At 69.4% G+C, this 110450-nt stretch carries 116 protein-coding genes and 3 tRNA genes (2 of these 119 only partly in view); 37 read left to right on the plus strand and 82 right to left on the minus strand.

Going from position 1 to position 110450, the window contains the following annotated elements; genetic code table 11:
- The 12 genes from ACK4JY_RS05950 to lipA all read right to left on the minus strand — a co-directional run.
- Positions 1-600, minus strand: partial view of a pyruvate dehydrogenase complex E1 component subunit beta gene (locus tag ACK4JY_RS05950; RefSeq protein WP_409603771.1) — the start only. It extends 786 nt beyond the left edge of the window; only the first 600 of its 1386 coding nucleotides appear in the window; it begins with the start codon at positions 598-600; its stop codon lies off the left edge, out of view.
- Entirely contained in the window at positions 597-1631 is a 1035-nt protein-coding gene (pdhA, locus tag ACK4JY_RS05955; protein ID WP_409603773.1) for a pyruvate dehydrogenase (acetyl-transferring) E1 component subunit alpha, read from the minus strand. The genes ACK4JY_RS05950 and pdhA overlap by 4 nt, the downstream gene beginning before the upstream one ends.
- 112 nt (positions 1632-1743) lie before the next feature.
- Complete coding sequence (locus tag ACK4JY_RS05960) at positions 1744-2061, minus strand: FtsB family cell division protein (protein WP_409603974.1); 318 nt, start codon at positions 2059-2061, stop codon at positions 1744-1746.
- Positions 2062-2163: 102 nt separating this feature from the next.
- A complete protein-coding gene (eno, locus tag ACK4JY_RS05965; RefSeq protein WP_409603775.1) occupies positions 2164-3441 on the minus strand; it encodes a phosphopyruvate hydratase in 1278 nt (425 codons plus the stop codon).
- A 261-nt stretch (positions 3442-3702) separates the two neighbouring features.
- Positions 3703-5034, minus strand: a complete 1332-nt coding sequence (locus ACK4JY_RS05970; RefSeq protein WP_409603777.1) for an MFS transporter — start codon at positions 5032-5034, stop codon at positions 3703-3705.
- Between the two features lie 97 nt (positions 5035-5131).
- Entirely contained in the window at positions 5132-5746 is a 615-nt protein-coding gene (locus tag ACK4JY_RS05975) for a hypothetical protein (RefSeq protein WP_409603779.1), read from the minus strand.
- A 94-nt stretch (positions 5747-5840) separates the two neighbouring features.
- Positions 5841-6023 carry a 50S ribosomal protein L32 gene (gene rpmF / locus ACK4JY_RS05980; RefSeq protein WP_409603780.1) on the minus strand — a complete coding sequence of 61 codons (183 nt, stop codon included), beginning with the start codon at positions 6021-6023 and terminating at the stop codon, positions 5841-5843.
- A gap of 114 nt (positions 6024-6137) precedes the next feature.
- Positions 6138-6653, minus strand: coding sequence for a GNAT family N-acetyltransferase (locus ACK4JY_RS05985; RefSeq protein WP_409603782.1), 516 nt, complete (start codon positions 6651-6653; stop codon positions 6138-6140).
- A gap of 31 nt (positions 6654-6684) precedes the next feature.
- Positions 6685-7215: a GNAT family N-acetyltransferase gene (locus tag ACK4JY_RS05990; protein WP_409603783.1), complete on the minus strand. Its 531-nt coding sequence runs from the start codon at positions 7213-7215 to the stop codon at positions 6685-6687.
- Entirely contained in the window at positions 7208-8320 is a 1113-nt protein-coding gene (locus ACK4JY_RS05995) for an NAD(P)/FAD-dependent oxidoreductase (RefSeq protein ID WP_409603784.1), read from the minus strand. Before ACK4JY_RS05995 ends, ACK4JY_RS05990 begins: the two co-directional genes overlap by 8 nt.
- On the minus strand, positions 8317-8772 hold the full coding sequence (locus ACK4JY_RS06000) for a type II toxin-antitoxin system RatA family toxin (protein ID WP_409603785.1): 456 nt from the start codon (positions 8770-8772) through the stop codon (positions 8317-8319). Before ACK4JY_RS06000 ends, ACK4JY_RS05995 begins: the two co-directional genes overlap by 4 nt.
- A gap of 7 nt (positions 8773-8779) precedes the next feature.
- Positions 8780-9742, minus strand: coding sequence for a lipoyl synthase (gene lipA / locus ACK4JY_RS06005; protein ID WP_409603787.1), 963 nt, complete (start codon positions 9740-9742; stop codon positions 8780-8782).
- A gap of 162 nt (positions 9743-9904) precedes the next feature.
- Here lipA and ACK4JY_RS06010 point away from each other — a divergent pair, with 162 nt between their 5' ends.
- The gene (locus tag ACK4JY_RS06010) at positions 9905-11464 is read left to right on the plus strand and encodes an AMP-binding protein (RefSeq protein WP_409603788.1); all 1560 of its coding nucleotides are present in this window, start codon (positions 9905-9907) and stop codon (positions 11462-11464) included.
- A gap of 61 nt (positions 11465-11525) precedes the next feature.
- Positions 11526-11918 carry a DoxX family protein gene (locus ACK4JY_RS06015; RefSeq protein ID WP_409603790.1) on the plus strand — a complete coding sequence of 131 codons (393 nt, stop codon included), beginning with the start codon at positions 11526-11528 and terminating at the stop codon, positions 11916-11918.
- On the opposite strand, the gene ygiD is transcribed toward ACK4JY_RS06015, so the two are convergent.
- The 4 genes from ygiD to ACK4JY_RS06035 all read right to left on the minus strand — a co-directional run bounded on the left by ygiD (position 11919) and on the right by ACK4JY_RS06035 (position 14715).
- Complete coding sequence (ygiD, locus tag ACK4JY_RS06020; RefSeq protein ID WP_409603792.1) at positions 11919-12674, minus strand: 4,5-DOPA dioxygenase extradiol; 756 nt, start codon at positions 12672-12674, stop codon at positions 11919-11921.
- The gene (wrbA, locus tag ACK4JY_RS06025) at positions 12674-13276 is read right to left on the minus strand and encodes an NAD(P)H:quinone oxidoreductase (protein ID WP_409603793.1); all 603 of its coding nucleotides are present in this window, start codon (positions 13274-13276) and stop codon (positions 12674-12676) included. The genes ygiD and wrbA overlap by 1 nt, the downstream gene beginning before the upstream one ends.
- Before the next feature lie 84 nt (positions 13277-13360).
- Complete coding sequence (locus tag ACK4JY_RS06030; protein ID WP_409603795.1) at positions 13361-13828, minus strand: hypothetical protein; 468 nt, start codon at positions 13826-13828, stop codon at positions 13361-13363.
- Positions 13825-14715 carry a M15 family metallopeptidase gene (locus ACK4JY_RS06035; protein ID WP_409603797.1) on the minus strand — a complete coding sequence of 297 codons (891 nt, stop codon included), beginning with the start codon at positions 14713-14715 and terminating at the stop codon, positions 13825-13827. The genes ACK4JY_RS06030 and ACK4JY_RS06035 overlap by 4 nt, the downstream gene beginning before the upstream one ends.
- A 219-nt stretch (positions 14716-14934) precedes the next feature.
- Here ACK4JY_RS06035 and ACK4JY_RS06040 point away from each other — a divergent pair, with 219 nt between their 5' ends.
- Positions 14935-16323: an MFS transporter gene (locus ACK4JY_RS06040; protein ID WP_409603798.1), complete on the plus strand. Its 1389-nt coding sequence runs from the start codon at positions 14935-14937 to the stop codon at positions 16321-16323.
- Complete coding sequence (gene mazG, locus ACK4JY_RS06045; protein WP_409603799.1) at positions 16320-17105, plus strand: nucleoside triphosphate pyrophosphohydrolase; 786 nt, start codon at positions 16320-16322, stop codon at positions 17103-17105. Before ACK4JY_RS06040 ends, mazG begins: the two co-directional genes overlap by 4 nt.
- 63 nt (positions 17106-17168) lie before the next feature.
- Here mazG and ACK4JY_RS06050 read toward each other — a convergent pair whose 3' ends face one another.
- From ACK4JY_RS06050 to dusB, 7 genes are all read right to left on the minus strand, one after another.
- Positions 17169-18170 (minus strand): sensor histidine kinase, encoded by a 1002-nt coding sequence (locus ACK4JY_RS06050; protein ID WP_409603800.1) that lies wholly within the window; start codon positions 18168-18170, stop codon positions 17169-17171.
- A 94-nt stretch (positions 18171-18264) separates the two neighbouring features.
- Positions 18265-19587 (minus strand): GTPase HflX, encoded by a 1323-nt coding sequence (gene hflX / locus ACK4JY_RS06055; protein WP_409603801.1) that lies wholly within the window; start codon positions 19585-19587, stop codon positions 18265-18267.
- A gap of 125 nt (positions 19588-19712) precedes the next feature.
- Entirely contained in the window at positions 19713-19958 is a 246-nt protein-coding gene (gene hfq, locus ACK4JY_RS06060; RefSeq protein ID WP_168048505.1) for an RNA chaperone Hfq, read from the minus strand.
- A 108-nt stretch (positions 19959-20066) separates the two neighbouring features.
- Positions 20067-20930 (minus strand): D-amino-acid transaminase, encoded by an 864-nt coding sequence (locus ACK4JY_RS06065; protein ID WP_409603802.1) that lies wholly within the window; start codon positions 20928-20930, stop codon positions 20067-20069.
- Complete coding sequence (locus ACK4JY_RS06070; RefSeq protein WP_409603803.1) at positions 20927-22345, minus strand: sigma-54-dependent transcriptional regulator; 1419 nt, start codon at positions 22343-22345, stop codon at positions 20927-20929. The genes ACK4JY_RS06065 and ACK4JY_RS06070 overlap by 4 nt, the downstream gene beginning before the upstream one ends.
- A gap of 9 nt (positions 22346-22354) precedes the next feature.
- A complete protein-coding gene (locus tag ACK4JY_RS06075; protein ID WP_409603804.1) occupies positions 22355-24649 on the minus strand; it encodes an ATP-binding protein in 2295 nt (764 codons plus the stop codon).
- On the minus strand, positions 24646-25698 hold the full coding sequence (gene dusB / locus ACK4JY_RS06080; protein ID WP_409603976.1) for a tRNA dihydrouridine synthase DusB: 1053 nt from the start codon (positions 25696-25698) through the stop codon (positions 24646-24648). Before dusB ends, ACK4JY_RS06075 begins: the two co-directional genes overlap by 4 nt.
- 63 nt (positions 25699-25761) lie before the next feature.
- On the opposite strand from dusB, the gene ACK4JY_RS06085 reads away from it, so the two are divergent.
- Positions 25762-26913 carry a bifunctional 2-C-methyl-D-erythritol 4-phosphate cytidylyltransferase/2-C-methyl-D-erythritol 2,4-cyclodiphosphate synthase gene (locus ACK4JY_RS06085; RefSeq protein WP_409603805.1) on the plus strand — a complete coding sequence of 384 codons (1152 nt, stop codon included), beginning with the start codon at positions 25762-25764 and terminating at the stop codon, positions 26911-26913.
- Between the two features lies 1 nt (position 26914).
- On the opposite strand, the gene ACK4JY_RS06090 is transcribed toward ACK4JY_RS06085, so the two are convergent.
- Positions 26915-29215: a fused MFS/spermidine synthase gene (locus ACK4JY_RS06090; RefSeq protein ID WP_409603806.1), complete on the minus strand. Its 2301-nt coding sequence runs from the start codon at positions 29213-29215 to the stop codon at positions 26915-26917.
- 83 nt (positions 29216-29298) lie between these two features.
- Here ACK4JY_RS06090 and ACK4JY_RS06095 point away from each other — a divergent pair, with 83 nt between their 5' ends.
- Complete coding sequence (locus tag ACK4JY_RS06095) at positions 29299-29790, plus strand: CinA family protein (protein WP_409603808.1); 492 nt, start codon at positions 29299-29301, stop codon at positions 29788-29790.
- Positions 29787-30017: a sulfurtransferase TusA family protein gene (locus ACK4JY_RS06100; RefSeq protein WP_409603810.1), complete on the plus strand. Its 231-nt coding sequence runs from the start codon at positions 29787-29789 to the stop codon at positions 30015-30017. Before ACK4JY_RS06095 ends, ACK4JY_RS06100 begins: the two co-directional genes overlap by 4 nt.
- On the opposite strand, the gene ACK4JY_RS06105 is transcribed toward ACK4JY_RS06100, so the two are convergent.
- On the minus strand, positions 29980-30939 hold the full coding sequence (locus tag ACK4JY_RS06105; RefSeq protein WP_409603811.1) for a YihY/virulence factor BrkB family protein: 960 nt from the start codon (positions 30937-30939) through the stop codon (positions 29980-29982). The genes ACK4JY_RS06100 and ACK4JY_RS06105 overlap by 38 nt on opposite strands.
- 153 nt (positions 30940-31092) lie before the next feature.
- Between ACK4JY_RS06105 and ACK4JY_RS06110 the strand changes: the two genes are divergently transcribed.
- The 3 genes from ACK4JY_RS06110 to ACK4JY_RS06120 are packed head-to-tail and all read left to right on the plus strand — an operon-like array spanning position 31093 to position 33797.
- Entirely contained in the window at positions 31093-32406 is a 1314-nt protein-coding gene (locus tag ACK4JY_RS06110; RefSeq protein WP_409603813.1) for a diguanylate cyclase domain-containing protein, read from the plus strand.
- A 42-nt stretch (positions 32407-32448) separates the two neighbouring features.
- Positions 32449-33045 carry an ArsR/SmtB family transcription factor gene (locus tag ACK4JY_RS06115; RefSeq protein ID WP_409603815.1) on the plus strand — a complete coding sequence of 199 codons (597 nt, stop codon included), beginning with the start codon at positions 32449-32451 and terminating at the stop codon, positions 33043-33045.
- Between the two features lie 5 nt (positions 33046-33050).
- Positions 33051-33797 (plus strand): SRPBCC domain-containing protein, encoded by a 747-nt coding sequence (locus tag ACK4JY_RS06120; protein WP_409603817.1) that lies wholly within the window; start codon positions 33051-33053, stop codon positions 33795-33797.
- Here the strand turns inward: ACK4JY_RS06120 and mfd are convergent.
- Positions 33794-37249 (minus strand): transcription-repair coupling factor, encoded by a 3456-nt coding sequence (mfd, locus tag ACK4JY_RS06125; RefSeq protein ID WP_409603818.1) that lies wholly within the window; start codon positions 37247-37249, stop codon positions 33794-33796. The two genes, ACK4JY_RS06120 and mfd, sit on opposite strands and share 4 nt — an antisense overlap.
- Entirely contained in the window at positions 37249-37560 is a 312-nt protein-coding gene (locus ACK4JY_RS06130; RefSeq protein WP_409603820.1) for a succinate dehydrogenase assembly factor 2, read from the minus strand. The genes mfd and ACK4JY_RS06130 overlap by 1 nt, the downstream gene beginning before the upstream one ends.
- Before the next feature lie 112 nt (positions 37561-37672).
- Here ACK4JY_RS06130 and recG point away from each other — a divergent pair, with 112 nt between their 5' ends.
- Positions 37673-39760: an ATP-dependent DNA helicase RecG gene (gene recG, locus ACK4JY_RS06135; protein WP_409603822.1), complete on the plus strand. Its 2088-nt coding sequence runs from the start codon at positions 37673-37675 to the stop codon at positions 39758-39760.
- Here the strand turns inward: recG and ACK4JY_RS06140 are convergent.
- Positions 39757-40863, minus strand: coding sequence for a DUF3089 domain-containing protein (locus ACK4JY_RS06140; protein ID WP_409603824.1), 1107 nt, complete (start codon positions 40861-40863; stop codon positions 39757-39759). The genes recG and ACK4JY_RS06140 overlap by 4 nt on opposite strands.
- A 19-nt stretch (positions 40864-40882) precedes the next feature.
- Positions 40883-41746, minus strand: coding sequence for a 3-deoxy-8-phosphooctulonate synthase (gene kdsA, locus ACK4JY_RS06145; RefSeq protein ID WP_409603826.1), 864 nt, complete (start codon positions 41744-41746; stop codon positions 40883-40885).
- Positions 41747-41857: 111 nt separating this feature from the next.
- Here kdsA and ACK4JY_RS06150 point away from each other — a divergent pair, with 111 nt between their 5' ends.
- Genes ACK4JY_RS06150 through sseA form a run of 3 tightly spaced genes read left to right on the plus strand, consistent with a single transcriptional unit; the run spans position 41858 to position 45441 of the window.
- Positions 41858-43321: a cryptochrome/photolyase family protein gene (locus ACK4JY_RS06150; protein WP_409603828.1), complete on the plus strand. Its 1464-nt coding sequence runs from the start codon at positions 41858-41860 to the stop codon at positions 43319-43321.
- Between the two features lie 33 nt (positions 43322-43354).
- Positions 43355-44575 (plus strand): class I SAM-dependent methyltransferase, encoded by a 1221-nt coding sequence (locus ACK4JY_RS06155; RefSeq protein WP_409603829.1) that lies wholly within the window; start codon positions 43355-43357, stop codon positions 44573-44575.
- 23 nt (positions 44576-44598) lie between these two features.
- Positions 44599-45441 (plus strand): 3-mercaptopyruvate sulfurtransferase, encoded by an 843-nt coding sequence (gene sseA, locus ACK4JY_RS06160; protein WP_409603831.1) that lies wholly within the window; start codon positions 44599-44601, stop codon positions 45439-45441.
- Here sseA and ACK4JY_RS06165 read toward each other — a convergent pair.
- Complete coding sequence (locus ACK4JY_RS06165) at positions 45438-46760, minus strand: dicarboxylate/amino acid:cation symporter (protein ID WP_409603834.1); 1323 nt, start codon at positions 46758-46760, stop codon at positions 45438-45440. The genes sseA and ACK4JY_RS06165 overlap by 4 nt on opposite strands.
- Before the next feature lie 30 nt (positions 46761-46790).
- Positions 46791-47897 carry an amino acid ABC transporter substrate-binding protein gene (locus ACK4JY_RS06170; protein WP_409603836.1) on the minus strand — a complete coding sequence of 369 codons (1107 nt, stop codon included), beginning with the start codon at positions 47895-47897 and terminating at the stop codon, positions 46791-46793.
- A gap of 90 nt (positions 47898-47987) precedes the next feature.
- Here ACK4JY_RS06170 and metC point away from each other — a divergent pair, with 90 nt between their 5' ends.
- Positions 47988-49166, plus strand: a complete 1179-nt coding sequence (gene metC / locus ACK4JY_RS06175; RefSeq protein WP_409603838.1) for a cystathionine beta-lyase — start codon at positions 47988-47990, stop codon at positions 49164-49166.
- Here metC and ACK4JY_RS06180 read toward each other — a convergent pair.
- The 11 genes from ACK4JY_RS06180 to ACK4JY_RS06230 form a co-directional block, all read right to left on the minus strand.
- A complete protein-coding gene (locus tag ACK4JY_RS06180; protein ID WP_409603840.1) occupies positions 49159-49623 on the minus strand; it encodes a hypothetical protein in 465 nt (154 codons plus the stop codon). The genes metC and ACK4JY_RS06180 overlap by 8 nt on opposite strands.
- A 3-nt stretch (positions 49624-49626) precedes the next feature.
- The gene (locus tag ACK4JY_RS06185; protein WP_409603841.1) at positions 49627-50400 is read right to left on the minus strand and encodes an exodeoxyribonuclease III; all 774 of its coding nucleotides are present in this window, start codon (positions 50398-50400) and stop codon (positions 49627-49629) included.
- Positions 50401-50436: 36 nt separating this feature from the next.
- Positions 50437-50513, minus strand: a tRNA-Arg gene (locus ACK4JY_RS06190).
- Positions 50514-50603: 90 nt separating this feature from the next.
- Complete coding sequence (locus ACK4JY_RS06195) at positions 50604-50909, minus strand: ETC complex I subunit (RefSeq protein ID WP_409603842.1); 306 nt, start codon at positions 50907-50909, stop codon at positions 50604-50606.
- A 60-nt stretch (positions 50910-50969) separates the two neighbouring features.
- Positions 50970-51046, minus strand: a tRNA-Pro gene (locus ACK4JY_RS06200).
- A 54-nt stretch (positions 51047-51100) separates the two neighbouring features.
- Complete coding sequence (locus ACK4JY_RS06205; protein WP_409603844.1) at positions 51101-51577, minus strand: DUF192 domain-containing protein; 477 nt, start codon at positions 51575-51577, stop codon at positions 51101-51103.
- Between the two features lie 89 nt (positions 51578-51666).
- The gene (locus ACK4JY_RS06210; RefSeq protein ID WP_409603846.1) at positions 51667-52230 is read right to left on the minus strand and encodes a cold-shock protein; all 564 of its coding nucleotides are present in this window, start codon (positions 52228-52230) and stop codon (positions 51667-51669) included.
- A gap of 247 nt (positions 52231-52477) precedes the next feature.
- A tRNA-Glu gene (locus ACK4JY_RS06215) sits at positions 52478-52552 on the minus strand.
- Positions 52553-52637: 85 nt separating this feature from the next.
- Positions 52638-54452 carry a single-stranded-DNA-specific exonuclease RecJ gene (gene recJ / locus ACK4JY_RS06220; RefSeq protein WP_409603848.1) on the minus strand — a complete coding sequence of 605 codons (1815 nt, stop codon included), beginning with the start codon at positions 54450-54452 and terminating at the stop codon, positions 52638-52640.
- Positions 54452-55399, minus strand: coding sequence for a class II fructose-bisphosphatase (glpX, locus tag ACK4JY_RS06225; protein WP_409603978.1), 948 nt, complete (start codon positions 55397-55399; stop codon positions 54452-54454). The genes recJ and glpX overlap by 1 nt, the downstream gene beginning before the upstream one ends.
- A 71-nt stretch (positions 55400-55470) precedes the next feature.
- A complete protein-coding gene (locus ACK4JY_RS06230) occupies positions 55471-55926 on the minus strand; it encodes a hypothetical protein (RefSeq protein ID WP_409603850.1) in 456 nt (151 codons plus the stop codon).
- 76 nt (positions 55927-56002) lie between these two features.
- Between ACK4JY_RS06230 and phaC the strand changes: the two genes are divergently transcribed.
- Together phaC and ACK4JY_RS06240 are read left to right on the plus strand one after the other, a co-directional pair.
- Positions 56003-57979, plus strand: coding sequence for a class I poly(R)-hydroxyalkanoic acid synthase (gene phaC, locus ACK4JY_RS06235; RefSeq protein ID WP_409603852.1), 1977 nt, complete (start codon positions 56003-56005; stop codon positions 57977-57979).
- A complete protein-coding gene (locus tag ACK4JY_RS06240; RefSeq protein WP_409603854.1) occupies positions 57976-58359 on the plus strand; it encodes a hypothetical protein in 384 nt (127 codons plus the stop codon). Before phaC ends, ACK4JY_RS06240 begins: the two co-directional genes overlap by 4 nt.
- An 8-nt stretch (positions 58360-58367) precedes the next feature.
- Here ACK4JY_RS06240 and msrB read toward each other — a convergent pair whose 3' ends face one another.
- The 6 genes from msrB to ACK4JY_RS06270 all read right to left on the minus strand — a co-directional run bounded on the left by msrB (position 58368) and on the right by ACK4JY_RS06270 (position 62003).
- Positions 58368-58865 (minus strand): peptide-methionine (R)-S-oxide reductase MsrB, encoded by a 498-nt coding sequence (gene msrB, locus ACK4JY_RS06245; RefSeq protein ID WP_409603856.1) that lies wholly within the window; start codon positions 58863-58865, stop codon positions 58368-58370.
- A gap of 47 nt (positions 58866-58912) precedes the next feature.
- Positions 58913-59845 carry an N-acetyl-gamma-glutamyl-phosphate reductase gene (argC, locus tag ACK4JY_RS06250; protein WP_409603858.1) on the minus strand — a complete coding sequence of 311 codons (933 nt, stop codon included), beginning with the start codon at positions 59843-59845 and terminating at the stop codon, positions 58913-58915.
- Positions 59846-59860: 15 nt separating this feature from the next.
- Positions 59861-60295 (minus strand): hypothetical protein, encoded by a 435-nt coding sequence (locus tag ACK4JY_RS06255; protein ID WP_409603860.1) that lies wholly within the window; start codon positions 60293-60295, stop codon positions 59861-59863.
- Positions 60296-60365: 70 nt separating this feature from the next.
- Positions 60366-60887, minus strand: a complete 522-nt coding sequence (gene rpsI, locus ACK4JY_RS06260) for a 30S ribosomal protein S9 (RefSeq protein WP_409603862.1) — start codon at positions 60885-60887, stop codon at positions 60366-60368.
- 2 nt (positions 60888-60889) lie between these two features.
- The gene (rplM, locus tag ACK4JY_RS06265) at positions 60890-61366 is read right to left on the minus strand and encodes a 50S ribosomal protein L13 (protein WP_409603864.1); all 477 of its coding nucleotides are present in this window, start codon (positions 61364-61366) and stop codon (positions 60890-60892) included.
- Positions 61367-61544: 178 nt separating this feature from the next.
- The gene (locus tag ACK4JY_RS06270; protein WP_409603865.1) at positions 61545-62003 is read right to left on the minus strand and encodes a nuclear transport factor 2 family protein; all 459 of its coding nucleotides are present in this window, start codon (positions 62001-62003) and stop codon (positions 61545-61547) included.
- Between the two features lie 137 nt (positions 62004-62140).
- On the opposite strand from ACK4JY_RS06270, the gene ACK4JY_RS06275 reads away from it, so the two are divergent.
- The 7 genes from ACK4JY_RS06275 (at position 62141) to ACK4JY_RS06305 (ending at position 65536) form a co-directional block, all read left to right on the plus strand.
- The gene (locus ACK4JY_RS06275) at positions 62141-62488 is read left to right on the plus strand and encodes an ArsR/SmtB family transcription factor (RefSeq protein ID WP_409603867.1); all 348 of its coding nucleotides are present in this window, start codon (positions 62141-62143) and stop codon (positions 62486-62488) included.
- Entirely contained in the window at positions 62472-62975 is a 504-nt protein-coding gene (locus tag ACK4JY_RS06280; RefSeq protein ID WP_409603869.1) for an SRPBCC family protein, read from the plus strand. The genes ACK4JY_RS06275 and ACK4JY_RS06280 overlap by 17 nt, the downstream gene beginning before the upstream one ends.
- Positions 62976-63016: 41 nt before the next feature.
- On the plus strand, positions 63017-63496 hold the full coding sequence (locus ACK4JY_RS06285) for an SRPBCC domain-containing protein (RefSeq protein WP_409603871.1): 480 nt from the start codon (positions 63017-63019) through the stop codon (positions 63494-63496).
- Between the two features lie 74 nt (positions 63497-63570).
- On the plus strand, positions 63571-64011 hold the full coding sequence (locus tag ACK4JY_RS06290; RefSeq protein WP_409603872.1) for a VOC family protein: 441 nt from the start codon (positions 63571-63573) through the stop codon (positions 64009-64011).
- A complete protein-coding gene (locus ACK4JY_RS06295; protein WP_409603874.1) occupies positions 64008-64406 on the plus strand; it encodes a DoxX family protein in 399 nt (132 codons plus the stop codon). Before ACK4JY_RS06290 ends, ACK4JY_RS06295 begins: the two co-directional genes overlap by 4 nt.
- Positions 64403-64894 (plus strand): SRPBCC domain-containing protein, encoded by a 492-nt coding sequence (locus ACK4JY_RS06300; RefSeq protein WP_409603876.1) that lies wholly within the window; start codon positions 64403-64405, stop codon positions 64892-64894. The genes ACK4JY_RS06295 and ACK4JY_RS06300 overlap by 4 nt, the downstream gene beginning before the upstream one ends.
- Before the next feature lie 39 nt (positions 64895-64933).
- Entirely contained in the window at positions 64934-65536 is a 603-nt protein-coding gene (locus tag ACK4JY_RS06305; protein WP_409603878.1) for a dihydrofolate reductase family protein, read from the plus strand.
- Here ACK4JY_RS06305 and ACK4JY_RS06310 read toward each other — a convergent pair.
- From ACK4JY_RS06310 to folK, 12 genes are all read right to left on the minus strand, one after another.
- Positions 65533-66759 carry a serine hydrolase domain-containing protein gene (locus ACK4JY_RS06310; protein ID WP_409603879.1) on the minus strand — a complete coding sequence of 409 codons (1227 nt, stop codon included), beginning with the start codon at positions 66757-66759 and terminating at the stop codon, positions 65533-65535. The two genes, ACK4JY_RS06305 and ACK4JY_RS06310, sit on opposite strands and share 4 nt — an antisense overlap.
- 4 nt (positions 66760-66763) lie before the next feature.
- A complete protein-coding gene (gene era / locus ACK4JY_RS06315) occupies positions 66764-67711 on the minus strand; it encodes a GTPase Era (protein WP_409603881.1) in 948 nt (315 codons plus the stop codon).
- Positions 67708-68424, minus strand: coding sequence for a ribonuclease III (gene rnc, locus ACK4JY_RS06320; RefSeq protein WP_409603883.1), 717 nt, complete (start codon positions 68422-68424; stop codon positions 67708-67710). The genes era and rnc overlap by 4 nt, the downstream gene beginning before the upstream one ends.
- The gene (lepB, locus tag ACK4JY_RS06325; RefSeq protein ID WP_409603980.1) at positions 68424-69320 is read right to left on the minus strand and encodes a signal peptidase I; all 897 of its coding nucleotides are present in this window, start codon (positions 69318-69320) and stop codon (positions 68424-68426) included. Before lepB ends, rnc begins: the two co-directional genes overlap by 1 nt.
- Positions 69321-69714: 394 nt before the next feature.
- Complete coding sequence (gene acpS, locus ACK4JY_RS06330; RefSeq protein ID WP_409603885.1) at positions 69715-70116, minus strand: holo-ACP synthase; 402 nt, start codon at positions 70114-70116, stop codon at positions 69715-69717.
- A complete protein-coding gene (locus ACK4JY_RS06335; protein WP_409603887.1) occupies positions 70113-70850 on the minus strand; it encodes a pyridoxine 5'-phosphate synthase in 738 nt (245 codons plus the stop codon). The genes acpS and ACK4JY_RS06335 overlap by 4 nt, the downstream gene beginning before the upstream one ends.
- An 11-nt stretch (positions 70851-70861) precedes the next feature.
- The gene (gene pyrE, locus ACK4JY_RS06340; protein WP_409603889.1) at positions 70862-71446 is read right to left on the minus strand and encodes an orotate phosphoribosyltransferase; all 585 of its coding nucleotides are present in this window, start codon (positions 71444-71446) and stop codon (positions 70862-70864) included.
- Between the two features lie 52 nt (positions 71447-71498).
- On the minus strand, positions 71499-72239 hold the full coding sequence (locus tag ACK4JY_RS06345; protein ID WP_409603982.1) for an LOG family protein: 741 nt from the start codon (positions 72237-72239) through the stop codon (positions 71499-71501).
- Between the two features lie 29 nt (positions 72240-72268).
- Entirely contained in the window at positions 72269-74500 is a 2232-nt protein-coding gene (locus ACK4JY_RS06350) for a RelA/SpoT family protein (protein ID WP_409603891.1), read from the minus strand.
- 62 nt (positions 74501-74562) lie between these two features.
- Positions 74563-74922, minus strand: coding sequence for a DNA-directed RNA polymerase subunit omega (gene rpoZ / locus ACK4JY_RS06355; protein ID WP_409603892.1), 360 nt, complete (start codon positions 74920-74922; stop codon positions 74563-74565).
- Positions 74923-75007: 85 nt separating this feature from the next.
- Positions 75008-75439, minus strand: a complete 432-nt coding sequence (locus tag ACK4JY_RS06360) for a cupin domain-containing protein (RefSeq protein ID WP_409603894.1) — start codon at positions 75437-75439, stop codon at positions 75008-75010.
- Complete coding sequence (gene folK, locus ACK4JY_RS06365) at positions 75439-76008, minus strand: 2-amino-4-hydroxy-6-hydroxymethyldihydropteridine diphosphokinase (RefSeq protein WP_409603896.1); 570 nt, start codon at positions 76006-76008, stop codon at positions 75439-75441. Before folK ends, ACK4JY_RS06360 begins: the two co-directional genes overlap by 1 nt.
- On the opposite strand from folK, the gene ACK4JY_RS06370 reads away from it, so the two are divergent.
- The 3 genes from ACK4JY_RS06370 (at position 76007) to ACK4JY_RS06380 (ending at position 77731) form a co-directional block, all read left to right on the plus strand.
- On the plus strand, positions 76007-76543 hold the full coding sequence (locus tag ACK4JY_RS06370) for an NYN domain-containing protein (RefSeq protein ID WP_409603898.1): 537 nt from the start codon (positions 76007-76009) through the stop codon (positions 76541-76543). The two genes, folK and ACK4JY_RS06370, sit on opposite strands and share 2 nt — an antisense overlap.
- Positions 76544-76749: 206 nt before the next feature.
- Positions 76750-77397: a uracil-DNA glycosylase gene (locus tag ACK4JY_RS06375; protein ID WP_409603900.1), complete on the plus strand. Its 648-nt coding sequence runs from the start codon at positions 76750-76752 to the stop codon at positions 77395-77397.
- A gap of 205 nt (positions 77398-77602) precedes the next feature.
- Entirely contained in the window at positions 77603-77731 is a 129-nt protein-coding gene (locus ACK4JY_RS06380; protein WP_409603902.1) for a hypothetical protein, read from the plus strand.
- Here ACK4JY_RS06380 and ACK4JY_RS06385 read toward each other — a convergent pair.
- From ACK4JY_RS06385 to dapA, 3 genes are all read right to left on the minus strand, one after another.
- A complete protein-coding gene (locus ACK4JY_RS06385) occupies positions 77728-78147 on the minus strand; it encodes a hypothetical protein (RefSeq protein ID WP_409603903.1) in 420 nt (139 codons plus the stop codon). The genes ACK4JY_RS06380 and ACK4JY_RS06385 overlap by 4 nt on opposite strands.
- A gap of 374 nt (positions 78148-78521) precedes the next feature.
- Entirely contained in the window at positions 78522-78992 is a 471-nt protein-coding gene (smpB, locus tag ACK4JY_RS06390) for an SsrA-binding protein SmpB (RefSeq protein WP_409603905.1), read from the minus strand.
- Positions 78993-79151: 159 nt separating this feature from the next.
- On the minus strand, positions 79152-80036 hold the full coding sequence (gene dapA, locus ACK4JY_RS06395) for a 4-hydroxy-tetrahydrodipicolinate synthase (RefSeq protein WP_409603906.1): 885 nt from the start codon (positions 80034-80036) through the stop codon (positions 79152-79154).
- A 113-nt stretch (positions 80037-80149) separates the two neighbouring features.
- Between dapA and ACK4JY_RS06400 the strand changes: the two genes are divergently transcribed.
- The gene (locus ACK4JY_RS06400; protein ID WP_409603908.1) at positions 80150-82186 is read left to right on the plus strand and encodes a transglycosylase SLT domain-containing protein; all 2037 of its coding nucleotides are present in this window, start codon (positions 80150-80152) and stop codon (positions 82184-82186) included.
- Here ACK4JY_RS06400 and ACK4JY_RS06405 read toward each other — a convergent pair.
- From ACK4JY_RS06405 to ACK4JY_RS06420, 4 genes are read right to left on the minus strand one after another with little or no spacing between them, the layout of a single operon-like run.
- A complete protein-coding gene (locus tag ACK4JY_RS06405) occupies positions 82174-82947 on the minus strand; it encodes an ABC transporter ATP-binding protein (RefSeq protein ID WP_409603910.1) in 774 nt (257 codons plus the stop codon). The two genes, ACK4JY_RS06400 and ACK4JY_RS06405, sit on opposite strands and share 13 nt — an antisense overlap.
- On the minus strand, positions 82944-83939 hold the full coding sequence (locus ACK4JY_RS06410; protein ID WP_409603912.1) for a FecCD family ABC transporter permease: 996 nt from the start codon (positions 83937-83939) through the stop codon (positions 82944-82946). The genes ACK4JY_RS06405 and ACK4JY_RS06410 overlap by 4 nt, the downstream gene beginning before the upstream one ends.
- Positions 83936-84739, minus strand: a complete 804-nt coding sequence (locus ACK4JY_RS06415; protein WP_409603914.1) for an ABC transporter substrate-binding protein — start codon at positions 84737-84739, stop codon at positions 83936-83938. The genes ACK4JY_RS06410 and ACK4JY_RS06415 overlap by 4 nt, the downstream gene beginning before the upstream one ends.
- On the minus strand, positions 84736-85368 hold the full coding sequence (locus tag ACK4JY_RS06420) for a TetR/AcrR family transcriptional regulator (RefSeq protein WP_409603916.1): 633 nt from the start codon (positions 85366-85368) through the stop codon (positions 84736-84738). Before ACK4JY_RS06420 ends, ACK4JY_RS06415 begins: the two co-directional genes overlap by 4 nt.
- A 145-nt stretch (positions 85369-85513) precedes the next feature.
- Here ACK4JY_RS06420 and ACK4JY_RS06425 point away from each other — a divergent pair, with 145 nt between their 5' ends.
- The 3 genes from ACK4JY_RS06425 to ACK4JY_RS06435 are packed head-to-tail and all read left to right on the plus strand — an operon-like array spanning position 85514 to position 88624.
- Positions 85514-86968, plus strand: coding sequence for a glycosyltransferase family 2 protein (locus tag ACK4JY_RS06425; RefSeq protein WP_409603918.1), 1455 nt, complete (start codon positions 85514-85516; stop codon positions 86966-86968).
- Positions 86940-87830, plus strand: coding sequence for a class I SAM-dependent methyltransferase (locus ACK4JY_RS06430; protein ID WP_409603920.1), 891 nt, complete (start codon positions 86940-86942; stop codon positions 87828-87830). Before ACK4JY_RS06425 ends, ACK4JY_RS06430 begins: the two co-directional genes overlap by 29 nt.
- The gene (locus ACK4JY_RS06435; protein ID WP_409603922.1) at positions 87827-88624 is read left to right on the plus strand and encodes a TrmH family RNA methyltransferase; all 798 of its coding nucleotides are present in this window, start codon (positions 87827-87829) and stop codon (positions 88622-88624) included. The genes ACK4JY_RS06430 and ACK4JY_RS06435 overlap by 4 nt, the downstream gene beginning before the upstream one ends.
- Positions 88625-88631: 7 nt before the next feature.
- Here ACK4JY_RS06435 and ACK4JY_RS06440 read toward each other — a convergent pair whose 3' ends face one another.
- Positions 88632-88988: a GFA family protein gene (locus tag ACK4JY_RS06440; RefSeq protein WP_409603923.1), complete on the minus strand. Its 357-nt coding sequence runs from the start codon at positions 88986-88988 to the stop codon at positions 88632-88634.
- Positions 88988-92443, minus strand: a complete 3456-nt coding sequence (gene dnaE / locus ACK4JY_RS06445; RefSeq protein ID WP_409603925.1) for a DNA polymerase III subunit alpha — start codon at positions 92441-92443, stop codon at positions 88988-88990. The genes ACK4JY_RS06440 and dnaE overlap by 1 nt, the downstream gene beginning before the upstream one ends.
- Positions 92444-92936: 493 nt before the next feature.
- Between dnaE and msrA the strand changes: the two genes are divergently transcribed.
- Positions 92937-93548 carry a peptide-methionine (S)-S-oxide reductase MsrA gene (gene msrA / locus ACK4JY_RS06450; protein WP_409603927.1) on the plus strand — a complete coding sequence of 204 codons (612 nt, stop codon included), beginning with the start codon at positions 92937-92939 and terminating at the stop codon, positions 93546-93548.
- 106 nt (positions 93549-93654) lie between these two features.
- The gene (locus tag ACK4JY_RS06455; protein WP_409603928.1) at positions 93655-93771 is read left to right on the plus strand and encodes a hypothetical protein; all 117 of its coding nucleotides are present in this window, start codon (positions 93655-93657) and stop codon (positions 93769-93771) included.
- Positions 93772-93840: 69 nt separating this feature from the next.
- On the opposite strand, the gene ACK4JY_RS06460 is transcribed toward ACK4JY_RS06455, so the two are convergent.
- From ACK4JY_RS06460 to mce, 8 genes are all read right to left on the minus strand, one after another.
- Positions 93841-95016 carry a glycosyltransferase gene (locus ACK4JY_RS06460; RefSeq protein WP_409603930.1) on the minus strand — a complete coding sequence of 392 codons (1176 nt, stop codon included), beginning with the start codon at positions 95014-95016 and terminating at the stop codon, positions 93841-93843.
- A 45-nt stretch (positions 95017-95061) separates the two neighbouring features.
- Positions 95062-95481, minus strand: a complete 420-nt coding sequence (locus ACK4JY_RS06465) for a hypothetical protein (RefSeq protein ID WP_409603932.1) — start codon at positions 95479-95481, stop codon at positions 95062-95064.
- Positions 95482-95501: 20 nt separating this feature from the next.
- A complete protein-coding gene (locus ACK4JY_RS06470) occupies positions 95502-96209 on the minus strand; it encodes an ABC transporter ATP-binding protein (RefSeq protein ID WP_409603934.1) in 708 nt (235 codons plus the stop codon).
- Positions 96202-97506 (minus strand): lipoprotein-releasing ABC transporter permease subunit, encoded by a 1305-nt coding sequence (locus ACK4JY_RS06475; protein ID WP_409603936.1) that lies wholly within the window; start codon positions 97504-97506, stop codon positions 96202-96204. The genes ACK4JY_RS06470 and ACK4JY_RS06475 overlap by 8 nt, the downstream gene beginning before the upstream one ends.
- Positions 97503-98819 (minus strand): proline--tRNA ligase, encoded by a 1317-nt coding sequence (gene proS, locus ACK4JY_RS06480; protein WP_409603937.1) that lies wholly within the window; start codon positions 98817-98819, stop codon positions 97503-97505. The genes ACK4JY_RS06475 and proS overlap by 4 nt, the downstream gene beginning before the upstream one ends.
- 172 nt (positions 98820-98991) lie before the next feature.
- Complete coding sequence (locus ACK4JY_RS06485; RefSeq protein WP_409603939.1) at positions 98992-99330, minus strand: DUF3088 family protein; 339 nt, start codon at positions 99328-99330, stop codon at positions 98992-98994.
- Positions 99327-99602 (minus strand): DUF1467 family protein, encoded by a 276-nt coding sequence (locus tag ACK4JY_RS06490; protein ID WP_409603941.1) that lies wholly within the window; start codon positions 99600-99602, stop codon positions 99327-99329. Before ACK4JY_RS06490 ends, ACK4JY_RS06485 begins: the two co-directional genes overlap by 4 nt.
- Entirely contained in the window at positions 99602-100027 is a 426-nt protein-coding gene (gene mce / locus ACK4JY_RS06495) for a methylmalonyl-CoA epimerase (RefSeq protein WP_409603943.1), read from the minus strand. The genes ACK4JY_RS06490 and mce overlap by 1 nt, the downstream gene beginning before the upstream one ends.
- A 185-nt stretch (positions 100028-100212) precedes the next feature.
- Between mce and ACK4JY_RS06500 the strand changes: the two genes are divergently transcribed.
- A complete protein-coding gene (locus ACK4JY_RS06500; RefSeq protein ID WP_409603945.1) occupies positions 100213-100782 on the plus strand; it encodes a hypothetical protein in 570 nt (189 codons plus the stop codon).
- Between the two features lie 30 nt (positions 100783-100812).
- Here ACK4JY_RS06500 and ACK4JY_RS06505 read toward each other — a convergent pair whose 3' ends face one another.
- From ACK4JY_RS06505 to rpsB, 4 genes are all read right to left on the minus strand, one after another.
- A complete protein-coding gene (locus ACK4JY_RS06505; protein WP_409603947.1) occupies positions 100813-102405 on the minus strand; it encodes a M20/M25/M40 family metallo-hydrolase in 1593 nt (530 codons plus the stop codon).
- 90 nt (positions 102406-102495) lie between these two features.
- On the minus strand, positions 102496-102900 hold the full coding sequence (locus ACK4JY_RS06510; protein ID WP_409603949.1) for a hypothetical protein: 405 nt from the start codon (positions 102898-102900) through the stop codon (positions 102496-102498).
- An 85-nt stretch (positions 102901-102985) separates the two neighbouring features.
- Positions 102986-103927, minus strand: coding sequence for a translation elongation factor Ts (tsf, locus tag ACK4JY_RS06515; RefSeq protein WP_409603950.1), 942 nt, complete (start codon positions 103925-103927; stop codon positions 102986-102988).
- A gap of 88 nt (positions 103928-104015) precedes the next feature.
- Positions 104016-104945, minus strand: coding sequence for a 30S ribosomal protein S2 (gene rpsB / locus ACK4JY_RS06520; RefSeq protein ID WP_409603952.1), 930 nt, complete (start codon positions 104943-104945; stop codon positions 104016-104018).
- Positions 104946-105177: 232 nt separating this feature from the next.
- Between rpsB and ACK4JY_RS06525 the strand changes: the two genes are divergently transcribed.
- Positions 105178-105891 (plus strand): hypothetical protein, encoded by a 714-nt coding sequence (locus ACK4JY_RS06525; protein WP_409603954.1) that lies wholly within the window; start codon positions 105178-105180, stop codon positions 105889-105891.
- A complete protein-coding gene (locus ACK4JY_RS06530) occupies positions 105888-106703 on the plus strand; it encodes a M23 family metallopeptidase (protein ID WP_409603956.1) in 816 nt (271 codons plus the stop codon). The genes ACK4JY_RS06525 and ACK4JY_RS06530 overlap by 4 nt, the downstream gene beginning before the upstream one ends.
- A gap of 3 nt (positions 106704-106706) precedes the next feature.
- Here ACK4JY_RS06530 and hrpB read toward each other — a convergent pair whose 3' ends face one another.
- The gene (gene hrpB, locus ACK4JY_RS06535; protein WP_409603958.1) at positions 106707-109130 is read right to left on the minus strand and encodes an ATP-dependent helicase HrpB; all 2424 of its coding nucleotides are present in this window, start codon (positions 109128-109130) and stop codon (positions 106707-106709) included.
- 146 nt (positions 109131-109276) lie between these two features.
- Here hrpB and ACK4JY_RS06540 point away from each other — a divergent pair, with 146 nt between their 5' ends.
- Positions 109277-110450: the 5' portion of an amino acid permease gene (locus ACK4JY_RS06540; protein ID WP_409603960.1), read on the plus strand. It continues 434 nt past the right edge of the window; the window shows 1174 of its 1608 coding nt (coding positions 1-1174); the start codon lies at positions 109277-109279; its stop codon lies off the right edge, out of view.

Raw genomic sequence — 110450 nt, forward strand, 5'->3', positions numbered from 1 at the left:
GGCGAAGCCGTGCTCGGTGATCGGGGTGTCGACGACCCGCTTGTCGCCGAACTCCTGAAGCAGTTCGCGGCTGACCTTGTAGGCGCCTTGGTACTGGGCGACCTCCTCGCCAATCAGGAAGACCTTGTCGTCGCGGCGCATCTCTTCGGCCATGGCGTCGCGCAGGGCGTCGCGGATGGTGGTCTTGACCAGTTTGGCGTCGGCGGGGATTTCCGGATCGCGCAGTTCGACCTTCGGGCTCGGGCTCTGGGCCGGGGCTTTTTCGGGATCGCCGGTCTTGCCTTCGGCCGTGGCCTTGGGCGCGTCGGTCTCGGCCTTCGCCGTCTCAGAACCGCTGGTGTTGACCGGAGCCGCGGCCCCGCCTTCGCCCGCCAGACGGGCGATTGGCGTATTGACCTTCACATTCTCGGAGCCCTCGGCAACGAGGATGTCGGTGACCTCGCCCTCGTCGACCGCCTCGACCTCCATGGTCGCCTTGTCGGTCTCGATCTCGGCGATGACGTCGCCGGCCTTGACCGTGTCACCCGCCTTGATGTGCCATTTGGTCAGCGTGCCCTCTTCCATCGTGGGCGACAGCGCCGGCATGAGAATGTCGGTCACGCTGAGGCCTCCACATAGACGTCGGTGTAGAGCTCGGACGGATCCGGCTCCGGGCTTTCCTGGGCGAACTGGACGGCCTCGGCGACGATGGTCTTGATCTCGGCGTCGATAGCCTTGAATTCGTCCTCGGTCGCCCCGGCCTGGTCGAGCAGCAGCTTGACGTGGTCGATCGGGTCGCGCGTCTTCTTGACCTCGTCGACCTCTTCCTTGGCGCGGTATTTGGCCGGATCGCTCATCGAGTGACCGCGATAGCGGTAGGTCTTCATCTCGAGGATGTAGGGGCCGCCGCCTTCGCGGGCGCGTTTCACGGCCTTGGCCACCGCGTCGCGCACGGCCAGAACATCCATGCCGTCAACCTGTTCGCCGGGGATGCCGAAGCTGGACCCGCGCTCGCTCAGCTGCGTCGTCGAGGACGAGCGTTCGATGCTCGTGCCCATGGCGTACTGGTTGTTCTCGATGATGTAGATGGCCGGCAGCTTCCATAGCTGGGCCATGTTGAAGCTCTCATAGACCTGGCCCTGATTGGCCGCGCCATCGCCGAAATAGATGAAGGCGACCGAGTCATCGCCACGGTAGCGGCCGGCGAAGGCCAGGCCGGTGCCGAGCGCGACCTGCGCGCCGACGATGCCGTGGCCGCCGTAGAAGCCGGTGGCGGTGTCGAACATGTGCATCGACCCGCCCTTGCCCTTGGACGAGCCGCCGATCCGGCCGGTCAGCTCGGCCATGACCTCTTTCGGATCCATGCCGGCGGTCAGCATGTGGCCGTGGTCGCGATAGCCGGTGATGATCTTGTCGTGGCCCTGGCGGACGCTCTCCTGCACCCCGACGGCGATCGCTTCCTGACCGATGTAGAGGTGGCAGAAGCCGCCGATCAGACCCATGCCGTACAGTTGGCCGGCGCGCTCCTCGAAGCGGCGGATCAGGACCATCTCGCGGTAGAAGCGCAGCAGGTCCTCTTTCGAGGCCGTCGGCGTGTTGGGCAGGTTTGTCGCCTTGCTGGAATCAGCTTTGGCGGCGGGGGCTTTCGCCATCCGTCATCTCCCGGCTGGGCCCCGGTTCAGAGCCTCTTGTCGTTACGGAAAGGGGGTTTAGCAGCCTTCGTTCCTGAAACGCAAAGTGCGCCGGTCAGGCTGTAACCAAAGTTCACGCGCGGGGCGCGGCCGGGTTTCCCGGAGCGGGTGCGGCGATCCGGATGACGTAGTCGCGGGGGTCGGAGAAGCCGAGCACCGCGCGGGCCCGTTCCTCCAGCAGATCGCGCGAGAGGCTGTCGGTGCGCAGGTATCGGACCCGGATTTCAAGGTCCCGGCGCTGCTCCAGAATTCCCGCGAGCTGGGCCTCGCGGCGCAGCAGCATGGCGTCACGGGCTCCACCGCTCAGCAGGCCGCGCTCGCCCGTCAGGGCCTGGACCCCGAGGTAGGCGATCAGCAGCAGCAGCATGGCTGACGGCAAATAGGGCTTCATCCGCTCGGGCACTGACGGACGCTCCTTCTGAGCGTGGACTCACAATCAACAAGTCCTGACCGAAAATGCCTAACAAACCGTAGCTTGACCGTAGGCCCTGGCCTATTTCAGCAGCATGCCGTCGCCGTAGTAGGCGCCCTGGTCTCCCAGCATTTCCTCGATGCGGAGCAGCTGGTTGTATTTGGCCGTGCGGTCCGAACGGGCGAGGGAGCCGGTCTTGATCTGTCCGCAGTTGGTGGCGACGGCCAAGTCGGCGATCGTCGAGTCCTCGGTCTCGCCCGAACGGTGGCTCATCACGGCGGTGTAGCCGGCCCGGTGGGCCATATCTACCGCATCAAGAGTCTCGGACAAGGTACCGATCTGATTGACTTTTACCAGAATCGAATTCGCCAGACCCTCGCCGATGCCGGCGGCCAGACGGGCCGGGTTGGTGACGAACAGATCGTCGCCGACGATCTGGATGCGATCGCCCAGCCGGTCGGTCAGCAGCTTCCAGCCGTCGAAATCATCCTCGGCGCAGCCGTCCTCGATCGAGACGATGGGGAAGCGCTCGCACAGGTCGGCGAGGTAGTTGACCATGGCGTCGGCCTCGAGCGTCTTGCCCTCCCCGGCCATGACGTACTTGCCGTCCTTGAAGAATTCGGTCGCGGCGACGTCGAGGCCGAGGTGGAAGTCCTCGCCGGCGAGGTAGCCGGCGGCCTGTCCGGCGCGGGTGATGAAGCTGAGCGCCTCTTCGGCCGAGGCCAGGTTGGGGGCGAAGCCGCCCTCATCGCCGACGTTGGTGTTGTGGCCGGCGTCCTTGAGCTGCTTCTTCAGGGCATGGAAGATCTCGGCGCCCATGCGCAGGGCCTCGGAGAAGCTGTCGGCGCCGGTCGGCAGGATCATGAACTCCTGGATGTCGATCGGATTGTCGGCATGGGCCCCGCCGTTGATGATGTTCATCATCGGCGTCGGCAGGATGCGGGCCGAGACGCCGCCCAGATAGCGGTACAGCGGCAGGCCCGAAGAGATGGCGCTGGCCTTGGCGCAGGCGAGGCTGACACCGAGAATGGCGTTGGCGCCCAGGCGGGCCTTGTTGGAGGTGCCGTCGAGCGAGATCAGGGCCTCGTCGATGCGGCGCTGGTCCTCGGCGTCCATGCCGCTGAGGGCGTCGAAGATCTCGCCATTGACGGCGTCGACCGCCTTGCCGACCCCCTTGCCGCCCCACAGGTCCTTGTCGCCGTCGCGCAGTTCCACCGCCTCGTGGGCGCCGGTCGAGGCGCCGGAGGGCACCGCCGCGCGACCGAAGCTGCCGTCATCGAGGATCACGTCGACCTCCACCGTCGGATTGCCGCGGCTGTCGAGGATCTGGCGGGCGACGATGTCGGCGATGTCGGTCATGGGGCGGCTCTGTCACGGAGGGGATGGATGGCGGGTTTAGCCCGCCCGGGCCGGGCGGGGCAAGGAAGAGGGCCCGGCGGCCCGGAGATTCCGCGTCGTGGAGACCCGGTGAAAGTGTCCATGTCCGAGGAAAATTCGTGGGACACTTTCGGACACTTCGGACATCTCGATCGGCTGGCGTGCGTGCTGAACTTGTCAAAGACCCGGCCCGGAGGTCACGAACCAGGAGAGCATGCGCCTGCGTCAAAATCGGACGTAGGTTCAGCCGGGATCCACGGCAGCGTCGGGCGACAGGCCGCGGGCGTAGGCGGCCGAGAGCTGGCGGTAGTATTTCGAGTTGAAGGCGAGGATCGTCACCACCACGCCGAACAGGCCCGCCAGGCAGAAGACCAGGGCGATGCCCCGCTCCGGCCCGCGCCCGAACCAGTCGCCGATCGCGTCGGCGCCGGCGCCGGTCGTCATGAAGGGGATGAAGACGAACTGGGTCAGGGGGGCGATCAGGAAGGCGGTCAGCGGCGAGGCCGCCTGTTCGACCGACTGGGCGAAGCCGAACACCCTGCCCTGCCGTTCGAACGGCACGACCTTCTGCAGGGTGGTGTGCTCGGCCGCCTCGGCCCACGGCCCGAGGAACATCCAGACGATGCAGCCCGCCGCCAGCAGGGGGATCGAGGACTGGACGGTGAAAACCGCCGCGGCGGTCCAGGCGATCAGGTTCGCCAGCAGCAGGGTGCGTACCGGATTGGGGCCGAGGCCGGTCCGGGCGATGACGATGCCGCTGAGGATGAAGGCGCAGGAGACGAGGGCCCACAGCAGGCCCCAGGCCTGGACCTCCATCAGCGACAGGCCATAGGCGTCCATCAGCGCCATGAAGACGCCGCCGAGGAAGTTGTTGAAACAGGCGAACAGGATCAGGGCGAACAGGCCGGGCACGGCCGCGATGACCCGGACGGTTCCGGCGATGTCGACGCGGCGGGGCGTCTCCGCCTCCCCCGGCGCAAGCCCGGGTCGCGGTTCGTCGAAGCGGACGAACAGCAGGTGCAGGAAGACCAGCGCCGTCAGGCCCATGGCGAAGGCCAGGGTGTAGAGCATGCCGCCCCAGGCCACGAGGAAGCCGCTGACGGCCGAGGTGGTCAGGAAGCCGATCCCGGTGACCATGCCGACCAGCCCGTTGGCGCGGTCACGCCGGTCCTCGGGGATCAGCAGGGTGACCAGCGTCGGCAGGGCGATGCTGCGGACATTGCCGGCGATGACCCCGGCCATGGCGAGGCCGACGAACAGCCAGAGCGGCGCCCCGGACACGTCGGCGAGGGCCGATTCGGGCAGGCTTTGGCGGATCGCCAGCGCCAGGCCGTAGAAGGCGAAGGAGACCAGGCTGGAGCCCAGCATGATGATCTTCTTGCGATGGTGGTCGACGAGACTGCCGAGCCAGAAGCCCAGCCCGGCCGTGAGCACCAGATAGAGGCCGGCGATCATGCCGGTGGCGAACACGGACCGGGTTTCGAGGAAGACCCAGAAGGTCAGGGCGAACCACACCGTGAAATTGGTGATGTTGGCGACCAGATTGTTCGCGAGCAGATGACGAAATGCTCTCATGGAACGACAGGGCCTCGACGGGCGGTCGAGGCCGCGCGGTCACGGAACAGGTTGAGAATCAGGCCTCCCGGACGGCGCGCGCCCAGGAGGCCGGTTGTCAGGCGCAGCCTTCGACGTACTGGATGCTGGGGCCGCCGGCGGCGACGTGCTGGACCCGGCCGTCGTTGCCGATGTGATAGTTGATCCCGCGGGCCGCCGGGTCCTGGACATAGCCCGTGCCGCCGCCGCTACTCCAGGCGGTGATGTATTCCGCCGGGGGCTCGCTGTATTTGTGCGGAGAGGCGGTCGCCGCCGCGCCATAGGCGGTCTTGATGGCGGCGGCTTCATCGCCGACGCCGAAGCCGCGGTCGGTCTTGAGCGTGGCCTCGCGGGCCAGCCAGATGCTGGTCAGGACGCCGTTCTCGACCATCACCGTCAGCCCTTCGGGAGCTCGTTCGGGATGGAAGGTGTCGCAGGAGGCCGGATCAGGTCCGCCGACCGCATTCGGGTTTGCGTCGGGGCCCAGCGCCGCCTCGACCTCCGCGCGCGTCATGCCGACGCGCAGGGGCCCCCAGCCTTCGGCCGTGACGGCGTTGGTCGTGGCGGGCGTAGCCGCGGGGGCCGCCGGCTGGGCCGGAGCGGCGGGCGGCGCCGCCGGAGCGGGCTCAGAGTCCGGCGCGCCACAGGCGGCCAGCATCAGAACGGCGGACGAGAGCAACAGGGGACGGATCATGGGGAGACTCCTCAAGTTCGGAGCATCAACGCACGAAAACGGCGCGCGGATAAACCGCGCGCCGTGAAACTTTTTCGACGGGCCGTGGAAAGACCTAGTCTTCCTTGGGCGTCAGGACCTGACGGCCGCGATAGGTGCCGGTCTTCAGGTCGATGTGGTGCGAGCGACGCAGCTCGCCCGTGTCCTTGTCCTCGGTGTGGGGGTTGGTCCCCAGCGAGTCGTGGGCGCGGCGCATGTTGCGACGCGAGGGCGATACTTTGCGCTTCGGAACGGCCATGTCCGTCTCAATCTTCTTAAGGTCGGGCGCTTGTGAAAGCGCGAAAACAACTGCGGCGGCCCTCGAAAGAGCCGCCACGTGAGGGCGGGCTTATGCCTGAACCCGTCAGGGAGTTCAAGTCCGCAGGCGCGCGGCGCGATCCGCTCGCGAGAGCCCGTAATACAGGCTGTCCTTCCACTCGCCGGCGATCTCCCATGTGCGCTCGGCGGAGCCGGTGCGGACGAAGCCGAGCCGCTCCAGCAGGCGAATCGACGCCGCGTTCTCCGGGTCGACATCGGCGATCAGGTCGTCGAGGTCGCGCGTGGCGAACACATGGTCGATCGCGGCCGCCACCGCCTCGCCGGCGAACCCCTGTCCCCAGTGGTCCGGATGCAGGATGTAGCCGACCTCGGGGAGCTGGAAGAAGCCCGCCTTGCCGATGACGACGCCGTCGCGTTCGATGACGAAATCGGGCTGGTCGGGGCCGTTGGCGATCATGCCGCGCAGCCAGATCCGCGTCTGCTCCACGGTCTCGTGCGGCGGGGTTGACCACCAGCGGGTGGCGCGCGGGTCCGACAGGACGGCGTGCATCGCCGCCAGATCGTCCGGGCGCGCGGACCGCAGGGTCAGCCGGGGCGTGAGGATCTCCATGGCCCGCGATTGCGGCTTCAGGCCGGAATGGTCAAGCCAAGGCGCGTTCCATGACGATGAAGGACAGGTCGTCCCGCAGCGGCAGGCCGAAGCGCGGCTCGCCATAGGGGAACGGCAGGGTCTCGCCGGTGGGGGCGTAGCCGAGCCGCTGGTACCACTGGATCAGGGTCTCGCGCTGCGGCAGGACGGAGATGCGCACCCGCCGCGCGCCGAAGCGCTCGCGGAGGGCCGCATGGGCGGCCTCGATCAACCGACGGCCCAGGCCGCCGGCCTGCAAGGTTGGCTGAACCGAGAGCATGCCGAAATAGCCGACGCCGGCGCCGCGGTCGGCGATCAGGATGCAGCCGATCAGGTCTTCGCCGGCAAAGGCGGCCAGCATGGCCTGATCGGGATCGGAGAGGATGTCCGCCAGATCCGCGGGATCGGTGCGCTGGCCCTCCAGCAGATCGGCCTCCGTCGTCCAGCCGGCGCGCGAGGCCTCGCCGCGGTAGGCGCTCTCGATCAGCCGGTGCAGCGCGGGGATGTCGGCCGGGCCGGCGTCGCGGATGCGGAGGTCAGTCATGGTGCAGCAGGTCGGCGACGGCCTCGCCGATGGCCAGCGAGCTGGTGAGGCCCGGGCTCTCGATGCCGAACAGGGCGACGAGGCCAGGGATGCCGTGGTCGTCGCGGCCGCGCAGCTGGAAGTCGGGCTGGGGCTCGCCCGGCCCGTGCAGCTTGGGCCGGATGCCGGCGTAGTCGGGCGTCAGGGCGCCGTCCGGCAGCCCCGGCCAGAAGCGGCGGATGTAGCGCTCGAAATCGGCGGCTCTCGCGGGGTCGACCGAATAGTCCTCGGTCTCGACATAGACGAGGTCGGGGCCGAACACGGCCTGGCCGCCGAGGTCCTTGCGATAGTGGGTGCCGAGGGCGCCGGGGATCGGCGGCGGATAGATCAGCCGCTCGAACGGCGCCTTGCCGGTCAGGCGAAAATAGACGCCCTTGCCGAAATGGCCGGCCGGGATGTTCAGGGGCGGATAGCCCTCGATCCGCCCGGCGACGGTCTGGGCGGCCAGCCCCGGGGCGGTGACGAGCAGGCGCGTCGTCAGCACCGCCCCGCCCTCCCCGCCCGCGGTGATCGTGAAGCCGCCACCGGGCAGAGGTTCGGCCCGTTCGAACGGGGTCGAGACGACGACCGACCCGCCGGCGTCCTCGATCTCGCCCTGCAGGGCCAGCATATAGCCGTGGCTGTCGAAGACGCCGCTTTCGGGGGACAGGATGGCGGCGTGGGCGTTCAGCCCGGGCTCCAGCGCCCGCGCCTGGGCGCCGGTCAGATGCTCCAGCGCCTCGACCTCATTGGCCGTGGCCAGGTCGAAGATGGTCTCGATGCGGGCGACCTCGGCCTCGTCGGTGGCCACGACCAGCTTGCCGCAGCGGCGGTAGTCGACCTTGTGGCTGTCGAGGAAGGCGTACAGCAGCCGGCGGCCGGCGACGCAGTAACGCGCCTTGAGCGAGCCGGTCGGATAGTAGAGGCCGCCGTGGATGACCTCGGAATTGCGCGAGGAGACGCCCTGGCCGATGTGCGGCTCCCGCTCCAGCACCAGCACGGACAGGCCCCGCTTCGCCAGCGCCCGGCCGCAGGCGAGACCGACCGCGCCGGCGCCCACGACCGTCGCGTCGAAGTCGAAGCTCATGCTTTCGAGCCGTACAGGCTGGCCGCGCGCGCCTCGAAACAGTGCATCAGCTTGCCGACCGCGCGATCAAAATTGGCGTGCAGGACGCCGTCGAGCAGCCGCGACTTGAAGGCGAAGTCGATGAAGAACTCGACGCGCGTCCCGGCCGGATCGGGGAAGAACTCCCAGCGGTTGTTCAGGTGTTTGAAGGGCCCGCGCAGCAGGCCGACCTCGACCCTGTCGCGGTTCGTGTCATGCCGCACCCAGGTGGAGAACCGCTCCTTGAGGAAGGAGAAGCCGACGGCGGCCTCGGCGTCGAGCACCGAGACGCCGGGCGCTTCCTCGCGCGCGCTCCAGGTTCGCATGGCGGTGACCCAGGGCACGAACTCGGGATAGGCGCGCACGTCGGCGACCAGCGCGGCCAATTGGGCGGGCGTGTACGGCAGGATGCGGGTGACGCGGTGGACGGCCAATCGCGGCTCAGCGACCGGTCTGGGCCAGACGGGCGGCGCGCAGGCGCGCGAAGTCGTCGCCGGCGTGGTGCGAACTGCGGGTCAGGGGCGACGAGGACACCATCAGGAAGCCCTTGGCCCGGGCGATGGCCTCATAGGCCTTGAACTCGTCCGGGGTGACGAACCGGTCGATGGCCGCGTGTTTGCGCGTCGGCTGCAGGTATTGGCCGATGGTGATGAAATCGACGCCGGCCGAGCGCATGTCGTCCATCACCTGCATGACCTCTTCGCGGGTCTCGCCGAGGCCGACCATGATGCCGGACTTGGTGAACTGGTTGGGATCGCGCTCCTTGACCATCTGCAGCAGGCGCAGGGAGTGGAAGTAGCGGGCCCCGGGGCGGATCTTCAGATACAGCCGCGGCACCGTCTCGAGGTTGTGGTTGAAGACGTCGGGCGTGGCGTCGATCATGACCTCGGCCGCCCCGTCCTTGCGCAGGAAGTCGGGGGTCAGGATCTCGATGGTGGTGTTGGGCGCCTGCAGCCGGATCTGGCGCACGACCTCGGCGAAATGGGCGGCGCCGCCGTCGGCGACGTCGTCGCGGTCGACGCTGGTGATGACGACGTGGTTGAGGCCCAGCTGGGCCACGGCCAGACCGACCTTGCCGGGCTCTTCAGGGTCGAGCGGCTGCGGCAGGCCGGTTTTGACGTTGCAGAAGGCGCAGGCGCGGGTGCAGGTGTCGCCCATGATCATCAGCGTGGCGTGCTTCTGGCTCCAGCACTCGCCTATGTTCGGGCAGGCCGCCTCCTCGCAGACCGTGACCAGACCCTTGTCCTTCACGATGGCTTTGGTGGCGTTGTACTGGCCCGAACCGGGCGCCTTGACGCGCAGCCAGTCGGGTTTCTTCAGCACGGCGGTCTCGGGCCGGTTCTGCTTTTCCGGGTGACGCAACTCGGCCGGCGTCTTCCTCAGGGTGTCGATCAGCGTGACCAAGGCGTCGCGGGCTCCGGGCTGTGCGGAACCGCTATGTCGTCCTTCCGGGGGGCGAAGGCAAGGCGAGGGCGAAGCTCACGCAAGGTAACCTATCTTTTCAACGCCCTCCCCGCCCTCTAGTTTGCCCGCTCAAACCAAGGCGCGGTCAACGCGCCACGGAGGATGTCTTTGCGCCTACCCCTGGACCCCACGGTCGTCGAAGAGACGGTCTTCGATGCCCTGATCGCGGCCCGCGACACCTATGGCGACAAGGAGATCCTGGAGGACCAGGACCGCAAGCCCCTGACCTATACCGGGCTGATCCGCGCCGCCTTCGTGCTGGGCCGCAAGATCGCCGCCATGACCGAACCGGGCGAGCGGGTCGGCATCCTGCTGCCGGCCAGCATGGGGGTGGTGGTGACCTTCTACGGCCTGCACGCCCACGGCCGGGTGCCGGTGATGATCAACTTCACCTCGGGCGAGCTCAATGTGAAGGCGGCGATCAAGGCCGCCGGGGTCGACAAGGTGCTGACCGCGCGGCGCTTCATCGAACAGGCCAAGCTGGACGATCTGATCGGCCATATCGAATCGGTCGCCGAGGTCGTGTGGCTGGACGACGTGCGCCAGTCGATCGGCCTGCCGGACAAGCTGTACGGCCTGATGGCGGGTCTGATGCCGAAGCGGTTCCGGGTCCAGACCGAGCCTTCGTCGCCGGGCGTGGTGCTGTTCACCTCGGGCAGTTTCGGGGCGCCCAAGGGCGTGGTGCTGAGCCAGTGGAACCTGGTCGCCAACTGCCGCCAGGTTGCGCAGCACATCGCCCTGGATCCGGCCTGGGTGATGTTCAACCCCCTGCCGACCTTCCACTGTTTCGGCCTGACCGGCGGGGTGCTGCTGCCGCTGCTGCAGGGCCTCAAGGCCTTCCAGTATCCCTCGCCGCTACACGCCAAACAGATCGTCGAACTGCTGCCTGACGTGAAGGCCTCGGTCCTGTTCGCGACCGACACCTTCCTGAACCAATACGCCCGCGTCGCCGGGCCGGACGATTTCTCGACGGTGCAGTTCGTCGTCGCCGGGGCCGAGCGGGTGCGGGACGAGACCCATCACCTGTTCAACACCCGCTTCCACGGCCTGAAGCTGCTGGAGGGCTATGGGGCCACCGAGGCCGCGCCCGTGGTCGCCGTCAACCACCCCGACCGCAACCGGCCCGGCACCGTCGGACAGGTCATGCCCGGCATGGAATGGCGGCTGGACCCCGTCGACGGCATCGACGAGGGCGGCCGGCTGTATCTGCGCGGTCCCAATGTGATGAAGGGCTATCTGTCGCCCGACGATCCCGACGTCATCGAGCCGCTCGACGGCGGCTGGCACGACACCGGCGACATCGTCGCGATCGACGACGAGGGCTACATCAGCATCCTCGGGCGGGTGAAGCGGTTCGCCAAGATCGGCGGCGAGATGGTGTCGCTGGCGGCGGTCGAGGGTCTGGCCAGCGCCGTCTGGCCTGAGGCGCGCCACGCCGTGGTCTCCATCCCGGACACCCGCAAGGGCGAAAAGCTGGTGCTGGTCACCGACCGCAAGGACGCCGACGTCGCCCGTCTCGCCGAATGGGCGCGCAGCCACGGCGCGCCGGAGCTGGCGGTGCCGAAGAAGATCCTGCGGGTCGACGAACTGCCGGTGCTGGGCACGGGCAAGACCGACTATGTGGCGATCCAGCAGCTGGTCGACCTCGACAAGGCGGCCTGAGGGCGCTTTGAGAGAACGCTGATTCGGGCTCACAGTCCCTGCCTGACAAAGGGAGGGTTCCATGTTCAGCCAGTTCTCATCGTACCAGCCGCAGCTGCTCAGCCTGCTGCGCATCGTCGCCGGACTTCTGTTCGTCACGCACGGCACCGCCAAGGTGCTCGGCTTCCCCGCGCTTGAGGGGCTGCCGCCGCCGGGCCTCAGCCTGGCCGGCCTGTCGGGGCCGCTGGAGCTGCTCTTCGGGACATTGCTGGTGCTCGGCCTGTTCACCCGGCCGGTCGCCTTCCTCGCCGCCGGCTTCTGCGCCGTCGGCTATTGGGCGGTGCACGCCGGACAGGGGGCCATTCCGCTCGCCAATGGCGGCGAGCTGATCGCCCTCTACTGCTTCGTCTGGCTGTATTTCGTCGCCGCCGGGCCGGGGCCGTGGTCGGTCGACGCCGCGATGAAGCGCGCCTGATCAGCCGATCCGGACGCCCGTCATCGAGATCGATCCGCCCTCGATGACGTCAGTGAAGAAGCTGACGTCGTCGCCCGGCCGGCGCTGGGCGGCGACGTACAGCAAGGGCAGGAAATGCTCGTCGGCGGGGACGCTCATCTGCGCGTCTTCGGCGAGGTCTACCCAGGCGGTCAGCGCGGCGTCGTCGCCGCGGACCAGCGCCGCCTTGACCGCCTCGTTGAACCGGGTGGCCCAGGCATAGGGCTCGCCGCCCGCCCGCTTCCAGGTACGATGATTGTGCACGAAGTCGCCGGAGCCGGCGATGACCACGCCTTCTTCGCGAAGCGGCGTCAGCCGGCGCGCCAGATCGAAATGACCCTGGGCGTCCAGCCGACGATCCAGCGAGAGCTGGACGACCGGTACGTCCGCCTCGGGCCAGACATGGGTCAGCACCGACCAGGTCCCGTGATCCAGACCCCATGCCTCGGTCGGCGCGGCGCCGGTCAGCTCCGACACCCGCCGGGCCAGCCCGGGCGAGCCCGGCGCGGGGTACTGCATCGCATGCAGTTCGTCCGGGAAAGCGCCAAAATCATGGATGGTTTCGGGACGGGACTGCGCCGTGACGTACGGTCCTTCGGTCTCCCAGTGGGCCGAGACCATGACCACGCCGGCGGGCTTGCCCACGGCCTGACCGAGGGCGCGCCAGCCGTCCGCATGGGGACCGCCCAGCGCGTTCATCGGCGATCCGTGACCAAAGAAGAGCGCGGGCTGGCGCACTACGCCACCAGCTTCTTCGCCGTCTCGGCGACATAGCGGCCCTGCCAGCGCGCGCCCTCGAGCTCGTTCTCGCTGGGCATGCGCGAACCGTCGCCGCCGGTGATGGTGGTGGCCCCATAGGGCGAGCCGCCGGTCATCTCGTCGATGCGCGACTGGCCGGCCCAGGCGTAGGGCAGGCCCGCCACGATCATGCCGTGGTGCAGCAGGGTCTGGATGAGGCCGATCAGGGTGGTCTCCTGGCCGCCGTGCTGGGTTGCGGTCGAGGTGAAGGCCGAGCCGACCTTGCCGACCAGACCGCCCTTGGCCCAGACGCCGCCGGTCTGGTCGAGGAAGTTGCGCATCTGCGACGCCGCCGTGCCGTAGCGGGTGCCCGCTCCGACGATGATGGCGTCATAGTCGGCCAGCTGATCGACCTCGGCGATCGGCGCCGCCTGTTCCAGCTTGTAGCCGCTCTTGCGGGCCAGTTCATCCGGCACCAGTTCGGGAACCCGCTTGATGTCGACGACCGCGCCTTCGACGGACCGGGCGCCCTCGGCGACCGCCTCCGCCATGGCTTCGACGTGGCCGTAGGTGGAATGATACAGAACCAGGATCTTGGGCATGAGCTTCTCCGCTGGTGAAGGATTGGAACCGCAACCGGTACTGTATCAGATAGGCGCCCGGCTCGCCAGAGACAACCCCCGGGGTCAGCGTCCGATCCGGGGTCCCAGCGGACAGACGCGGTCGTAGAACTCAACCGGCGCCGGAACCGCGCCGCCGCGAAGAAGCCGGAACCGGTGCTCCACCACCATGGCCTGTTGTTCGATGTTCAGTCCCGCCCAGCGACAGTCCATGCCCGTTGGATAGGCGTAGGAGGCGGGGCGGTCCCCTGCCCGCAGCTTGCCTGTCAGGAGATTGACGCCTTGCTGGGCCTGCCAGACGTGGGTCAGTTCGTGGATCAGCAGAGCCTGGAGCCCGAGCGGCGCCGCAGTGATGTCCGGCGGCAGGGACCGGGCGGGCCAGACGATCCACTCGCGGCCAAACCAGCGCCCGGGCACGAAGGCGCGATTGAACGGCCATGGCGCGGGCAGAAGCCGGACGGTGTCGCTATGCAGGTCGTCACCAAAGGCCTCGCGGGCGAGGTCTCGCTCACCGGTCGTTAGCGGCCGGATCACGGCGCCGCGGCCGCGGCATAGCCGCCGGTCGGGCTGACCCACTCCCAGTGCCAGGGCTCATAGACATAGGGGACGAAGCCGAAGCGGTGGGCGTTGCGGACCAGCCAGCGGTAGGTGGCGGTGCGGCTCATATGCAGGCGGCTGGCCGGAGACGTGTTGTCGACGCCGAGCCCGGCAAGCTGGCCGACATAGAGATCGACCGCCGTGCCCGTCCGGTGCGGCGAGCAGACGGCGCGGCGCAGGCCGTCGCAATTGCCCTGGGCGGCGCAGCGGGCGGCGTCGGCCTCCGGGTCGCGGAAGCCGGAAAAAATCTGCAGCAGCTCCGGGTCAGCGGCGACCTCGGGCACTTCCTGGCGCGCCGCCGCCACCATCAGCCGGTAGGCGGCCAGCACGTCGCGCCGCAACAGGCGCGTCAGCCGGTCGGCGTGCTCTTCGGACTCGACGAGGTAGCCGAGCTGGTAGAGCGGCGGCGGGTCCGGGCACGGCTGCTCGCGGACCCGCTCCATGATGAACGGCCGCCGCTGCTGCCACAGGCCGCGGAAGACCTGGAAGGTGGCCGGATCGAACCAGCCGGTGGCCGGCAGGCCGTTGGCGTACTGGAAGTCCGCCAGCGCCCGGGCGAAACGCGGCGACCCGGGGGCGCAGCCGGTGCCCAGCTCCTTCTGGATCAGCGGCAGATAGGTTTCCCAGCCCCACTCCGTCGGGCCGAACGGAGCCCACTGCAGCGAGCCGTGCGACAGGGCGTTGGCCAGCGCCGGGGCGCTCCACTCGATCTCGTCGCCGTCGCAGATCTCGGCGCCGCGGGACTGGGCGACGGCGCGGTCGGGGACGGCGGCAACCGCCGCCGACAGGACCGCCAGACTCAGGAGGATACGGGTCAGGGCCATGATTGAAGCAAGCCCGAGCCGGCGGCCGAGGGCAAGGGGGCGCATTTGAAAGCCGGTTCCGACAGGGACAATTCGCCCGGGACAAGGACGACATCACGTCCCGGGACATGGGCGACAGGCGAGACATCCACGACACGGTTCGAGGACCATGCGCCGGACCGCAAAAAGCGGCATGGTGACGCTGCGGCCGACTCAGGGCCGACGCCTTCGGACCCGTCCATGACCGACGCCGCCCCGACCGCCACCAACGCGACCGCCAGCGTTCCGCGCCGCTCCAACGCCATCCTCGCCGCCTTTTCCGGGCCGTGCCTGCCGCTGGCGGCCTTCGGCGTCGCCCTGCCCGTCACCCTGCCGGAGTTCTACGCCACCTATGTCGGGCTGGAGCTGGGCGTGGTCGCGGCGGTGTTCATGGCCGTGCGGCTGATCGACATCGTCTTCGACCCCTTCATCGGCTGGGGTATGGACCGGACGAAGACCCGCTTCGGCCGCTACCGCCCGTGGATGGCGATCTCGACGCCGATCCTGATGCTGTCGGCCCTGATGATGTTCGTCCTGGTCCAGCCCGGCGCGGGCGCGGCCTATCTGTTCGGCTGGCTGCTGGTGCTCTACCTCGGCTTCTCGATCGGCACCCTGGGCCAGCTGGGCTGGGCCTCGGTGCTGGCGCCGCAGTACGACCAGCGCAGCCGGGTCTACGGCTGGTGGCAGGTGTTCAACATCATCGGCGTGATCCTGATCCTGGTCCTGCCGACCATCGTCGTGAAGACCGGCCTCGGCGACTACGCCGACGGCGTGCGCATCATGGGCTGGGCCATCATGATCGCCCTGCCCGTCACCATCGGCCTGGCCCTGTTCGTCGTGCCCGAGCCGGTCAACGCGGGGGCCGCCCCGCACGGCGGGCCGAAGGCCTATCTGGGCCTGTTCGCCAAGACGACGGTGCGCAAGCTGCTGTTCGCCGACCTGCTGCTGGGCGTCGCGCCTGGCATCACCGGCTCGCTGCTGTTCTTCTTCTTCGGCCAGATCAAGGGCTACGACCACACCCAGGCCTCGCTGTTCATGCTGTTCTATTTCGTCGCCGGACTGGTCGGGGCGCCGTTCTGGGCCTGGCTGGCGACGCGGATCGGCAAGGACAAGGCGCTGGCCGTCGCCAGTCTGGTGTTCGCCGCCTTCTACATCGGCGCGACCCTGGTTCCCGGCGGCAATTTCGCCCTGACCGCCGCGGCCATGTTCATCGCTGGCCTGCCTTATGCCGCCGGCCTGTTCCTGCTGCGGGCGATGATGGCCGACGCCGGCGACGAGATCCGGCTGGATACGGGCGTCGACCGGACCGGCCTGATGTTCTCCATCCTGTCGGCCACCACCAAGATCGGCCACGTCGTCGCCCTGATCCCCTATCTGATCCTGCAGTGGGTCGGCTTCCGCGCCCTGCCGGGACCGGAGGGCAACAGCGAGAGCTCGCTGCTGGCGCTGCAGATCCTGTTCATCCTCGTGCCCGGCCTGCTGCTGGCGGCGGCGGCCCTGGTGCTCAGGGGCTATCCGCTGACGCCGGCGCGGCATGACGAAATCCGCAAGGCGCTTGAGGCCCGCGACGGCGCGGCGGAACCGGCGTGACCCCCGTCGACCGCCTCAACGGCATCATGGCGAAGCTGCGCGACCCGGTCGGCGGCTGTCCGTGGGATGTCGAGCAGACCTTCGCCACCATCGCCCCCTATACGATCGAGGAGGCCTATGAGGTCGCCGACGCCATCGAGCGCGGCGACATGGACGAGCTGAAATCCGAGCTCGGCGACCTACTGTTCCAGGTCGTCTTCCACGCCCGCGTGGCCGAGGAACAGGGGCTGTTCGTCTTCGACGACGTGGCTGAGGCCATCGCCGACAAGCTGGAGCGCCGTCATCCGCACGTGTTCGGCGACGAGGCGGCGAAGCCGGACGGTGTGGCCCAGAAGGCCCGTTGGGAAGACATCAAGGCGGCCGAACGCGCCGCCAAGGCCCAGCATGGCGTGCTGGACGACGTCCCGGTCGGCCTGCCGGCGCTGGCCCGCGCGGCCAAACTGACGAAGCGGGCGGCCCGTGTCGGTTTCGACTGGCCCTCGACCGACGAGGTGTTCGACAAGCTGGACGAGGAGGTCGCGGAACTGCGCGTCGAGATCGCCGCCGGGGATCTGGACAAGGCGCGCGAGGAGGTGGGCGACCTGTTGTTCGTGGTCGCCAATCTGGCGCGGAAGCTGGGGGTAGAGCCGGAAGACGCCCTGCGCGGGGCGAACGCGAAATTCGTCCGGCGGTTCGGCTTTATCGAGGCGGAGCTGGCGAAGGACGGGCGTGGGCCCGAGCATTCGGACCTGGCCGAGATGGACGGGCTGTGGGACGCCGCCAAGGCGGCCGAGCGGGGCTAATCCTCCACCACGCTTCGCATGGTCCCCCTCCCCATCGCCGCGACAGGGAGAAGACGGGCGGCGCTACAGCGCCACCTTGTCCTTGTTCATCCGCAGGCGGACCACCAGACCCTGCTCGGCCCAGTCCTTTTCGATGGCGCCGTCCAGCTGGCGGGCCATGGCGCGCTCGACCATCTGGCTGCCATAGCCGCCCTTACCCTTGGGCGGGTGCACTGGCGGGCCGCCCTGTTCCGTCCAGGCGATCACCAGCTCGGTGTCATGCGCCGAGCAGGAGACATCGAGGGTCCCGGTCTCGGCGGACAGGGCGCCGTATTTGAGCGAATTGGTCGCCAGCTCATGGACGATCAGGGCCAGGGCGTTGGCCGCCTGCTCGCCCACGCCCATGCGCGGCACCGAGACCCGGATGCGGCCGCTGAAGGCGCCGAGGTCGTCATACGGCGCCAGCAGGACGGACAGGAGGTCCCCCAGCAGGGCCGCCTTGCCTTCCTCGCCCGGCAGCGGACGGACCAGATCGTGGGCGCGGCCGAGGGCGGTGAGTCGCTGGGTCAGCTCGCGGGCCATGTCGGCGCTCGATTCCACCGACCGGGACGTGATCGCCGTCAGGCCCGAAGCGATGGCCAGCAGGTTCTTGACCCGGTGACTCATTTCGCCCGCGAGCAGCTCGTGACCTTCCTCGGCCTGCTTGCGCCCGGTCACGTCGATGAAGATGCCGAACATCTTGCGGCTGACCATGCCGAGGTCGTCGCCCTGCCCGCGGGCGGATATCCAACGGACGTCGCCGGCGACGAGGATGCGGAAATCGATTTCATAGGGGCCGACGACCGCCCGGGTGGCGGCGAAGGCGGCCCGCACCCGGTCACGATCCGCCGGGTGGATGTGCGAGGACAGGTCTTCGAAGGTGACTGTGGGCTGAACCTCCATGCCCCACAGCCCGAAGGCGGCGTCGTCCATGGCGAAGGTGTCGTCATCGACGTTCCATGACCACAGCGCGACCCCGGCGGCCAGAAGGCCCCGTTCAAGGTCGGCGACGTTCCAGTTGGACGTCCCGGCGTTCGTCTTCGGCATCAACCAAGCCCACCTGCAGCGCCCGCGCACCCGCGAGCGACCCCTCAATACACCGTCCTAACACATGAGAGGGATCGGCGTTCATCCCGGCGATTCAGCGGGCTAGGGAAAACTGCCGCTCGAACCGCCCGAGGGCCGCCGGATGAAGCCGGACCACCAGCTGGGTCCGGCCCGTGTCGTCGGTCTCGCGCCCGGTGACGCGTCCGTTCTCGTACAGCCAGGCGAGGGCCTCGCCCTGCGACGGGTCCAGCACCAGCGCCGTCTCCGGGTCGTCGTCGATCAGGCCGGCGATCGTCTCGCGCAGCTGTTCGATCCCCTCCCCGGTCCAGGCCGACACCGCCGCCGCCTTGCCCTCGCGGGAGAGGCGTTCGGCCTGACCCAGCACGGCCTCGCGCGCGTCGGCGTCCAGCAGGTCGATCTTGTTCCAGACCTCGAGCACCCGGCGGGTCTTGCCCTCCGGCGTCTCGATCTGTTTCAGCACCGCCTCGACGTCCTTCGCCTGGGCCGCGCTGTCGGGGCTGGCGATGTCGCGCACGTGCAGGATCAGGTCCGCCTCGCCGACCTCCTCCAGAGTCGCGCGGAAGCTCTCGACCAGTTCGTGCGGCAGGTCGGAGATGAAGCCGACGGTGTCAGCGACGATGGCTGGCCGACCCTGCGGCAAGCGGATGGTGCGCTGGGTGGTGTCGAGGGTGGCGAACAGCAGGTCTTTCGCCACCACGTCCGAGCCGGTCAGCCGGTTGAACAGGGTCGACTTGCCGGCGTTGGTGTAGCCGACCAGGGCCACGGTCGGGAACGGCACTTTCTGGCGCTGTTTGCGGTGCAGGCCGCGGGTGCGGCGCACCTCTTCCAGCTCGGCCTTGAGCTTGACGATGCGGTCGGCGATCAGGCGCCGGTCGAGCTCGATCTGGGTCTCGCCGGGGCCGCCGGTGTTGCCGGTGCCGCCGCGCTGGCGTTCCAAGTGGGTCCAGGTGCGGACGAGGCGGGATTTCTCATAGTCCAGCCGGGCCAGCTCGACCTGCAGCCGGCCTTCCCTGGTGCGCGCGCGGCGGCCGAAAATTTCGAGGATCAGGCCGGTGCGGTCGATGACCTTGCAGTCCCAGGCCTTTTCCAGATTGCGCTGCTGCACCGGCGAGATGTCGTCGTCGACGACCACAGCCTCGGCCTCGGCGGTGCGGACCAGGGCGGCCAGTTCCTCGACCTTGCCCGAGCCGAACAGGGTGGCGGGCGTGACCTTGCGGATGCGCACGATCTCTTCGCCGCGCACGTCGAGGTCCAGCGCGCGAGCCAGGCCCACGGCCTCCTCGAGCCGCTCGACCGACTGGCGCGAGCTGTCGCTGGCGCCGGAGTCGGAGCGTTCGGGATGGATGACGACCGCCCGGATCAGCGGGACGGCGTGGTCGATTAGCTGGCTGGCCAAGTCTGGGGTGTTCGCTTTCGTCACGGGGAGGGGCTTGCTGACAAACAACCGTCAGACTCGCCGAACGATCCGGCCTCAACCGGATCGTTGCAAAGATAGTGCGTCGCCGCCCGAATTGAAGCGCGTCAGTCCTCGTCGGCGTCCGGTTCGTACAGCTGCACCGGGGCCGACGGCATGATGGTCGAGATGGCGTGCTTGTAGACCAGCTGGGACTGGCCATCGCGGCGCAGCAGCACACAGAAGTTGTCGAACCAAGTCACGATGCCCTGCAGCTTGACGCCATTGACCAGGAAGATGGTCAGCGGCGTCTTGGTCTTGCGGACGCTGTTGAGGAAGGTGTCCTGAAGGTTCTTGGACTTGTCTTGCGACATGGCAGGTTCAGCCTGTTCTTGCTTGTTCTCCGGCCGAGGGAGCGGCGCGGGGCTGGATCGGATGTCCGGCCCCATACCTTAGACGCGGCCCGCGCGGGCCCGCAACGCCTAGATGGCGTCGCGGCGCGCCTGATCCAGGTACAGGGCGCGCAGGCGGGTGGTGATCGGACCCGGCTTGCCGTCGCCGATGGTGACGCCGTCGATCGACACGGCGGGCATGACGAAGGCCCCGGCGGCGGTGAAGAAGGCCTCCTTCGCCCGCTTGGCCTCGTCGACGCTGAACGGCCGTTCGTCCAGTTCGACGCCCTCTTCCTCGATCAGCGCCATGATCGCCGTACGGGTGATCCCTTTCAGGATGTTGGCCTGGGTGTCGCGCGTCCGCAGCTTGCCGTTCTCGTCGACGATCCAGGCGTTGGTCGACGAGCCCTCGGTGACCAGGCCCATCTCGTCGACCATCCAGGCCTCATAGGCGCCCCGCTCGCGCGCCTGCTGCTTGGCCAGAACATTGGCCAGAAGCCCGACGGTCTTGATGTCGCAGCGGCCCCAGCGGATGTCCGGGACGGTGACGACCGCGACGCCCTTTTTCGCCGTGGCCTCGCTGCGGTCGGCGCTGATCGACTTCGCGGTCACGACGACGCTGGGCGGGGTGCGCTCGGCCGGGAACGGATGGTCCCGCCGCGCCGTGCCGCGCGTGACCTGCAGATAGACGATGCCGTTGCGGACCCGGTTGCGGCGGATGGTCTCCTGCAGCACGCGGGTCAGGGACTCGCGGGTCATCGGAATGTCGATGCGCAGCTCGCTCAGGCTGCGGTGCAGGCGGGTCATATGGCCGTCGAAATCGGCCATGCGGCCGTCGAACACCGACCAGACCTCATAGACGCCGTCGGCGAACTGGAAGCCGCGGTCCTCGACGTGGATCACGGCCTGGCCGTGCGGCTGGTACTGGCCGTTGACATAGGCGACCCGGCTCATCCCTCGATCCCTCCATCTTCCTCGTCGTCGACGACGCCGCGCGCCGGCGACACGCCGAGCGACTTCAGCTTGCGGTGCAGGGCCGACCGCTCCATGCCGATGAAGGCCGCGGTGCGCGAGATATTGCCGCCGAAGCGCATGATCTGGGCGGCCAGATATTCGCGCTCGAACACCTCGCGCGCCTCGCGCAGCGGCAGGGCGATGATGCGTTCGGCTCCCAGCGAGCCGCTGGAGCCGGCGTTGGTCGCCTCCTGCGGCAGGGAGTCGGCGCCGATCGGCTCGTTGACGTCGCCGGTGGCGAGGATCAGCAGCCGCTCGACGTTGTTGCGCAGCTGGCGAACGTTTCCCGGCCACGGATGGACCTGCAGCACCGCGACCGCGTCGTCGCCGAGCCGGCGACGGGGCAGCCCCTGCGAGACGGCCAAGGTTTCGATGAAATAGTCGACCAGTTCCTGGATATCCTCGCGGCGCTCCGCCAGGGCCGGAACCCGGATCGGCACCACGTTCAGGCGGTGGAACAGGTCTTCGCGGAAGCGGCCCTCGGCGATCTCCTGTTTGAGGTCGCGCGAGGTCGAGGTGATCACCCGGACATCGACCTGGACATCCTGTTCGCCGCCGACGCGGCGGAAGCGCTGCTCGACCAGCACGCGGAGGATGCGGCTCTGGCTCTCGCGCGGCATGTCGCCGACGTCGTCGAGATACAGGGTGCCGTTGTGCGCCCGTTCGAAGACGCCGATCTTGCTGGGGCGGCCGTCGTGGCCTTCTTCGCCGAACAGTTCGAGGTCGAGACGCTCGGGCGTCATGCCCGCCGCGGCGATGGCGACGAACTCGCCGCGGGCCCGGGCCGAGGCCTCGTGGATCTGGCGCGCCACCAGCTCCTTGCCGCTGCCGGGCGGGCCCGAGATCAGCACCCGGCTATTGGCCGGCGCGACCTTCGCGATGGTGCTGCGCAGGGTCTGGGCCGCGGCCGAGCGGCCGATGAAACCGGTCGGGGCCGCCACCTGGGCCCGCAGACGGCGGTTCTCGCGCTTCAGCGAGGTCGCTTCCAGCGCCCGCTGCACGACCACCACGAGGCGATCCGACTTGAACGGCTTCTCGATGAAGTCATAGGCGCCGCCCTGCAGGGCCGTCACCGCCGTCTCGATATTGCCGTGGCCGGAGATCATCACCACGGGCAGGTCCGGATCCAGCGCCTTGATCACATCCAGCAGCTCCAGCCCGTCGAGTCCGCCGCCCTGCATCCAGATGTCGAGCAGGGCCAGAGACGGCTTGCGCGCCCGGATCGCGGCCAGCGCCTCGTCCGAGTTGGAGGCCGTGCGAACGGCGTGGCCCTCGTCCTCAAGCAGGCCGGAGACCAGCTCGCGGATGTCCGCCTCGTCGTCGACGACCAGAATGTCGGCTCCCGTGGATCGCATGTCGCCTCGCTATTCGCCGGCCGGGACGGTGGAGGACCGGGAAGCCTTCGCGGCCTTGCCTCCGGCCGCGCCGGCCGTTTCAGTTGGAGATTTCAGGGGGAAGATCAGACAGACCCGCGCGCCGGACATCGGCTCGGCGTCGGCCAGCTTAAGTTCGCCGCCGTGGTCCTCGCAGATGCGTTTGACGATGGCGAGGCCGAGGCCCGTGCCCTTCTCGCGGGTGGTGACATAGGGCTCCGTCAGCCGGTCCCGATCCTTGTCGGGCAGGCCGATGCCGTCGTCCTCGATGATGAAGGTGGCGACGTCGTCGGCGACCTCCAGCCGGGCCGAGATGCCAGGCAGGCTGTCGTCGCCGGGCTTCGGCGCCAGCGCCCGACGGGTCGCCACGGCCTCGCCGGCGTTCTTGAGAATATTGGCCACGGCTTGGCCGACCATCCGGCCGTCGGCCTGCAGGGTCACCGTGGGCAGGGGCTCGGCCAGCTCCACACCGATGTCGGGGACCGCCACGCGCTGGGCGAAGACCGCCTCCCGCAGCAGTTCGGCCGGGTCCTCGGCGGTGAAGCGCGGCGCGGGCATGCGGGCGAAGGACGAGAATTCGTCGACCATGCGGCCGATGTCGCCGACCTGGCGGATGATGGTCTCGGTGCAGCGGTCGAACACCTCGACATCGTCGCCGACCTGGCTGCGATAGCGCCGCCGCAACCGTTCGGCCGACAGCTGGATCGGCGTCAGGGGGTTCTTGATCTCGTGCGCGATGCGCCGGGCGACGTCGCGCCAGGCGGCGTTGCGCTGGGCCGTGACCAGGCGGGTGATGTCGTCGAAGGTCAGCACCATCTCGCCGCCGACGCCGCCCTCGATCCGCACGCGCAACCGGCGCGTCTCGCCGCCGCGGCTGACGTCGATCTCTTCCTCGATGTGGGCCTCGGCCCGGCCGGCGAGCTCGCTCAGCTCGGGGGCGGCCTCGCCCAGCGGCCGGCCGATGATCTCGCCGTCGGAGAGGGCCAGCAGCTCGACGGCGCTGTCGTTGATCGCTGACACCCGGCGCAGGCGATCGACGCCGATGACCCCCGCCGACACGCCGGAAAGCACCGTCTCGATGAACAGGGTCCGTCCCGTAGCTTCCTCGCTCGCCGCCCTCAACGCCGCCTGCTGCGCTTCGAGGTCCCCGGTCATGCGGTTGAAGGCGGCGGTCAGGGTCTTGATCTCGCCTGGGCCTTCGTCGCCCTCGACCCGCGCCGTCAGGTCGCCGCCGGCCACCCGGTCCGCGGCCTCGACCAGCCGTCCGATCGGGGCGGATATCGCCGTAGCGGCCGACATGCCGAGCCAGACGGCGCCCACCAGCACCAGCAGGGCCGTCTCGACATAGCTGAGAGCGAAGGCGGCCTGGATCCGCTCCCGGCTTTCCTGGGCTTCGCGGTAGGCGACGATCGCCGCCTCGCCGTTGCGCATCTGCGCGATCAGCCCGGGCTGCAGAGGCCGCACAAGATACAAATAGGCCTCGCCATAGGTCGGCAGCGCCATCAGCGACCGGACGGAGTCGGGCGCTTCGGTGATCTGCTGCGGCGGCTGGCCGTCGTCGGCGGCGGCCTCCAGCATCTCGCGCGGCGGCGCCAGATATGGCGGCGCGCTCGCGCCCTCGCCGCTGGCCAGAACCTCGCCCTCGGCGCCGAGAATGTAGATGGCCGGGTAGCCGAACAGGTCGGCGATCTGCACCAACGCGTCAGAGAACTGGATGCGGTTCTCGAACAGCGGCTGGGCCCCGGCCAGTTGTTCGGAAATGACGATCAGATCCGAATCCATCTCGGCCGAGACATCTTCGACATACGCCCGGCCGATCGTCGCGCCGTTCTCCACGGCGGCCTGGACGTTGCCGCTGAACCACTGATCCACGCCCCGATTGACCAGAACGCCGAACACCAAGGCGATCAGCACCGCCGGCACCAGGGCCACGAGAGAGAACAGGGTGACGAAGCGAAGATGCAGCCGTGTTCCGGCGTGGGTCCGGCGCTGGAACAGCGAGAAGACCCGGCGACCGACCACCAGGGCCAGGCCGCCGATCAGCAGCAGGTTGACGGCCAGGATGACCAGCACCGCCTGGCTGGCGACGGCCCGGGCGCCCTCGCCGCTCGCCCCGGGCGCGACCGCCACCAGCCAGATGGCGGCCACGGTGATCACAAAGGCGAGGCTGTAGGCGATCAGAAAGGCGTTGCGGCGGCGTTCCTCGGACCAGTCGGCGAACCAGCGCGCCGGGCCGCGGGGCGGGAGGGCGTTGATTTCGGCTGGCGTGGAGGGCGTGTCCGTCATCGCGCTCCAGCTTCGGCGAACTGTGGCCAAATATCAACAGATGAGTTGCCCGAAAACGTCACCGGATCCCACAACTCCGCCAGCGCCGACTCGACCGCTTCGGGCGTCTCCAGGCGGCAAAGCCGGGCCTTGGCCGCCCGGCGGTCCAGCGGATCGGCGGGCCACGGCGCCTGTTCGATGTACCAACCCAGATGCTTGCGGAACATCTTCAGGCCCAGCGGCAGGCCGTAGAAGGCGACCGAGGCGCGCAGGTGCTCGATGACGATGGCCAGCCGCGCCGTCGCGTCCGGCTCCTGCATCACCGTCCCGTCGGCCAGCGCCCGCTCGAGATGCGCCGCCAGCCACGGCCGCCCGTAGATGCCCCGCCCCAGCATCAGGGCGTCGGCGCCTGACGCCGCCAGCGCGGCCCGGGCGTCCTCGACGGTCAGGATGTCGCCATTGACGACCACCGGGACGCTGACCGCCGCCTTGACCTCGCCGACCGCGTTCCAGTCGGCCACGCCGGTATAGAACTGCTGACGTGTGCGGCCGTGTACCGTGATCGCCCGCACCCCGAGCGCCTCGGCCCGCCGCGCCAGGTCCGGGGCATTGCGGCTGGCGTCGTCCCAGCCGAGCCGCATCTTGACGGTGACCGGGCGGGTTGTGGCGTTCACCGCAGCCTCGATCAGGCGACAGGCAAGGTCGGGAGTCCGCATCAGGGCCGAGCCGCAGGCCGCGCCGGTGACTTCCTTGGCCGGACAGCCGAAATTGAGATCGATGATGTCGGCCCCGGCGCGCTGGGCCATGCACGCCCCTTCGGCCATGGCGTCCGGGTCGCGTCCGACCAGCTGGATCACCGTCAGCGGCAGGCCCTCGCCCACGGCGGCCCGCCGCACCACGTCCGGTCGGGCGCGGGCCAGTTCGGCGGCGGCGACCATTTCGGTGGCGACATAGGCCGCGCCCAGCCGGCTGGCCAGCCGCCGGAACGGCAGGTCGGTGATGCCGGTCATGGGCGCGGTCAGCACCCGTCCGGGCACCCACACGTCTCCGATTTGCACGCCACTCGCCATCGGGTCCTTACCGCCGTTCATGTCGCCCTCGTCAAGCACGACGGCGGCGATTAGAAGGCCGGGATGACATCGCCCCTCCCCGCCTTCGTCGCCATCGTGGTCGCCGCCGGTTCCGGTTCCCGCGCCGGCGGAGGCAAGCAATGGCGGTCGCTCGGCGGCAAGCCGGTGATCCGCTGGTCGGTCGAAGCCCTGCTGGGCGCGGGCGCCAAGGACCTGGTCGTGGTGATTCCGGCGGGGGCGGAAGCCGAGGCGCGCGAGGCGCTGGCGGGGCTGACTGGCTGGCGCATCGCTCCGGGCGGCGGCGCCCGCGCCGACTCGGTGCGCAACGGGCTGGCGGCGCTCGGCGGCGCGGCGGACCGCCCGGTGCTGATCCACGACGCCGCCCGACCGATTCTGGACGCGGCGGTGATCCGCCGGGTGCTAGAGGCCCTGTCCGACGCCGACGGCGGCCTGCCCGCCCTGCCGGTGGCCGACAGCCTGCGCCGGGCCGAGGATGGCGTGATGGCGGGTGCGATCGAGCGCAACGGCCTCTGGCGCGCCCAGACCCCGCAGGCCTTCCGCTACCAGGCCATCCTCGACGCCTATGCGGCCTGGCCCGCTGACGAAATCGCCACCGACGAAGCGACCGTGGTCCAGCGCGCCGGCGGCCGGATCCGGGTCGTCGACGGCGACCCGCGACTCATGAAACTGACCTTCCCCGAGGATTTCGCCATGGCCGAGGCCCTGCTCCCGCGTCAGACCCGCGTCGGCCAGGGCTTTGACGCCCACCGCTGGGGCCCCGGGTCATCGGTCTGGCTGTGCGGCGTCGAGATCGCCCATGACCAGACGCTGATCGGCCATTCCGACGCCGACGCCGGCCTGCACGCCCTGACCGACGCCCTCCTCGGCGCCATGGGCGATGGCGACATCGGCGATCATTTCCCGCCCACCGATCCGCAATGGAAGGGGGCCGCGTCCGACCGGTTCCTGGTCCACGCCGTCGAGCGGTTGCACGCCCGCGGCGGCCGGCTGGTCAATGTTGACGTGACGCTGATCTGCGAGCGGCCCAAGGTGAAGCCGCATCGTCAGGCCATGCGCGAACGCCTCGCCGAACTCCTGTCGCTTCCGCTCGACGCGGTCAGCGTCAAGGCGACCACGACCGAGGCGATGGGCTTCACCGGCCGCGGCGAGGGCCTCGCCGCGCAAGCTGTGGCGACGATCTCGCTGCCGGCCTGAGCTACGGCCGTTCGGGCGGCGGCCGGAAGGCGCGCCACAGCGCCCCCAGCATGTTGACATAGTCGTCGGTCCACGGGCGCACGTCGGTCTCGGGGACCTCACGCCAGCCCGGCTTGCCGCGGAAATCGGCCAGGCCTAGCTCGCTCTGCGAGATCACCAGGGCCTCGGTCGAGGCAATGGCCATCGCTGGCAGCGACCCGTCGTCGACATACAGTCCGTGCAGGGCCGGGCGGCCCAGCGCCCTGGCCGCCGCCACGGTCGGCAGGACGATCTCGAGGTTGCGGTTCGACAGGTGCAGCAGCACCACCCCCTCGGGCTTCAGCAGCCGCAGATAGCCTTCGATGGCCTCGACCGTCAGCAGGTGGGTCGGCACGGCGTCGGATGAGAAGGCGTCGATGATCAACAGGTCATAGGTCCCCGGCGGCTGGTCATCCAGCGTCAGCCGCGCATCGCCGAGCACGGTGTCGACCTCGCCGACGGCGCAGTCGGAGATGTAGGTGAACCAGCGCGGATCGCGCGACAGGCGGTCGACCATCGGGTCGATCTCGAAGAAGGTCAGGGAGTCGCCGGCGCGCTTGTAGGCGGCCATGGTCCCCGCCCCCTGCCCGACCACGCCGACGCGGGCCGGACCCCGGGCCTGGACGATCTCGGCCGACTGCCCGATCGGGGTGCGCGGGTGATAATAGAGCGTCGGCTGGCAGTCGTAGCGGGGATCGCGCGCCTGCGACCCATGCCAGGTGGTGCCGTGGGTCAGGACATGGACGTCGCCGCCCAGCCCCGGGTCCTGCTGGCTCGCCACCCGCATGACGCCGAAGAAGCTGCGCTCGGTGTAGCTGTAGTCGTACCCCCGGGCGATGAACTGGGCGCTGAGGCCGATCATCAGCAGGGCGGCGGTGAAGACCTGGGCGCGGTCGCGCAGCAGGAAGGCGCAGACGACCGCCGGACCGAGGATCAGCATGCAGAGCGTCTGCAGCGGGAACAGCGGCATCATCCGCCACAGAGCGGCCCAGGCGTCGAGGTCGGCGGTCATCCACCCTGACAGGCCGGCGGCGGCGGCCGTCAGCACGGCGATGGCGACCAGGGCGCCGATCTCCTCGCCGCGCAGCGGCCGGCGGTCCCACGGGCGCGCCAGGCCGACCAGCACCAGCACCAGCGGATATTCCCACACCATGTTGAAGATCACCGGCGCCAGCAGGGCGGTGAAGGCGCCGCCGACGACCCCGCCGACCGACAGCAGCAGATAGAATTCGGTCAGCCGGTCCGGCGGCGGCCGCCGGGCGGCCAGCATCTGGTGGCACATCAGGGCGGCCGCGAAGAAGGCGAGGATGTGGATGACGAAGGCGACGCGGATGTCGAGGGTGCGGAAGGCCACCACCAGCACCACCATCGCCCCGAGTGCGGCCTGCAGCACCAGGGTGACGGGCAGCGGGATCCACGGCCGCGCCTGGAAGGCGATGACGAAGGTCAGCAGATACAGGGCCAGCGGGACGACCCACAGGAAGGGCGCCGAGGCGACGTCGGTCGACAGGTGGGCGGTGACGCCGAGCATCAGGCTGGACGGCGCGGCGGCCAGCAGGACCAGCACGCCCTTTTCGCGCCACGGGATGGCCGGCGTCGCCGCCAGCTGCGCCGGTTCGCTCGCCGTATCCAGCCGCCGGCGCCAGACCACGACGGCGAGGGCCGCGACCATCAGCAGGAAGGCTGCATACCCCCCGGTCCAGCCCATCCTCTGCCCCAACAGATTGGTCAGCGGCTCGATCACGAACGGATAGGACAGCAGGGCGAGGAAGCTGCCGAGGTTGGACGCGGCGTAGAGGACATAGGGGTTCCGGCCATCGGCATGACCGGCACGGACCCGCGCGAACCAGGCCTGCAGCAGGGGCGCCGTCGCCGACAGCACCGCGAACGGCGCACCGACGGACAGCGTCAGCGTCGCCAGCAGCCACAGGATCGGCGCGGCCGGATCGGGGTCGCCCAGCATTCCATTGATCCGCAGCGGCAGGAACAGGGCGGCGACCAGCAACAGGCCGAGATGGATCGCCACCTGGACCTTGATCGAGGCCACCCGCTGCAGCAGGTGCGCATAGAGGTATCCGCCCAGCAGCGCCGCCTGGAAGAAGACCATGGCGGTGTTCCACACCGCCGGCGATCCGCCCAGCATCGGCAGGACCAGCTTGGTGACCATCGGCTGGACCACGAAGACCAGCGAAGCCGAGGTGAAGATGGCGACCGCGAACAGCAGCGGGGTCAGCCGGTCGGCCGGGCGGACAGACAGGTCGGAGTCGCCAGTGGTGTCGCTCATGCCCGCCCCGTATGCTGGCGCCGTACCGGGGCGCGTGGCCTCATCCTGGACCGACTCGCCGCCCCATCGGAAGGCCCCGCCTCATGTTTCCCGACGACATCGACGCCCTCGCCCGCCAGGTGGTCGACACGGCCGCCGCGCGCGGCCTGATGATCGCCACGGCCGAGAGCTGCACCGGGGGCCTCGTCGCCGGAGCCCTGACCGCCGTCGCCGGATCCTCCGCCGTGGTCGAGCGCGGCTTCGTCACCTACAGCAACGCGGCCAAGAGCGAGTTGCTCGGCATTCCGGCCGAACTGATTGACGAGTATGGCGCTGTGTCGGCCGCCGTGGCCCGGGCCATGGCCCAAGGCGCCCTGGCGCGCTCCGCGGCCACGGTCACGGTCGCCGTGACCGGCATCGCCGGGCCGGGGGGCGGATCGGTGGACAAGCCGGTGGGACTGGTTCATTTCGCCGCGGCGGGCCCCGTCGGCCTCGTCCACCTCGAGCGGCGATTCGGCGACATCGGCCGCGAGGCGGTGCGGCTGGAGAGCGTCCGGGCCGCCCTGCGCCTGCTGCTGGACCGGATCGGCGGATGATCGTCGACGCCCGCGGCCATCGCTGTCCGACGCCAAGCCTGAAGCTGCAGAAGGCCATTCGTCAGGCCGGCCCGGGGGCTCGCCTGACCCTGCTGGCAACCGATCCCATGGCCCGGATCGACGTGCCGCACCTGATGGCGGGCATGGGCGGCGCAGTGATCTCGATCGCCGAGGCCGACGGCGTCCTGACTATCGAGGTCGAGACGCCCGCCGCTCCGACAGGCTGACAACCGATTCCGGCAGCGGATCGGCGGGCTCGAGTCTGGGCGCGCCGCTGGAGCGCTGGACGATCTCCATCTCGGTCGCGAAGGCCGCGCCGTAGAAGATGGCGTTGACGTTCCACGACAGCCAGATCAGCAGGACGACGATGGCGCCCACCGAGCCATAGGTCGCGCCCAGCGGCGCGATCTGCTCGACATAGATGGCGCACAGCCAGGACGAGATGGTCGACATCACCGTCGCCACCACGCCGCCGATGATGGCCGGGGCCCAGGCCACGGGCGCCCGGTGCGACATGGCGTATCGGTACAGCATGGTCAGGCCCAGCCACAGGCCGAGGGCGGGCCACAGGCCGACGAAGGCGGCGCCCAGTCCGCCGCCCTCCGCGGCCGCGCCCGGCCCGGTGTGCTCCAGCAGGCGGGAGGTCACCACGGCGCCCGAGACGACGGTGAAAAGGGCGAAGGCGAACAGGGCGACGAAGAAGGCCAGCAGGTTGAATTTGAGGAAGCCGTGCGGCTCGGTTTCATCATGGATAAGGTTCAGTCCGGCCAGCAAGGCCTTGAATCCGCGATGGGCTGCATAGCCGCCGATGATCAGGGCGAAGGCGCTCTGGGCTGACACGGTGCGGGCCGAGGCGTTGGCCAGACGGTCGATCTCGGTCATGAAGATGGCGCGCGCCGCGTGCGGCATGACGTCGGCCAGCGCCGCCGCCTGCTCGCTGACCTGGCCGATCGACAGCACCGCCTTGTAGAAGCCGATCAGGATGGCGATCGCCGGAAACACCGCCAGCAGGGCGAAGAAAGACACCCCGCCCGTGTAGAGCATGACGTCCCGACCCCAGCTGCGCCCGAACGCCTTGACCGCCAGCCGTCCCCACAGCGCGGGCGTGGCCCAGCGCACGGCCTCATTGATGTCCGCCCTGGCCTGCAAACCGAAATCCCGTCCCACCCCTGATGATGCTTTCTTTAACCCATTTCGCCGCCTGGGAAAGGATGCCGGCCGGTTGCCTCTCCACGGCGACCCTCGCTATGGTCCGACCGCTTGAGAGCCGGCCCGGGTGGGGGGCCGCTGGAGACATCACCTTTGACTTCCGATCCGCGCATTCTGGTCGTCGCGCCTGACGACGACCTGGTCGGGTCCCTGTGCCAGGGGCTGGACGCGCTGGGCTGGCGCACCGTCACGGCGCGGTCTCTGCCCGGCGCCATTCAGGCGCTGGTCGACTGGCCGCTGGAGACGGTGATCCTGGACGCGCGGATGCCTGACGCCGAAAGCGGCATCGCGGCCCTGCGCCAGACGGTGTCGCCGCGCCGGCTTCCGGTTCTCGCCATAGGCCCTGCCGCGGCCGGCTGGCCGTCCGGCGTGGTCGACATCGCCATGTCCGCCGCCCCGCACGCTGCCCAGGCCGCGCTGCGGCTGGAGACGCTGGTCCGGGCCGCCATCGCCGAGGAGGAGGTCAGCCTGCGCGAGGCGACCTTCGCATCGAGGGGGGAGCCACTGCTGATCCCCGAGCCCGACGCCAGCCCGTTGCGGGTGCTGGCCGCCGGCAAGCCCGACCGTCATTTCCTCGCCCTGTCCAACGCCCTGACCGAGCGCGGCTGCGACGTCGTGGCCGCCCCGACGCCCTATACCGCCTTCGACTATCTGCATGAGCGGCCGTTCGACGCCACCGTGCTGTGGGGCGCCGAGGACCACACGCCGGCGCTGTCGATCGCCTCGGGCATGAAGCGGAATACCCGCCTCTACCACATCCCGGCGGTGCTCTATCTGCGCGGTTCGGGCGAGATCAACCTGTCCGAACTGTATAACCGCGGCTTCGCCGACGTCGCCGCGGCCGACACGCCGGAGGAAGAGACCGCCGGGCGCATCGTCGCCCTCGCCCGCCATCACCGACGCCACGTCGCTATCCGCCGCGCCCTCGAAAGCGCCCGGGGTTCGGGCCTGACCGATCCGGCCACCGGCCTGTTCACCCCGGAGCTGTTCGCCAGCCACCTGGCCCGGGTCGCCGACGGCGCCCGTCTGCGGCGGCGCCCGCTGTCCGTCGTGGTGCTGCGAGTCTCCGAGACCCCGGCCCTGGTCGAGGCGCGCAAGGGCGGCTGGCTGGACCGCGCCCTCCCCCAGATCGGCGCCATGGTGTCGCGGCTGATCCGCACCGAGGACACGGCGGCCCGGCTGTCCCCCGATGTATTCGCCCTCGCCCTGCCCGCCACGCGCGGTCCGGCCGGGCGGATCGCGGCCGACCGGATCGCGGCGGTGATCGGCTGCACGGCCTTCGACGCCGGCCCCGACCGGTCGCCCTTCGTCGTCGAGTTCGAGGTCGGCGTGGCTGAGGTGGCGCCGGGAGAGTCCCCGGCAAGGGTGCTGGAACGCGCCTCGAATGACATCCGGGCCACCGCCTGACGGTCATTTGACAATTATAGTTGTCTAATGCAGGTTCGGGCCATGACCGCCCGACCCTCCGCCCTGCTCGACGATCTGGATACGGCCCTGCTGGCGCTGGCCCCGATCCGCCGCCGCATCCTCGCGGCCCTGACCGAGCCGGCCTCGGCCGCCGGACTGGCGGAGCAGCTGGGGATGCCGCGGCAGAAGATCGGCTATCACCTCAACGCCCTGGAAGCGGCCGGCCTTGTGAAACTGGCCGAGGAACGGCGCCGGCGCGGTTTCACCGAGCGGCTGTTCGTGGCGGCGCAGAACTATGTCCTCGACCCTGCCCTGATGCAGGCGCCCGTCGATCCCGCCGCCGTCGAAGCCCAGGACCGGCACGCCGCCGACCATCTGATCTCCACCGCCTCGACCCTCGTCCGCGACGTCGCCCGCATGCGTCAGGACGCGGCGGCCGAAGGGTCGCGCCTGCTGACGCTGACGGTCGAGGCCGATGTGACCTTCACAGCTCCCGCCGATTTCGACGCCTTCACCGAAGAGGTCAGCGCCGCCGTGGCGGCCCTGGCCCGCAAATACGCGGCCCCGTCGGGGCGCCGCTACCGCCTCACCGCCGTCGCCCATCCCGCCCTGACCAAAGCCGCTCCAGCCAGGAACTGACCGCCATGACCGACGCCGCCAAGCCCATGGAAGACCATGTCCTCGTCGAGGTCACCGTCCCCGCCCCCGCCGACGCGGTCTGGGCCGCCCTGCGCGATCCGGCGCAGATCAAAAACTGGTTCGGCTGGGACGCTGAGGCCCTCGCCGACGAGATCGACTTCATCTTCATCACCCACGCCGAGGCGGATGAAGCCCGCCGCGTCGTCACATTCGTCGGCGTCAACGACCGCTACGAGGTCGAGGCGACCGGCGATACGACCAGCCTCGTGCGGGTGGTCCGCTCGGCCCCGGCCGGCGACTGGTCGGATGTGTTCGACGGCATGATCGAGGGCTGGATTTCCTTCACCTGGCAGCTGGCCTTCGCCTTCGCACGACACGCGGGCCAGACGCGCCGCACGATCTTCTTCTCCGGTCCGCCGCGCGAGGATCAACTGGGCCGTTCGGTGCTGGGGCTCGACGCGGCCCCGGCGCCGGGCGAACCGTATGCGATGCCGCTGGGCCCCGACGCGGACGCCGCCGGTCAGGTCTGGTTCGTCGCCCGCCACCAGATCGGCGTCACGGTCGACGCCTGGGGCGACGGCCTGTTGGTCGTGCTGGACAGCCCGCCGAAGGAGGACAAGCGGCCGCGCGGCGCGACCATGCTGACCCTGACCACCTATGGCTTGTCGGACGCGGCCTTCTTCGAACTCGAGGGGCGCTGGAAGGCATGGTGGGACGCGCGCTTCGACAACGCCGCGCCCCACGAGAGCTAGGCGGCGCCGGCCACCCTGGCGAGATCGGTGGTGATCCGTTCAGCCACCTTCAGCCGCTCGGCCGCCGTGTCCCAGTCGCCCTTGACCACGATCTTCTGGTCCGGCCGGATCTTCCAGAAGGCGTGGTTCTTCTGGATCAGCCCGACCAGCCCCATCGGATTGGGGAAGGCGTTGTTGCGCAGCGTCAGCACCGCGCCTTTCGGCCCGATGTCGATGCGCTCGATACAGGCGGTCTTGCAGTTGGCCTTGATGCCGACGATGCGCAGCAACTGTTTCGCCTCGTCCGGCAGGGGGCCGAACCGGTCGATCAGCTCGGCGGCCAAGGCCTCGCGGGTCTCCGAGTTCTCCGCGTCGGACAGACGGCGATACAGGCTCAGACGAACGTTGAGGTCCGGGACATAGTCCTCTGGAATCAATACGGCCGCGCCGACGTTGATGGCCGGCGACCAGCCGCGGTCGACGACCCCGCCGCCCTCGCCCGAGAGACGCAGTTCGGACACGGCGTCCTCCAGCATCTGCTGGTACAGTTCGACCCCCACCTCGCGGATATGGCCCGACTGTTCGTCGCCCAGCAGATTGCCGCCGCCGCGCTGGTCGAGGTCGTGGCTGGCCAGCTGGAATCCGGCCCCGAGGTTGTCGAGCGACTGGAGCACCTGCAGGCGGCGTTCGGACGACAGGCTCATCGGCTTGTTCGGCGGCGTGGTCAGATAGGCGAAGGCCCGCGCCTTGGCCCGGCCGATGCGGCCGCGTATCTGGTGCAGCTGGGCGAGGCCGAACATGTCGGCCTTGTGCACGATCAATGTGTTGGCCGTCGGAACATCCAGTCCGGACTCAACGATGGTGGTCGACAGCAGCAGGTCGTAGCTGCCGTCGTAGAAGGCGCTCATCACGTCTTCCAGCTGGGTCGGCGACATCTGGCCGTGGCCGACCACGAATTTGATCTCGGGCACCTGTTCGCGCAGGAATTTCTCGATGTCCGGCAGGTCCGACAGGCGCGGCACGACATAATAGGCCTGACCGCCGCGGTATTTCTCGCGCAGCAGGGCCTCGCGCACCAGCACCGGGTCCCACGGCGTGACGTATGTCCGCACCGCCAGACGGTCGACCGGCGGCGTGGCGATGATCGACATCTCACGGATGCCCGACAGCGCCATCTGCAGCGTCCGGGGGATCGGCGTCGCCGTAAGTGTCAGCAGATGGACGTCGGCCCTGAGGGACTTGAGCTTCTCCTTGTGCTTGACGCCGAAATGCTGCTCTTCGTCAACGATAACAAGGCCCAGATCCTTGAACCCAACCTGTTCGCTGAGGACGGCGTGGGTGCCGACGACGATCTCGAACGAGCCGTCTTTCAGCCCGGCGCGCGTCTCCGCGGCGTCCTTCGCCGTCACCATCCGCGAGAGATGGCGCACCGTCACCGGCCAGCCGGCGAACCGCTCGCTGAAGGTCTTGAAATGCTGCCGCGCCAGCAGGGTCGTGGGACAGACGATGGCCACCTGCTGACCCGTCATGGCCACCACGAAGGCGGCCCGCAGCGCCACCTCGGTCTTGCCGAAGCCGACGTCGCCGCAGATCAGGCGATCCATCGGCGTGCCCTTGCCCAGGTCCTCCAGCACATCCCCGATGGCGTTCAGCTGGTCGTCCGTCTCCTCATAGGGGAAGCGGGCGCAGAACTCGTCGAACAGTCCCTGCGGCGGCGTGATCGGGTCCGACGACCGCAGCGACCGCTTGGCGGCCAAGGCGATCAGCCCCTCGGCCATGTCGCGCAGCCGCTGCTTTGCCTTGGCCTTGCGGGCCTGCCAGCCTGCCCCGCCCAGCCGGTCCAGCTGCGCCCCGTCGGCGTCCGAGCCATAGCGGGTGAGCAGGTCGATGTTCTCGACCGGCAGATACAGCCGGCTGTCGCCGGCGTAGAGCAGTTCCAGAGTGTCGTGCGGCGCCTGCTGGATCTCGAGCGTCTTCAGCCCCTCATAGCGGCCGATGCCGTGATCGAGGTGGACGACCAGGTCGCCGGTCGTCAGGGCCGAGGCCTCGGCGAGGAAATTGGACGCCCGCCGCTTCTTTTTCGGCCGCGCCAGCCGGTCGCCCAGCATGTCGGTCTCGGAGATGACGGCGATCGAGTCGGTCTCGAAGCCGTGCTCGACCGGCAGGACGCCGCGCAGATACAGGTCCTTCGGCGCCTTCTGGACATCGGCCCAGTCGCGCACCGCCACCACATGCTCCAGCCCGTGATCCGCCAGCATCGAGGCGAGACGTTCGGACGACCCTTCGGTCCAGGAGGCGAACAGCACGCGCTTGCCGGCCGCCTTCACCGCCTCGGCGTGCCGCGCCACGGCCTCGAACAGATTGACGCTGTCCTGGGCCCGCTCCGCCGCGAAACTGCGTCCCAGACGGCCGCCGGCGTCCTCGCCGGGGCCGTGGAAGGGCGACAACCGTCGCACCCAGCGCCCCGCCAGGGCGGTGTTCCAGTCGCTCTCCGGCAGGTACAGCCGCTCGGGCGGCAAGGCCCGGTGGGCCGCCCCGCCCTTGCCCATGGCCGCGTCGCGACGGGCGTCCCAGGCGTCCTTCGTCAGGGTCCAGCGCTCGGCCCGCGCCGCCTCGACCTGGTTGTCGAGGAACAGCCGGGCGTCATCGGGCAGATAGTCGAACAGGGTTTCGAGCCGGTCGTAGAGCAGCGGCAGCCAGTGCTCCATGCCCTGCCGCCGGGCGCCCTCGCTGACGGCGGCGTAGAGCGGATCGTCGCCCGGGGCCCCAAACAGGCCGAGGAAGCCGGTGCGGAAACGCGAGATGCTGTCGGCGTCCAGCAGCGCCTCCGACACGGGGGCCAGCGACACCGCGCGCAACTGACCGGTCGAGCGCTGGGTGGCGGGATCGAAGGTGCGGATCGATTCCAGCTCGGAGCCGAACATGTCCAGCCGCACCGGCTCCTCGAAGCCCGGCGGATAGACGTCGATGACGCCGCCGCGGACGGCGAACTCGCCTTTTTCCGAAACGGTCGAGGCGCGCATATAGCCGTTGGCGCCGAAATAGCGCTCCAGCGCCGCCGTATCGAGATCGAGCCCGACCGTGGTCTCGAAGCCGGCGCCGGTCGTCACCTCGCGCGGCGGCGTGCGCTGGGTCGCCGCGCTGACCGTGGTCACCACCAGCAGCGGGCGGCGGTCGGCGAGATCATGCCGCGCCAGCCGCGTCAACGCCGCCATCCGTTCGGCCGAGACCGACGAGGTCGGGCTCAGCCGGTCGTAGGGCAGACAATCCCACGCCGGAAACTCCACGACTTCAATGTCATTGGAGAAGAATCGGAACGCCTGAACGAACTCGCCCATACGCGCGTAGTCGCGCGCCACGAACACGCCGACGCCGCCATCGGCTTTCAGCTGTTCGGCCACCGTCAGGGCGTCGAGGCCTTCCGGCGCCCCGCCCAGCTCGCGGTCGTCGCGCGTGGGGACCCGGGCGTCCATCAGCCGGCCCCCTCGGCCACGGCCGTGGCCACATGGTCGCGCATGAAGGCGCGGATCTTCGCCATCACCGGGGTGTCGTGCATCGCCGGCGTCGGCTCCTTGCCGATGATCCAGGCGTAGAGCTGATGATCGTCGTCCTGCGCCAGCAGGGCCTCCAGCGCATCCAGCTCGGCCTCGTCCAGCGTCTCCCCCCGCTGATCGACGAACGGACCCAGCACGAGGTCGGCCTCGCGGAAGCCCCGCCGCCACGCCCGGAAGGCGATGCGGCCCAATCTCTCTTTCAGGCGTGCGTCGGTATCGGCCACAAGCATCCTTGCCCGGTGAAGTCGTGAGAAGCGCACACAGGCGGCGAGCGCAGGGCACTTCAATGAAGTGCGGTCAGATAGCGTTCCAGACGCGCTTTCGCCAGCTATGCTGTCGCCGATGCGGCCGCCGAGTCTCTTTCCCCTGTTCGCCGAGGTCTCCACCCTGAAGGGCGTGGGCCCCAAGGTGCTGCCGCTGGTCCAGAAACTGGCCGGCCCGCTGGTCCGCGACCTGCTGTTCCTGCCGCCCTCGGGCCTGATCGTCCGCCGGCGCATGACCGCCGTCTCGGCGACCGAAGGCCAGGTCGGCGTCTTTGAGGTGATGATCGACCGACTGATCGTGCCTGGCAAACCCGGGGCGCCGATCAAGGTTCGCGCCACCGACGACACCGGCTTCGTCCATCTGATCTGGTTCGGCGGCTCGGCCCAGCACATCGACCGCTTGCTGCCGAAGGGCGAGCGACGGCTGGTTTCGGGCAAGGTCGAACGCTTCAACAATGAGGTGCAGATCGCCCACCCGGACATCTTCACCCTCGCCCAGGCCGACGACATCGCCGCCGTCGAGCCCGTCTATCCGGCCACCCAGGGCCTGACCTCGAGGGTGCTCCGCAAACTGGTGCAGGCCGCACTGGAACACGCCCCGGAGCTGCCGGAGTGGCAGGACCCGGCCTGGCTGGCCAAACGCCGCTGGCCCGGCTGGCGCGCCGCGCTGGCGACCCTCCACGCACCGGCCGCGGAACCAGACCTGCTGCCCGACGCCCCTGCCCGCCAGCGGCTGGCCTATGACGAACTGCTGGCCCATCAGCTGGCCCTCGCCCGCCGCCGCCGGGCGCGCCAGATCACCCCGGCGCCGGTCATCACGCCCGGCGAGCCGTCGGCGCACCTTCTCGCCGCCCTGCCCTTCGACCTGACCGGCGCCCAGATCCAGGCCATCGCCGAGATCCGCCGCGACCTCGCCTCCGGCGAACAGATGGGCCGGCTGCTGCAGGGCGACGTCGGCTCCGGCAAGACCGCCGTCGCCGCCCTGGCGTTGGCGGACGCGGCGGCGTCCGGCTTCCAGTCCGCCCTGATGGCCCCGACCGAAATCCTCGCCCGCCAGCACTGGCAGCGCCTCGCCCCGATGCTGGAGGCCGCCGGCCTGCCCACCGTCCTGCTCACCGGGCGCGACACGCCCGCCGAGCGGCGGATCCGGCTGGCGGCCCTGGCGTCCGGCGAGGCCCGGGTCGCCATAGGCACCCACGCCCTGTTCCAGGACGCGGTCCGCTTCGATCGCCTGGCGCTGGCGGTGATCGACGAACAGCACCGCTTCGGCGTCAACGAACGCCAGCGCCTGCAGGCCAAGGGCGATCCGCGCACCGGCGGCGTCCATCTGCTGACCATGTCCGCCACGCCAATTCCCCGCACGCTCGAACTGACCCAGTACGGCGAACTTGAGGTGTCGCGCCTGACCGAGAAGCCGCCGGGCCGCACCCCCGTCACCACGGCCGTGGTCCCGCTGGCCCGGATCGGCGAGGTCGCCAAACGGTTGAAGGCGGCTTTGGACAGCGGGGCGCAGGCCTACTGGATCTGCCCGCTGGTGGCCGAGAGCGAGGCGTCCGATCTCGCCGCCGCCGAGGCCCGCGCCGCCGACCTGCGCCGGATCATGGGGGTCGAAGTGGGGCTCGCCCACGGCCAGATGGCCGGGACCGAGCGTGAGGTCGTCATGGCCGACTTCGCCGACGGGCGCACGCCGCTGCTGGTCGCCACAACCGTCGTCGAAGTCGGCGTCGACGTGCCCAACGCCTCGATCATGGTCATCGAGCACGCCGACCGTTTCGGTCTCGCCCAGCTGCACCAGCTGCGCGGCCGGGTCGGTCGCGGCACGGCCGCCAGTACCTGCCTGCTGCTCTACGGCGGCGGCGACGACGGGCTCGGCGAGACAGCGCGCATCCGGCTGGAGACCCTGCGCCGCACCGAGGACGGCTTCGAGATCGCTGAGGAGGATTTCCGCCTGCGCGGCGGGGGCGATCCCCTGGGTCTGAAACAGAGCGGCTTCCCCGCCTATCGCTTCGCCGACCCGATCCGCCACCGCGACCTGCTGCTGACCGCCGCCGACGACGCCCGGCTGGTGCTGCGACGCGACCCGGACCTGACCTCGCCGCGCGGCGAGGCGGTCAGGGTGCTGGAGGCCCTGTTCGACTGGCGAAACGACCGTCCGGGCGTGGACTAGGTCGCGCGCTCCGCTTGCCACGCCGCCAGACGCGCCTGCGCGTCGGCCTCAATATCCCCGTAGAAGAGATTGTAGGGACGAGCCTTTCGCCGATCTGCCCAGCTTCCAGCGTCTCTGAAAGACTCGCGCTTCGGCTCGCTGTAACGCAACAGGCCGTCACGGCACTGGGTGGCGATCTCGCGAGCCAGCAAGGCCGGGTGGGCGCCCCATTCAAGGCCGGTCGCATTGGTCGCGCCCCGGTTCTGGCGCGCCGGTACGGCCGCGATCGTGGTCGATCCCGTCACCGGATTGACGCACAGGGCCGGGCGATCGCCGAGGTCCACCAGTTGGCCGCGCTCGTTCCAGACCAAGGCCCTTCGCAAACGCCGCCGGGCGGCTCCGTCATTGCCCTCGACCACGGGCGCGAAGCCGACGATGCAGCCGGTTTGATCCCGTCCTTCACACGCCGGGATCCGTGGCGAAAGTTCGTCCGCTGCGGCGACCACGTCGATCAGATAGGCCGCCGCCAGGCGGTCCCGCAGGGCGGGATCGTCCGCCACCCGCTCGCGCAGCAGCCGTTCCACCAATTCTCCGCCCTGCTCGACCCCCGCCAGCACCAGCGGCCCCTCCGGGTGGCGGGCGAGCCACGCCTCGAAGGCCGCGACGACATCGCCATAGGCGAAGGCCCGGGCCTCACGCGCATCGTCCCGCAGGGTCAGTCGGGTGTAGAGGCTGCCCTGGCGATAGCGCGGCGCGCTGACCGGCCCGAGTCGCGCGAACGGTCCGGCGTAGTTGGGCAGCACCACCCGACTGAGATAGGCGTCGGCCGCGGCGTGGCCGATCGGGCCGTTCCAGTCCGAGCCGCCGTCATAGGTGGTCGAGTGCACGAAGAAGACGGCGGCGGGCCCGGAATCGGGCGCGCGCACATCGATCATCGCCCAGGCTCCGGACCGGCTGTAGTCGGGAGCCGCCGGCGGCTGATAGGTCTGGAACGGCACCTGGGGGTCGAGCCACGCCCTGAGAATGTCGCCGCGCCAGACCGCGAGCGCGGCTGTCAGCAGCAGGACCAGCCCGATGCCGGTCCAGCCGACCCACTGACGCAAGGTCAGCCTCGACCGTCTCATCGATCCAGGCCTCCCGGACTCACGCCGCCTTCGCCATGCGCGCCTTGGTCAGGTCGTCATAGGCGATCAGATCGGCGGCGAGGGCCTCGAACTGGTCGAGCGGCACCATGTTCGGCCCGTCGGACGGCGCGTTGTCGGGGTCCTGGTGCGTCTCCATGAAGACCGCGTCCACGCCCACGGCGACGGCCGCGCGCGCCAGCACCGGCACGAACTCGCGCTGCCCGCCCGAGGATGTCCCCTGCCCGCCCGGCTGCTGCACGCTGTGCGTCGCGTCGAACACCACGGGACAGCCGATCTCGCGCAGGATCGGCAGCGACCGCATGTCCGACACCAGGGTGTTGTAGCCGAAGCTGGCCCCCCGCTCGCAGGCCATGACGTTCGGATTGCCGGCGCCGACGACCTTGGCGATCACGTTCTTCATGTCCCAGGGGGCGAGGAACTGGCCCTTCTTGATGTTAATCGTCTTGCCGGTCGCCGCGGCGGCCAGCAGCAGGTCGGTCTGGCGGCTCAGGAAGGCCGGGATCTGCAGCACGTCGACGGCCTGGGCGGCGATCCGGCAATGCTCCTCGGTGTGCACGTCGGTCAGAACCGGCAGGCCGGTGACCCCGCGGATCTCGGCGAAGATCGGCAGCGAGCCTTCGAGGCCGAAGCCGCGCGCGGCGGTGGCCGAGGTCCGGTTGGCCTTGTCGAAACTGGTCTTGTAGATCACGCCGACGTTCAGCCGCTCACCGATCTCCTTCAGCGCATGGGCCATTTCCAGCGCGTGCTGGCGGCTCTCCAGCTGGCAGGGGCCGGCGATGAAGACGATGCGCTGGCCGCCGCCGATGCTGACGGGGCGCTTCAGGCCGTCCTTGATGTCGATGATGGCGTTGGGCTTGGACAAGACAGGCTTCCCGGATTTGCGGCTTGGCGAGGCGCGGCTGATGCCGCACTCATGCGGCGATCAGGTGGCGTCGGACGTTGAGGTTCGCAAGCTATCACGGAGCCCGACCGCATGACCACCAAGGCCGACGACCGACCCGTGATCCTGTGGTTCCGCCAGGACCTGCGGCTGGCCGACAACCCGGCCCTGACCCATGCGGTGGAGACCGGGCGGCCGATCGTCCCGGTCTATATCCTCGATCAGGGTTCGCGCGTCCGCCGGATGGGGGCCGCGTCCCTGTGGTGGCTGGACAAGTCGCTGCGCGCGCTCGGCGCCGATCTGCGGGAGCGCGGCTCGCGCCTGCTCCTGCGCCGCGGCGACAGCGAGGCCGAGCTGCGCCGTCTGATCGGGGAGACCGGCGCCGGGGTCGTCTTCATGAACCGTCTGTTCGAGCCCGACGCTTTCGCCCGCGACGCCGACATCGCCCACGGACTTGAGGCCGAGGGGATCGACTGCAAGGGTTGGAATGGAACGCTGCTGGCCCGTCCAGGCTCGGTCCTCAACGGTTCGGGCCAGCCGTACAAGGTCTTTACCCCCTTCCTGAAAGCCCTGCTCGGCGCCGCCGCGCCGCCGCCCCGCACCGCTGCTCCGGCGCGAATCGCCACGCCGACGGGAGTGACATCAGACGACCTCGACGCCTGGGGCCTGCACCCGACCCGGCCGGACTGGTCCGGCGGCTTCGACTGGACGCCAGGCGAGGCCGGCGCCGAGGCGGCCCTGTCCGCCTTCCTCGCGCGCGGCCTCAAGTCCTACAGCGTCGGCCGCGACCTGCCCGCCGAACCGGCGATCAGCCGCCTCTCGCCGCACCTGCATTTCGGCGAGATCAGCCCGTGGCGGGCGGTGGAGGCCGCCCGCGAGGCCGCCGGCGCCGGACGGGTCCCCGCCGCCGAGGCCGAAAAATTCGTCGCCGAGATCGGCTGGCGCGAATTCTCCGCCCATCTGCTGCACGCCTTCCCGCAGATGACGGACACGGCCTTCCGCCCCGAATACGACGCCATGCCGTGGCGCAACGATCCCGCCGCGATGGAGGCGTGGACCCGCGGCCGCACCGGCTATCCCGTCGTCGACGCCGGCATGCGCCAGCTGTGGGCGACCGGCTGGATGCACAATCGTGTGCGGATGATCGTCGCCTCCTTCCTCGTCAAACACCTGCTGATCGACTGGCGCGCGGGCGAAGCCTGGTTCCACGACACCCTGGTCGACGCCGATCTCGCGTCAAATGTGCAGAATTGGCAGTGGGTGGCGGGATCCGGCGCCGACGCTTCACCGTACTTCCGTATCTTCAACCCCATCACCCAGGGACGGAAATTCGATGCAGACGGCCGTTATGTTCGCCGGTGGGTCCCGGAGCTGCGCGGGGTTCCCGACCGCTGGCTCCACGCGCCCTGGACCGCGCCGCCCGAGGTCCTGCGCGACGCCCGCGTCCGTCTCGGCGCCGACTATCCGCGCCCGATCGTCGATCACGAGCTCGCCCGCAAGCGCGCCCTCGACGCCCTCGCCTCGGTCGTCGCCTCTCGCGGCGCCGGGGGGGATTGACGCGCGGTCCGCCCATACCCAAGCTTTCGTGTCATGACGTCGGTCACCGCCGAGCGCATCGAGACCGCCGCCCGCACGCCGCGCGGGTTCAGGATGCTGTTGCGCCTGCTGGCCGCCAACTGGACCTTCGGCCGCCTCACCGTCCTGCTGCCCAATGGCGAAATCCATCGGCTGGAAGGCGACCAGCCGGGGCCTGCCGCCGTATTCGACATCAAGGACTACCGCTTCGCCCGCCGCGTGCTCGCCTCAGGCGATATCGGTTTCGCCGAGGGCTATATGGCCGGCGAGTGGGAAAGTCCGCATCTGGCCGCCCTGCTGGAATCCTTCGCCCACAACTATGACCACATCCAGCGCCTGTTCGACGGTCATCCGCTGATGCGGGCGCTCAACTGGCTGTCGCACAAACGCCGCCGCAACAGCCGGTCCGGGTCGAGGAAGAACATCCACGCCCACTACGATCTCGGCAACGCCTTCTATGCCGCGTGGCTGGACCCGACGATGACCTATTCCTCGGCCCGGTTCACCCGGTCCGGCATGGCCCTCGACGCGGCCCAGCGCGAGAAATACGCCTCCCTCGCCGGTCTGATGGACCTCCAGTCCGGTCAGTCGGTGCTCGAGATCGGTTGCGGCTGGGGCGGCTTCGCCGAGTTCGCCGCCCGCGAGGTCGGCGCCCGGGTGACCGGCATCACCATCTCGCGGGAGCAGTACGACTTCGCCCGCCAGCGCATCTTCAACGCCGGCCTTTCGGAAAAGGTCGACATCCAGCTGATCGACTACCGCGATGTCCCGGGCCGGTTCGACCGCGTCGCCTCGATTGAGATGTTCGAGGCCGTGGGGCAGGAATACTGGCCGACCTATTTCGGCAAGATCCGCGACGTGCTGGCGCCCGGCGGCGTCGCCGGCCTGCAGATCATCACCATGGATGACGCCCTGTTCGACGAGTACAACCGGCGCACCGACTTCATCCAGAAATACATCTTCCCGGGCGGCATGCTGCCCTCGGAGGCCGTCCTCAAGCCGGTTATCGCGGCGGCGGGTCTGGAATGGCGCGCGGTCGACCGCTTCGGACAGGACTATGCCGAGACCTTGCGGCTGTGGGACGAGCGCTTCCAGTCGGCGTGGAGCGACATCCGCCAGATGGGCGGCTTCGACGAGCGCTTCCGCCGGCTGTGGCGCTTCTATCTGGCCTATTGCGAAGCCGGATTCCGCTCGGCCCGGACCAATGTCATCCAGCTGGGGCTTTCGCGCGGCTGAGCCCGATCTGCTAGGGCGGGAGGATGACGCCGTCTCTCCCGCCGCTGATCTCCACCGCCGACCTCGCAGCACAGCTGCACGCGCCGGACCTGCGTCTGGTCGACGCCAGCTGGCATCTGGACGGTCGTGACGCCCGCCCGGACTTCGAAGCGGCGCGCCTGCCCGGAGCGGTCTTCTTCGATCTTGAGGCCAGTTCGGACCCGGACAGCGATCTGCCGCACATGGCGCCCGACCCCGGAGCGTTCGCCGCCCGCATGGGCGGGTTGGGGCTGCGCGAGACCGATCACATCGTCGTCTATGACACCGTCGGCATCCGCTCGTCCGCCCGCGCCTGGTGGATGTTCCGCCTGATGGGCGCGGCGCGGGTCCAGGTGCTGGACGGCGGCCTGCCGAAATGGCGCGCCGAGGGCCGGCCGCTTGAAAGCGGGCCGCCCGATCCGGCCGACCCGGAGACCTTTACCGCGCGACTGAACCCGGACCTGCTCGCCGATCTCGCGACCGTCCGGCGCGCGCTCGCCGGGCCGGCCCAGGTCGTTGACGCCCGCGCCGCCGACCGCTTCGCGGGCCGCGCCCCCGAGCCGCGACCCGGCCTTCGGTCGGGACACATGCCGGGGGCGCTGAACCTGCCCTTCCCTCACCTGCTGAACGCCGACGGGACGATGAAGCCCGCCGCCGAACTGGAGGCCGCCTTCCGGGCCGCCGGCGTCGATCCGGACCAGCCGGTGATCGCCAGCTGCGGCTCCGGCGTCACCGCCGCCATTCTCAGCCTCGGCCTCGCCGTCCTCGGCCGGCCGTCACGGCTGTACGACGGCAGCTGGGCTGAATGGGGCGGACGACGTGATACGCCGGTCGTCGCCGACCCCTAGCCCCGCGGCGCTGTCGGCTCGGCCAGCCCTTCCGGGATCCGTTCGTCGCTCTCGCCGCGCGACACCACGGTCGCGGCGACCAGATCGCCGGTGACGTTCAGCGTGGTGCGGCACATGTCGAGGAAGCGGTCGACGCCGAGGATCAGGCCGATCCCCTCCGGCGGGACCCCGACCATCACCAGGATCATCGCCACGACCGGCAGCGATCCTGCCGGCACGCCGGCCGTGCCGATGCCGCCGAGGATGCAGACGAGCATCACGATCACCTGCTGCCCGAGCGACAGGTCGATGTTGAAGAACTGGGCGAGGAACAGCACCGTCACGCCCTCGAACAGGGCGGTGCCGTTCTGGTTGGCCGTGGCTCCGACCGTCAGGACGAAGCGGGCGATCTTGCGCGGCAGCTTCAGCTCGACCTCGGCGGCGCGCAGCGACACCGGCAGGCTGGCGTTGGACGAGGCGGTCGAAAACGCCACCACCATTGGCTCGCGCACGGCGCGGAAGAATCTGACCGGCGACATGCCGCCGAGGGCCCAGACCGCCAGCGGATAGACCACGAACATATGGATCAGCATCGCCCCGACGGCGACGCCGACATAGGCGGCCAGCCGCACCAGCAGGTCCCAGCCGAACAGGGCGGCGAGATTGAACATCAGGGCCGCGATGGCGAACGGGGCCAGTTTGATCACCAGATTGATCAGCTTCATGGTGACCTCGAACAGGCCGAGGATCACGTCCTGCAGCTTGTCGGTCGCCGGGCTGCGCGCCATCACCAGACCGATGCCGAACAGCAGGGCGAAGACCATCACCGGCAGGATCTGGTTCTCGGCGGCGGCCGTGAAGACGTTGGACGGGATCAGGTCGAGGAAGAATTGGCCAAGGTTGATGGTCTGGGGCGCGCTACCGACGATCGAGGCCGCGCCGTCGGCGCCCTGCGCCAGCAGCGCCTGCGCCAGCACCGGATCGACGCCGTCGCCCGGGCGGAACAGATTGACCATGACCAGACCGATCAGCACCGCCACGGCGGAGACCGCCACGGTGAAGGCGAGGGTCTTCCACCCGGCCCGACCCAGCGACTTGAGGTCGCCCATCTCGGCCACGCCGATGACGAGGGCCGAGAACAGCAGCGGGATGACCAGCATGAACAGCAGGCGCAGGAAAATCTGCCCGGCCGGACCGGTGATGTTCGATGTCAGCCACAGCACCCACGGCGCATCGGCGCCGACCGCCAGATTGACGAACAGGCCGCCGCCCAGACCGACGATGAAGCCGATCAGCATCAGCCAGTGCAGGGCGAGTCCGCCGCGCTTGGTCGTTTCCATATGTCTTCCCCCGGCCCTCGGCCGATGTCGTTATCGGATCGGCAGGGCGTAGATCAGGCCGCCCGGCCGAGCGTTCCATTGTGCGTTAAGCCCGCGCGCCAGGTCGAGCGATGAATCCGGCCCGATATTGCGGTTAAAGATTTCACCATAGTTGCCCGTGGCTTCGACGGCGTTCCTCGCCCAGTCCTTCGACAGCCCCATGGACGTTCCCAGATCGCCCTCGACGCCCAGGAGGCGGCGAACCTGCGGGTCTCGCGAGTCCTCGGCCAACTGGGCGGCGTTCTCCCCCGTGACTCCCAGTTCCTCGGCCATGATCAGGGCGTTGAGGGTCCAGCGGACGATCGAGGTCCAGGCCTCGTCGCCGCGCTGGACCGCCGGGCCCAGCGGCTCCTTGGAGATCACTTCCGGCAAAATGGCGTGCTGCTCGGGATTGGACATCAGGGTCCGCGCCGCGGCCAGGGCCGAGATGTCCGCGCTCAGGGCGTCGCAGTCCTCGCGGGCGTAGGCGGTGCGGGCAGCCTCCTCATTGGCCGCCACCACGGCCCGGTACTCGATGCCCCGCGCGCGGAAGAAATCGGCGACGTTCAGCTCTGAGGTCGTCTCGCGCTGGACGCAGACCCGGGCTCCGTTCAGCTCCGACGCGCTGGCCAGATCCAGCGAGCGCCGGACCAGAAAGCCCTGACCGTCGTAATAGTTGATCCCGGCGAACCGGACGCCCTCGACGACCTCGCGCGCCATGGTCCAGGAGGTCGCGCGCCACAGCACGTCGACGCGACCGCCGCGCAGGGCGTCGAACCGCTGGCTCGAACTCAAGGGCACGAACCGGACGGCGTTGGCGTCGCCCAGCACGGCCGCGGCCAGCGCCCGGCAGAAGTCGGCGTCGAAACCGCGCCATTCGCCGCGGTTGTCGGTGTAGGCGAAGCCGACCAGTCCCTGGTGCACGCCGCAGTTCAACCGGCCGCGCTGCCTGATCGCCTGCAGGGTCGGGCTGGCGAATTCCGGGGCCTCGGTCGCCGCCACGACCGCCGTCTTTTCGGTCTCGACCTCGGGATCGCCGCCGCCGCAGGCCGTCGCCATCAGCGCGAGCGCCAGGATCCCTGCCGCCGCCAGCGGTCGCCGCACCACTTCTGTCCGCATTCCGCTCCTCGCCCGAGCCATTCCAGACCTTGCGCCCCTGCCTGCTTTAGAGGCCTTTGGGGGCTGAACCGCAACCCTCGACCGGCCCTCATGTCCGACCAATCCCACCACGGCGCCCGCACCCGGCTGATCGCCCCCGCCACCCGTCGCGGCCTCGGACGACGGCCGGTCAGCCCGCCGATCCAGCGCGCCTCGACCCTGCTCAATGACGATCCCGCCGCCATGCGCGACGAAGGCGCCGGTCCGGTCTACGGCATCGAGGACCTGTCGGCCGCCCGCGAACTGCGCGCCGCCCTCGCCGGGCTGGAGGGCGCCGCCGACGCCTGGCTGGTGCCGTCCGGCCTCGCCGCCGTCACCGTGCCCCTGACCGCCCTGCTCCGGCCCGGCGACGAAGTGCTGACCACGGACGCGGTCTATGGACCCAGCCGGCGCTTCCTCAAACGGCATCTGGGGGCGCGCGGCGTCTCCAGCGCCTTTCACGCCCCCGGCGCGTCCGTCGACGAAATCCTCGCGGCCATGACAGACCGGACCCGCCTGCTGCTGATCGAATCGCCGGCCTCCCTGACCTTCGAAATGCTCGACATTGCGGCGCTCGCCGCCGCCTGCAGCCAGCGCGGCGTGCTTACCGTGATGGACAACACCTGGGGCGCCGGCCTCGCCTTCCGTCCGCTGGCGCACGGCGTGGACGTCAGCGTCCAGGCGGTGACCAAGTATGTCGGCGGCCATTCCGACCTGTTGATGGGCTCGATCGCCGTGAGCGACCCGGCCATCGCCCGGCGAATCGCGGAGACGATCGAGGATCTGGGCTGGCGGGTCTCCCCTGACGACGCCTGGCTCGCGCTGCGCGGCCTGCGCACCCTGCCGCTGCGCTATGCGGAACAGGGTCGCTCCGCCCTGACAGTCGCCCAATGGCTGCAAGCCCGGCCGGAAGTGGCTGAGGTTCTCTATCCCGCCCTGCCCGGCGCGTCCGGCCACGACCTCTGGACCCGCGACTACACCGGGGCCGCCTCGATCTTCGGCGTCGTCATGCGGGGAGGCTCCGAAGCGGCGGCCCATGTCCTCATGTCAGCGCTGCAGCTGTTCGGCCTCGGCTATTCCTGGGGCGGGTTCGAGAGTCTGATCACCCATGAGACCGGCCAGCTCGCCTTCCGCCGTTCGCCGCCGACCCTCGCCGGCGAACTGCTGCGCCTCCACGTCGGCCTCGAGGACCCCGCCGACCTGATCGCCGACCTCGAGCACGGCCTCGCCGCCTGGCGCGCCGCTAGCTGAGCTTCGCCCGCGCCGCCTTCAGCTTTGCCTTCAGGGCGTCGCGCACCGTCGCCTGACGCTTCGCCAGCGCCGCGATGCGCTGCTCCAGCGCCGCCCGCTCGGCTTCGGCCGCCGCCGCCTCTTCCGCCTGCGCCAGATCCAGCGCGCCCAGTTCGGCCTCCAGCGTCCCGACCAGAGCCTTCGCCTTCGCATCCGACGCCTTCGCCTTCTTCGCCTTCGGCGCCGTCGTCCGTTCCACCTGGCCGATATCCACCGCCAGGCCGCGCTCGATCAGTTCGCCCGGCGCGGCCAGCGCCGCCGCCCGGTCCGGGCCGATATCGATTTCCTTGGCCGCCCCGTCCTTGAACAGGTCGCGCTTGACGCCCCAGGCCTCCAGCGCCTTGGCCCGCGACGAGGCGGCGACCGTCCACGAGTGGAAGCCGTCGGAATAGCAGAACACCTTCAGCTGTCGCGCCATCGTTCAGTCCAGTTCGATCCAGGTCGGCGCATGATCGCTGGCCCGCTCGCGCCCGCGCACCTCGCGATCCACCCCGGCGTCGGTCAGCCGCTTCGCCGCCGCCGGGCTCAGCAACAGGTGATCGATGCGCATGCCCGCGTCCCGCTCCCACGCCTCGCGGAAATACTGCCAGAAGGTCCACGGCGGCGGGTCCGCCGGATAGCGTTCGCGCAGCGCGTCCGTCCAGCCCTGCGCCACCAGCCGGGAAAACGCCGCCCGGCTCTCCGGCTGCAGCAGGGCGTTCTTCTTCCACGACCGGCTGTTGTAGATGTCGGCCTCGGTCGGCACGACATTGTAGTCTCCCGCCAGCACCACGGGCGCGCCGCTGGCCAGCAGGTCGGCGGCATGGGCGTTCAGCCGCTCCATCCACGCCAGCTTGTAGTCGAATTTGGGCCCCGGCTGCGGATTGCCGTTGGGCAGGTACAGCGAGGCGATCAGCACCCCGTCGACCGCCGCCTCCAGATAGCGGCTCTGGCCGTCCGCCGGCTCTCCGGGCAGACTGCGCCGCGTCACCACGGGCTCGGCGTCGCGCGCGAGGATGGCGACGCCGTTCCAGCGGGGCTCGCCCTTCCAGACCGCGTGATAGCCGGACGCCTCGATCGCCGCCGCCGGGAACTGGGTGTCGGTCGCCTTCAGCTCCTGCAGGCAGGCGACGTCCGGCCGCGCCGCCTCCAGCCACTCCAGCAGGTTGGCGAGACGGGTGTTGATCCCGTTGATGTTGAAGGTGGCGATTCTCACCGCCCCTCAACGGCCCCGCTCGTGGCGGGTTGCCGATGGCGCGCCCAGCAGGACTCGAACCTGCAACATCCCGCTTAGAAGGCGGGTGCTCTATCCGGTTGAGCTATGGGCGCCAGAGCCAGGCGGCATCCGGTCAAGTAGCGCGAAGCGCGGCGGCCGCAAACCCGATGCGCTCAAGTAGCGCGAAGCGCGGTAGCGCCAGCCTAGTGCGTCCACGGCACCTTGCGGCTGGTGGCGAAATTGTCGGCATAGGCCTTGAGGATCACCGGCGCCTCCTGGGCCTCATGCAGGCGGAAGGCGATGCCGTAGCGCTCGGCGTAGGCGACCGCCTCTTCGCGCGAATCGAAGTCCAGCCGGACCTGACCGTTCATGTCGGCCGAACTGGTCCAGCCCATCAGCGGATCGATGGTCCGCGCCGTGGCCGGTTCGAACTCCAGCCGCCAGTGTCTCGTGTTGGCCTTGCCCGACTGCATGGCGGTCTTGGCGGGACGATAGATGCGGGCGAGCATGAGAACCTCGATACCAACCTGCGGACAGGTCGCGCGAGGCGCGACATCCGCTGCGAAATATGGTCGGGGCGAGAGGATTCGAACCTCCGACCCTCTGCTCCCAAAGCAGATGCGCTACCAGGCTGCGCTACACCCCGAACCAGAGGCGCGGTGTGTGCCACGCGCGCCTCTTCGCCGCAACGCGCAAGGCGCTATTCGGCGAAGAAGGGGTGCCGAACCCTGTCGCCGGGCTTGGCGCCGATCTCGTCAGCCCGTCCGCCGCGCAATTCCAGCACGCCGCTCGCCGGCCCGTTCGAGGGGATGATGGCGTCGGAATTGGGCGTGGCGTTCTTCGCGATCGAGACGATGCGGCCGTAGGGGTCGATGTAGATGATGTCGAGCGGATTGGGCGTGTTGTGCATCCAGAAGCCGCGCTCGGCCACGTCCGGGAACTGGAACAGCATGCCGCGGTCATCGGCCAGCGGTTCGCGATGCATCATGCCGCGCTGGCGTTCCATGTCATCGTCGGCGATCTCGACCATGAAGTCGTGTTCGCCGGTCGAGGTGACGACCGTCAGCGGCTCCAGCGGCTCGCCATTGGGGCCCTGGGCCTTGCCCGCGCCGGCGCATCCCGCCAGCAAGACCAGACCGGCGAGGCCGGCGAGAAAGCCGCGACGAATCAACATCATTTCAACCCTCAGAACATTCCGCGCCTTGCACCGATCCGCGCATGCGATGAGTCCACCATAGCCGCGTAATGGCCCGCTGGGGAGATCGATCAATCCGCGGGGCGGATTTCCGCGACGACCAGGCCCTTCGGACCCTCGGCGAAGCGCACGGCGACGGCTTCGCCGGGCAGCAGATCGTCCAGCCCGCAACGCCGCAGGGTCTCGACATGGACGAAGATGTCCCCGACCTGACCGTCGCGCACCACGAAACCGTAACCCTTGGTCCGGTTGAACCATTTGACCACGGCCGTCTCCATGACGCCGCCTGTCGGGTCGAGTGAGGGATGAAGACGAGGCTCACGCCGGGGCGCGTCATGGGCGCCCCTCCGCGGCGCGCTCGCCGCCTCGGGATCGCCATCGCCGAGATCATGCACCTCGGTCACCTGCCAGCCCTTGGGCCGGCGCGCGCAGTCGCAGGTGATGGGGGCGCCCTCTGCGGCCGCGTCCCGGCCGCTGTCCCGCAGGCTGGAGATGTGCAGCAGCACGTCCTTCATATCGGTCAGGCGCGGCTCGTCGGGCACGATGAAGCCGTAACCCTTGCCGGGATCGAACCATTTCACCCGGCCAGCGATCCGCACCGTCTCGATTGTCTCAACGCCCTCGTAGTCGGACACAGCCTTCCCCCTGCCCGCGCGCGTTGCGGGCAGTCTTATTTAACACGGTTCTGTGAAGTGCGGAAAAGGCAAAAACGTCAGTATCCAGCCAGAGGCCGCAGATTTTTCGATTCGATGTCGAAATCCGCACGCCTCGGCGCGACGGCCAGACCTTCCGCCCGGCGCTTTGCGCTCGCGGCGGTCGCTCGGAAGAGCCCTCCCGGCGAAAAACCGGGGCGGCGTCAGAGCGATGTGGGAAAACCCCGCGTGGCAGTCCCTAGGGGAATCGAACCCCTCTTTTCAGGTTGAAAACCTGACGTCCTAACCGATAGACGAAGGGACCGCGGCGCGGGGAAGCGGCGATATAGCCGCCGATTCCGCGGGGTGCAAGCGGCCATGCGCCAGAAAATGCCCACGGCGCACGAGGCCTACGCCATGCGGGGATCGGCGACGTCCTCGATCTCCAGCTGCACGCCGCGCCGGCCGTTCCAGTCGTCGGCCTTCAGCCGCCCCACAACGCTGAGTCCGCCCTGCCCTGACATCAGCGCCTTGCCCGATGGCAGGTCGGCGCAGCGCCAGGCGATGGCCTTGACCGAGGCGCCGTCCGCCCCGACCAGACGGCAGCGCACATGGCCGCCGGTCATGGCCACGGGCTCGCGCACGCTGACATGTTCGAGCGCGAACAGCGGCTCCGGATTGGCCGGGCCGAACGGGGCCAGCTGCTCGAACTGGTCGAACAGAGCCCGCGACGCCGCGCCAGGTTCGATCAGGGCGTCGATCTCGACATGGTCGAGGGCGTCGGCGGCCGCCTGTTCGCCCGCCATCCGCTCGTTGAGAAAGTCACGCAGCCGCCCGATGTCATCGGCCCTGACGGTCAGTCCCGCGGCCATGGCGTGTCCGCCGCCGGCCATCAGCACCCCGGCCTCCCACGCAGCCTGCACCGCCTTGCCCAGATTCATGCCCGGCTGGGACCGGCCCGAGCCCTTGCCGACGCCGTTGACGGCATCGACGCCGATCACCACCACGGGCTTGCGCCAGCGTTCGCGCAGCCGTCCGGCGACAATGCCGACCACCCCCGGATGCCAGTCGTCGCCCTCGATCACCACCACGGCCGAGCCGTCGGCGTGGGCGCCGGTCGCCTCGACCATCCGCGTCGCCTGTTCCGTCACCTGACGCTCGACCTCGCGCCGGGCGATGTTCAGGGCGTCCAGTTCCTGCGCCAGGGCCATCGCCTCGTCAGGATCGTCGGTCGACAGCAGGCGCGCGCCGAGGTCCGACTTGCCGATCCGGCCGCCGGCGTTGATGCGCGGTCCGAGGATAAAGCCTGCGTGGTTCGACTTGGCCAGCCCAGGCTCGGCGCCCGCCGCCGCCAGCAGCGCCCGCAAGCCCGGATTGCTCCAGTCCGACATCCGCCGCAGACCCAGACTGGTCAGGGCCCGGTTGAACCCGGTCAGGCCGGTGACGTCGCAGATCGCCCCCATGGCCGCCAGATCCAGCCACTGGCGGATATCCGGCTCCTTGACCTCGGCGAACATCCCGCGGCGCCGCGCCTCGCGGTTCAACGCCGCCAGCAGGACGAACACCACGCCCGCCGCGGCCAGATTGCCCTGTCCCGAGTTGCAGCCCGGCCGGTTCGGATTGACCACGGCGGCGCAGACCGGCGGATGCTCGCGCATCATGTGATGGTCGATGACCACGACCTTCAGCCCGATCGCCGCCGCATGGGCCACCGCCTCATTGGCCGCCGCCCCGCAGTCGACAGTGATGACCAGCTCGGCGCCCGAGGCCTTCAGCGTGTCGAAGGCTCGCGCGCTGGGGCCATAGCCCTCGGTCATCCGGTCGGGGACATAGATCGGCAGCTCCGCGCCCACGGCCCGGAACCAGCGCACCAGCAGGGCCGCGCTGGAGGCGCCGTCGACGTCATAGTCGGCGAAGACATGGATCGACGCCTTCGCCTGCAGCGCGTCGAGAATCGCCGCCGCCGCCGCGTCCATGTCCATGAAGCTGGACGGATCGGGAAACAGCGCCTTCAGCGTCGGCCGCAGGAAGTCCGCGCCCTGATCGGCCCGCACGGCCCGCGCCGCCAGCGCCCGCGCCAGCGGCTCGTCCAGCCCCAGGGTCTGCATATGGCTGCGGATCAGCCCCGCCTCGGCCGGCCTCTGCCGCCAGGCGCGGCCGGACAGCGAGCGGGACACGCCCAGAAAGGCCGGCCCGAACCCCGGGACCGCGCCCCCGTCCGCCATCAGAGCGGCCGCGTGGTGCGGATGCGCTGGACCGTCCGCGTCGAGGAATCCATCACCAGCGTATGCGTCGAGACGAAGCCGTCGGCGACCTTGACCCCGTCCAGCATGGCCCCCTTGGTCACGCCCGTGGCGGCGAAGATGGCGTCCTTCGAGACCAGTTCGTGCAGGTCGTATTTGCGGTCGAAATCGGTGACGCCGGTCTTGCGCGCCCGCTCCCGCTCGTCGTCGTTGCGGAAGATCAGCCGGCCCTGGAAATGGCCGCCGACGCATTTCAGCGCGCTGGCCGCCAGCACGCCTTCCGGCGCCCCGCCCGAGCCCAGATACAGGTCGATGCCCGTCTCCGGCTCGGCCGTGTGAATCACCCCGGCCACATCGCCGTCGGTGATCAGCAGCACCCGGGCCCCGACCTCGCGCAGGGCGGCGATCAGTTCGGCGTGGCGCGGCCGGTCCATGACGCAGACGGTGATGTCGCGCGGATCGACGCCCTTGGCCGAGGCCAGCGAGCGGACATTGTCCTGCGGGCTCATGTCCAGATCGACGGTTCCGGGGGCGAAGCCCGGGCCGATTGCGATCTTGTCCATATAGGTATCGGGCGCGTGCAGCATGCCGCCGCCGGGCGACATCGCCAACACCGTCAGGGCGTTGGCCATGGCCTTGGCCGTCAGGGTCGTGCCTTCCAGCGGATCGAGCGCGATGTCGATGGCCGGGCCTTTGCCGGTGCCGACCTTCTCGCCGATGTACAGCATCGGCGCTTCGTCCCGCTCGCCCTCGCCGATGACGATCTTGCCGTCGATGTCGAGCGCGTTCAGCGCCGTGCGCATGGCGTCGACCGCCAGCTGGTCGGCCGCCTTCTCGTCGCCGCGCCCGATCTGGGCATAGCTGGCGATGGCGGCCAGTTCGGCGACCCGCGCGGCGTCGGCGGCGAGCGTGGATGCATAGGGGGCCATGGCGGCCATGGGCGTTCTCCTGAGGGGCGATGATCCCGGGATTCTTTCGTCCCGGCGACCGAATCTGTGGCTTAGCGGCGCGGCAGCGGCGGCGGGGCGCGCCCCCGCTCGCGAACGCTGCGGGCGTATTCCTCGATTTCGGCGGCGGTTTCCTGCGTCACCGGGGCGACGGCGACCGCGGCGACCCGCGCCCGCACCGCTTCGGCGAAGGCGACCGGATCCCCGGAGGCCGACCATTCCAGGCGCGCCGCGGCGGCGTCCAGATCGTCGCCTGACGTCGTCAACGTCGCCACCCGCCCGGCGATCAGCCCCGGTTCCGGCGGCTCGGTCGCCCGCGGAAAGTCGGCCCAGCGGGGATAGTGGCGATTCGCGTCGACCAGGGCCTGCACCCGCGGCGCGACCGGCGACGTCGGGTCGGTTTGGGGGTTGAACGCCCCGACACAGGCCGTCAGACCGGCCGCGGCGGCGGCGGCGGAGAGGACCGCTGCGAATTTCCCGATCGGCGCGTTCATGTCAGGGGCGGTCATATGCCATGATCGCCACCGGCGGAAGGGCGAGAGCGGCCCTTGCGACCGATCCTGACGTCCTTCCGGAGCCTTCCCCATGGCCAAGCGTCCGACCGCCCCGCCCCACGCCCCGGAACAGGCCGCCGCGCCGAAGCCGCGCAAGTCCGGCCGGCCGACCTCGGCCAAGCCGCCGCGGCCGCGAGCCGCCAAACCCAAGGTCGCGCCCGAACAGTCCGCGCCCGCCGCCCAGCCCGCCGCCGCGCCTGAATCGCCCGCAGCGCCCGAAACAGCCTTCCCGCTCCCTGGCGCCGATCAGCGCCAGATGCTCGAGGCCCTGTCGATGAACCTGGCCAAGGCGGCCATGACCGCCCAGGCCGCCATCGCCGAGGCGGCGCTGTCGCAGGCCGACCGCCCCGCCGCCCTGTCGCCCGACCCGTTCAACGTCGGTCCGGCCATGACCCAGGTGATGACCGGCCTCGCCTCGCGGCCCGACAGGCTGTTCGCCGCCCAGGCCGACCTGTTCAATCGCTATATGGATCTGTGGGCCTCGACGACGCGCCGCGCCGCCGGTGAGGATGTTCCCGCCGTCCCCTCGAAGGACAAGCGGTTCAAGGACCCGGCCTGGTCCGAGAACCCGATGTTCGACGTCATGCGCCAGTCCTATCTGGTCACCGCCGACTGGATGAACGGCCTCGTCTCCAGCGTCGAGGACGTCGACCCCCTGATCAAACGCCGCGCCGAATTCTTCACCAAACTGCTGACCGACGCCTTCTCCCCCTCCAACTTCCTCGCCTCCAACCCCGTGGCCCTCAAGGCCCTGGCCGAGAGCAACGGCGAGTCGCTGGTCAAGGGGATGCAGAATTTCGCCGCCGACATGGAGCGTGGGGCCGGCAAGCTGAAGATCAGCCAGGCCGACTACGGCAAATTCGTCGTCGGCGAGAACGTGGCCACCGCTCCGGGCCAGGTGGTCTGGCGCGACGAGCTGTTCGAACTGATCCAGTTCGACCCGGCCACCGACAAGCAGCGCGCCATCCCGCTGCTGATCTTCCCGCCGTGGATCAACAAATTCTACATCCTCGACCTGCAGCCGGGGAACTCGATGATCCGCTGGCTCTCGGCCCAGGGCTTCACCGTCTTCGTCTGTTCCTGGGTCAACCCCGACGTCGACAAGGCCGGCTACGGCTTCGACGATTATCTGGAGAAGGGGATCTACCGCGCTATCGCAAAGGCGCTGGAGCAGTCGAAGTCCGAGCACATCAACACTGTCGGCTACTGCATCGGCGGCACGCTGATGGGGGCGGCCCTCGCCCACATGGCCGCCAACAATGACAAGCGCGTCACCGCCAACACCTTCTTCGCCGCCCAGCACGACTTCGCCGAGGCCGGCGACCTGCTGCTGTTCACCGACGAGCACTGGCTGAACGAGATCGAGCAGCAGATGGACGCGGCCGGCGGCGTCCTGCCCGGCGCGGCCATGGCCGAGACCTTCAACGCCCTGCGCGCCAACGACCTGATCTGGTCCTTCTTTGTCTCGAACTATCTGATGGGCAAGGATCCGCCCGCCTTCGACCTGCTGTTCTGGAACGCCGACCAGACCCGCATGCCCAAGGCCCTGCACATGGACTACCTGCGCTCCATGTACGGCCGCAACGCCCTGACGAAGGGCGAGTTCGAGATCGGCGGCATCCGCGTCGACCTGTCGAAGGTGACGATTCCGCTCTATTTCCAGGCCAGCCGCGAGGACCACATCGCGCCGATGAACTCGGTCTACCGCTCGGCCCGCGCCTTCACCGGCGCGGACGTGACCCTGACCCTCGCCGGCTCGGGCCATATCGCCGGCGTGGTCAATCCGCCCTCGGCGAACAAATACCAGCACTGGATCAACCCCGGCCTGCCCGCGACGCTTGGCGAATGGCAGGCGAAGGCCGAAGAGCATCCGGGCAGTTGGTGGAATCACTGGGCCGACTGGCTGCACGCCCGGTCCGGCGACTGGGTTCCGGCCCGCGACCCCAAGAAGGGCCCCCTGCCCGCGCTGGAACCGGCGCCGGGGTCCTATGTGAAGGTGAAGTCTTGAAGCGTTTCGAACCCAATCTGCTGCTGGCCCTGTCCACCAGCCTCGCCCTCGTGCTCGTCGTGCTGACCAGCAGCGTCTACGGCGCCACCTTCCAGCTCCTGCGCAACGCCCTGCTGGCGATCGCCTGCACGGCCGGCTTCGTGCTGCTGAACCCGATGCTGCTGAAGATGATGCGCATCACCCCGCGTCCACCGATGATTCACCCCGACGCACCGGGTACGGCCGTCTGGGCCGCCCTCTTCCCGCTGGGGGTCATCTTCGCCGCCGCCGTGCCGGTGTTCTGGCCCGGCCATGACTACGGCCTGCTCGTCATCATCGCCGCCGTCTGGACCGGCGCCGCCATCGAGTCGGCGCTCAAGGCCCGTCGACTCGAGAGGTAGTTCGGCGGTTACCCAGCCTTGAAAGTCAGCGCCACGCCGTTGTTGCAATAGCGTTTTCCGGTCGGGCGCGGCCCGTCCATGAACAGATGTCCCTGATGCCCGAGGCAGCGGGCGCAGTGGTATTCGGTGCGCGGAATGCCGATGCCGTAATCGGTCTTGGTGCCGATGTTGGCGGCGATGACCTCGTAGAAGCTGGGCCAGCCGGTGCCGCTCTCGAACTTCCACTGCGAGCGGAACAGCGGCAGGTCGCAGCCGCGGCAGACATAGGTTCCGGTGCGGCTCTCTTCGTTCAGCGGGCTGGTGTACGGCCGCTCCGTCGCCTCGCGCCGCAGCACGTCATAGCTGGCCCGCGGCAGCCGCGCCCGCCACTGGGCGTCGGTGATGCGCCGGAATGGCGAGTTCGCATACTGCCGCTCGGAGGCGTCGGCCGGGCCGGGCGAACAGGCGCTCACAGAGACCGCGCCGGCGGTCAGCAAAAGATGGCGGCGGGGAAGGGCGTGGGTCATGACCCTTGATACGTCGGGAACGCGCCGGCGGTTTCAAGTGCGGCGGATCAGCTGAGCCCGGCGCCCTCGTCCAGACCCAGCATCAGGTTCAGATTCTGCACCGCCGCCCCCGACGCCCCCTTGCCGAGATTGTCCAGCAGGGCGACCAGCCGGACCTGCTCGCCCGCCCGGTCGCCGAACACATGCAGACGCATGGCGTTGGTGCCGTTCAGCCCCTCCGGATCGATCCCGGTCATGGCCTCGGTCTCCTCCAGCTCGGCCACCTCGACGAAGCGGCAGCCCGCATAGGCCTCCGCCAGCGCCCCGTGCACCACCTCGACCGAGGGCGACCCGGGCAGGGCCGCCAGCTGCAGCGGAACCTCGACCAGCATCCCCTGCCGGTAGGCCGCCACCGCCGGGGCGAACAGCACCGGCCGCTCCAGCCCGGTGTGCAACGTCATCTCCGGCACATGTTTGTGCTTCAGCGACAGGCCATAGGCGCGGAACGCCCCCGCCCCGCCGGCTTCGAACTCGGCGATCATCGCCTTGCCGCCGCCGGAATAGCCCGACACGGCGTTGACCGTCACCGGCCAGCCCGCCGGCACGATCCCGGCGCTGACCAGCGGCCGCACCAGGCCGATGAAGCCGGTCGGATAGCAGCCGGGGTTCGACACCCGCGTCGCGCCGGCGATCTTTTCCCGCTGCCCCGAGGCCATTTCGGCGAAGCCATAGGTCCAGGCCGGATCGACCCGATACGCCGTCGAGGCGTCGATCACCCGCACCGCCGGGTTGTCGATCATCGCCACGGCCTCCTTGGCCGCGTCATCGGGCAGGCACAGGATCACCGCGCCGGCGGCGTTCAGCGCCTCGCGCCGCGCCCCGACGTCGCGCCGCCGGTCGCCCAGCAGGATCAGCTCCAGATCCCCGCGCGCCTCCAGCCGCTCGCGGATCTCCAGCCCCGTGGTACCGGCCTCGCCGTCGATGAAGATGGTGTGGGTCATATCCGACGTCTGTTCTCAGGCTTGGTTTTCGGGGTGCAGATCGCGGATGCGCTCGTCCTGTAGCCAGATTGCGTCAACGATGGCGAAAACCTCGTTCGCCAGGTTCGTGCCGACGACATCGCTCCGGCTCAACGCCTCACCGACAAGGGGACTGCTCGCGACAGCGCGGCCAGGCGCGTCGATGATCATAAAGCCGGGTCCCGACGCCGTTCGCCGGTATTGCAGGCTCACGGCGACGCGCTGCGCCGGGGGCGCGCCGCCCCATTCGCCGACGATGAGGTCGAAATTGGCGCCATACTCGGCCACGTGGCCATCAGTCCATTGGACCAAATAGGTGGCGAGCGCCCCAAGCTCGTCCGAGGCGTAGCCATTCAACGCACGCGTTGCGCGGCCACAGCAATCGCAATGCGTCGGCGCGTGCTCGATGCCCTTTTCGATCGTGATCGCCACTGAGCCCTCCAAAGAAAAAGGGCGCTCCGGTTTCCCGAAGCGCCCCCAATCCAAACCGTAATGAAACGGCCTAGCGCTTCGAGAACTGGAAGGACTTGCGGGCCTTGGCCCGGCCGTACTTCTTGCGCTCGACGACGCGGCTGTCGCGGGTCAGGAAGCCGTGCGGCTTCAGGACCGGGCGCAGCGCCGGCTCATAGTGGGTCAGGGCGTGCGACAGGCCGTGGCGGATGGCGCCGGCCTGGCCCGACAGGCCCGAGCCCTGCACGGTGCAGTCGACGTCGAACTGGGTCAGGCGGTCGGTCACTTCCAGCGGCTGGGCGATCATCATGCGCAGGATTTCGCGGGCGAAATACTGCATCTGATCCTTGCCGTTGATGGTGATCTTGCCCGAGCCGGGCTTGATCCACACGCGGGCGATCGCGTTCTTGCGCTTGCCGGTCGAATAGGCGCGGCCCTGGGCGTCCAGCCTCTGGGTGTAGACCGGGGCGTCGTTCTCCGAGGAGACGGTGCCGAGGCCCTTCAGGGCGTCAAAGCCGGTCGCGGCGGGCGCGTCATTTTGCGGGGCGGCGGTTTCAGCGGTCACGTCGGTCATGCTCAGGCGCTCCGGGTGTTCTTGGAGTTGGCCGACTTGAAGTCGATCGTTTCCGGCTGTTGGGCTTCGTGGCTGTGCGCGGCGCCGGCGAACAGGCGCAGGTGCGTCATCTGCAGGCGGGCCAGCGGGCTCTCCTTGGGCAGCATGCGCTCGACGGCCTTCTCGAGCACGCGCTCGGGGAAGCGGCCGTTCAGGACCTTCTCGGGGCTGGTCGACTTGACGCCGCCCGGGTGGCCGGTGTGGCGGTAGTAGATCTTGTCGGTCAGCTTCTTGCCGGTGAACACCACCTTGTCGACGTTGGTGACGACGACATAGTCGCCGCAATCGACGTGCGGGGTGTAGTCGCCGCGGTGCTTGCCGCGCAGACGGTTTGCGATGAAGGTCGCGAGACGGCCCACCACGACGCCTTCGGCGTCGATATGGATCCATTTCTTCGTGACCTCGGCCGGCTTCAGCGAAGCCGTGGTGCTCTTCAGCATGACGAGGGTTCCTGGGGACGAACGGAGGGCCCGTCCCGTGACCGGGATGAGCGGAAGGCGCGCTGATAGAGGAAGGCCGCCCCGACGTCAATGCACCCCAACGCACCGCCACAGGGTTAGTGCATTGAAATAACGTGCGTTTTACAATGCGGTATTAAAATACCGCATTGTTTCGGCGTCATTCCGCCTCGATCGCATCGACGACAGCGCGAGCCCGGTCGTTCGGCACGGCGAAGCTGAGCACATACTGTTCGATCTTCCAGCCGGCCCCGGTCTTGCGCAGCACGCCGGAACCCCGGGTCACGCCATAGGACTGGCTGTCCAGCACCTCGTCGAACCAGGCGATGCATTGGCACTCGATCGGCGCAATTGTCACCGTCCGTTCGACCGGCCGGTAGGTCCACCCCTGCCCGCGCGCGAAATGCGGCGCGGCATAGGCCCGGAACTCCGCCAGCGTCCACCGCTCCGTGGCGTCCGTGCCGATGAACCGCGCGTCCTCGGTGAACAGGCCGAAATAGGTCGCGCCGTCCGCATTGGCCGCGGCGACATGCAGGGCGTCGATGGTCGCGGCCACGTCCTCCTCGGGCGTGCCCGGGGGCGTGATGGCGAGAGCGAGGGCGGCGACGAGGGCGAGCATCGGAAACCTCCTGCGATGGAGCGAACCCTAGACCGCCCGAGCAGAAAAGTCCGGCCTGTCAGCTTTATTTAACCGCACGGTTGACAACGCACCCGTGGAGGTGCATTTAACCTCCCAGTTACACACGAAGTCACCCCATGCAGACCGACCCCCTCAGCGCCAAATTCGCCGCCCTCGCCGACCCGACCCGTCGCGCCATCCTGGCGCGGCTGACGGAAGGCGAGGCCAGCGTCAGCGATCTGGCCCAGCCGTTCGACATGAGCCTGCCGGCCGTGTCGAAACATCTGAAGGTGCTGGAGAAGGCCGGACTGATCAGCCGTGGCCGCGAGGCGCAGTGGCGTCCCGCCCGCCTCGAACCCATGGGCCTGAAGGGCATCGCCGAGTGGATGGAACACTACCGCCGCTACTGGGACGCCAGCTTCGACCGCCTCGACGCTTATCTCAAGAAAATCCAGAAAGGAGACCCCGATGGCCAAGGACACTGAGGACAACCCCTGCCACACCGACGGTGCGGCCCACGAGCATGTACTGACCCTGCGCCGCGTCCTCGACGCCACGCCGGAACGGATCTGGAAGGCGTGGATGACGCCGGAACTGCTGCAGCAGTGGTTCGCGCCCAAGCCCTGGACGATTACGGATGTCGAGCTCGATCCGCGCCCCGGCGGGGTGTTCAACTTCGTCATGCACGGCCCTGACGGCGAGCGCTTCCCCAACAGCGGCATCTTTCTCGAGGCCATTCCCAACCGCCGCTGGACAACTACGGACGCCCTGACCCCCGACTGGCGGCCCGCCGGCCAGCCCTTCATGGTCGGCACGGTCGAGCTGACCCCGCGCGAGGACGGCAGGACCGACTATGTCGCCACCGCCCGGCACTGGAACGCCGAGACGATGAAACAGCACGAGGCCATGGGCTTCCATGAAGGCTGGGGCACGTGCGCCGACCAGCTGGCCGAGCTGCTGAAAACCCACTGAGCCTCCCCGGCCGCGACCGGACCCGCTGAAGAGCCCGCCCGATGACCCTTGTCGAAAACGTCGCCAGCCGCCCCACCCTGCAGATGCAGCGCTATTTCGACGCGCCGCGAGCCTTGGTGTGGCGGGCCTGGACCAATCCCGAGGTCATGGTTCTGTGGCTGGGTCCGGTCGAATGGCCGGCGGTCAGCGCCAGTCAGGACCTGCGGGTCGGCGGCGCCTGGCGCGCCTGCCTCCGCTCGCCCGACACCGGCCAGGACCTGTGGCAGGGCGGCGTCTATCGCGAGATCATCCCCGAAGAGCGGCTGGTCTTCACATTCAAATGGGACGAGTCGCACGAGGACGGCCCGCCGGTCGACACCCTGGTGACCGTCCAGCTTCGCGACGCCCCCGGCGGCGGCACCCTGATGGACTTCACCCACGAGGGCCTGAAGTCGGAACAGAGCCTGACCGGCCACAAACACGGCTGGACCAGCACCTTCGAGCGGCTGGACGCCTTCCTCGCGGCCGGCGGCGCCGAGTGAGCCCGCGCCGACCCAAGGATCAGTAACGACGCCCCGGCGTCGCGTTCATTTCAACCTGCTCAAGGAGCAAGACCATGAAGATCGTGCCTAGTCTCAGCTTCCGCGGTCAGTGCCGCGAGGCCTTTGAATTCTACGCCCGGGTGCTGGGAGGCGAGATCACCGCCGCGATGCCCTATGGCGACGGACCGCCCGACATGCCGATCGGGCCCCAGTACCGTGACTGGCTGATGCACTGCTGGCTCCAGGTCGGCGATCAGGCGATCATGGGCGCCGACATGGATGTCGACTGGGCGCAGAACATCGACAAGCCCAAGAACGGCTTCGACGTCACCCTGCACACCGACGACGCAGCCCAGGCCCGGAGCTGGTATGACGCCCTCGTCGAGGGTGGAAAGCCAACCATGCCCTTCGGCGAGACCTTCTGGTCGCCGGGCTATGGCGGCCTGATCGACAGGTTCGGCGTGCCGTGGATGGTCAACACCATGCCGTCGGCCAACTGGAAGCCGGGCGCGTGAAGGCCTCACCCTCCGTCTGGACCGGGCGGGTGCTGAGCGGGCTGTTCGTCCTGTTCATGCTCGCCGCCTCGATCGCGCCGAAATTCCTGATGGGCGACATGGTCGCCGAGCAGAATATGAACGCTCTCGGCTGGCCGGCGAAATACCTGCTGCTGATCGCGGCGATCGAACTGGGCTGTGTCGTCCTCTACGTCATTCCCCGCACCAGCCTGCTGGGCGCGGTGATGACTACGGGCCTGCTGGGCGGGGCCATCGCCACCAATCTACGGGTCGAGATGCCGGTGTTCAGCCACACCCTGTTCAGCATCTATCTCGGACTCGTGATGTGGGGCGGGCTGTGGCTGCGAGACGCGTCGCTGCGCGCCGTGTTCCCGATCCGCAGGATCACCGCATGACCATCGACCCGGCCATCCCCGATCATCTCCGCCGGCTCTCGATCCGCCGCGAATTCGACGCCCCGCGCGTCCTCATATGGAAGATGTGGACCGACCCGGCCCATGTCGCCGTCTGGTGGGCGCCCGAACATTTCACCACCCCGAGGGTCGAAATGGACGTCCGGCCGGGCGGGCGCATCCACATGGTCATGCGCGCCCCGGACGGGACCGACTATCCGTTCGACGGCCGCTTCGTCGCGCTCGACGAGCCCGGGCGGCTGGTGATGCGGACCTGGGTCACCTACGCCGACGGCTCGACCTGGTTCGAGGTCGAGCAGACCATCCGGTTCGAGGAGGTTGACGGGCGCACCGTCCTGCATTTCAGCGCCGGGGTGATCGCCGCCCGTGCTGACGCACTCGGCCCGCTCAGCGGCATGGAAGCCGGCTGGAGCGGCAGCCTCGACAAACTGGCGGCGCACATCCGCGCCGCCGCGACCGTGGACGCCTGAGGACCGGACGGCCACGCCCTTCAAATGGACCAGGCAATCATGCGCACCATCAGAACCGCCACCTTCGTCTCCCTCGACGGTGTCATCCAGGCCCCCGGCGGCCCCGAAGAGGATCCCAGCGGCGGCTTCCGCTTCGGCGGCTGGACCTTTCCCTTCTTCGACGAAAAGCTCGGCCTGCTGATGGATCAGGCCATGGGCGAGGACTACGACCTGCTGCTGGGTCGGCGGACCTATGAGATCTTCGCCGCTCACTGGCCGTCCCGGGACGACGAGATCGCCCGCCAGTTCAACGCGGTGAACAAATATGTCGCCGCCGGCCCGGACACCCCGTTGGAATGGGCCAACAGCCATCGTCTCGAGGGCGATCTCGCGGAGGCGGTGCGGGCGCTGAAGGCGACCGAGGGCCGCGACCTGCTGATCCAGGGCTCAAGCGAGGTGATCCACGCCCTGCTCGCCGCGGACCTGATCGACACCCTGACGGTGCTGACGTTTCCGGTCATCCTCGGCCAGGGCAAGCGGCTGTTCGACGGACACGCGCGGCCGGGGGCCTGGACCCTGGTCAGGACCGACCATGCGTCCACCGGCGCGGTCGTCAGCACCTACGAACGGCACGGCGAGGTGCAGGTCGGGTCTTTCGCCTAGCGCGCCATCGCGGTCGGGAAGGCGCGGCCCAGCGCCTCGGCCATGCCTTGCTGCGACAGCAGGAAGACCGCTTCGCGCTGGTGATAGTTGTTGGACAGCACGATCACCGTCACATCCGCGTCCGGTTGATGGGTGATCAGGTTGCGGAACCCCGACCAGCTGCCGGTGTGATAGATCTGGCGGTCGAGGAAGTCGGGCTGCACCTGCCGCCCCAGACTGTTGGCGAACAGGCCGTAGCCCCAGTCGCGCCGCGGACGACCGCGCTCGTCCGGCCAGTCGGGCGGCGCGTGGTCAGCGATCATCCGCGCATAGCTTTCGGCGCTCAGCAGGCCGCCGCCATGCAGGGCGCGGTTCCACACCAGCAGGTCGTCGAGGGTCGAATACAGCGCCCCCGCGGCGAAGATGATGCTGACGTTGTGATCGGGCTGCGGCGACGGCGGCCCGCCCAGGTTGGCGTAGCCCATCACCACGTCCGATGCGTCGTCCTCATAGCCGGTGTCGGCCATGCCCAGCGGCGCGAAGAAGGCGTCGCGCAGATAGTCCGCCAGCGACAGGCCGCTGGCCCGCTGCACCACGTGACCTAGCAGGTTGTAGGCGGCGTTGTTGTAACGGATCTTCGTGCCCGGCGGGAACTGAAGGCCGTACTGCGCGGACTCCGCCGTCAATTCGTCCGGCGTCGCCGGGGTGACGCGGCGGACGCCCCAGCCCGGACGGGCCATCAGGTCGGGCACGCCCGAGGTGTGCGACAGCAGGTGATGCAGCCGGATCGGCGCCCAGGCGGGCGGACAATCATCGACCCAGCGGCACAGCGGATCGTCGACCGACAGCTTCCCCTCGTCCTGCAGCCGCAGAATGGCGGCGGCGGTGAACTGCTTGCTGACCGAGGCGAGACGGAAGCGGGAATCCAGCGCCAGCGGCTGGTCCTTGCTGCGGTCGGCGAAACCATAGACCTGGCGGAACAGGATCCGGTCGCCCTTCGCCACCAGCACGCCGCCGGTGAAGGCGCCCGAACCGCCCCAGCGCTCCAGCTGTTCGGTCAGCTGCGGCAGGTCCTGAACCACGACGACGGCCGGGCGCGGCGGCAGCGGTTCGGGCGCCGGCGCTTCGGGCGCGGGCCGGACCGTGGCCCAGGCGACCACGGCGGCGGCGAGGATGATCAGGATGGCGAGAACGGCCATCGCCAGGCGGGGGTGGCCGCCCGAGTGTCTGGGTACGTGGAACAAGTTTCTAGACGTCGTAATCCAGCCCGAACTGGGCGTACAGGGCGCGGCTGTCCTGCCATTTCGGGTCGACCTTGACCGTGATGAACAGGTGTACGGGTCGGTCCAGCAGCTCGGTCAGCTCCTCGCGCGACTTCTGGCCGATCCATTTCAGCGTCTGGCCGCCCTTGCCCAGCACGATCGGCCGCTGGCTCTCGCGTTCGACATAGATGGTCTGTTCGATGCGGGCCGAGCCGTCGGCCTTGTCCTCGAACGCGGTCGTTTCCACCGCCGCCGAATAGGGCAGCTCTTCGTGGACGCGGAGGTAGACCTTCTCGCGGGTGATCTCGGCGGCGAGGACGCGCATCGGCACGTCGGCCGACTGGTCTTCCGGATACAGCCACGGCCCCTCGGGCATCGCCCGCGCCAGTCGCTGCTTCAGGTCGTCGACCCCGTCGCCGCTCAGCGCCGAGATCATATAGACCTCGGAATAGACGCCGGTTTCGAACATCGCGTGCGACAGCGCCAGCAGGTTGTCGCGACGCATGCCGTCGATCTTGTTCAGCGCCAGGATGACCTGGGTGTCGGTCGCCTTGAGGTTGGCGATGATGGTCTCGGTGTCCTCGGCCGAGCGGCGGTCGGCGGCCTGGCCCTCCTTGCCTTCCGAGGCGATGTGCGAGGCGGCGTCGATCAGGTGCACCACCACGTCGGCGTCCGAGGCGCCGCCCCAGGCCGAGGCGACCATGGCGCGGTCCAGCCGGCGGCGCGGCGTGAAGATCCCCGGCGTGTCGACCAGCACGATCTGGGAGTCGCCCTCGATGGCGATGCCGCGCACGGGAAAGCGGGTGGTCTGGACCTTCTGGGTGACGATCGAGACCTTGGTTCCGGTCAGGCGATTGACCAGCGTGGACTTGCCCGCATTGGGCGCGCCGATGATGGCGGCGAATCCGGCTCGCTGGTTTTCTGTATCGGTCAAATCACGCCTTCACGCTGCAGCAGGCCGATCGCGGCCGCCTTCTCCGCGTCCTGACGCGAACGGCCGGGTGCGGTCAAGGGCGCATATCCCTCGACGCTGGCTTCGACGGTGAATGTCGGGGCGTGATCCGAGCCGGTGCGCCCGACGATCCGGTAGGCCGGCAGGGGCTTTCCCAGCGACAGGGCCCACTCCTGCAGCGCTGATTTCGGATTGGTCAGCGACTTGCGCGGCGCCGCCGCCAGTTCGGCGCTCCACGCCCGTTCGAACACCACACGGGCCGCCTCGATGCCGCCGTCCAGCCAGACGGCGGCGAGGATCGCCTCCATGGCGTCGCCCAGCATGCCCTCGCGGCGACGGCCGCCCTGTTTGGCCTCGCCGGGCGACAGCCGCATCGCGTCGCCGACCCCGAGCAACTCGGCGGCGCGGGCGCAGGTCGCCTTGTCGACCAGGGCGTGCAGCCGCGACGACATCTCGCCTTCGTCGGCCCCCGGCAGGTCGCGCACCAGCCGGTCGGCGACGAGCAGACCAAGGACCCGGTCGCCGAGGAACTCCATTCGCTGGTTGTCGAGGAACGGCCGGCCCCGCGCGTCGCGCCCGGCCCCCTCCCCGACGCTGGCATGCGTCAGGGCCTGGTCCAGCAGCGACGGATCGCGAAAGACGTGGCCAAGTTTGGACGCAAGCGCCGCGACCGCCTCGGCCCGCCGATCAGCCATCAGTTGAGGACGGTGAAGAACCGGCTGGGACGGACCTTCGAGAACCAGCTGACCGGGTTCCACAGCGACGCGCCGGGCGACCACGAGAACAGGATGATCTCGGCCTTGCCGATCAGATTCTCGGCCGGCACCAGCCCGACGCCGTTGGCGTCCTGGGCATAGCGGCTGTCGACCGAGTTATCGCGGTTGTCGCCCATCATGAAGTAATGGCCTTCCGGAACCTCGAACACCGGGGTGTCGTCGACCTCGTTGCCGGGACCGAAGTCCTGGATGGTGAAGGTCTTGCCCTCGGGCAGGGTCTCGCGCGCCTGGATCACCGGCATGCCGTACATGTTGGTGGCGTCCTGGCCGCTGACGACCACGTCACGCACCGGCTGATCGTTGATGTGCAGCACATTGTTGATCATCTGCACCCGGTCGCCCGGCAGACCGATCAGACGCTTGATGTAGTCGGTCTGGTTGTCGCGCGGCAGTTTGAACACGACGATGTCGCCACGCTCGGGCTCCCGGGCGAAGATACGCCCCTCGAACACCGGCGGGCTGAACGGGATGGCGTGCTTCGAATAGCCGTAGCTCCATTTCGACACGACGATGTAGTCGCCCTCATAGAGGTTCGGCTCCATCGAGGCCGACGGAATGGTGAAGGGCTGGAAGAACAGGACGCGCAGGACGAAGGCGATCAGCAGGGCGAAGAAGATCGTCTTGATGATCTCGACCGTCTCGTTGCCGCCGCCCGAGCTGGCTTTCCGGCCGGCCTTCTTGCCGCGCGCATAGACAGGGGTGGAGTCGACGTCCTCGAAGGGGGCGTCGCCCGAGTCGCTCCAGACCGGCTTTTTCGACGACGACGCAGCCGCACCGGCGGCGCCAGCGGCGACGGCGGCCTCGGCCGGCGTCACATGGGCGTCGGCGGCGGCATGGTCGTCATGGGCCGGATGCGCGTCATGGGCGGCGGGCGCATCGTGGGTCACGTGGGCGTCATGAACGACCGGTTCAGAATGCGCCGCCTCGACGGGGGCGTGATCGTCATGGTGGCCGGCGTCGTCGTGGCCATGCGAAGCTTCGGCGGGATGGGCGGCGACGGGACCGTGATCGTCGGGGCCATGGGCGTCCGCGGGCGCCGGGGCATGTTGATCGTGCGCGGGCGCGCCGGCCCCGGGGGCGTGATCGTCGTGACCGTGCCCGGCGACGTGGCCGTGGTCGTCGTCGTGCGGCTTGTGCTCGTCGCTCATCTTGGCCTGATCCCCCAGCCGCTGTGCGCGGTCTTTCAGCGGCAAAACCGGTATAACGTGATTAAGCCATCGGCAAGGCTTCGATCACCACGAAGGCGAGCGCATACGGATGCTCGTCGCTGAGGGTCAGATATATCCGTGGTTTGTGACCGGCAGGCGTCAGTCGCGCGAGGTGCTCTGCGGCGTGCCCGGTCAGCAACATCGTCGGCTGGCCGGACGGCAGGTTCACCACCCCCATGTCGCGCCAGTAGACGTCCCGCCGCATCCCGGTCCCCAGCGCCTTGGCGCAAGCCTCCTTGGCCGAGAACCGCTTCGCGTAGCTCCACGCCGGATCGGGCTTGCGGTCCGAACGACTCCGCTCCAGCTCGGTGAAACAGCGCAGCTTGAACCGGTCGCCGTAGCGATCCAGCGAGCGCTGGATGCGCCGGATGTCGGTCAGATCCGCGCCGACGCCGATGATCACGAGGCCGCGTCCATGGCCGCCCGCATCCGGTGGATGGCGTGGGTCAGCCCCGTGAAGACGGCCTCGCCGATCAGGAAATGGCCGATATTGAGCTCCCGGACCTCGGGAATGGCCAGCATGTCGGCGGCGGTTTCATAGTCCAGACCGTGGCCGGCGTGGACCTCCAGCCCGAGATCGGCGGCCTGGCTCGCGGCCGCCTGCAGCCGGGCGAACTCCAGCGCCCGGTCGTCGCCCGACAGATGGCAATAGCGGCCGGTGTGAAACTCCACCACCTGGGCGCCCACGGCATGGGCGGCCTCGACCTGCTCCGGCGCCGGCTCGATGAACAGCGACACCCGGATGCCGGCCTCGGCCATGGCGCGCACGACCGGCGCGATCCGCGCCTCGTGCCCGGCGACGGCCAGTCCGCCCTCGGTCGTCACCTCCTCACGCCGCTCCGGCACCAGGCAGGCGGCGTGCGGCCGGTGGCGCAGGGCGATGGCCAGCATCTCGTCGGTGACCGCCATCTCGAGGTTCAGCGGCCGTCCCGCCACGGCGCAGAGCTCGCTCAGCGCCTCGATATCGCTGTCGGTGATGTGCCGCCGGTCCTCGCGCAGGTGCGCGGTTATGCCGTCGGCGCCGGCGGCCAAGGCCTCACGGGCCGCGCGAACGGGATCGGGATGGGTCCCGCCCCGGGCGTTCCGAACAGTGGCGACGTGGTCGATGTTGACGCCCAGACGCACCGGCGAGACCATGTCCGCTCTCCCTATTTCGCCAGCCGCCGGCTGCCGGGATCCTCGACCGGCAGGGCCGCCAGTTCCGCCGGCAGGGCGTCGGCCGGGTAGGCCGGCACGTCCAGCGTCGCCAGCGCCACCAGCGGCACGCCGACATCGGCCCGTCCGCCCGAGCGGTCGACGATACAGGCGGCCGCGACCACCTCCCCGCCCGCCGCCCGGATCGCCGCGATGCACTCGCGCGAGCTCAGGCCGGTCGTGACGATATCCTCGACCATGACCACCTTCTGGCCCGGCTCGACATGGAAGCCGCGACGCAGTTTGAACTCGCCGCCCTCTCGCTCGACATACATCGACGGAACCTTGAGCCAGCGCGCCGTCTCATAGCCGGGAATGATGCCGCCGACCGCAGGCGAGATGGCCACGTCGACCGGCCCCACCGCGGCGGTGATCTTCTCCGCCAGCGCCTTGCAGAGGCGGGCGCAGCGCGCCGCGTCCATGAACACCAGGTTCTTCTGCAAAAACACCGGACTGTGCAGCCCCGAGGACAGCACGAAATGCCCCTCGCGCAGGGCGCCGGCGGCGCGGAATTCGTCGAGTACGTCTTCGGAGGTCATGCCGCGCTGTCTAGCGCAGCCGTAGCCGGGAAAGAAGACGCCGCCGCGTCATTCATTCGATGCTGCAGCCCGGCTTCAGCCCGCCGGCCAGCAGCGCGGCCCACACCCCTTCGGCGTCCTCCGCGAACCGGAACAGCGCCAGGTCCTCCGCCCGGATCATGCCGTGCCGCACCAGCACGTCGAAATTGATCACCGCGCGCCAATAGCCCTCGTCGAACAGCACGATGGGGATGCGCGGGGCCTTGTCGGTCTGGCGAAGGGTCAGGATCTCGAACAGTTCGTCGAAGGTTCCAAACCCGCCCGGGAACACCACCAGGGCGTTGGCCCGCATCGCCAGGTGCATCTTGCGCATGGCGAAATAGTGGAAGCGGAAGGTCAGGGCCGGCGTCGACCACGGGTTCGGCTCCTGCTCGTGCGGCAGGGTGATGTTGAAGCCGATCGACGGCGCCCCGATGTCGGCCGCCCCGCGATTGGCCGCGCCCATGATGCCCGGCCCGCCGCCGGTGGCGATGACATTGTCGCGCGGCTGGCCGTCGGCGCCGTGCAGGGCCCCGCCCCGCTCCGAGGCCAGCCGGCCGAAGGCGCGGGCCTCGCGGTACCAGCGCGCGTGCTCGCCCGCGCCGTTCTCGCCGATCCGGGCGCTGCCGAACACCACCAAGGTCGAGCGCACGCCCCACGCCCGCAGCGCCTCCTCGGCCTTGGCGTACTCCATCAGGAAGCGCACGCCGCGCATCGAATCGCCGAGCAGGAATTCCTCGTCCAGCGCCGCCAGCCGGTAGGACGGCGACGCCATCTGGGCCGAATTGCCGGGCCCGTCCGCGCTCACCCGCGCGCCCGCTCGACCGTGTCGACCGAGGGATTGGTGCGCAGCGCCGCCATGATCGCCGTGGCGTGTTTGGCGTCCTCGACCTCCATGTCGATGTCGACGTCGAAGAAGTCCTGCTGCCGGTGGCTCATCACCAGATTGAGGATGTTGCCGCCGGCCTCGCCGATGATCGTCGCCACCTGACCCAGCACACCCGGCGCATTCTTGATCGTGGCCCGGACGCGCGCCGCGGCAACGGCCCCCTGCTCCGCCTGCGGCGTCCATTGCAGGTCCTGCCAGACCGAATCGTCGTCGGCGAACTCGGCCAGCCGCTGGCAGTCGATGGTGTGCACCGTCAGCCCCGCCTCGGGCTCCAGAATGCCGACGATCCGGTCGCCCGGCACCGGCGAGCAGCAGTGGCCGAAATGCACGCTGACGCCGGGCGTCAGCCCGCCGCCGCGCACGAACAGCCGCGCGTGCTCGTCGCCGATCCGCTTGCGGTCCGGCCCCGCCTTGAGCCGCCCCTTCAGCGCCGGGAACAGGATCTCGGCGATCCGCGCCGCCGACAGCCGGCCGCGACCGATCGCTTCATACAGGTCGTCGTCGCTGGCGAAGCCCAGCTGCTCCAGCACCGGACGAAGCGTCAGCTCGACGTCCGTCTTGCCGGCCCGTGTCAGGGTCTGGTCGAGGGTGGCGCGGCCCAGTTTCTGGAACTCGCCCCGCTCGGAGGTGCGGATATGCCGGCGGATGGCCGACCGCGCCCGCCCCGTCACCGTCAGCGAGCGCCAGTCGACCGGGATCTCGCGCTTGGCCCCGCGCACGATCTCGACCACGTCGCCGTTCTGCAGCTGGGTTCGCATCGGCTTCAGCTCGCCGTTGATCTTGGCTCCCACCGCCGTGTCGCCCACCTCGGTGTGGACGGCGTAGGCGAAGTCCAGCGGCATGCCGCCGCGCGGCAGGGTGATCAGCGCCCCCTTCGGCGTGAACACGAACACCTGGTCGAGATACATCTCCAGCTTGGCGTGCTCGACCCAGTCCTCGCCGCCCTCGCCATGTTCGATGACCTGCACCAGGTGGCGCAGGTTCTGCAGCGGGTCGCGCCCGCCGTCCCGCTCCATGGCCTCCTTGTCGAAGCCGTACGACTTGTTCTTGTAGGCCCAGTGCGCCGCCACCCCGTCCTCGGCCACCCGGTCCATGGCGTCGGTGCGGATCTGCATCTCGATACGGAGCCCCGACGGCCCGACGACCGTGGTGTGCAGCGAGCGGTAGTTGTTCGACTTTGGCGTCGAGATGAAGTCCTTGAACCGCTCCGGCACCATCGGCCACGCCCGGTGGATCACGCCCAGGGCGCGGTAGCAGTCGTCCTCGGCCTCGACGATGACGCGGAAGCCGTAGATGTCCGACAGGGACGAGAAGCCGACCGACTTGCGCTGCAGCTTGCGCCAGATCGAATAGGGCGTCTTCTGCCGGCCGAACACGTGGGCGTGCACCCCCGCCTCCTCCAGCACCCGCTCGACCTCGCGCGAGACGCCGTCGATGGCCCGGCCATGCTCCAGCTTCAGCGCTTCCAGCCGCCGCTCGATGGCGGTGCGGGCGGTCGGGTTCAGATGCTCGAACGCCAGCTCTTCCAGCTCTGAGGCGATCGAATGGATGCCGATCGACCGGCCCAGCGGGGCATAGACTTCCAGCGTCTCGCGGCTGATCCGCTCGCGCTTCTCCGGCTTGACGTATTTCAGCGTCCGCATGTTGTGCAGACGGTCCGCCAGCTTGACCAGCAGGACGCGCACGTCCTTTGAAATGGCGAGGATGAATTTGCGCAGGTTCTCGGCCTGGCGCGTGTGTTCGGCCTGCAGCTCCAGCCGCGACAGCTTGGTCACCCCCTCGACGAGCGAGGCGACCTCCTCGCCGAACATGACGGCGATGTCGTCCCGGGTCGCCGAGGTGTCTTCGACGACGTCGTGCAGCAGGGCGGTGACGATGGTCGCCGTGTCCAGCCGGTAGTCGGTCAGGATGCCGGCCACCTGGATCGGATGGGCGAAATAGGGATCGCCCGAGGCCCGCAGCTGCGAGCCGTGCATCTTCATCGCATAGACATAGGCGCGGTTCAGCAGCGCCTCGTCGGCCGTCGGATCATAGGCCCGGACCGCCTCGACCAGCTCGAATTGCCGCAGCACCCGGGCCCTGGAGGGCTCGGGCGCGTCGACGGGAGGTCGATCGACCTCCGGTTCATTGAGATTGGCAGCTTTCAAAGGCGGCGCGGGCGGCGAGGTCCGCGCCGGCAGGATGGTGATACCGTTGGCGGGATCCGCCGTCAGTAGCGTTCCTCCTGGCCGCCGTCGCGGTCGCTTTGCAGCGCGCGGATCAGCTCGGCCTCGGCCATGTTCATGTGCTGCGGCTCGGCCAGCAGGGCGACGACCTCGGCCTCGTCCTCGGCTTCGGTGCGCTCATCCACCCGTTGCAGGGTGACGACGATGGCTTCTTCCAGATCATCCGGCACGACGGTCGAATCGGCGAGTTCGCGCAGGGCCACGACCGGGTTCTTGTCGTTGTCGCGATCGATCGTCAGGGCGGCGCCGTTGGCGATGGAGCGGGCGCGGTGACCGGCCAGCAGAACCAGACCGAAACGGTTCGGCACCTTCTCGATGCAGTCTTCGACAGTGACGCGGGCCATGAAATTCCTCGAGCGCGGGGGAGAACCGCACAAAATATAGGGTTGAACGCCATTGTGCAACGCCGCATGGGCGGGAATGAGGCGATCAGGGCGTCCGCGCGGCCAGCGGATAGGCGATGATCAACACCAGATCGGCCTCCCCGGTCTGCCTGATGCCGACGACATTGCCATCGTACAGATAGGCCGCGTCGCCGGTCGACATCGACGTGACGACCCCGTCCGCCGTCAGCTCGCCTGCCCCGGACAGCACATAGTAGACCTCGTCGTGGGCGATGGGGTGCAGGCCGATCGTGGCGCCGGGATGCAGCACCCGCTTGCGAAACTCCATCGACCGGTTCGGGGCGGCGTCGGAAATCCGGAAGGCGGTGCTCATGCCCTCGCCATTGTGCGGCGGCGGCTGGCGCACCATCACCTCGGCCTCACGCACGATCACGGGCGTACCCGCCGGTGGGGAGGCCGGGGCGGGATGACGCTCCTGCGGCGCCAAAAGCGACAGGGCGGTGAGCAAAATCAGCATCAGGCGGCTCCGCTATTCGTATGCGCGTCTTTCGCCACGGTCGCGCGTCGGTCAAGGTCCCGGGCGGTCTCGCCGTTCTCGGGATGGACCCACTCCGGCGCGATCTCCGCCAGCGGGCCCATGACGAATTTCCGCTCCGCCGCCCGCGGGTGCGGCAGTATCAGGCCGTCGAGGTCGCCGCTCAGCCGGCCATAAGCGATCAGATCGAGGTCCAGCGTCCGCGGCCCGTTCCGCTCGCCGCGCCGCCGTCCGAAGGCCTCCTCGATCCGACCCAGCGCCGCCATCAGGGCGTGCGGGTCGTGCGCCGTGCGGACCATGACCACGCCGTTGAGGAAGGGCGGGTCCGTCGGGTCGGGCCAGGCATCGGACCGCCACCACGACGACCGCATCACCACATCGATCCCTTCCGGGCGGAAGCGCGCCAGCGCCGCCTCCAGCGCCTCGCGGCAGTCGCGCCACGCCCCCTTGTCATTGCAACCGAGGGCGACGATGACGGCTTCGTCCAGATCGACGGCGCCGTCTGGTTCGACGGCGACCGGGACGTCCATATTGTCGGGACCGATTTCCATGACGCCTTATCCGACCGAGCGCACCGCCCTGTTCATCGACGGGGCCAATCTCTATTCCGCCGCCAAATCGCTGAACGCCGATCTCGACTTCAGCAAGCTGCTGGAGATGTATCGGTCGAACGGCGTTCTGGTTCGCGCCCACTATTACACGGCGGTGATCGAGGGCGAAGAGTTCTCGCCGATCAAGCCGCTGGTCGACTGGCTCGCCTACAACGGCTTCAGCGTCGTGACCAAGCCGGTCAAGCGCTTCACCGACGCCCAGGGCCATTCGCGGACCAAGGGCAATATGGACATCGAGATCGCCGTCGACATGCTGGAGTTGGCGCCGCACCTCGATCACATGGTGCTGTTCAGCGGCGACGGCGACTTCCGCCGCGCGGTCCAGGCGGTCCAGACCAGGGGCGTCCGCGTCACCGTGGTCTCGACGGTCAAGAGCCAGCCGCCCATGATCGCCGACGAACTCAGGCGTCAGGCCGACGCCTTCGTCGAACTTCAGGACCTGCTGCCGGAGATCGGACGGGCGCGGGCAACGTGATCCCTCTCCCGCTGGGAGAGGGCTTGAGCCTCCGGGAGCGAAGCGATCGGCAAGGCGAAAGGGTGAGGGTCGCTCGCCTGCATTCGGCGAAGCCGTGTCGCCAAGCGGAGCCGCGGCTCACGCCGACTGCACTTCGACCCTCTTCCGACGGGGCTCCGCCCCGCCACCTTCTCCCATCGGGAGAAGGAATCGTGGAAGCTGTCCGCATGACCCCCTCCCCCTACCCGCCCGAAGCCCCGCGCGACTGCCCGCTCTGCCCCCGTCTCGTCGAATACCGGCTCGAGAACACGCGCCAGAACCCCGGCTGGTGGAACGGCGCCGCCCCCTCCTTCGGCGATCCGGACGCCCGGCTGCTGGTCGCCGGCCTCGCGCCCGGCCGCACCGGGGCCAATCGCACCGGCCGCCCGTTTACCGGCGACCACGCCGGGTGGCTGCTCTACGAAACCCTGCAGAAGGTCGGCTTCGCGCGCGGCCGCTACGACCCGGATGGCGAGGACGACCTCGAACTGGTCGACTGCATGATCACCAACGCCGTCCGCTGCGCCCCGCCTGGCAACAAGCCCCTGCCGGTCGAGGAGGCGACCTGCCGGCCCTTCCTCCAGTCGCGGCTCGCCGCCCTGCCCCGGCTCAAGGTCATCGTCACCCTCGGCGACGTGTCGCGGCGCAATGTGTTGAAGACCCTCGGCAGGCCGGCCAGCGCCATGCCGGCCGGGCACGGGTCCGAAGCCGTCGTCGGTCCCTACGTCCTGCTCAACAGCTACCACTGCTCGCGCCTGAACACGAATACGGGCCGGCTGACCGCGGCGATGTTCGAGGACGTCTTCCGCCGCGCCCGGACCTTGATTGAGGCCTGATCGAACCGCCTCCCGGTTCGCCCACTGTGCTTCCCGCGCAACGCGAATCAGCGGTCGTCGACCAGAGGCCGCGGGGGCAGGAACAGCGTCACAGAACCCGCGTTGAACAGCCGGGATCCGGGAGGTTTCGATGCAAGGCCAGTCGCGTAGCGCATTCACCCATCAGGAGCGGAAAGTCGCCCTGTGGACCCTGTTGGCCGCGGTCTTGATCGCGGCGACGGGCCTGGTGGTCCAGCAATGGACCCGGCCCTCGCTCGGCCCGTGGAGCGGCGACCAGACCGTCGCGACCCTGCCCGACGTGCTCGACGCCCAGCCGATCGCCCGCGCCTCCTAGTCTTCGGCTGCCGCTGACGCCGGCGCCTGCTCGCGCTCGATGAGGGCCCTCAGACCATTCTGTATGTCGCGGCGGTCCTCGGCCTCGAACACCCGGACCCGCGTGGCGTTCATCGCGGCGGCCGAGGTTATCTGATCCTCGGTCGCGAAGATGAAATGCCCGTTGTATGCCCCCGTCGTCGGGCGTCCCTCCATCATGCGGGCCCCCTCCAGCTGAGCCGCGCAGCTTTCGAGGTTAGGGACATCCCGGGCCATGACCCGGAACTCGGGCTCCTCGTGCCCGGTATCGATCATTCGCCAGCAGAGACCGGCCCCCGACGGCGCCGCCGGTTGCGGGGAGCAGGCCGCCATGGCTGTCAGAAGGATCGCCGCCATCCCCTTCGCAAGGTCGACGGCCGGTTCGCGTTCGAGGACCATGACAGCCGCCTCCAGACATAGTCAGGGTTGCAAGGGAGGGGCGAAACCCTCCGGCGAGTCAACAGGGGACGCCAGTGGCGTCTCCTCCCCACGCGGTGGGGAGGAGACTCTGCTGACAATCCGCCGCCCGCCATCGTAATTCCGGCGACAGACGGCAAAGATTTCAACCACCTGCGAAAAACCCAGCGTCAACAACCCGCCACAGGAGCGCCCCGGCCTATACTGCCGGCGCTTCGCCCGGGTCTTTGACAATCGCATCCCACGCCGGCCGCTTCAGGCCGAACGATCCGGACGATGTGGACTATCTGGACGGTGTTTCCGCGATTCTACCCGGGTAATAACCCCGGAGCCCCTCCCCGCGTCCGCTCCCCGTGCTAGCCGCGGTCCTTCATCAGCCGCGCCTTGTCGCGCTGCCAGTCGCGCTGCGCCGTGGCCTCGCGCTTGTCGTGCAGCTTCTTGCCCTTGGCCAGGGCGATCTCGATCTTCGCCTTGCCGGCCTCGTTCAGGTACAGCCTGACCGGGATGATGGTCTGGCCGTCGCGCTGGACGGCGCCGATGAATTTGTCGATCTGCTTGCGGTGCAGCAGCAGCTTCCGGTGCCGGCGCGGCTCGTGGTTGAAGCGGTTGGCCTGTTTGTAGGGCGGGATGTCGGCGTTCACGAGCACGATCTCGCGCCCCTCCACCGCCGCATAGCTCTCGGCGATATTGGCCCGGCCGTCGCGCAGCGCCTTGATCTCGGTGCCCAGCAGCTGGATCCCGGCCTCGGTGTAGTCCTCGAGGAAATAGTCGAACTTCGCCCGGCGGTTCTCGGCGATGATCTTGGTCTTGGGTTTCTCGGCGGCCATTCCCGCCCTCCTACACGCTCCGCGCGCCGACGCGAAGCCGCCGCGTCCGGAGACATGCGATCTGACGCGCCGACCGGGTCCGCTCGGGTCAACCACAGAGGACGGGCGAAGCGGACTCTAGGGACTCAAGAGACTCAATTTTCCGCTTTCGACCCGGACTTAAACCCCGGCTTCCGCCATCGCCCGGTCGATCTCCGGCTTTACCGCATCGGCCGTCTGAGCCAGCGGCAGCCGCACCTCCTCGGTGCACAGTTGCAGCCGCGTCAGCGCGTATTTGCTCGGCGATGGGGAGTTGTCGAGGAACAGCGCCTTGTGCAGGCCGATCAGCCGGTCCTGCCACTCGCGCGCCGTGGCGAAGTCCCCGGCGGCGGCGGCCTCGTACATCGCCACCATGGCCTCGGGCGCGACATTGGAGGTGACCGAGATCACCCCGACACCGCCGTGCGCCTGATAACCGAGGAAGCTCGGATCATCGCCCGAGATCAGGTCGAACTGCTGGTCGCGGATATGGGCTCGCATCCAGCTGACCCGGCCCATGTCGCCGGTCGCGTCCTTGATGCCGACGATGTTCGGATGCGCCGCCAGCCGCGCCACGGTCTCATTGGCCAGATCGACCCCCGTCCGCCCCGGCACATTGTACAGCAGCACCGGCAGCTGCACCGATTCCGCTATGGCCTCGAAATGCGCCGCCAGCCCCGCTTGCGAGGGCCGGTTGTAATAGGGCGTCACGACAAGGGCGCCGTCGGCCCCCACGGTCTTGGCATGACGAACCAGTTCGATCGCCTTGTCCGTCGCCGAAGACCCCGCCCCGGCGATGACCCGCACCCGCCCGGCCGCGATCTCGACGCACAGCTCCACCACCCGACGGTGCTCGTCCAGATGCAGGGAGGCGCTCTCGCCGGTCGTGCCCATCGGCACGACGCCGTGAACCCCGGCCGCGATCTGGCGTTCCAGCAGGGTCCTGAAGGCGGTTTCGTCCACCTTTCCGTCACGAAGTGGTGTGATCAGGGCGGTGATCACGCCCTTGAACAAAGGGGCGGTCATTGAAACGATGGTCCTGCGTGGGAGATGGGCGAAGTCGCCCGGAAGCGAAGCGCGGGAGGTTAGGTTGCCGGCGACGCCGCCGCAACTCTCACGGAATGGGAATTGGACACGGTATGATCGTCACCAGCCTCGCGGCCGCCCTGGCTCTGCTCGCCCCCGCGCCCGAATCCCTGGTCCCGGCGCAGACACCCTATTCCGCCGTGGCGCCACAGGGGACCCAGGCCCGGACACTGAACGATCAGGACACCGCCCTCTTCCGCCAGGGCCTGACCCAGGCCCGCGCCCGCGACGTTATCGGCGCCCGCGCCACCATGGCGCAGATCAGCGACCCGACGGCCCGCAAGCTGGTCGAATGGGCCCTGCTCGACACCTCGGCGCCGCAACTGCCGTACAGCGACCTCGCCGCCGCCCAGACCGCCTTCGCCGGCTGGCCGCGGGGCGACAGCCGCCGCGAGGCCGCCGAGCGGGCGCTGGACATGGCCTATGCCGGTCCCGACGCCGCCCTCGCCCTGTTCGCCCGGACCCCGCCGACCACGGCTGAAGGCGCCATCGCCCTGGCCGGAGCCCTCGAGCAGAGCGGCCGCCCCGACGAAGCCCGGGCCCTGATCACCGACTGGTGGCGGAACCGGTCGTTCGAGGAGGCGCTGCAGACCCGCATCCTGACCCGCTGGAGCGGCTGGCTGACCCAGGCCGACCACGAGGCGCGGCTGAACATGCTGCTGCTGGGCCCGCACGGCCCCGCCACCCGGGCCATGTCGCAGTTGGTCTCGCCCGAACGTCGCGCCGTGGCCGAGGCCGCCATGGCCCTGCGCACCGCCTACAGCCCCGACGCGGTCGTCGCCGGCCTGACCCCGGCCCAGGCGATGGACCCGGCCGTAGCGCTGGAGCGCGTGCGCACCCTGCGCGCGCAGAACCGTCAGTCCGAAGGCTTCGCCCTGCTTGCCGCCCTGCCCCCGGCGCCCTCGCACAGCGAGGGCCAGAACACCCTGTGGAGCGAGCGTCGCAACTATTTCCTCGACGCCCTCGAACGCCGCAACTGGCGCGCCGCCTATGACTCCATGGCCGGCCACGGCTTCCCCTCGGGCGAGCGCAAGGTCGACGCGGAATTCTTCGCCGGCTGGGTCGCCCTGACCAAGCTCAACGACCCCGCACGCGCCGCGACCCATTTCGAAATCCTGCGCCAGTCCTCCTCGACGCCGATCACCCAGGGCCGGGCCCTGTACTGGCTTGGCCGCGCCGCCGAGGCGCAGGGCAACACCCCTGCCGCCGTCGAGTTCTACCGGGGCGGCTCCCAGCACATCCAGACCTTCTACGGCCAGCTGGCCGCCGAGAAGGCCGGTATCACCACCCTGACCCTCCCGGGCGACCCCGCCCCGACGGCCGGCGAACGCGCCGCCTTCGAGGCCAATGAGCTGGTCCGCGCCCTGCGCATCCTGGGCGAAACCAACGAGACCAGCCTGTTCCGCGTCTTCGCCTACCAGCTCGACGACGACCTGCCGGGCGCCCCGGACCTGGCCCAGCTGATGGACCTGTCACGCGCCTATGGCGAAGGCTTCACCGCCATGATGGTCGGCCGCGCCGCCAGCCAGCGCGGCTTCCTGATGCCCGAGCGGCAGTATCCGATCCGGATTCCGCCCACCGTCGCCGGGGCCGCGCCGCTGGAGTTCACCCTCGCCATCACCCGTCAGGAATCCAGCTTCGATCCGCGCGCCCGGTCCGGCGCCGACGCCCGCGGCATGATGCAGTTCCTGCCCTCGACCGGGGCGATGGTGGCGCGCCAGCTGGGCATGCCCTGGTCGGCCGAAAGCCTGTGGGACCCCGACTACAACATGACCCTGGGCAGCTTCCACCTCGGCGACCTGACCAACCGTTTCGGCGGCTCGATGCTGCTGACCACGGTCGGCTACAACGCCGGCCCGGCCCGCCCGCCCCAGTGGATCGCCCGCTGCGGCGACCCGCGCGGCGGCCAGGTTGACCCCGTCGACTTCATCGAATGCACCCCCTTCACCGAGACGCGCAACTACATGATGCGGGTGATGGAGAACATGTCGGTCTACAAGGCCCGGCTGAACGGCGGCTCCGCCCCCCTGACCCTGTCGGAGGACCTGCGCCGCGGCGCCGCGGCGGGCCCCCGGCCCTACGCGCCCTGAACCGCCCAAGGCCGACGGCCCGCTGACAGCAGCGGGCCGTCCGGCCCCTCGACCCAGCGCGCCGTCAGGCCGAACACCCGGCTGAGAATATCGGGGTTCAGGGCGTCCATGGGCGCCCCGTTCGCTGCAACTGCCCCATGGTTCAGCACGATCACCCGGTCCGCGAACCGGGCCGCCAGCGGCAGGTCATGCAGGCTCGCCAGCACCGCCTGCCCCGCGCGGGCCCGGCCTCTCAGCCGCTCCAGCACCATCAGTTGGGCCTCCGGATCGAGGCCCGCGACCGGTTCGTCGACCATCAGGGCGGCCGCGTCCGTCGCCAATGCCCGCGCCAACAGGACCCGCGCCCGCTCGCCGCCCGACATCTCGGCCACGCCGCGATCCGCCAGATGCGCCGCTTCGACCTCCGCCAGCGCCTGCCTGGCACGGGCCATAGCGTCATCCGCGGTAAGGAAGGGCGCGCCCAGCGCCGCCACCTCGATCGCCGGCAGGTTCCAGGCGATGCGCCTCTCCTGCGGCAAATAGGCGGCCCGCGCCGCCCGCTCCGGCGCCGACAGCCCCACCGCGTCCTCTCCGCCCAGCACTGCCCGTCCGCCCGACAAGGGCAGCAATCCGGCGAGGGCGCGGATCACGCTCGACTTGCCGGCGCCGTTAGGCCCGACCAGCGCGACCAGCTCGCCCGCCCGGACCGCCAGCGAGACGGCGTCCAGCACTGTCCGGCCGCCCAGCCGGGCCGTCGCGCCCTCCAGCGCCAGGGCGCTCACAGCCGCCACTCCCGCGCCGCCCGCCAGGCGATCAGGGCGAACAACGGCGCCCCGACCAGGGCGGTGAAGACGCCGAGCTTCAGCTCCTGATCCGTCGGCGTCAGCCGCGCCAGCAGGTCGGCCAGCACCAGCATCAGCCCCCCGGCCAGCGCCGACGGCAGCAACAGCCGGGCCGGATCCCCTCGCACGGCCGCCCGCACCAGATGCGGCGCCGCGAGGCCGACGAAGCCGATCACGCCCGCCGCCGCCACGGCCGCCCCCGTCGCCAGCGCCGCCGCAAACAGCGCCAGCAGCCGCAACCGGGCCATCGGCAACCCGGATGTCCGCGCCGTCTCCTCGCCGAGGCTGAGCATCCGCAGACCCGGCGCGGCGACCGTCGCCAACACTGCCGCCAGGGCGACGGCCGGCGTGACCCAGGCCACATCCACCCAGCTGCGGTTCTGCACCGAGCCGAGCAGCCAGCTCATCACCTCGGCCGAGGCGATCGGCGACGGCGAGAGGTTGAAGATCAGCGCGGTGGCTGCACCGGCGAAACTGGACACCGCCACCCCGAACAGGATCAGGGCCTCCGGAGACCGTACGCGGGCCGAGAACAACACCAGCAGCCCGCCCGCGATCCCGGCCCCAACAAGGGCCGCCAGTTCGACCGTGCCCGGAAACGCGGCCCAACCCAGCACGATGGCCCCTGCCGCCCCGAGCGCCGCCAGCGCCGAGACCCCCAGCACGCCGGGATCGGCCAGCGGATTGCGCAGCAGGCCTTGCATGACGGCGCCCGACAGACCGAGGGCCGCGCCAACCATCAGGGCCGTGACCGCCCGTGGCGCGCGGACCGCCCAAAGCACCTCGGCCGGACCAGATGTCGGATCGGTGAAGGCCGCCCGCCATTGGGACGCGTTGAAAGCGGTTTCGCCCAGCAGCACCGCGCCCACGACCGCTGCGGCGATCAGCAGGACCAGGATGAGCGACAGACGGCCCGCGCCAGCCGCCCTCATCCGCCCGCCCTGAGCATCGCGGCGGCCTCGGCGGCGAACCAGGCCGGACAGGTCAGGCTGGCCGCGGGCAGGCTGGCCGTCACCCTGCCCTTCGCCGCCGCCCGCACGACCGGATGCCGTCCCGGGCCGCGCCAGTCGCCGCGAACCTGATCGAAGAAGCCAAGCACGAACCGCGCCGGCGGAAACAGGGCGATACGCTCGACGCTAACCGGGGCGAAGCCGGGCCCGGCCAGATTGGCCAGCCCGGCGGCCCTGAAAACGGCGTCAACCAGGGTGCCGCGGCCCGCGGTGAACCCGCCAGCGGTGAGGTACAGGGCGGACCGCGGTTTCGACGGGACCAGCGCGGTCTCCCGCAGCCTGCGGTCCATCTGCTCGATCAGGGCCTCGCCGCGCGGGACGGCGTCGAGTTTGAGCGCAGCGGCCCGGATGTTAGCCCGGACGCCGTCAAAATCCGTCGCGTCCTCGATCGTGACGATGCGGGCCCCGCCCGCTTCCAGCCGCGCCAGCATACGGGCGTCGCCACCCCAGTAGCGGAGCACGACATCCGGCCTGAAGCCCACGGCCGCCTCGAGGGTGGGACGGATGCGCTGACGGCCGGCGGCCGCCTCCCGCATCCACGAGTCCGGATCGTCGGCCCGGGGCGAGAGCGCCAGATGAGCATGCGGCGCAAGCGCCAGCGCGTACTGGTCGCCACACTGGTCCAACGACATGACCCGGAGCGGTTCCGCCCGGGCGGGCGCGACCACGGTCAGAAGGATCGCCCCCGCCCCGGCGACCGTTAGCCGCTTGGGACCGATCACGGCTTGAGCAGGCCGGCGAAAAGACCGTCCAGCAGGGTATCGACGAGGGTCTCCCGGGCCACCCAGTCGAAATAGGGTTTGGTGATCACCAGCGACACCACGCCATGGGCCCCCGCCCACAGGGCCTGGGCCGTGGTTGCGGCTTCGCCGCGCAATCGTCCGGCCTCCGCCGCCTCCTCCACGACCGTCTCGAACGAGCGAAACAGCTCCTGACCGAGCTCGCGCGCCGCCGACTGGGGGCCGTCGCGAAGCTCCACGGGGCGGGTCATGTAGACGAGCCGGTAGGCATTGGGATTGGCGAAGCCGAAGGCGATATAGGCGCGCAGCATGCGCCGCAGCCGCGCCTCCGGATCTGACGGGCCCGCCATGACCTCGTCGTTCGCTTCCATCAGGGTCGTGAAGGCCTGGCGACAGATCTCCTGAAGGATTTCGCCCTTCTCGGCAAAATGCATGTAGAGCGCTGTCGAGGAGAGGCCGACCTCATCGGCGATCTTGCGGATCGTGGCGCCTTCATAGCCGTGCTCGACGAAGATGCGTTCGGCGGCGGCCAGAATCTCGGCGCGACGGGCGTGCCCCTCGCCCCTGGGCTTGCGCTGCGATCGCGGATGCTGGACGGCGGGGGCGGTCACGTAAGGCGAAACTCCGAACTCCGAACCCCTGAATAGCGGCTTTCCGGGCGGCGCGCCAACCGCATTGCCGCCGGCGAGCGGGCGCGTTAACCCTTTCAAAATGGAGAGGGTGGGGACCGACGATCTTCCTGGGCGAGACGAGTCCATGCAGCAGGAGCCGCCCCGGGCGAGCAGCGCCCGGTGGCGCGGCCTCTCCGTCTTTCAGTGGCTGGCGACCGCCAGTGCAATCTCTGGCCTGGCAATCCTGGTCTGGCTGCGCCCGGACGCGCTCGGCCCGCTGGCGGTGACCGTCGCGGGGGCGGGCTTCCTGACGGTCTGCTTCTGGCGAATCTTGCTGGTCGCGCTGAGCGGAAGGCGGAGGGATCCGACCGTTCCGTTCGCCACAGGCGAGCTGCCACGCTACACCATCCTTGTCGCCCTCCATGACGAGGCCGAGGTGATGGCTCAGCTTGTGAGCCGGCTGGCCCGTATCGACTACCCTGCCGATCGCCTGCAGGGTCTGCTGATCCTTGAGTCCCATGACCGTCCAACGATCGATGCCGCGCTGGCGGCCGCGCGACCCTCGTGGCTGGATCTCTTCATCGCGCCGCCCGGCCGGCCGCAAACCAAGCCCCGTGCCCTGAACTGCGCCCTGCCTCACGTGACTGGCGAGCTGTTGACCGTCTACGACGCCGAGGACGAACCCGATCCGCTTCAACTGCGCGAGGCTGCCGCGCGGTTCGCCGGGGATACGAGCGGGCGGCTGGCCTGCCTGCAGGCCCCGCTGAGGATACGCACCGGCCATCGACGAACCGACCCCTCCCCCTTCCTCGACCGCCAGTTCGCCGCCGAATACGCCAGCCTGTTCGAGACCGCCCTGCCCGGCATGGCGCGCTTGGGTCTGCCCTTCCCCCTCGGCGGCACCAGCAATCATTTCCGTGTCGACGTGCTGCGGGCGGTCGGCGGCTGGGACGCCTTCAATGTGACGGAGGATGCAGACCTCGGCTTCCGGCTGTGGGACCGGGGCTGGCGTCTGGGGGTGACGAGCCGACCGACGTGGGAGACGCCGCCGGGTCGGGTTTACGACTGGCTGCCGCAAAGGACGCGATGGCTGAAGGGCTATATGCAGACTCTGGGCGTACACACCCGTCGGCCCTGGCGGCTCGGCTTGCGAGGTATGTTTGCCCTGCTGATGACCGTCGGGGCGGGGGTCGCTTCCGCGGTCGCGCACGGGCCTTCGGTGGCCTGGGTCGTGGCGACTGTGCTGGTGGCCGGCGTGGCCGGCTTGCCGCCGCAAACGCCCGCGCCGGCCCTGGCCGTACTGTCGCTCGGAGCCGTCTCGGCCTGGCTTTCGTGCGGCATCGGCGCCCGGCGGGCGGGCGTCCCCTATGGTCCGGCGGACATGATCGCCGCTCCGGCCTATTGGGCGCTGCAAAGCCTCGCCGCCCTGCACGCCGGATGGCGTCTGCTGCGCGAACCGTTCGCCTGGGACAAGACCCGGCACCGACGCGACGAGCCCGCCGCCGAAGGGGCGGGGGTCCCGGCTCACGCCGTGCTGGACGAGACGGCGCGGAACCGCCTATCAGCGAGCCATGCCGCCGCGCCTCAACCCGTCGCCTGAAACCCTCGTCACCCGCGCCTGGGCCGACTACGCCCTGCTGGACAGCGGCGACGGCCGCAAGCTGGAGCGCTACGGGCCCCATACCGTGGTGCGGCCCGAGCCGCAGTGTCTCTGGTCGCCGCGCGATCCGGCCGCCTTTGATGCGGCGGACGCCGTGTTCGATCCCACCGATGAGGACGAGAGCGGGCGCTGGCGCTTCGCCGGAAACCCGATCGACACCTTCCCGCTGGCGTGGCGCGATGTGCGGTTCACCAGCCGGTTCACGCCCTTCCGGCACCTGGCCTTCTTCCCCGAGCAGGCGGCGAACTGGGACTGGCTGGACGGGCGCATCCGGCGGCTGAAGCAGCCGAAGATTCTGAACCTGTTCGGCTACACCGGCGTGGCCAGCCTGGCCTGCGCGGCAGCCGGGGCCGAGGTCACTCACGTCGACGCCTCCAAGAAGTCGGTGGCCTGGGCGCGGGAGAATGCGGAGCTTTCAGGCATGGCCGACCGGCCGATCCGCTGGATCGTCGAGGACGCACGGAAATATGCGGCGCGCGAAGTGCGGCGGGGCGTGAAGTACGACGGGATCATCCTCGATCCGCCAAAATACGGGCGCGGGCCGACGGGCGAGGTGTGGCGGCTGTTCGAGGACCTGCCGGGGCTGTTGAAGGACTGCGCCGCCCTGCTGTCGGACGACGCCTCCTTCCTGTTGCTGAACGCGTATGCGGCGCGGATCTCGGGGCTGTCGCTGGCGCATCTGATGGCCGACGCGACGCATGACCGGGGCGGAGTGATCGACTGGGGCGAGCTGGCGCTGGCCGAGGACGGAGCCGACGGGCGGGCCATCGGGTTGAGCTTCTTCGCGCGGTGGTCGGCGTGACGGACCGGCTGATCACCTCGCTGACCAATGACACGGTCAAGGCCGTGCGGGCGCTGCACATGCGCAAGGAGCGCGAGACGACCGGGCGGTTCCTCGCCGAGGGGCTGAAATTCATCGGCGAGGCGCTGGATCAGGACCGGGCGCCGAAGCTGCTGCTGGTCGGCGAGGAGGCGCGGCCGCATCCGATCCTCGAGCGGGCCCGGGAGGCGACGCGGGCGGCCGGCGGCGAGGTGGTCGTGGTGACCCACGCCATCCTCGAGAAGATCAGCCGAAGGGACAATCCGCAGACGGTGCTGGGGGTGTTCGAGCAGGTCTATACGCCGCTGTCGGCGATCGAGCCGGCCTCGGCGCCGGGCTGGGTGGCGCTGGAGCAGGTGCGGGACCCGGGCAATCTGGGGACCATCATCCGGACGGCGGACGCGGCAGGGTGCGGCGGGGTGGTGCTGATCGGGGACTGCGTCGATCCCTATTCGGTGGAGGCGGTCAGGGCCACCATGGGGTCGGTGTTCGCGGTGGCCATCGCCCGGGCCCCGGCGGCGGAGTTCCTGGCGTGGCGGCAGGGCTGGCCGGGCAGCGTGGTCGGGACCCGGCTGGACGCCTCCGTCGGGTATCGCGAGGCGGCGATTCAGCATCCGGCGCTGATCCTGATGGGCAATGAGCAGGCCGGGCTGACGGACGCCTTGGCGGCGGCGTGCGACGTCAACGTCAAGATCCCGATGCGGGGCCGGGCCGACAGTCTGAACCTGGCGATCGCCACGGGGATCATGGTCTATGCGGTGACCGACGCCGCGTAGTAGCCGCCTAGTAGCTGGCCCCATCAACGCGCTGGGCGGTCCAGCCGAAGGGCTCGATGTCGGTCAGGGCGCGGACATTGATCGCCACCATCTCGGTCCCGTCAGGCCCCGTGCCCCGCGCAAAGGTCTGGACGCCGCACGTGTCGCAGAAGCGGTGCCGGATGTGCTCCTTGTTGAACAGGTATTCGGTCTGCGGGCCGTCGGCCGTCAGGCGAAAGGCGTCGGGCCCCACGAAGCCGAGGACGAAGCCCTTGCGGTAGCAGTGGGAGCAGTTGCACTCGATGAGGCCGTCGAGACCCATGTCGACTTCAAACGCCACCGCGCCGCAATGGCAGGAGCCCTGATGGGTCTTCACCTCGGTCATCACGCATCCTCCAATAGAACCACCCCCGGGGCGGATTTGAGCGCGCCGCGCAGGGCGCCGTCCAGCCGGTAGCGGCCCGGCAGTTTCAGTTCGACCTCGCGGCGGCCGTCGAGCGAGGCGACCAGCGAGACCTCCCCGCCCTTGCCTTCGGCCCGGGCGCGGTCGAGCCGGGCCTTGAGCGCCTCCGGATCGGCGGATTTGGACGAGACGTGGATGCGCAGGCCCATCTGGCCATCGTCGATCAGCGTGTCGAGCCGGCTGGCGTCATCGCCGAAGAAGCGGACCTCGCCGTCGGCCGACTTGGCGCGGACGCGGACCATGATCGAGGCCCCGACCTCCAGCACCTCGCGGCATTTGCGCAGCTGTTCGGGCGGGAACAGGCATTCGAACTCGCCGGTCGGGTCGGAGAAGGTGACGAAGGCGAACTTCTCGCCGGTGCGGGCGCTGGCCCGCTCCTGACGGCGGCGGACGACCCCGGCCATCAGGAAGGCCTCGTGGCCGCTCTCGGCCAGGGCGGTGGCCTCGGCGACAAAGGTGACGCGCTTGCGCTTCAGCGCCGGGGCCATGTCCTCCAGGGGGTGGCCGGACAGGTAGAAGCCCACCGCGGCCAGTTCCTGATCCAGCTTCTCGGGCCCGACCCACGGCTCGACCGGGCGCAGGCGCGGCCGGCCGGCGCCGACCTGATCGCCGCCGAACAGGCTCACCTGGGAAGAGGCGCGCTCGGCGGCGACGCTCTGGCAATAGGCCATCAGGGTGTCGGCCTGTTCGACCAGCTGGCGGCGGTTGGTGTGGAAGCTGTCGAAGGCGCCGGCGCGGGCGAGGTTCTCAAGCGCCCGCTTGTTGACGCTGCGCGGATCGACGCGTTCGAGAAAGTCGAAGATGTCGGTGAACCGGCCGCCGGTCTCACGCACCTCGACGAGATGTTTCATCGCCTCGAGGCCGACGTTGCGGATGGCGCCGAGGGCGTAGAGGACGGCCCCGACGCCGTCGTCATACGCCACATCGAAATCGGCCGAGGAGCGGTTCACGTCGGGCGACTTGATCGGCACCTCGAAGCGGCGACAATCCTGATAGAAGACAGCCAGTTTGTCGGTATTGCTGAGATCCAGCGACATCGACGCGGCCATGAATTCGACGGGGTGGTTGGCCTTAAGCCAGCCGGTCTGGAAGGAGATCAGGGCATAGGCGGCGGCGTGCGACTTGTTGAAGCCGTAGCCGGCGAATTTGGCCACCAGATCGAAGATGCCGCCGGACTGTTCTTCCGACACGCCCTTTTCCGAGGCGCCCTTGATGAAGCGCGCCCGCTGGAAATCCATCTCCTCCTTCTTCTTCTTACCCATGGCGCGGCGAAGAAGATCGGCCTCGCCGAGGCTGTAGCCGGCCAGGACCTGGGCGATCTTCATCACCTGCTCCTGGTAGATGATGACGCCATAGGTCTCGGTCAGCACCTCGGTCAGCGAGGGGTGGAGGTAGTCGACCTCCTGGCGGCCGAATTTGCGATCGATATAGGTGTCGATCATCTCCATCGGCCCGGGGCGGTAGAGGGAGATCAGGGCGGTGATCTCCTCGATCGAGCCGCAGCGCATCTTGCGCAGGGTGTCGCGCATGCCCTGGGATTCCAGCTGGAACACGCCGACAGTCTGACCCGAGGCCATCAGTTCATAGGTGCGGGCGTCGTCGAGCGGCAGGCCGTTCCAGTCGGGGGCGACGCCGCGGCGCTCCAGATACTGGCGGGCGCGGTCCAGCACCGTCAGGGTCTTGAGGCCGAGGAAGTCGAACTTGACCAGGCCGGCGGCCTCGACCCATTTCATGTTGAACTGGCTGGCCGGAATGGTCGAGCGCGGGTCCTGGTAGAGGGGCGCCAGCTCGATCAGCGGGCGGTCGCCGATGACGATGCCGGCGGCGTGGGTCGAGGCGTTGCGGTACAGCCCCTCCAGCTCCAGCGCCGTCTCCAGCAGGGCGGCGACATTGGCGTCGCTGTCCCGCGCCTCCTTCAGCCGCGGCTCCAGCTCGATGGCCTGGGCGAGAGTGACGGGGTTGGCGGGGTTGGCCGGCACCATCTTGGCGAGGCGGTCGACCTGGCCGAGCGGCATCTGCAGCACCCGGCCGACGTCGCGCAGCACGGCCCGCGCCTGCAGGGTGCCGAAGGTGATGATCTGGGCCACCCGGTCCTTGCCGTAGCGGTCCTGGACATAGTCGATCACCTCTTCCCGCCGCTCCTGGCAGAAGTCGATGTCGAAGTCGGGCATGGAGACCCGTTCCGGATTGAGGAAGCGCTCGAACAGCAGGCCGAAGCGCAACGGGTCGAGATCGGTGATGGTCAGGGCCCAGGCGACCAGCGAGCCGGCCCCGGAGCCGCGCCCCGGACCCACGGGGATGCCGTGGGTCTTGGCCCATTTGATGAAGTCCGACACGATCAGGAAATAGCCGGGGAAGCCCATCTGCTGGATGATGCCGACCTCCCATTCAAGGCGGGTCCAGTACTCTTCCTCGGGCGCGGCGGGGGTGACGGCGCGCAGCCGCTCCTTCAGTCCCTCGCGGGCCTGATGCATCAGCTCGTCGGGCTCGGAGCGACCGGCGCCGGCGTCGAAGCGCGGCAGGATGGGCGCGCGGGTCGGGGCGAGGAAGGCGCACCGGCGGGCGATGTCGAGGGTGGCGTCGCAGGCCTCGGGCAGGTCGGCGAACAGCTGGCGCATGGCCGGAGCGGTCTTGAACCAGTGCTCGCCGGTGATGCGGCGGCGGTCCTCCTGACCGGTGAAGGCCCCGTCGGCGATGCACAGCAGGGCGTCGTGGCTCTTGGCCTGGGCGGCGCGGGCGTAGTGGACGTCGTTGGTGGCGACCAGCGGCGTGTCGTGGGCATAGGCCCAGTCGACGAGGCCGCGCTCGGCCTGCTGTTCCGAGGCGAGGCCGTGGCGCTGGAGCTCGACGTAGAAGCGGTCGCCGAAGGCTGCGCGCATCTCTTCGAGGGCGGCGGCGGCCTCGGCCGGCTTGCCCTGGACGAACAGGGGGTCGACCGGGCCGTCGGGGCCGCCCGAGAGCAGGATCAGGCCCTCGGAGCGTTCGGCCACCATGGTCCAGGGCACGCTGGGCTCATCCATCGAACCGGCGTCGAGGAAGGCCGAGGACGACAGGGCCGACAGGTTGAGCCAGCCGGCCTGGTTCTGGACCAGCACGACCACGGTCGGGACCCTGGCCCAACGCTCGTTGATCTTGCCGCCGATGCCGGTGACCGGCAGGGCGCAGGCGATCAGCGGCTGGACCCCCGCCCCTTTCGCCGCCTCGCTGAACTCCAGCGCCCCGAACAGATTGGCCCGGTCCGCGACACCCACCGCCGGCATGCCGGCGTCGGCGGCCAGCAGCGGGACCTTGCCGGCCTTGATCGCGCCTTCCAGCAGCGAATAGGCCGAGCGGACCCGCAGGTGGATGAAGCCCTGGCTGTTCAGCGTGTCGGTCAAACCGGATCCTGTTCCTTCGCCGATGCGTGAGCGCTTGTTCTGGACCGAGTCTCACATCGCGGGCGACCGGGACACCGGAAAGCGGCCCGGAGGGCGACGGTAACGGGGGCCGTCTGTGGATAGCCGCCGGTCCGGCCTCGTCCAGCGCCGAACGGTTTTACCCGGGTAAAACCCGAAAAACACCGTCCAGATAGTCCACACCGTCCGGACCGTCCGGATCAGGCCCTTGGTCGAACACCCCTCAGGCCGCCGTGGTCAGCAGCGCCGCCTGCCACATGACCCAGACGAAACCGCTGCACGACGCCAGCGACAAAGTATCCCGAACCCAACGCGCCATGATCGTCCTCCCGGTGAAGCGTGTTCCGGTAATGTTCTATGTTCCTTGTTCGTTCCAGTCAAGGGGCCCCGCGATGATCCGCCAAGGGGATGCGGGCGTAGAAGGCGGCGCCTATGTGCGAGGAGGCCCTTTCTCGCCGTCCGCCGGAGCCGTCCCATGCCCCGCCCCCTGCTCGCCCTCGTCGCCCTGCTGGCCGCCTGTTCGCCGGCGCCGCCCGCGCCGGCCGAACCACCGCCTCCGCCCGGGAGCCAGACGGCGGTGTTCGCCGGCGGCTGTTTCTGGTCGTCCGAGAAGGCGTTCGAAAACGTGCGCGGCGTCAGCTCCGTCGTTTCCGGCTTCGCCGGCGGGACCGAGGCCAATCCTGACTATATGGACGTGGTGCGCGGCCGCACCGGCCACCGCGAGGCGGTGCGGGTGACCTTCGACCCGCAGGTAGTCAGCTATCGCGCCCTGGTCGACCGCTTCTGGCGCACCATCGATCCGACCGATCCGAACGGGGTGTTCTGCGACCAGGGCCCGTCGTACCGGACCGCCGTGTTCGCCACCGCCGGCCAGGCGGAGGCGGCCAACGCCTCGCGCTCGGCGGCCGAGGCGGCGCTGGGCCGGCGCTTCGTCACGCCGGTGCGGGCCGCGTCCCGCTTCTGGCCCGCCGGGGCCGAGCATCAGGACTATGCGGAGCGGAATCCGGGTCGGTACGAAGCTTACCGCGTCGGCTGCCGCCGCACCGAGAGCTTGCGTCGGGTGTGGGGCCAGGCGGCGGTGACCTGAGCGGTTCGCGACAGTTTGAGCGGACGAGGGGCGCGGAGCGCTGTAGGATGACCTCGCGCCGCCGATCCCCCGCCCTTCCGGCGGGCCGCGACGCGGGATGACTGTCATGGCCAAGGGTCAAGTGAAGAGCAACAAGGAAGTCCGCAAGCCGAAGGCCGAAAAGGCCAAGCCGGCGGTGTCGGTCGGAACCTCGCCGTTCACCCAGGTTCCGGGCAAGAAATAGGGTTCTCTCGTCGGAGGGCGGAATGCAGGCCCTGTTGGCCTGAGCCGACCCTCCGCCGGGCAGATCCGGCTAGGGCGCCGGGCAGGCCTCGGCCGCGGCGAAGATGATCGGAAGACGGGCGTCCCAGGTGTGGTCGCGCAGGGCCTTGGCCTTGCCCCGCTGGACCATCGGATAGGCCTCCTCGGGATGGTCGATCAGGCGCCGCAGACGGTCGAGACCGGCCGGCAAATCCATCCAGCGGAACATGGCGATGTCCTCGCCATCCTCGAACACCCGCTCGTAGTAGCGGCTGGTGTCGGTGAAGGGCAGCGCGCCGGACAGCAGGATGGTGAAGGGCCGCTCGTGCGAGCCGCCGCCGAAATTGCCGTTGTTGTTGAGGACCACCCGGCTCTGGCGCATCAGCTCCACCACCTTGGGCATGGGCTGGGGTCCGAGATATGTGACGTTCTTGAAGCGGTACAGCTGGTCCTTCCAGTTGTCGCCGCAGATGGTCACCGGCAGGCCGGTCTTGGCCAGGGCCTTGACGAAGGCGAAGCGTCGCGTGGTCCGCACGACCGTGTCGATGTGCCGGCAGGCCGTGCGGGAGCCGGCGTTGGCGGGATCCGACAGATCGATGCCGGCGTCGGCCAGCACGCGATCAAGGATCTCGTGCGGCGGGGCCCATTCGACATTGAGCGCGTGGTCGAGCGCCGTTTCGAACAGCTTCTGGACCTTGCGCGGCGATTGCTTCCACGGGATGTCGGGCCGGTGGCAGGTGCCTGACCAGAGCAGCGGAATGGGCCGCGCCGCATAGGCGTCGAGGTCCGCGTCGTCCGGCGCGGGCTCGCAGGCGGCCGGGTGGGGGAAGAAGGTGATGTTGGGATGGCGCGCGGCGCCGAAGACGCTGTGGACCCCCTCGATCTGGGTAGGATCGACCATCAGCAGGGCCGTCTCGGCCGCCGTCCGCACCAGCCGCTCCGTATGGTTGAAGACATAGTCGGTGTGCCACAGCACGTGGGGGGCGCGAAACAGGCCGGCGAGTGTGCGTTGTTCCGAGCGGAACTCGCCGAGGATGTTGATGGTGAAGACGAGATCGGGCCGATATTGACGCGCCAGCTCCTCGATCCGCTCCCGCAGGTCGGCCGCCACGGTCAGGTCGTCGACCACGACCTCATGCCCGGCGCGCCGCATGGCGTCCGCCGCCAGATCGGCGAACGTGCGGGTGCCCTCGTACTGGGACTGCCCCTTCATGATCAGGATCAGCATGAATCCCGCGTATCAGCGGCGCCCGATTCGTCAAAGCCGCAGCGGTCAGGGCGCTGGAAAGCCGAAGATTTGTTCGAAGGTTTCCGTCTTCGGCAACGGCGCAGATCCTCCGAGGCCATCCTCTGTCGCCGAGCCCAGCCCCAATCCCTCTCCCTCCGCCGGCCCGAACGGTATGCATTCGGCGGCGGTGTAGTAGGGCTGGGCGATCATGGCCCGGTTGAACCTCGAAGCGAACGCCAGTTCGCGCCCCGCGGTCGCCGGGTCCCGGTCCGCTTCCAGAATTTGGACAGGAAACCCGAGCGGTTCGCACTGGACGCCCACGACGCCGTATAACGGGCCGTCCATGACGAGGGGACTATAGCCGATCAGGCGCTGATCCCCGACCTCGAGCCTCTGCCCCGCCAGGACGTCGGGGTCGTGGGGGTCGGGGTCGGCGCAGCCGACGAGCGCGACGCCGAACGCCATGCTCGTCAACGCCCGACGCATCAGTAGGCGTGGCTCTCGGCCGGGCGCTCTTCCAGATGGCCGTCCTTGAGGGCGAAGACGCGGTCCATGTGACCGGCCAGCTCCATGTTGTGGGTGGCGATCAGGGCGGCGACGCCGGTGTCCTTGACGAGGCGGTGCAGGGCCTCGAACACCGTGTGGCTGGTGGCGGGGTCGAGGTTGCCTGTGGGCTCGTCGGCCAGCAGCAGGCGCGGCCGGTTGGCGAGGGCGCGGGCGACGGCGACGCGCTGTTGCTCGCCGCCCGACAGCTGGGCCGGCTGGTGGGTCAGGCGTTCGCCGAGGCCGAGGGCGGTGAGCACTTCGGCGGCGCGGGCGCGGGCGTCGGTCTGGTTCACCCCGGCGATGCGCAGCGGCAGGGCGACGTTGTCGCGGGCGTCGAACTCGGCCAGCAGGTGGTGGAACTGGTAGACGAAGCCGATGCTGGCGAGGCGGATGTGGGTGCGGGCGCGCTCGGGCAGGCCGCCGACGTCCTGGCCGTCGATGCGGACTTCGCCGGAGGTCGGCCGCTCCAGCAGGCCGGCAGCGTGCAGCAGGCTGGACTTGCCGGAGCCGGACGGGCCGATCAGGCCGACCACCTCGCCCGGCATGACGTCGAGGTCGACGCCCTTGAGCACGGTCAGGCCGCCGGTGGCAGTGTCATAGGTGCGGGTCACGCCGCGGACGGAGAGAACGGGGATGGCGCTACTCATAGCGGAGGGCCTCCACGGGATCCATTTTGGCGGCGCGCCACGACGGCAGCAGGCTGGCGACGCAGGACATGAAGACCGACCACAGGGTGACCCAGACGACGTCCATCGGATCGACCTCGGCCGGGATGGAGTCGAGCATGTAGACGTCTCCCGGGAAGAGGGAGGTCTGGAACACCCATTCGAGGAAATCCTGGATGGCGCCGATGTTGAGGCAGAACAGCAGGCCGAGAACGAGACCGGTGATCGTGCCGGCGATGCCGATGGTGGCGCCGGAGATGAAGAAGACGCGCAGCATCGACGCCTGGCTGGCCCCGACGGTGCGCAGGATGGCGATGTCGCGGGTCTTGTTCTTCACCAGCATGACGATGCCGGAGATGATGTTCAGTGCGGCGATGGCGACGACGAGGCCGAGGATGATGCTCATGGCCACCCGCTCGACCTTGAGCGCGCCCCAGAAGGCGGCCATGCGGTCGCGCCAGTCGCTGACGATGGCACCGGGGCCGGCCGCCTCGCGGACCGGAGCCAGCAGGGTCTCGACGCGGTCGGGCTCGTCGACCTTGAGCTCGATGACGTCCCAGACGCCTTCCTTGGCGAAGAACAGCTGGGCCTGCTCCAGCGGCATGAAGATGTAGGCGCGGTCGAAGTCGACGGCGCCCGAGGTGAACAGGCCGCCGACGCGATAGGTCTTCTCCAGCCCGCCCAGATTGCCCAGGGCGCTGTCGGCGCCGGTCGGGGAATAGAGGGTGATGGGATCGCCGATGCGCAGGCCCATGCCCTCGGCGAGAGCCTTGCCGATCAGGATGTTATCGCCGCCGTAGGCGCCCTGGCCGAAGCTGCGGCGCGCCTCCGCCGTCAGGCTGCCGGAGACATAGGCCATGGAGCCGAGGTCTTGCGGACGGATGCCGCGGACCATGGCCCCGGTGGTGACGCCGGCGGCGCGGACGATGCTCTGGCTCTCGACCAGGGGGGTGACGCTGGCGACGCCGGGGACGCGGGCGATGCGCGCCACCGTGGCGTCGCGGGACGGATCGTTGAGCACCTGGCCCTGGACGTACATATGGCCGTTGAACGACAGCATGCGGTCGAGCAGCTCGTTCCTGAAGCCGGCCATGATGCTCATGACGACGATCAGGGCCATGACCGCCAGGGCGATGGCGACATAGGAGATGATGGCGATCAGGGCGATGCCGCCCTCGCGCCGCCGGGCCCGCAGATAGCGCAGGGCGAGGCCGAACTCCCAGGCGGAGAAGGGGCCGGCGGGTTTGACGGGCTTGGCCGTCGCGGTCGCGTCGGTCATGCGGTCAGCCTCGCCATCGCCTCGTCGAGCGGGACCGAGACCTTTTCACCGGTGGCGCGGCGCTTGAGCTCGACGACGCCGTCGGCGAGGCCCTTGGGTCCGATGGTCAGCTGCCACGGAATGCCGATCAGGTCGGCGGTGGCGAATTTGCCGCCGGGCCGTTCGTCGGTGTCGTCGTAGAGGACGTCCCTGCCGGCCGCCTCGAGTTTGGCGACGGCGTCCTCGCAGGCGGCGCAGACGGCCTCGTCGCCGACGCGCAGATTGATGACGACGACGTCGAACGGGGCCACGGCGTCGGGCCAGATGATGCCGGCCTCATCGTGGCCAGCCTCGATGATGGCGCCCAGCAGACGCGACACGCCGACGCCGTAGGAGCCCATGTGGACCTCGGCGTCCTTGCCGTCGGGACCGGCGACCTTCGCCTTCATCGGGGCGGAATATTTGGTGCCGAAATAGAAGATGTGGCCGACCTCGATGCCGCGGGCCGACAGGCGGTCGCCCTCGGCCGTCTCGCTCTCGAAGCGGGCGGCGTCGTGCATTTCCTCCGTCGCGGCGTAAAGCGCGGTTCGCTGATCAACGATTGATTGCAGGTCGTCCCAGTCCACGTCGCCGCCGGGGACCGGCATCTCGACCAGCTTGCGGTCGCAGAAGACGGCGCTCTCGCCCGTATCGGCCAGGACGATGAACTCATGGCTCAGATCGCCGCCGATCGGGCCGGTGTCGGCGCGCATCGGCACGGCCTTCAGACCCATGCGGGCGAAGGTGTTGAGATAGGCGACGAACATGCGGTTGTAGGATTTGCGCGCGGCGGCCTCGTCGATGTCGAAGCTGTAGGCGTCCTTCATCAGGAATTCGCGGCCACGCATGACGCCGAAGCGCGGGCGCCGCTCGTCGCGGAATTTCCACTGGATGTGGAAGAGGTTGAGCGGCAGGGCCTTGTAGCTCTTCACATAGCCGCGGAAGATGTCGGTGATCATCTCCTCGTTGGTCGGGCCGTACAGCAGCTCGCGCTCGTGCCGGTCGGTGATGCGCAGCATCTCGGGGCCATAGGCGTCGTAGCGGCCGGACTCGCGCCACAGGTCGGCGAGCTGGAGGGTGGGCATCAGCAGTTCGACGGCCCCGGCCCGGACCTGTTCCTCGCGCACGATCTGCTCGATCTTGCGCAGCACCCGCAGGCCCAGCGGCAGCCAGGCGTAGATGCCGGCGGCCTCCTGCTTGATCAGGCCGGCGCGCAGCATCAGCTGGTGCGAGACGATCTGGGCGTCGGAAGGCGCCTCTTTCAGCGTGGGCAGGAAATAGCGCGACAGGCGCATGGGCGGAATCCGGAGACAGAGGTGGGCCAACCGCTTTAGCCGCTCGGGCAGGGCGAAAGCTAGGCCGAGTGGCTAGTGGCTAGTGATTAGTGGTTGGCCGCTGACTGTGCGACCGCGCGGTCTGTGTCGCCCTTCCGCCAACAGGGGCGCGCCAATCACCCCAGCCCCTCCCCTACGGATGCGGCCGGCTGATGCCGTAGCGGGCGGCGAGATACGGAATGATGGTCTCGTCCTGCAGGAAACGGCGGCCGGTGGCGGCGCTGGTTTCAGCGTCGGGCCAGTCGAGGACGCCGTCGAGCACGAGGATGGGGCAGCTCTGGTGGTCCTCGCCGACCAGATCGATGACCGGCTGGCGCGGGCGCGGGTGGTCGAGGCGGGTGATGTCGAGCTGGCGCGTCAGCGCCGGGTGGAAGGCCAGCACGCCCTCGATCACGGCGCCGGCCGGGCAGTACCACGGGCCGCCGAGGTCGTCGGTCCAGCCCGGATTGACGAGGAAGAGGCGGTCGGTCACCGGACCGGGGTCCCGGCCGGCGGGGCGAGGTCGGGCAGCGGCATCCAGCCGGTGAAGACCAGCACCATGACCAGGGCCCAGACGATCAGCGAGACCCAACTGGTGGTGATGAATTTCTGCTTGAGCCGCGGCTTGACCGGGGCGCCCCACTGGGCCCCGTCGGTCGGTCGCTCCTGGTCAGCCTGGTTCATGCCCAGCGGCAGGATGGAGAAGAGGACGACCCACCAGCAGACGATGTAGATCGCCACCATGGTGAAGGGACCGATCGGCATCAGTGGGCTCCGTCTTTGGGCGTTTCCATCAGTTCGACCAGCACCCCGCCCATGTCCTTGGGATGGAGGAAGACGATCGGCGTGCCGTGGGCGCCGATGCGCGGCTCGCCCGTGCCGAGGATGGTCGCGCCCTTCGCCCTGAGGGCGTCGCGGGCGGCGAGGATGTCTTCGACCTCGAAACAGACGTGATGCTGGCCGCCCTTCGGGTTTTTGGCGAGGAAGCCGTGGATCGGGCTGTCGTCGCCGAGCGGCTCGATCAGCTCGATCTGGGCGTTGGGCAGGTCGATGAAACAGACCCGCACGCCTTGGGCCGGCAGGTCGAACGGGTCATGCGCCCTCGTCGCGCCGAGCAGGTCGCGGTACACGGCGACGCTGGCCTCGATCGAGGGGGTGGCGACGCCGACGTGGTTCAGTTTGCCGATCATGGAGGGGACTTAGCTCGTCGGACGGCGTCCGAGAAGGTGCGGCTTGCGGACCGGATGCGACAGCCTGCCCGGCGAACCCGCGGACCGGCGGCTTTCGGGAGCTCGCGCCCGGAGCAATAGATCATCGACACGCTGGCGTTGACAACTCACTGGTCCACGATCAACGTTATGTCGTGGAGGGACGAATGAAACACCTTTCGGTTACGATGATCGCCACGCTTCTCATGGGACTGGCAGGGAGCGCCGCAGCCCAAGAGCAGCAGAACGCCGAGAAAAAAGCGGAGGACCGGCGGGAATTCGCCGGTCTGGACCTGGGCGTCGGCCTCTCGGTTACGTTTGACCTCGGAGATGACGAACGCGTTGAGGAGGCCGAGCTCATCAACGGCATCGTCCGGGTGACGGACGAGAATGATTCCCGGGCCCGGATCATGCTTGAGAGCCACTTCTTCTTTACGCCAGACCACAGCTTCCTCAATGTCGCCGCAGGAGACTGGGGCATTGGACCCTTCGTAGCTGTTCAGCCCGGGACCGACGAGATCATTGAAGCCGCCGCTCTTGGCGTCATGATCGGCTTCCGTCGGCCCGACACAGGCGACAGCTTCAACGTGGGGCTGGGGCTCGCCATAGATCCTGACACCCGGATGCTCGGCGATGGCCTTGTAGCGGACCAGGCGCTTCCGGTCGGGGAAACGGCGATCCGGTACAAGGAGGAATCACAGCTGGGCGTCGTTCTCCTGACCTCGTTCACGTTCTGAGGGACGGGTGGGCCGGCTCGCCCCCCCACTTCAGTATGCGAACGGATCGCTCGCTGTCGGCCGGGTCGGCAGCGGCATGCGCGGCAGGGGCTCGTCGCTGTTGGCGGCGTTGAGCAGGAAGCTGGCGAGGATCACCGCCGCCTGACGCAGGTCGTCGGGCTTGAGGTGGTCGTAGCTGTCGATCGAGGTGTGGTGCAGCCGGCTGCCGTAGTCGAGCGGGTCCTGGATGAACTGGAAGCCGGGCACGCCGACGGTCTGCAGATAAACGTGGTCGGTGCCGCCGGCGGTGCGCAGGGAGACGGTCGAGGCGCCCATGCTGGCGAAGGGCTCCAGCCACTCCTCGAAGATCGGGGCGGCGGCGATATTGCCCTCGGCGTTGATGCCGCGGATCTTGCCCGAGCCATTGTCGAGGTTGAAGTAGGCGACGAGGTCGCCATGGCCCTCGCGCGGCTGGATCGGCCAGCGCGACCGCCAGGTGCGGTTGTTGGGCAGGGTGTCCAGCTCCGGGTCGCCGAGCGGGGCGCGGGTGGCGAGGTATTTGTCGACATAGGCGAGCGAGCCGTGCAGCCCCTGCTCCTCGCCGTTCCACAGGGCGAAGCGGATGGTGCGTTTGGGGCGGACGCCGAGGGCCTTGAGGATGCGCGCGGCCTCCATCACCACGGCGGTGCCGGCCGCGTTGTCGACGGCGCCGTCCGAGGCGACCCAGCTGTCGAAATGGGCCCCGGCCATGACGTATTCACCCGAACGATCCGTACCCGGAATGTCGGCCAGGATGTTGTAGGCGTTGACGTCCTCGTCGTGGAAGCGGACCTCGCTCATCAGTTCGAGGGTGGGCGTGGCGTCGGCCTTCGCCAGCCGGGCGAGGCGGCGATAATCCTCGGCGGCCAGCTCCATGCCCGGCAGGCGCGGCGTGGCCCCGACGCGGTGGGTGTAGCCGGCGCCGTGCAGCAGGCCGCCGTCGCGATACGACATCCGGACCCAGGCCAGGGCCCCCTCCTCCGCGAGGAACTCATCGAGCCGCAGGGCGAAGTCGGTTTCGCGCAGCCGGTCGAGCGCGGGCTCGGCATGGGTCGGCTGAACATAGACGTTGCGCTCGGCCAGCTCTTCGTCGGTCCAGCGACGGAAGGCCGCCTCGGTCGGCTCGGACCCGGTGTCCGGCTTGGTGATCATGACGATCTTGCCGTTCAGTTGGCCGCGCCAGCGGGCGAAGTCGCCGGCGCTGGTCATCGGCGCGACGACGACCTGTCCGCTGATCACGCCGTCGGTCCCGGGCGTCCAGGCGACGGGGATGGCGCGCAGGTCGATCGGGCGCGGCGCGGTCATGCGCGCGCTGGAGCGGACGATCGACCAGCCGCGGCCGAACTCGAACGGATCGGCGCGGACGTTGGACAGGCCCCAGTCGCGGAAACGCTGCTGCGTCCAGGCCTCGGTCTCGCGCATCTGCGGCGAATTGGTCAGCCGGCCGCCGATCCGGTCGGTCATATGGGCGGCGGTCTGCATCACCTCGCTGTGGTTGAAGCCCTGATCGATGATGCGATTGATGGCGACCCGATCGACCTCTTGGGCGGAGACGGGCATGGCGAGCGCGAGGGCGGTGGCGGACAGCAAGGCGGCAAGACGCATGGACGATCCCCTGAATCACGAAAGGCGGGCATATGACGCGAAGACGGCGCGTTCTGCAAAGCTCGATGCATCGGGGCGAGCGGACATCCGTCAGTCCCCGGCGTCCGCCCCGTCGACCGCCGCGGCGACCAGCGCTCGCCAGACCGGATCGGTGTCGTCGACCAGGTCGACGTCTTCCAGCAGGGCCACGGCGCCGCCGCCGTCCGGCAGGATCAGGCCGAGGACTTCCATCTCCTCGCCGTCGGGGCCCAGATGGCTCTCGGCCTGGACGGCGACGGCGGCCTGTTCGCCGTCCGCCTCCCACCAGATCACCGGCTGGGGCAGGTCCATGGCGATGGTGCGGGGATCGTCGGTCTCGGCAAGAGCGAAGACGGCGCGCTTCGCCTGAACGTCCTCGAGCGCGGCCACCGCAGCGTTGAAGGGCTTCAGCCGGGACCAGTCGTCGACGTCATAGCCGCCGCCGTCCTCGTCAGGGTCCAGATCATCCCCGGGCATGGCGCTGTCCTCACATCAAAAAAAAGGGGCCGGCGACCCAAGTCGCCGACCCCCATTCTGTTCGTCCCTGAACGGGATGAAAGCCTTACTGGCCGCCGGTCATCGAGGCGACTTCGGCGGCGAAGTCGGGGCCCTCGACCTTTTCGACGCCTTCGCCGAGGGCGAGGCGAACGAAGCCGGCAAGGTGCAGGCCGGGGAAGCCCAGTTCCTTGCCCGTGTCAGCGACCAGCTGTTCGATGGTCACGTCCGGGTTCATGACGAACGGCTGCTTGGTCAGCACCACGTCCTTCTGGAACTTGTTGATCTGGCCTTCCACGATCTTGGCGATCATGGCTTCCGGCTTGCCTTCTTCCTTGGCCTTTTCGGTCAGAACTTCGCGTTCCTTCTCGACCGCGGCAGGGTCCAGATCGTCCGTGTTCAGCGACAGCGGAGCGGTCGCGGCCACGTGCATGGCGATCTTGCGGCCCAGTTCGCGCAGGGCGTCCTTGTCGCCGCCGCCGTGCAGGGCGACCAGCACGCCGATGCGACCGAGGCCCGGCGAGACGGCGTTGTGCACGTAGGAGGCGACGACGCCCTCGTCGACCGACAGGCGGGCGGCGCGGCGCAGCTGCATGTTCTCGCCGACGGTGGCGATCAGGTTGGTGACCTCGTCCTGGACCGACTTGCCGGCTTCCAGTTCGGCGCCGTGCAGGCCTTCGACGGTGGCGTGCTCGAGGCCCAGTTCGGCGAACTTCTTGGCGGCGCTCTGGAACAGGTCGTTGCGGGCGACGAAGTCGGTCTCGGCGTTGAACTCGATGGCGGCGCCGACTTCACCGGCTCCGACTTCCTTCGAGGCGACGGCGACGAGGCCTTCGGCGGCGACGCGGTCGGCCTTCTTCGCGGCCTTGGACAGGCCCTTGGCGCGCAGCCAGTCGATCGCGGCGTTGATGTCGCCGTCGGTTTCCTGGAGGGCCTTCTTGCAGTCCATCATGCCGACGCCGGACTTGGCGCGCAGTTCCATGACGAGGGCGGCGGTGATCTCGGCCATTGGGTAGCTCCTTGGATGCGTATGCGGGAACGGCCGGGCGTTTAGCCCGGCCGTATGTCAGTTTCGCCGTCGTGGAAGTCGGGGTTGTTTAGACCGCGGCCTTCTCGGTTTCGACGGCGTCGTTGGCGTCCGAGGTGGCGGCCTGGGCGGCTTCGTCGGCCACGGCCGGTTCAGCAGCGGCCGGCTCGGCGGCGGCGATCATTTCCTCGGCGACGGCTTCCGTGCCGGCCGGGGCGGCGTCTTCAACCTTGGCCTTGGGGGCCTTGGCTTCGCGCAGCATCGGCTCGTCCGGGTTTTCCGAAGCGCCCAGGTCCACGCCCGAAGAGGCGGCGCCGGCGGCCAGGCCATCGAGGACGGCGTCGGCGATCAGGTCGCAATAGGTCTGGATGGCGCGGGCGGCGTCGTCGTTGCCCGGGATCGGATAGGTGATGCCGTCCGGATCGGAGTTGGTGTCGAGGATGGCGATGATCGGGATGTTCAGCTTGCGGGCCTCAAGGATGGCGATGGCCTCCTTGTTGGTGTCGATCACGAACATGATGTCGGGAATGCCGCCCATGTCCTTGATGCCGCCCAGCGACAGCTCGAGCTTGTCCTTCTCGCGCTGCAGGTTCAGCAGCTCTTTCTTGACCCGGCCTTCGCCGCCAGTCTCCAGCAGGCCTTCCAGCTCGCGCAGGCGGGCGATCGAGCCCGACACGGTGCGCCAGTTGGTCAGGGTGCCGCCAAGCCAGCGGTTGTTCATGTAATACTGGGCGCAGCGCTGGGCGGCCTCGGCGACGGGCTCGGCGGCCTGACGCTTGGTGCCGACGAACAGGACGCGACCGCCCTTGGCGGCGACTTCGCGCACGGCGACGAGAGCCTGGTGCAGCAGCGGGATCGACTGCGACAGGTCGATGATGTGGATGTTCGAGCGCGAGCCGAAGATGTAGCGCTCCATCTTCGGGTTCCACCGGTGCGTCTGGTGGCCGAAGTGGGCGCCGGCTTCGAGCAGCGAACGCATGGAGAATTCAGGCAGAGCCATGAGGGGTAGTCCTTTATCCGATTGATCCGCCGCAGGCGCTGTAAAGGCCCCATCTTCTAAAAGACTTGGGCCCTCGGATTGGAGCGGACGGGATGTCTCCCCGTCAGCGCCACGCCTGCGTGTGAAGTGGGCGGGCCTATAGGCGGGTTGGGGATGAAAGGCAAGCGCGACGGGGCGCGGGCTCGCCAGTCTCGCATAACGGCGCTATGGTGAAGCTCGGGAGGGACTTCACATGAGCATCCGGAACCGGGCCCTGGCCGGGGGCGTGATCGCCGCTGCCGCCTTTGCGGGCATGGCCACCTCGCAGCAACCTGCGCCGTCGCCGACAGCCGCCACCCAGGTGGCCCTGACCCGCAGTCGGGTCGACAATGCGGCCCTGGCGCAGGCGCGGCAGGATCCCGTGGCGGCGCGCCTGCGCGGGGTGCTGGCGCAGAACAAGAGCGCGACCTTCATGCAGGAGGTCAACGCCTCGGCCGTGCCGGTGCTGGCGCCGGGCGAGGTCGGGCTGCTGGGCTCGGCCGAGTTCAACGGCGGCGACCGCTTCTATATGATGACGGTGCAGCGCGGCGAGCAGATCATCGAGATCTACGGCACGACCAGGGCCTTCCAGTCGCCGCTGGGGACGACGGGGCCGCAGACCGCTCCGGCAGCGACCGCCGCACCGGCGACGGCGGCGCGGGCGGCTCCCCCGACGGCGGCGCGGGGGCCGCGCATCGCCGTAGCGCAGATCCCCGACGCGGCCGGGCGGGCGCTCGCGCTGGCGCGGAGCCGCGGCCTGACCAATGTGCGGACCGAGCGGACGGAATACGGGGTCGACGTCACCTTCGGCCGCTTCGGGGCGGCCTATAATGTCAGCTTCCTGTGCGAGGGCGCGCCGGACTGCACCGAGGCCGACGCCATCGCCTTCGCCGCCGGGCTGCAGCTGATCGGCGGAGGTGGGGCGTGAGGCGGCTGGCGGTCGCGGGACTGCTGCTGACGCTGACGGCCTGCGCGCCGGGCGGTTGCCAGCAGACGGACACGCCCGAGACGGGCGATCCCAACCCGGTGGAAGAGCCCCTGCCCGGCGATCCGGACGGGCCGGAGCCGGAGCCCGAGACGCCGCCGGCACCCGAGCCGGTCTCATGGCCGCACGAACCGGGCGGGGCCCTGTATCCGGGCTCGGGGTCGGGGGCGACCGACGCGACGCTGTGGGCGGCGGGCATGCGCTTTCCCATGGAGGCGGCGCCAGCCTGGGCCAACTCGCAGGTCTATGGCTATGGCGGCTATCTGGCGCCGGGCCCGGGCGGGCAGTGCGACGCGCGCAACTACGCCTATCCGTGGCGTGACAATTTCTGCGAGACGCGGTCCTGGGTCAACGGCCAGTGCCCGGCCGGCAAGGGCCATCAGGGCCAGGACATCCGCCCCGCCACCTGCGAGAAAAAGGTCCACTGGGCGGTGGCGGCCGAGAGCGGGCGGGTCACCTCGATCGGCAGCTACACCGTCACCCTGCTGGGCGATTCCGGGCGCATCTACCGCTATCTGCATCTCGACATGGCGGGGGTGAACGCCCTGTTCCCGACGCCGGCGTCGCGCGACGTCACGCGCGGGCAGCATCTGGGCAAGGTGTCCAACGACTTCGGCGGCAACGCGACGACGATCCACCTGCATTTCGAGATCAAGGCGCCGGTGGCCAGCGGCGGCGGGGCGACGGTGATGTTCGTGCCGACCTATTCCAGCCTCGTCGACAGCTATGGACGGCTGCTGAACAGCGCCTCGTAGCGGTCATGTCCCGCGCGGCTTGGCGCGGGTGGTCGGTTCGGCCTTCGTCGGGTCTTCGGGCCACGGGTGACGGGGATAGCGGCCGCGCATGTCGGCGCGGACGGCGGCCCAGCTGCCGGACCAGAAGCCGGGCAGGTCTTTCGTCACCTGCACCGGGCGGCGGGCCGGCGACAGCAGGGCGAGGGTCAGGGGGATGCGGCCGCCGCCGACGGTCGGATGGCCGGTGACGCCGAACAGCTCCTGCACGCGGATATCGACGCGCGGTCCGCCGTCGGCGGCGTAGTCGATGGCGGCCGAACCGAGCGGGGTCTCCAGCCGGGGCGGGGCGAGGTCGTCGAGGGCGCGCTGACGGTCCCACGGGATCAGGGCGCGCAGGCCCTGTTCGAGGGCGGCGTCGGGGATGGCCTCCAGCGACTGGACGCTGTCGAGCAGCGGCCACAGCCAGGTCTCGCGCGCGGACAGGAGGCCCTCGTCCGAGACGTCGGGCCAGCCGGCGTCGAGGGCGCGCAGGAAGGTCAGCCGGGCGCGCAGGGCCGAGGCGCGCTCGCCCCAGCGCAGGGCCTTGAGGCCGTCGCGCTGGACCTCGGTCTTCAGGGCGGCGGTGATCTGGGCCCGGTCCGGGGCGCCGACGATCTTCTCGTCGACGACGATGGCGCCGATGCGCCGGATGCGGCGCAACACCATCCGGCCGGAGGGCTCGCGGGTCAGGCGGTCCTCGATCTCGAGGCGGTGTTCGAGGGCGGCGGGATCGAGCGGCGCGGCGAGGCGGATGCGGTCGCGGGAGTCGCCGCCGCCCAGCTCGGCCACCGCCAGCCACGGCTCGCGCGCCAGCAGGTCGGTCGGGTCGAGGAAGGCCCCGCGGCCGGAGGCCAGCAGGAATTCGCCAGGCTTGCCGCGGGCCCTGGCCACGCGCTCGGGGAAGGCTTCGGCCAGCAGGGCGCCGGGGTCGGCCTCGGCCCCCTGCCCGCCCCCGGCGGCGCGGGCCCAACGGTCGGTCAGCTTGGCGGCGTCGCGGGCGCGCTGAGACCGGTCGCGGTCGAGGCCGCGCAGGCGCTCGCGCAGGTCGGGATCGTTGCCGCCGAGGCCCGGCTCGGACAGGACGGCGGCGATGCGGGCGCCGAGGGCGGCGTCCCTCGCGTCGGCGGCGACGGCGACCATATGGGCCAGACGCGGCGGCAGCGGGATGCGGGTCAGGCGACGGCCGTGGTCGGTCAGGCCGCCGGCATCGTCGAGAGCATCGAGGCGGCGCAACGTCTTGCGGGCCTCGGCGAAGGCGCCGACGGGCGGCTGGTCCAGCAGGGCGAGGCCGTCCGTGGTCCGGGCGCCCCAGCGGGCGAGGTCGAGGGCGAAGGCGGTCAGGTCGGCCTCGAGGATTTCCGGGCGCTGGTGCGGGACAAGGCCGCGGGTCTGTTCCTCGTCCCACAGGCGATAGCAGACGCCCGGTTCGGTGCGCCCGGCCCGGCCGCGCCTCTGTTCGGCCGAGGAGCGGCTGACGCGGACCGTGGCGAGGCGGGTCAGGCCGCTGGACGGCTCGAAGCGGGGTACGCGCGACAGGCCGCCGTCGATGACGACGCGGACGCCCTCGATGGTCAGGCTGGTCTCGGCGACCGAGGTGGCCAGCACCACCTTGCGGCGGCCGGGGGCGGCCGGTTCGATGGCGCGGTCCTGCACCGCCTTGTCGAGGGCGCCGTACAGCGGAACCACGTCGACCGCGGGATCGCGCAGGCGCTCGGCCAGCCGCTGGGCGACGCGATGGATCTCGCCCTGCCCGGGCAGGAAGGCCAGCACCGAGCCGGTCTCCTCGCCCAGCGCCTGCAGAACGGCGCGGGCCATGGCGTCCTCGAAGCGCTCGGCGGCGTTGCGGCCGAGGCAGCGGGTTTCGACCGGGAACATCCGGCCCTCGGCCTCGATCACCGGGGCGTCGTGCAGCAGCCGGGCCACGCCGGCGATGTCGAGGGTGGCCGACATGACGACGATCCGCAGGTCGTCGCGCAGCAGGCCCTGGGTCTCGCGCGCCAGCGCCAGGCCGAGGTCGGCGTCGAGACTGCGTTCGTGGAACTCGTCGAACAGCACCGCCCCGACGCCCTCGAGGGCCGGGTCGTCGAGAATCATCCGGGTGAAGACGCCCTCGGTGATCACCTCGATCCGGGTCGCCGGGCCGATGCGGCTCTGAAGCCGGGTGCGATAGCCGACGGTGTCGCCGGTCGTCTCGCCGAGGGTCGAGGCCATGCGCTCGGCCGCCGCCCGCGCCGCCAGCCGGCGCGGTTCGAGCACGAGGATCTTGCCGTCGCCGAGCCACGGCTGGTCCAGCAGCGCCAGCGGCACGACCGTGGTCTTGCCCGCGCCCGGCGGCGCCGCGAGCACGACCGCGGTCGTCGCGGCGAGCGCGGCTTTCAGCGGATCGAGGACGGCGTGGATGGGCAACATCGCTTGCGGTCTACCCGCAACGGTCCGGGTCACGAAAGCGTCGTCGGTCGTTCACCGATCGGAAACCGCGTTGCAAGCGCGAACAAGCGCCGCTAGCGTCCCGCGCAAAGCCGCAGAGGGCGGCAAGAATATCGGAGGGGTAATTCATGTGGCGCGTTAAGTCGCTCGACGCGATCCTGGCCACGGCCGAGAGAAAATCGCTGCATCGCTCGCTGGGGCCGGTCCAACTGACGCTGCTCGGCGTCGGCGCGATCATCGGCACCGGCATTTTCGTTCTGACCGCCGCGGCCGCCCAGAAGGCCGGCCCGGGGATGATGTGGTCGTTCGTGATCGCGGGCGCCGTCTGCGCCGTGGCCGCGCTCTGCTATTCGGAACTGGCCTCGATGGCCCCCGTCTCGGGCTCGGCCTACACCTATACCTACGCCGTGATGGGCGAACTTCTGGCCTGGATGGTCGGCTGGGCGCTGATCCTCGAATACGCCGTGGCCGCCTCGGCCGTGTCGGTCGGCTGGTCGGGCTATGTGCTGGGCCTGATCGAGAACGCCATGGGCTTCGACTGGCCGGATCTGTTCCAGGCCGGACCGGCCTGGACCATGAACGGCTTCATCCCGACGCCGGACTTCTCGGTCGGCATCGTCAACGTTCCGGCCATCATCGTCGCCCTGGGCGTCACCGTCCTGCTGATGGTCGGCACCACGGAAAGCGCCCGCGTCAACGCCGTGCTGGTGGCCATCAAGGTCGTCGCCCTGACCACCTTCATCGCCCTGACCCTGCCGGTGATCAAGGCCGCCAACTTCCAGCCCTTCGCGCCGAACGGCCTGTTCGGCGAGTCGTCGGGCATGGGCATCATCGGCGCCGCGGCCTCGATCTTCTTCGCCTACGTCGGCTTCGACGCCGTCTCGACGGCGGCTGAGGAGACCAAGAACCCGCAGCGCAACGTCCCCATCGGCCTGATCGGGTCGCTGGCGATCTGCACCATCTTCTATCTGTTCGTCGCCGTCGGCGCGGTCGGCGCCATCGGCGCCCAGCCGGTGCTCGGAGCCGCCGGTGAAGCCGTCCAGCCCGGTTCGGCCGCCTTCATCGCCGCCTGCGCCCTGCCCGCGAACGCCAACCAGCTGGTCTGCTCGAACGAGGCCCTCGCCCACGTTCTGCGCGAGATCAACTTCCCGGCCGTCGGCAACGCCCTCGGCACCGCCGCCATGCTGGCCCTGCCCTCGGTCATTCTGATGATGATCTACGGCCAGACGCGCATCTTCTTCGTGATGGCCCGCGACGGCCTGCTGCCGGAAGGCCTGGCCAAGGTCCACCCGAAGTGGAAGA

This window comes from Brevundimonas sp. (assembly GCF_046295595.1).
Classification (GTDB): Bacteria; Pseudomonadota; Alphaproteobacteria; order Caulobacterales; family Caulobacteraceae; genus Brevundimonas.

Excerpts from the sequence above, each read along its gene's own strand:
- folK (WP_409603896.1), bottom strand. The coding sequence starts at position 76,008 with ATGGAAATCGGTCCCGACAATATGGACGTCCCGGTCGCCGTCGAACCA.
- ACK4JY_RS06165 (WP_409603834.1), bottom strand. The coding sequence starts at position 46,760 with ATGGAAACGACCAAGCGCGGCGGACTCGCCCTGCACTGGCTGATGCTG.
- ACK4JY_RS05960 (WP_409603974.1), bottom strand. The coding sequence starts at position 2,061 with ATGAAGCCCTATTTGCCGTCAGCCATGCTGCTGCTGCTGATCGCCTAC.
- glpX (WP_409603978.1), bottom strand. The coding sequence starts at position 55,399 with ATGGCCCCCTATGCATCCACGCTCGCCGCCGACGCCGCGCGGGTCGCC.
- ACK4JY_RS06300 (WP_409603876.1), top strand. The coding sequence starts at position 64,403 with ATGACCATCGACCCGGCCATCCCCGATCATCTCCGCCGGCTCTCGATC.
- ACK4JY_RS06285 (WP_409603871.1), top strand. The coding sequence starts at position 63,017 with ATGACCCTTGTCGAAAACGTCGCCAGCCGCCCCACCCTGCAGATGCAG.
- rpsI (WP_409603862.1), bottom strand. The coding sequence starts at position 60,887 with ATGACCGACGTGACCGCTGAAACCGCCGCCCCGCAAAATGACGCGCCC.
- ACK4JY_RS06040 (WP_409603798.1), top strand. The coding sequence starts at position 14,935 with ATGACCGACGCCGCCCCGACCGCCACCAACGCGACCGCCAGCGTTCCG.
- rnc (WP_409603883.1), bottom strand. The coding sequence starts at position 68,424 with ATGGCTGATCGGCGGGCCGAGGCGGTCGCGGCGCTTGCGTCCAAACTT.
- pdhA (WP_409603773.1), bottom strand. The coding sequence starts at position 1,631 with ATGGCGAAAGCCCCCGCCGCCAAAGCTGATTCCAGCAAGGCGACAAAC.
- metC (WP_409603838.1), top strand. The coding sequence starts at position 47,988 with ATGTCCGACCAATCCCACCACGGCGCCCGCACCCGGCTGATCGCCCCC.
- hrpB (WP_409603958.1), bottom strand. The coding sequence starts at position 109,130 with ATGTTGCCCATCCACGCCGTCCTCGATCCGCTGAAAGCCGCGCTCGCC.
- ACK4JY_RS06375 (WP_409603900.1), top strand. The coding sequence starts at position 76,750 with ATGACCCCCTCCCCCTACCCGCCCGAAGCCCCGCGCGACTGCCCGCTC.
- ACK4JY_RS06425 (WP_409603918.1), top strand. The coding sequence starts at position 85,514 with ATGCAGCAGGAGCCGCCCCGGGCGAGCAGCGCCCGGTGGCGCGGCCTC.
- ACK4JY_RS06140 (WP_409603824.1), bottom strand. The coding sequence starts at position 40,863 with ATGAGACGGTCGAGGCTGACCTTGCGTCAGTGGGTCGGCTGGACCGGC.
- ACK4JY_RS05995 (WP_409603784.1), bottom strand. The coding sequence starts at position 8,320 with ATGAGCTTCGACTTCGACGCGACGGTCGTGGGCGCCGGCGCGGTCGGT.
- proS (WP_409603937.1), bottom strand. The coding sequence starts at position 98,819 with ATGCGCCTGTCGCGCTATTTCCTGCCCACGCTGAAAGAGGCGCCTTCC.
- rpoZ (WP_409603892.1), bottom strand. The coding sequence starts at position 74,922 with ATGGCCCGCGTCACTGTCGAAGACTGCATCGAGAAGGTGCCGAACCGT.
- wrbA (WP_409603793.1), bottom strand. The coding sequence starts at position 13,276 with ATGCCCAAGATCCTGGTTCTGTATCATTCCACCTACGGCCACGTCGAA.
- rpmF (WP_409603780.1), bottom strand. The coding sequence starts at position 6,023 with ATGGCCGTTCCGAAGCGCAAAGTATCGCCCTCGCGTCGCAACATGCGC.
- ACK4JY_RS06400 (WP_409603908.1), top strand. The coding sequence starts at position 80,150 with ATGATCGTCACCAGCCTCGCGGCCGCCCTGGCTCTGCTCGCCCCCGCG.
- ACK4JY_RS06115 (WP_409603815.1), top strand. The coding sequence starts at position 32,449 with ATGACCGCCCGACCCTCCGCCCTGCTCGACGATCTGGATACGGCCCTG.
- ACK4JY_RS06195 (WP_409603842.1), bottom strand. The coding sequence starts at position 50,909 with ATGCTCGCCCGCATCTATCGTCCCGCCAAGACCGCCATGCAGTCGGGC.
- ACK4JY_RS06335 (WP_409603887.1), bottom strand. The coding sequence starts at position 70,850 with ATGGTCTCGCCGGTGCGTCTGGGCGTCAACATCGACCACGTCGCCACT.
- smpB (WP_409603905.1), bottom strand. The coding sequence starts at position 78,992 with ATGGCCGCCGAGAAACCCAAGACCAAGATCATCGCCGAGAACCGCCGG.
- ACK4JY_RS05990 (WP_409603783.1), bottom strand. The coding sequence starts at position 7,215 with ATGACTGACCTCCGCATCCGCGACGCCGGCCCGGCCGACATCCCCGCG.
- ACK4JY_RS06490 (WP_409603941.1), bottom strand. The coding sequence starts at position 99,602 with ATGCCGATCGGTCCCTTCACCATGGTGGCGATCTACATCGTCTGCTGG.
- ACK4JY_RS06360 (WP_409603894.1), bottom strand. The coding sequence starts at position 75,439 with ATGCTGATTTTGCTCACCGCCCTGTCGCTTTTGGCGCCGCAGGAGCGT.
- pyrE (WP_409603889.1), bottom strand. The coding sequence starts at position 71,446 with ATGACCTCCGAAGACGTACTCGACGAATTCCGCGCCGCCGGCGCCCTG.
- ACK4JY_RS06075 (WP_409603804.1), bottom strand. The coding sequence starts at position 24,649 with ATGACGGACACGCCCTCCACGCCAGCCGAAATCAACGCCCTCCCGCCC.
- recG (WP_409603822.1), top strand. The coding sequence starts at position 37,673 with ATGCGGCCGCCGAGTCTCTTTCCCCTGTTCGCCGAGGTCTCCACCCTG.
- ACK4JY_RS06430 (WP_409603920.1), top strand. The coding sequence starts at position 86,940 with ATGCCGCCGCGCCTCAACCCGTCGCCTGAAACCCTCGTCACCCGCGCC.
- ACK4JY_RS06465 (WP_409603932.1), bottom strand. The coding sequence starts at position 95,481 with ATGGCGTTCGGCGTCGCGCTCGTCGGCTGCGCCGACCCCGACCCCCAC.
- ACK4JY_RS06525 (WP_409603954.1), top strand. The coding sequence starts at position 105,178 with ATGAGCATCCGGAACCGGGCCCTGGCCGGGGGCGTGATCGCCGCTGCC.
- ACK4JY_RS05975 (WP_409603779.1), bottom strand. The coding sequence starts at position 5,746 with ATGATCCGTCCCCTGTTGCTCTCGTCCGCCGTTCTGATGCTGGCCGCC.
- ACK4JY_RS05970 (WP_409603777.1), bottom strand. The coding sequence starts at position 5,034 with ATGAGAGCATTTCGTCATCTGCTCGCGAACAATCTGGTCGCCAACATC.
- rplM (WP_409603864.1), bottom strand. The coding sequence starts at position 61,366 with ATGCTGAAGAGCACCACGGCTTCGCTGAAGCCGGCCGAGGTCACGAAG.
- ACK4JY_RS06130 (WP_409603820.1), bottom strand. The coding sequence starts at position 37,560 with ATGCTTGTGGCCGATACCGACGCACGCCTGAAAGAGAGATTGGGCCGC.
- msrA (WP_409603927.1), top strand. The coding sequence starts at position 92,937 with ATGCCCCGCCCCCTGCTCGCCCTCGTCGCCCTGCTGGCCGCCTGTTCG.
- ACK4JY_RS06510 (WP_409603949.1), bottom strand. The coding sequence starts at position 102,900 with ATGCCCGGGGATGATCTGGACCCTGACGAGGACGGCGGCGGCTATGAC.
- ACK4JY_RS06345 (WP_409603982.1), bottom strand. The coding sequence starts at position 72,239 with ATGGCGTCGCCGTCCTACCGGCTGGCGGCGCTGGACGAGGAATTCCTG.
- ACK4JY_RS06205 (WP_409603844.1), bottom strand. The coding sequence starts at position 51,577 with ATGATGTTGATTCGTCGCGGCTTTCTCGCCGGCCTCGCCGGTCTGGTC.
- ACK4JY_RS06150 (WP_409603828.1), top strand. The coding sequence starts at position 41,858 with ATGACCACCAAGGCCGACGACCGACCCGTGATCCTGTGGTTCCGCCAG.
- sseA (WP_409603831.1), top strand. The coding sequence starts at position 44,599 with ATGACGCCGTCTCTCCCGCCGCTGATCTCCACCGCCGACCTCGCAGCA.
- ACK4JY_RS05985 (WP_409603782.1), bottom strand. The coding sequence starts at position 6,653 with ATGGAGATCCTCACGCCCCGGCTGACCCTGCGGTCCGCGCGCCCGGAC.
- ACK4JY_RS06275 (WP_409603867.1), top strand. The coding sequence starts at position 62,141 with ATGCAGACCGACCCCCTCAGCGCCAAATTCGCCGCCCTCGCCGACCCG.
- ACK4JY_RS06455 (WP_409603928.1), top strand. The coding sequence starts at position 93,655 with ATGGCCAAGGGTCAAGTGAAGAGCAACAAGGAAGTCCGCAAGCCGAAG.
- ACK4JY_RS06410 (WP_409603912.1), bottom strand. The coding sequence starts at position 83,939 with ATGAGGGCGGCTGGCGCGGGCCGTCTGTCGCTCATCCTGGTCCTGCTG.
- recJ (WP_409603848.1), bottom strand. The coding sequence starts at position 54,452 with ATGGCGGACGGGGGCGCGGTCCCGGGGTTCGGGCCGGCCTTTCTGGGC.
- ACK4JY_RS06010 (WP_409603788.1), top strand. The coding sequence starts at position 9,905 with ATGTCTTTGCGCCTACCCCTGGACCCCACGGTCGTCGAAGAGACGGTC.
- ACK4JY_RS06180 (WP_409603840.1), bottom strand. The coding sequence starts at position 49,623 with ATGGCGCGACAGCTGAAGGTGTTCTGCTATTCCGACGGCTTCCACTCG.
- ACK4JY_RS06015 (WP_409603790.1), top strand. The coding sequence starts at position 11,526 with ATGTTCAGCCAGTTCTCATCGTACCAGCCGCAGCTGCTCAGCCTGCTG.
- ACK4JY_RS06475 (WP_409603936.1), bottom strand. The coding sequence starts at position 97,506 with ATGACCGACGCGACCGCGACGGCCAAGCCCGTCAAACCCGCCGGCCCC.
- ACK4JY_RS06440 (WP_409603923.1), bottom strand. The coding sequence starts at position 88,988 with ATGACCGAGGTGAAGACCCATCAGGGCTCCTGCCATTGCGGCGCGGTG.
- ACK4JY_RS06305 (WP_409603878.1), top strand. The coding sequence starts at position 64,934 with ATGCGCACCATCAGAACCGCCACCTTCGTCTCCCTCGACGGTGTCATC.
- ACK4JY_RS06100 (WP_409603810.1), top strand. The coding sequence starts at position 29,787 with ATGATCGTCGACGCCCGCGGCCATCGCTGTCCGACGCCAAGCCTGAAG.
- msrB (WP_409603856.1), bottom strand. The coding sequence starts at position 58,865 with ATGACCCACGCCCTTCCCCGCCGCCATCTTTTGCTGACCGCCGGCGCG.
- ACK4JY_RS06070 (WP_409603803.1), bottom strand. The coding sequence starts at position 22,345 with ATGCGATCCACGGGAGCCGACATTCTGGTCGTCGACGACGAGGCGGAC.
- dusB (WP_409603976.1), bottom strand. The coding sequence starts at position 25,698 with ATGGCGAGTGGCGTGCAAATCGGAGACGTGTGGGTGCCCGGACGGGTG.
- ACK4JY_RS06090 (WP_409603806.1), bottom strand. The coding sequence starts at position 29,215 with ATGAGCGACACCACTGGCGACTCCGACCTGTCTGTCCGCCCGGCCGAC.
- ACK4JY_RS06120 (WP_409603817.1), top strand. The coding sequence starts at position 33,051 with ATGACCGACGCCGCCAAGCCCATGGAAGACCATGTCCTCGTCGAGGTC.
- ACK4JY_RS06500 (WP_409603945.1), top strand. The coding sequence starts at position 100,213 with ATGAAACACCTTTCGGTTACGATGATCGCCACGCTTCTCATGGGACTG.
- tsf (WP_409603950.1), bottom strand. The coding sequence starts at position 103,927 with ATGGCCGAGATCACCGCCGCCCTCGTCATGGAACTGCGCGCCAAGTCC.
- ACK4JY_RS06050 (WP_409603800.1), bottom strand. The coding sequence starts at position 18,170 with ATGCCGAAGACGAACGCCGGGACGTCCAACTGGAACGTCGCCGACCTT.
- argC (WP_409603858.1), bottom strand. The coding sequence starts at position 59,845 with ATGACCCACACCATCTTCATCGACGGCGAGGCCGGTACCACGGGGCTG.
- rpsB (WP_409603952.1), bottom strand. The coding sequence starts at position 104,945 with ATGGCTCTGCCTGAATTCTCCATGCGTTCGCTGCTCGAAGCCGGCGCC.
- ACK4JY_RS06085 (WP_409603805.1), top strand. The coding sequence starts at position 25,762 with ATGACATCGCCCCTCCCCGCCTTCGTCGCCATCGTGGTCGCCGCCGGT.
- ACK4JY_RS06460 (WP_409603930.1), bottom strand. The coding sequence starts at position 95,016 with ATGCTGATCCTGATCATGAAGGGGCAGTCCCAGTACGAGGGCACCCGC.
- ACK4JY_RS06470 (WP_409603934.1), bottom strand. The coding sequence starts at position 96,209 with ATGAGTAGCGCCATCCCCGTTCTCTCCGTCCGCGGCGTGACCCGCACC.
- ACK4JY_RS06290 (WP_409603872.1), top strand. The coding sequence starts at position 63,571 with ATGAAGATCGTGCCTAGTCTCAGCTTCCGCGGTCAGTGCCGCGAGGCC.
- eno (WP_409603775.1), bottom strand. The coding sequence starts at position 3,441 with ATGACCGACATCGCCGACATCGTCGCCCGCCAGATCCTCGACAGCCGC.
- mfd (WP_409603818.1), bottom strand. The coding sequence starts at position 37,249 with ATGGACGCCCGGGTCCCCACGCGCGACGACCGCGAGCTGGGCGGGGCG.
- phaC (WP_409603852.1), top strand. The coding sequence starts at position 56,003 with ATGGCCAAGCGTCCGACCGCCCCGCCCCACGCCCCGGAACAGGCCGCC.
- ACK4JY_RS06095 (WP_409603808.1), top strand. The coding sequence starts at position 29,299 with ATGTTTCCCGACGACATCGACGCCCTCGCCCGCCAGGTGGTCGACACG.
- ACK4JY_RS06280 (WP_409603869.1), top strand. The coding sequence starts at position 62,472 with ATGGCCAAGGACACTGAGGACAACCCCTGCCACACCGACGGTGCGGCC.
- ACK4JY_RS06230 (WP_409603850.1), bottom strand. The coding sequence starts at position 55,926 with ATGACCGCCCCTGACATGAACGCGCCGATCGGGAAATTCGCAGCGGTC.
- ACK4JY_RS06170 (WP_409603836.1), bottom strand. The coding sequence starts at position 47,897 with ATGCGGACAGAAGTGGTGCGGCGACCGCTGGCGGCGGCAGGGATCCTG.
- ACK4JY_RS06035 (WP_409603797.1), bottom strand. The coding sequence starts at position 14,715 with ATGGCCCTGACCCGTATCCTCCTGAGTCTGGCGGTCCTGTCGGCGGCG.
- ACK4JY_RS06155 (WP_409603829.1), top strand. The coding sequence starts at position 43,355 with ATGACGTCGGTCACCGCCGAGCGCATCGAGACCGCCGCCCGCACGCCG.
- ACK4JY_RS06370 (WP_409603898.1), top strand. The coding sequence starts at position 76,007 with ATGACGCCTTATCCGACCGAGCGCACCGCCCTGTTCATCGACGGGGCC.
- dapA (WP_409603906.1), bottom strand. The coding sequence starts at position 80,036 with ATGACCGCCCCTTTGTTCAAGGGCGTGATCACCGCCCTGATCACACCA.
- hfq (WP_168048505.1), bottom strand. The coding sequence starts at position 19,958 with ATGTCGCAAGACAAGTCCAAGAACCTTCAGGACACCTTCCTCAACAGC.
- ACK4JY_RS06505 (WP_409603947.1), bottom strand. The coding sequence starts at position 102,405 with ATGCGTCTTGCCGCCTTGCTGTCCGCCACCGCCCTCGCGCTCGCCATG.
- ACK4JY_RS06270 (WP_409603865.1), bottom strand. The coding sequence starts at position 62,003 with ATGCTCGCCCTCGTCGCCGCCCTCGCTCTCGCCATCACGCCCCCGGGC.
- mce (WP_409603943.1), bottom strand. The coding sequence starts at position 100,027 with ATGATCGGCAAACTGAACCACGTCGGCGTCGCCACCCCCTCGATCGAG.
- ACK4JY_RS06065 (WP_409603802.1), bottom strand. The coding sequence starts at position 20,930 with ATGAGCCGGGTCGCCTATGTCAACGGCCAGTACCAGCCGCACGGCCAG.
- ACK4JY_RS06385 (WP_409603903.1), bottom strand. The coding sequence starts at position 78,147 with ATGGTCCTCGAACGCGAACCGGCCGTCGACCTTGCGAAGGGGATGGCG.